This is a genomic window from Rhodococcus daqingensis (assembly GCF_042665615.1).
Classification (GTDB): domain Bacteria; phylum Actinomycetota; class Actinomycetes; order Mycobacteriales; family Mycobacteriaceae; genus Rhodococcus_G; species Rhodococcus_G daqingensis.
Genome location: NZ_JBHTCS010000024.1, coordinates 1 through 112841 on the forward strand (window position 1 = coordinate 1; position 112841 = coordinate 112841).

General features: G+C 69.7%; 111 protein-coding genes and 1 pseudogene (1 of these 112 running past the window's edge). 73 read left to right on the forward strand and 39 right to left on the reverse strand.

Features of this window, described 5'->3' with window-relative positions:
* The 8 genes from infB to truB all read left to right on the forward strand — a co-directional run.
* Positions 1-2462 (forward strand): translation initiation factor IF-2 (gene infB / locus ACFQS9_RS19175; protein WP_378407594.1); only part of this gene is annotated, 2462 nt, incomplete at its 5' end.
* 78 nt (positions 2463-2540) lie between these two features.
* Positions 2541-2831 (forward strand): DUF503 domain-containing protein, encoded by a 291-nt coding sequence (locus ACFQS9_RS19180; RefSeq protein ID WP_378408263.1) that lies wholly within the window; start codon positions 2541-2543, stop codon positions 2829-2831.
* Between the two features lie 82 nt (positions 2832-2913).
* Positions 2914-3387 (forward strand): 30S ribosome-binding factor RbfA, encoded by a 474-nt coding sequence (gene rbfA / locus ACFQS9_RS19185; RefSeq protein WP_072753876.1) that lies wholly within the window; start codon positions 2914-2916, stop codon positions 3385-3387.
* Positions 3388-3395: 8 nt separating this feature from the next.
* Positions 3396-4376 (forward strand): DHH family phosphoesterase, encoded by a 981-nt coding sequence (locus ACFQS9_RS19190; protein ID WP_378407596.1) that lies wholly within the window; start codon positions 3396-3398, stop codon positions 4374-4376.
* Positions 4377-4418: 42 nt separating this feature from the next.
* Positions 4419-5777, forward strand: coding sequence for an MATE family efflux transporter (locus ACFQS9_RS19195; RefSeq protein ID WP_378408264.1), 1359 nt, complete (start codon positions 4419-4421; stop codon positions 5775-5777).
* 5 nt (positions 5778-5782) lie between these two features.
* A complete protein-coding gene (locus tag ACFQS9_RS19200) occupies positions 5783-6709 on the forward strand; it encodes a metallophosphoesterase family protein (protein WP_378407598.1) in 927 nt (308 codons plus the stop codon).
* Complete coding sequence (gene npt / locus ACFQS9_RS19205) at positions 6706-7374, forward strand: 4'-phosphopantetheinyl transferase Npt (protein ID WP_378407600.1); 669 nt, start codon at positions 6706-6708, stop codon at positions 7372-7374. Before ACFQS9_RS19200 ends, npt begins: the two co-directional genes overlap by 4 nt.
* An 11-nt stretch (positions 7375-7385) precedes the next feature.
* Entirely contained in the window at positions 7386-8303 is a 918-nt protein-coding gene (truB, locus tag ACFQS9_RS19210) for a tRNA pseudouridine(55) synthase TruB (protein ID WP_378407602.1), read from the forward strand.
* Here the strand turns inward: truB and ACFQS9_RS19215 are convergent.
* Complete coding sequence (locus tag ACFQS9_RS19215) at positions 8292-8993, reverse strand: hypothetical protein (RefSeq protein WP_378407604.1); 702 nt, start codon at positions 8991-8993, stop codon at positions 8292-8294. The genes truB and ACFQS9_RS19215 overlap by 12 nt on opposite strands.
* Positions 8994-9073: 80 nt before the next feature.
* Between ACFQS9_RS19215 and ACFQS9_RS19220 the strand changes: the two genes are divergently transcribed.
* Entirely contained in the window at positions 9074-9880 is an 807-nt protein-coding gene (locus ACFQS9_RS19220) for a crotonase/enoyl-CoA hydratase family protein (RefSeq protein WP_378407606.1), read from the forward strand.
* A gap of 5 nt (positions 9881-9885) precedes the next feature.
* On the opposite strand, the gene ACFQS9_RS19225 is transcribed toward ACFQS9_RS19220, so the two are convergent.
* Entirely contained in the window at positions 9886-10593 is a 708-nt protein-coding gene (locus tag ACFQS9_RS19225; RefSeq protein WP_378408265.1) for a metal-dependent transcriptional regulator, read from the reverse strand.
* 196 nt (positions 10594-10789) lie between these two features.
* Here ACFQS9_RS19225 and ACFQS9_RS19230 point away from each other — a divergent pair, with 196 nt between their 5' ends.
* The 7 genes from ACFQS9_RS19230 to ACFQS9_RS19260 all read left to right on the forward strand — a co-directional run bounded on the left by ACFQS9_RS19230 (position 10790) and on the right by ACFQS9_RS19260 (position 18557).
* On the forward strand, positions 10790-11506 hold the full coding sequence (locus tag ACFQS9_RS19230; protein ID WP_378407607.1) for a TetR/AcrR family transcriptional regulator: 717 nt from the start codon (positions 10790-10792) through the stop codon (positions 11504-11506).
* Between the two features lie 43 nt (positions 11507-11549).
* Positions 11550-12530, forward strand: a complete 981-nt coding sequence (locus ACFQS9_RS19235; protein WP_378407609.1) for a bifunctional riboflavin kinase/FAD synthetase — start codon at positions 11550-11552, stop codon at positions 12528-12530.
* A gap of 135 nt (positions 12531-12665) precedes the next feature.
* Positions 12666-12935 (forward strand): 30S ribosomal protein S15, encoded by a 270-nt coding sequence (gene rpsO, locus ACFQS9_RS19240; RefSeq protein ID WP_027499433.1) that lies wholly within the window; start codon positions 12666-12668, stop codon positions 12933-12935.
* 379 nt (positions 12936-13314) lie between these two features.
* Positions 13315-15597, forward strand: coding sequence for a polyribonucleotide nucleotidyltransferase (locus ACFQS9_RS19245; protein ID WP_378407610.1), 2283 nt, complete (start codon positions 13315-13317; stop codon positions 15595-15597).
* Positions 15598-15733: 136 nt separating this feature from the next.
* On the forward strand, positions 15734-17065 hold the full coding sequence (locus tag ACFQS9_RS19250; protein WP_378407612.1) for a M16 family metallopeptidase: 1332 nt from the start codon (positions 15734-15736) through the stop codon (positions 17063-17065).
* Between the two features lie 3 nt (positions 17066-17068).
* Complete coding sequence (locus ACFQS9_RS19255; protein WP_378407614.1) at positions 17069-17446, forward strand: VanZ family protein; 378 nt, start codon at positions 17069-17071, stop codon at positions 17444-17446.
* 4 nt (positions 17447-17450) lie between these two features.
* Entirely contained in the window at positions 17451-18557 is a 1107-nt protein-coding gene (locus ACFQS9_RS19260; RefSeq protein ID WP_378407616.1) for an alcohol dehydrogenase catalytic domain-containing protein, read from the forward strand.
* A 4-nt stretch (positions 18558-18561) separates the two neighbouring features.
* Here the strand turns inward: ACFQS9_RS19260 and ACFQS9_RS19265 are convergent, their stop codons facing one another.
* Complete coding sequence (locus ACFQS9_RS19265; RefSeq protein WP_378407618.1) at positions 18562-19509, reverse strand: hypothetical protein; 948 nt, start codon at positions 19507-19509, stop codon at positions 18562-18564.
* A 317-nt stretch (positions 19510-19826) separates the two neighbouring features.
* Here ACFQS9_RS19265 and ACFQS9_RS19270 point away from each other — a divergent pair, with 317 nt between their 5' ends.
* The 4 genes from ACFQS9_RS19270 to ACFQS9_RS19285 are packed head-to-tail and all read left to right on the forward strand — an operon-like array spanning position 19827 to position 22236.
* A complete protein-coding gene (locus tag ACFQS9_RS19270) occupies positions 19827-20486 on the forward strand; it encodes a hypothetical protein (protein WP_378407620.1) in 660 nt (219 codons plus the stop codon).
* A 55-nt stretch (positions 20487-20541) separates the two neighbouring features.
* Positions 20542-21297 carry a 4-hydroxy-tetrahydrodipicolinate reductase gene (dapB, locus tag ACFQS9_RS19275; RefSeq protein ID WP_378407622.1) on the forward strand — a complete coding sequence of 252 codons (756 nt, stop codon included), beginning with the start codon at positions 20542-20544 and terminating at the stop codon, positions 21295-21297.
* Positions 21294-21764 carry a hypothetical protein gene (locus tag ACFQS9_RS19280; protein ID WP_378407623.1) on the forward strand — a complete coding sequence of 157 codons (471 nt, stop codon included), beginning with the start codon at positions 21294-21296 and terminating at the stop codon, positions 21762-21764. The genes dapB and ACFQS9_RS19280 overlap by 4 nt, the downstream gene beginning before the upstream one ends.
* 19 nt (positions 21765-21783) lie before the next feature.
* Positions 21784-22236, forward strand: a complete 453-nt coding sequence (locus ACFQS9_RS19285; protein ID WP_378407625.1) for a flavodoxin family protein — start codon at positions 21784-21786, stop codon at positions 22234-22236.
* A gap of 10 nt (positions 22237-22246) precedes the next feature.
* Here ACFQS9_RS19285 and ACFQS9_RS19290 read toward each other — a convergent pair whose 3' ends face one another.
* Positions 22247-23668 (reverse strand): serine hydrolase domain-containing protein, encoded by a 1422-nt coding sequence (locus ACFQS9_RS19290; protein WP_378408266.1) that lies wholly within the window; start codon positions 23666-23668, stop codon positions 22247-22249.
* 128 nt (positions 23669-23796) lie between these two features.
* The gene (locus ACFQS9_RS19295; protein ID WP_378407627.1) at positions 23797-25176 is read right to left on the reverse strand and encodes an alpha/beta hydrolase; all 1380 of its coding nucleotides are present in this window, start codon (positions 25174-25176) and stop codon (positions 23797-23799) included.
* A gap of 538 nt (positions 25177-25714) precedes the next feature.
* Here ACFQS9_RS19295 and ACFQS9_RS19300 point away from each other — a divergent pair.
* The gene (locus ACFQS9_RS19300; protein WP_378407629.1) at positions 25715-26311 is read left to right on the forward strand and encodes a pentapeptide repeat-containing protein; all 597 of its coding nucleotides are present in this window, start codon (positions 25715-25717) and stop codon (positions 26309-26311) included.
* A 69-nt stretch (positions 26312-26380) separates the two neighbouring features.
* Here the strand turns inward: ACFQS9_RS19300 and ACFQS9_RS19305 are convergent, their stop codons facing one another.
* The gene (locus ACFQS9_RS19305) at positions 26381-27280 is read right to left on the reverse strand and encodes a tyrosine-protein phosphatase (protein ID WP_378407631.1); all 900 of its coding nucleotides are present in this window, start codon (positions 27278-27280) and stop codon (positions 26381-26383) included.
* 126 nt (positions 27281-27406) lie between these two features.
* Here ACFQS9_RS19305 and ACFQS9_RS19310 point away from each other — a divergent pair, with 126 nt between their 5' ends.
* The gene (locus ACFQS9_RS19310) at positions 27407-28621 is read left to right on the forward strand and encodes a winged helix-turn-helix domain-containing protein (RefSeq protein ID WP_378407633.1); all 1215 of its coding nucleotides are present in this window, start codon (positions 27407-27409) and stop codon (positions 28619-28621) included.
* A 27-nt stretch (positions 28622-28648) separates the two neighbouring features.
* Here ACFQS9_RS19310 and ACFQS9_RS19315 read toward each other — a convergent pair whose 3' ends face one another.
* Together ACFQS9_RS19315 and ACFQS9_RS19320 are read right to left on the reverse strand one after the other, a co-directional pair.
* Positions 28649-29083: an SRPBCC family protein gene (locus tag ACFQS9_RS19315; RefSeq protein ID WP_378407635.1), complete on the reverse strand. Its 435-nt coding sequence runs from the start codon at positions 29081-29083 to the stop codon at positions 28649-28651.
* Positions 29084-29164: 81 nt separating this feature from the next.
* Positions 29165-29641, reverse strand: a complete 477-nt coding sequence (locus ACFQS9_RS19320) for a toxin-antitoxin system HicB family antitoxin (protein WP_378407636.1) — start codon at positions 29639-29641, stop codon at positions 29165-29167.
* 180 nt (positions 29642-29821) lie between these two features.
* On the opposite strand from ACFQS9_RS19320, the gene thyX reads away from it, so the two are divergent.
* The 3 genes from thyX (at position 29822) to ACFQS9_RS19335 (ending at position 33568) form a co-directional block, all read left to right on the forward strand.
* Positions 29822-30574: an FAD-dependent thymidylate synthase gene (gene thyX / locus ACFQS9_RS19325; protein WP_378407638.1), complete on the forward strand. Its 753-nt coding sequence runs from the start codon at positions 29822-29824 to the stop codon at positions 30572-30574.
* Positions 30575-30641: 67 nt separating this feature from the next.
* Positions 30642-31547, forward strand: a complete 906-nt coding sequence (gene dapA, locus ACFQS9_RS19330) for a 4-hydroxy-tetrahydrodipicolinate synthase (protein ID WP_378407640.1) — start codon at positions 30642-30644, stop codon at positions 31545-31547.
* The gene (locus ACFQS9_RS19335; protein WP_378407642.1) at positions 31544-33568 is read left to right on the forward strand and encodes a ribonuclease J; all 2025 of its coding nucleotides are present in this window, start codon (positions 31544-31546) and stop codon (positions 33566-33568) included. Before dapA ends, ACFQS9_RS19335 begins: the two co-directional genes overlap by 4 nt.
* 43 nt (positions 33569-33611) lie before the next feature.
* On the opposite strand, the gene ACFQS9_RS19340 is transcribed toward ACFQS9_RS19335, so the two are convergent.
* The gene (locus tag ACFQS9_RS19340; protein WP_378408268.1) at positions 33612-34376 is read right to left on the reverse strand and encodes a sulfite exporter TauE/SafE family protein; all 765 of its coding nucleotides are present in this window, start codon (positions 34374-34376) and stop codon (positions 33612-33614) included.
* A gap of 80 nt (positions 34377-34456) precedes the next feature.
* Between ACFQS9_RS19340 and ACFQS9_RS19345 the strand changes: the two genes are divergently transcribed.
* From ACFQS9_RS19345 to ACFQS9_RS19355, 3 genes are all read left to right on the forward strand, one after another.
* On the forward strand, positions 34457-35080 hold the full coding sequence (locus tag ACFQS9_RS19345; protein WP_378407644.1) for a TIGR03085 family metal-binding protein: 624 nt from the start codon (positions 34457-34459) through the stop codon (positions 35078-35080).
* A gap of 61 nt (positions 35081-35141) precedes the next feature.
* Positions 35142-37802: a DNA translocase FtsK gene (locus ACFQS9_RS19350; RefSeq protein WP_378407646.1), complete on the forward strand. Its 2661-nt coding sequence runs from the start codon at positions 35142-35144 to the stop codon at positions 37800-37802.
* A gap of 203 nt (positions 37803-38005) precedes the next feature.
* Entirely contained in the window at positions 38006-38986 is a 981-nt protein-coding gene (locus tag ACFQS9_RS19355; protein WP_378407648.1) for a TerC family protein, read from the forward strand.
* 72 nt (positions 38987-39058) lie between these two features.
* Here ACFQS9_RS19355 and ACFQS9_RS19360 read toward each other — a convergent pair whose 3' ends face one another.
* Together ACFQS9_RS19360 and ACFQS9_RS19365 are read right to left on the reverse strand one after the other, a co-directional pair.
* Positions 39059-39340: a YciI family protein gene (locus ACFQS9_RS19360; RefSeq protein WP_378407650.1), complete on the reverse strand. Its 282-nt coding sequence runs from the start codon at positions 39338-39340 to the stop codon at positions 39059-39061.
* A 34-nt stretch (positions 39341-39374) separates the two neighbouring features.
* A complete protein-coding gene (locus tag ACFQS9_RS19365; RefSeq protein ID WP_378407652.1) occupies positions 39375-39899 on the reverse strand; it encodes an amino-acid N-acetyltransferase in 525 nt (174 codons plus the stop codon).
* 123 nt (positions 39900-40022) lie between these two features.
* Between ACFQS9_RS19365 and pgsA the strand changes: the two genes are divergently transcribed.
* The 5 genes from pgsA to pspM all read left to right on the forward strand — a co-directional run bounded on the left by pgsA (position 40023) and on the right by pspM (position 43542).
* Positions 40023-40688: a CDP-diacylglycerol--glycerol-3-phosphate 3-phosphatidyltransferase gene (pgsA, locus tag ACFQS9_RS19370; RefSeq protein ID WP_378407654.1), complete on the forward strand. Its 666-nt coding sequence runs from the start codon at positions 40023-40025 to the stop codon at positions 40686-40688.
* The gene (locus ACFQS9_RS19375; protein WP_378407655.1) at positions 40685-41185 is read left to right on the forward strand and encodes a CinA family protein; all 501 of its coding nucleotides are present in this window, start codon (positions 40685-40687) and stop codon (positions 41183-41185) included. The genes pgsA and ACFQS9_RS19375 overlap by 4 nt, the downstream gene beginning before the upstream one ends.
* Before the next feature lie 91 nt (positions 41186-41276).
* Positions 41277-41648, forward strand: a complete 372-nt coding sequence (locus tag ACFQS9_RS19380; protein ID WP_378407657.1) for a helix-turn-helix domain-containing protein — start codon at positions 41277-41279, stop codon at positions 41646-41648.
* Positions 41649-41835: 187 nt separating this feature from the next.
* Positions 41836-42669, forward strand: a complete 834-nt coding sequence (locus tag ACFQS9_RS19385; RefSeq protein ID WP_378407659.1) for a PspA/IM30 family protein — start codon at positions 41836-41838, stop codon at positions 42667-42669.
* A 24-nt stretch (positions 42670-42693) separates the two neighbouring features.
* Complete coding sequence (pspM, locus tag ACFQS9_RS19390; protein ID WP_378407661.1) at positions 42694-43542, forward strand: phage shock envelope stress response protein PspM; 849 nt, start codon at positions 42694-42696, stop codon at positions 43540-43542.
* Positions 43543-43552: 10 nt separating this feature from the next.
* Here the strand turns inward: pspM and ACFQS9_RS19395 are convergent, their stop codons facing one another.
* The gene (locus ACFQS9_RS19395) at positions 43553-44158 is read right to left on the reverse strand and encodes an energy-coupling factor transporter transmembrane component T family protein (protein WP_378407662.1); all 606 of its coding nucleotides are present in this window, start codon (positions 44156-44158) and stop codon (positions 43553-43555) included.
* A gap of 110 nt (positions 44159-44268) precedes the next feature.
* On the opposite strand from ACFQS9_RS19395, the gene ACFQS9_RS19400 reads away from it, so the two are divergent.
* On the forward strand, positions 44269-45267 hold the full coding sequence (locus tag ACFQS9_RS19400) for an RNA-guided endonuclease InsQ/TnpB family protein (protein WP_378407663.1): 999 nt from the start codon (positions 44269-44271) through the stop codon (positions 45265-45267).
* 191 nt (positions 45268-45458) lie between these two features.
* Here ACFQS9_RS19400 and ACFQS9_RS19405 read toward each other — a convergent pair whose 3' ends face one another.
* Positions 45459-46139: an energy-coupling factor ABC transporter ATP-binding protein gene (locus ACFQS9_RS19405; protein ID WP_378407664.1), complete on the reverse strand. Its 681-nt coding sequence runs from the start codon at positions 46137-46139 to the stop codon at positions 45459-45461.
* 8 nt (positions 46140-46147) lie between these two features.
* Positions 46148-46753 (reverse strand): biotin transporter BioY, encoded by a 606-nt coding sequence (locus ACFQS9_RS19410; protein WP_378407665.1) that lies wholly within the window; start codon positions 46751-46753, stop codon positions 46148-46150.
* A 227-nt stretch (positions 46754-46980) separates the two neighbouring features.
* On the opposite strand from ACFQS9_RS19410, the gene ACFQS9_RS19415 reads away from it, so the two are divergent.
* On the forward strand, positions 46981-47154 hold the full coding sequence (locus ACFQS9_RS19415) for a hypothetical protein (protein WP_027499470.1): 174 nt from the start codon (positions 46981-46983) through the stop codon (positions 47152-47154).
* A 45-nt stretch (positions 47155-47199) separates the two neighbouring features.
* Positions 47200-47907, forward strand: coding sequence for a PIG-L deacetylase family protein (locus tag ACFQS9_RS19420; RefSeq protein WP_378407667.1), 708 nt, complete (start codon positions 47200-47202; stop codon positions 47905-47907).
* Here ACFQS9_RS19420 and ACFQS9_RS19425 read toward each other — a convergent pair.
* Positions 47795-48520 (reverse strand): maleylpyruvate isomerase family mycothiol-dependent enzyme, encoded by a 726-nt coding sequence (locus ACFQS9_RS19425; protein ID WP_378407669.1) that lies wholly within the window; start codon positions 48518-48520, stop codon positions 47795-47797. The genes ACFQS9_RS19420 and ACFQS9_RS19425 overlap by 113 nt on opposite strands.
* A 94-nt stretch (positions 48521-48614) precedes the next feature.
* Between ACFQS9_RS19425 and ACFQS9_RS19430 the strand changes: the two genes are divergently transcribed.
* Positions 48615-49079 carry a MarR family winged helix-turn-helix transcriptional regulator gene (locus ACFQS9_RS19430; RefSeq protein WP_378407670.1) on the forward strand — a complete coding sequence of 155 codons (465 nt, stop codon included), beginning with the start codon at positions 48615-48617 and terminating at the stop codon, positions 49077-49079.
* On the opposite strand, the gene ACFQS9_RS19435 is transcribed toward ACFQS9_RS19430, so the two are convergent.
* Together ACFQS9_RS19435 and ACFQS9_RS19440 are read right to left on the reverse strand one after the other, a co-directional pair.
* Positions 49054-49941 carry a diacylglycerol kinase gene (locus ACFQS9_RS19435; protein ID WP_378407672.1) on the reverse strand — a complete coding sequence of 296 codons (888 nt, stop codon included), beginning with the start codon at positions 49939-49941 and terminating at the stop codon, positions 49054-49056. The genes ACFQS9_RS19430 and ACFQS9_RS19435 overlap by 26 nt on opposite strands.
* Positions 49938-51518, reverse strand: a complete 1581-nt coding sequence (locus ACFQS9_RS19440) for an FAD-binding oxidoreductase (RefSeq protein WP_378408270.1) — start codon at positions 51516-51518, stop codon at positions 49938-49940. Before ACFQS9_RS19440 ends, ACFQS9_RS19435 begins: the two co-directional genes overlap by 4 nt.
* Before the next feature lie 86 nt (positions 51519-51604).
* On the opposite strand from ACFQS9_RS19440, the gene ACFQS9_RS19445 reads away from it, so the two are divergent.
* The 3 genes from ACFQS9_RS19445 (at position 51605) to ACFQS9_RS19455 (ending at position 54397) form a co-directional block, all read left to right on the forward strand.
* Positions 51605-52216, forward strand: coding sequence for a TetR/AcrR family transcriptional regulator (locus ACFQS9_RS19445; RefSeq protein ID WP_378407674.1), 612 nt, complete (start codon positions 51605-51607; stop codon positions 52214-52216).
* An 8-nt stretch (positions 52217-52224) separates the two neighbouring features.
* On the forward strand, positions 52225-53730 hold the full coding sequence (locus ACFQS9_RS19450) for a glycerol-3-phosphate dehydrogenase/oxidase (protein WP_378407676.1): 1506 nt from the start codon (positions 52225-52227) through the stop codon (positions 53728-53730).
* A 112-nt stretch (positions 53731-53842) separates the two neighbouring features.
* Positions 53843-54397 carry a DinB family protein gene (locus tag ACFQS9_RS19455; protein ID WP_378407678.1) on the forward strand — a complete coding sequence of 185 codons (555 nt, stop codon included), beginning with the start codon at positions 53843-53845 and terminating at the stop codon, positions 54395-54397.
* A 106-nt stretch (positions 54398-54503) separates the two neighbouring features.
* On the opposite strand, the gene ACFQS9_RS19460 is transcribed toward ACFQS9_RS19455, so the two are convergent.
* Entirely contained in the window at positions 54504-55319 is an 816-nt protein-coding gene (locus ACFQS9_RS19460; protein ID WP_378407679.1) for a DUF1206 domain-containing protein, read from the reverse strand.
* Between the two features lie 184 nt (positions 55320-55503).
* Here ACFQS9_RS19460 and ACFQS9_RS19465 point away from each other — a divergent pair, with 184 nt between their 5' ends.
* From ACFQS9_RS19465 to recX, 5 genes are all read left to right on the forward strand, one after another.
* Positions 55504-55902: a low affinity iron permease family protein gene (locus ACFQS9_RS19465; RefSeq protein WP_378407681.1), complete on the forward strand. Its 399-nt coding sequence runs from the start codon at positions 55504-55506 to the stop codon at positions 55900-55902.
* Positions 55903-55939: 37 nt separating this feature from the next.
* Positions 55940-57088, forward strand: a complete 1149-nt coding sequence (locus ACFQS9_RS19470; protein WP_378407683.1) for a glycosyltransferase — start codon at positions 55940-55942, stop codon at positions 57086-57088.
* Between the two features lie 22 nt (positions 57089-57110).
* Positions 57111-57305 carry a DUF3046 domain-containing protein gene (locus tag ACFQS9_RS19475; RefSeq protein ID WP_378407685.1) on the forward strand — a complete coding sequence of 65 codons (195 nt, stop codon included), beginning with the start codon at positions 57111-57113 and terminating at the stop codon, positions 57303-57305.
* 236 nt (positions 57306-57541) lie between these two features.
* Entirely contained in the window at positions 57542-58585 is a 1044-nt protein-coding gene (gene recA, locus ACFQS9_RS19480; protein ID WP_378407687.1) for a recombinase RecA, read from the forward strand.
* 7 nt (positions 58586-58592) lie between these two features.
* The gene (gene recX / locus ACFQS9_RS19485) at positions 58593-59153 is read left to right on the forward strand and encodes a recombination regulator RecX (RefSeq protein ID WP_378407689.1); all 561 of its coding nucleotides are present in this window, start codon (positions 58593-58595) and stop codon (positions 59151-59153) included.
* Between the two features lie 739 nt (positions 59154-59892).
* Here the strand turns inward: recX and ACFQS9_RS19490 are convergent.
* The 4 genes from ACFQS9_RS19490 to gluA form a co-directional block, all read right to left on the reverse strand.
* Positions 59893-60783, reverse strand: coding sequence for an amino acid ABC transporter permease (locus tag ACFQS9_RS19490; RefSeq protein ID WP_378407691.1), 891 nt, complete (start codon positions 60781-60783; stop codon positions 59893-59895).
* Positions 60780-61460: an amino acid ABC transporter permease gene (locus ACFQS9_RS19495; RefSeq protein ID WP_378407693.1), complete on the reverse strand. Its 681-nt coding sequence runs from the start codon at positions 61458-61460 to the stop codon at positions 60780-60782. Before ACFQS9_RS19495 ends, ACFQS9_RS19490 begins: the two co-directional genes overlap by 4 nt.
* Before the next feature lie 85 nt (positions 61461-61545).
* Entirely contained in the window at positions 61546-62379 is an 834-nt protein-coding gene (locus tag ACFQS9_RS19500) for a glutamate ABC transporter substrate-binding protein (protein ID WP_378407695.1), read from the reverse strand.
* Positions 62380-62435: 56 nt separating this feature from the next.
* Positions 62436-63164 (reverse strand): glutamate ABC transporter ATP-binding protein GluA, encoded by a 729-nt coding sequence (gene gluA / locus ACFQS9_RS19505; protein ID WP_378408272.1) that lies wholly within the window; start codon positions 63162-63164, stop codon positions 62436-62438.
* 148 nt (positions 63165-63312) lie between these two features.
* Between gluA and ACFQS9_RS19510 the strand changes: the two genes are divergently transcribed.
* Genes ACFQS9_RS19510 through ACFQS9_RS19525 form a run of 4 tightly spaced genes read left to right on the forward strand, consistent with a single transcriptional unit; the run spans position 63313 to position 66981 of the window.
* Positions 63313-63762 carry a group III truncated hemoglobin gene (locus ACFQS9_RS19510; RefSeq protein WP_378407697.1) on the forward strand — a complete coding sequence of 150 codons (450 nt, stop codon included), beginning with the start codon at positions 63313-63315 and terminating at the stop codon, positions 63760-63762.
* 57 nt (positions 63763-63819) lie between these two features.
* A complete protein-coding gene (gene miaB / locus ACFQS9_RS19515) occupies positions 63820-65370 on the forward strand; it encodes a tRNA (N6-isopentenyl adenosine(37)-C2)-methylthiotransferase MiaB (protein ID WP_378407699.1) in 1551 nt (516 codons plus the stop codon).
* Positions 65367-65942 carry an Rv2732c family membrane protein gene (locus tag ACFQS9_RS19520; protein ID WP_378407701.1) on the forward strand — a complete coding sequence of 192 codons (576 nt, stop codon included), beginning with the start codon at positions 65367-65369 and terminating at the stop codon, positions 65940-65942. The genes miaB and ACFQS9_RS19520 overlap by 4 nt, the downstream gene beginning before the upstream one ends.
* 55 nt (positions 65943-65997) lie before the next feature.
* Positions 65998-66981 (forward strand): tellurite resistance/C4-dicarboxylate transporter family protein, encoded by a 984-nt coding sequence (locus ACFQS9_RS19525; protein ID WP_378407703.1) that lies wholly within the window; start codon positions 65998-66000, stop codon positions 66979-66981.
* Here ACFQS9_RS19525 and ACFQS9_RS19530 read toward each other — a convergent pair.
* Positions 66978-68333, reverse strand: a complete 1356-nt coding sequence (locus ACFQS9_RS19530; RefSeq protein ID WP_378407705.1) for a DUF349 domain-containing protein — start codon at positions 68331-68333, stop codon at positions 66978-66980. The two genes, ACFQS9_RS19525 and ACFQS9_RS19530, sit on opposite strands and share 4 nt — an antisense overlap.
* Before the next feature lie 190 nt (positions 68334-68523).
* On the opposite strand from ACFQS9_RS19530, the gene ACFQS9_RS19535 reads away from it, so the two are divergent.
* The 7 genes from ACFQS9_RS19535 to ACFQS9_RS19565 all read left to right on the forward strand — a co-directional run bounded on the left by ACFQS9_RS19535 (position 68524) and on the right by ACFQS9_RS19565 (position 75740).
* Positions 68524-69240 (forward strand): class III extradiol ring-cleavage dioxygenase family protein, encoded by a 717-nt coding sequence (locus tag ACFQS9_RS19535; protein ID WP_378407707.1) that lies wholly within the window; start codon positions 68524-68526, stop codon positions 69238-69240.
* Entirely contained in the window at positions 69237-70148 is a 912-nt protein-coding gene (gene miaA / locus ACFQS9_RS19540) for a tRNA (adenosine(37)-N6)-dimethylallyltransferase MiaA (protein WP_378407709.1), read from the forward strand. Before ACFQS9_RS19535 ends, miaA begins: the two co-directional genes overlap by 4 nt.
* Entirely contained in the window at positions 70145-71020 is an 876-nt protein-coding gene (locus tag ACFQS9_RS19545) for a TrmH family RNA methyltransferase (RefSeq protein ID WP_378407711.1), read from the forward strand. The genes miaA and ACFQS9_RS19545 overlap by 4 nt, the downstream gene beginning before the upstream one ends.
* Before the next feature lie 134 nt (positions 71021-71154).
* Positions 71155-72024 (forward strand): diaminopimelate epimerase, encoded by an 870-nt coding sequence (gene dapF / locus ACFQS9_RS19550; RefSeq protein WP_378408275.1) that lies wholly within the window; start codon positions 71155-71157, stop codon positions 72022-72024.
* Between the two features lie 45 nt (positions 72025-72069).
* Positions 72070-73539, forward strand: coding sequence for a GTPase HflX (hflX, locus tag ACFQS9_RS19555; protein WP_378407713.1), 1470 nt, complete (start codon positions 72070-72072; stop codon positions 73537-73539).
* Complete coding sequence (locus ACFQS9_RS19560) at positions 73532-74587, forward strand: hypothetical protein (protein WP_378407715.1); 1056 nt, start codon at positions 73532-73534, stop codon at positions 74585-74587. The genes hflX and ACFQS9_RS19560 overlap by 8 nt, the downstream gene beginning before the upstream one ends.
* Before the next feature lie 94 nt (positions 74588-74681).
* On the forward strand, positions 74682-75740 hold the full coding sequence (locus ACFQS9_RS19565) for a beta-ketoacyl-ACP synthase III (protein WP_378408277.1): 1059 nt from the start codon (positions 74682-74684) through the stop codon (positions 75738-75740).
* Positions 75741-75773: 33 nt separating this feature from the next.
* Here the strand turns inward: ACFQS9_RS19565 and ACFQS9_RS19570 are convergent, their stop codons facing one another.
* Genes ACFQS9_RS19570 through ACFQS9_RS19585 form a run of 4 tightly spaced genes read right to left on the reverse strand, consistent with a single transcriptional unit; the run spans position 75774 to position 79929 of the window.
* Positions 75774-76031 (reverse strand): HPr family phosphocarrier protein, encoded by a 258-nt coding sequence (locus tag ACFQS9_RS19570; protein WP_378407717.1) that lies wholly within the window; start codon positions 76029-76031, stop codon positions 75774-75776.
* A gap of 35 nt (positions 76032-76066) precedes the next feature.
* Positions 76067-78106 (reverse strand): PTS fructose transporter subunit IIABC, encoded by a 2040-nt coding sequence (locus ACFQS9_RS19575; RefSeq protein WP_378407719.1) that lies wholly within the window; start codon positions 78104-78106, stop codon positions 76067-76069.
* Positions 78107-78115: 9 nt separating this feature from the next.
* Positions 78116-79171, reverse strand: a complete 1056-nt coding sequence (locus ACFQS9_RS19580; RefSeq protein WP_378407721.1) for a 1-phosphofructokinase family hexose kinase — start codon at positions 79169-79171, stop codon at positions 78116-78118.
* The gene (locus ACFQS9_RS19585; protein WP_378407723.1) at positions 79168-79929 is read right to left on the reverse strand and encodes a DeoR/GlpR family DNA-binding transcription regulator; all 762 of its coding nucleotides are present in this window, start codon (positions 79927-79929) and stop codon (positions 79168-79170) included. Before ACFQS9_RS19585 ends, ACFQS9_RS19580 begins: the two co-directional genes overlap by 4 nt.
* A 143-nt stretch (positions 79930-80072) precedes the next feature.
* Here ACFQS9_RS19585 and ACFQS9_RS19590 point away from each other — a divergent pair, with 143 nt between their 5' ends.
* Positions 80073-81800 carry a putative PEP-binding protein gene (locus ACFQS9_RS19590; RefSeq protein ID WP_378407725.1) on the forward strand — a complete coding sequence of 576 codons (1728 nt, stop codon included), beginning with the start codon at positions 80073-80075 and terminating at the stop codon, positions 81798-81800.
* Positions 81801-81832: 32 nt separating this feature from the next.
* Positions 81833-82843: a PHP domain-containing protein gene (locus ACFQS9_RS19595; protein WP_378408279.1), complete on the forward strand. Its 1011-nt coding sequence runs from the start codon at positions 81833-81835 to the stop codon at positions 82841-82843.
* 325 nt (positions 82844-83168) lie between these two features.
* On the opposite strand, the pseudogene ACFQS9_RS19600 reads toward ACFQS9_RS19595, so the two are convergent.
* A pseudogene (locus tag ACFQS9_RS19600) lies at positions 83169-83768 on the reverse strand (pyridoxamine 5'-phosphate oxidase family protein); the annotation flags it as partial.
* Positions 83769-84215: 447 nt separating this feature from the next.
* Between ACFQS9_RS19600 and ACFQS9_RS19605 the strand changes: the two are divergent.
* Both ACFQS9_RS19605 and ACFQS9_RS19610 read left to right on the forward strand, forming a co-directional pair.
* The gene (locus ACFQS9_RS19605) at positions 84216-85502 is read left to right on the forward strand and encodes a uracil-xanthine permease family protein (RefSeq protein WP_378407727.1); all 1287 of its coding nucleotides are present in this window, start codon (positions 84216-84218) and stop codon (positions 85500-85502) included.
* A gap of 122 nt (positions 85503-85624) precedes the next feature.
* Entirely contained in the window at positions 85625-86770 is a 1146-nt protein-coding gene (locus ACFQS9_RS19610; RefSeq protein ID WP_072753324.1) for an acyl-CoA dehydrogenase family protein, read from the forward strand.
* Between the two features lie 79 nt (positions 86771-86849).
* Here the strand turns inward: ACFQS9_RS19610 and lexA are convergent, their stop codons facing one another.
* Positions 86850-87581: a transcriptional repressor LexA gene (gene lexA, locus ACFQS9_RS19615; RefSeq protein ID WP_378407729.1), complete on the reverse strand. Its 732-nt coding sequence runs from the start codon at positions 87579-87581 to the stop codon at positions 86850-86852.
* Between the two features lie 189 nt (positions 87582-87770).
* Here lexA and ACFQS9_RS19620 point away from each other — a divergent pair, with 189 nt between their 5' ends.
* Together ACFQS9_RS19620 and nrdR are read left to right on the forward strand one after the other, a co-directional pair.
* The gene (locus tag ACFQS9_RS19620) at positions 87771-88259 is read left to right on the forward strand and encodes a LysM peptidoglycan-binding domain-containing protein (protein ID WP_378407731.1); all 489 of its coding nucleotides are present in this window, start codon (positions 87771-87773) and stop codon (positions 88257-88259) included.
* 108 nt (positions 88260-88367) lie between these two features.
* Positions 88368-88832: a transcriptional regulator NrdR gene (gene nrdR, locus ACFQS9_RS19625; RefSeq protein WP_378407733.1), complete on the forward strand. Its 465-nt coding sequence runs from the start codon at positions 88368-88370 to the stop codon at positions 88830-88832.
* Positions 88833-88863: 31 nt separating this feature from the next.
* Here the strand turns inward: nrdR and hrpA are convergent, their stop codons facing one another.
* Positions 88864-92772: an ATP-dependent RNA helicase HrpA gene (gene hrpA / locus ACFQS9_RS19630; RefSeq protein ID WP_378407735.1), complete on the reverse strand. Its 3909-nt coding sequence runs from the start codon at positions 92770-92772 to the stop codon at positions 88864-88866.
* Between the two features lie 73 nt (positions 92773-92845).
* On the opposite strand from hrpA, the gene ACFQS9_RS19635 reads away from it, so the two are divergent.
* Positions 92846-93547: a Pr6Pr family membrane protein gene (locus tag ACFQS9_RS19635; protein ID WP_378407738.1), complete on the forward strand. Its 702-nt coding sequence runs from the start codon at positions 92846-92848 to the stop codon at positions 93545-93547.
* A 35-nt stretch (positions 93548-93582) separates the two neighbouring features.
* Positions 93583-94776 carry an aminotransferase family protein gene (locus ACFQS9_RS19640; RefSeq protein WP_378408281.1) on the forward strand — a complete coding sequence of 398 codons (1194 nt, stop codon included), beginning with the start codon at positions 93583-93585 and terminating at the stop codon, positions 94774-94776.
* 21 nt (positions 94777-94797) lie between these two features.
* On the opposite strand, the gene ACFQS9_RS19645 is transcribed toward ACFQS9_RS19640, so the two are convergent.
* The gene (locus ACFQS9_RS19645; RefSeq protein WP_378407740.1) at positions 94798-95760 is read right to left on the reverse strand and encodes a TauD/TfdA family dioxygenase; all 963 of its coding nucleotides are present in this window, start codon (positions 95758-95760) and stop codon (positions 94798-94800) included.
* Position 95761: 1 nt separating this feature from the next.
* Positions 95762-96022, reverse strand: a complete 261-nt coding sequence (locus ACFQS9_RS19650) for a hypothetical protein (protein ID WP_378407742.1) — start codon at positions 96020-96022, stop codon at positions 95762-95764.
* A 23-nt stretch (positions 96023-96045) separates the two neighbouring features.
* Between ACFQS9_RS19650 and ACFQS9_RS19655 the strand changes: the two genes are divergently transcribed.
* Positions 96046-96744 carry a hypothetical protein gene (locus ACFQS9_RS19655; protein ID WP_378407743.1) on the forward strand — a complete coding sequence of 233 codons (699 nt, stop codon included), beginning with the start codon at positions 96046-96048 and terminating at the stop codon, positions 96742-96744.
* 23 nt (positions 96745-96767) lie between these two features.
* Here ACFQS9_RS19655 and ACFQS9_RS19660 read toward each other — a convergent pair whose 3' ends face one another.
* Positions 96768-97346 carry a dihydrofolate reductase family protein gene (locus tag ACFQS9_RS19660; protein WP_378407745.1) on the reverse strand — a complete coding sequence of 193 codons (579 nt, stop codon included), beginning with the start codon at positions 97344-97346 and terminating at the stop codon, positions 96768-96770.
* Between the two features lie 71 nt (positions 97347-97417).
* Here ACFQS9_RS19660 and ACFQS9_RS19665 point away from each other — a divergent pair, with 71 nt between their 5' ends.
* A complete protein-coding gene (locus tag ACFQS9_RS19665; protein ID WP_378407747.1) occupies positions 97418-97990 on the forward strand; it encodes a TetR/AcrR family transcriptional regulator in 573 nt (190 codons plus the stop codon).
* Here the strand turns inward: ACFQS9_RS19665 and ACFQS9_RS19670 are convergent.
* Positions 97987-98661 (reverse strand): PhzF family phenazine biosynthesis protein, encoded by a 675-nt coding sequence (locus ACFQS9_RS19670; RefSeq protein ID WP_378407749.1) that lies wholly within the window; start codon positions 98659-98661, stop codon positions 97987-97989. The genes ACFQS9_RS19665 and ACFQS9_RS19670 overlap by 4 nt on opposite strands.
* Positions 98662-98810: 149 nt before the next feature.
* On the opposite strand from ACFQS9_RS19670, the gene ACFQS9_RS19675 reads away from it, so the two are divergent.
* The 4 genes from ACFQS9_RS19675 to ACFQS9_RS19690 all read left to right on the forward strand — a co-directional run bounded on the left by ACFQS9_RS19675 (position 98811) and on the right by ACFQS9_RS19690 (position 103658).
* On the forward strand, positions 98811-99752 hold the full coding sequence (locus ACFQS9_RS19675; RefSeq protein ID WP_378407751.1) for a LysR substrate-binding domain-containing protein: 942 nt from the start codon (positions 98811-98813) through the stop codon (positions 99750-99752).
* Between the two features lie 64 nt (positions 99753-99816).
* Positions 99817-100101, forward strand: coding sequence for a DUF1490 family protein (locus ACFQS9_RS19680; protein ID WP_378407753.1), 285 nt, complete (start codon positions 99817-99819; stop codon positions 100099-100101).
* A gap of 6 nt (positions 100102-100107) precedes the next feature.
* Entirely contained in the window at positions 100108-102291 is a 2184-nt protein-coding gene (locus ACFQS9_RS19685) for a heavy metal translocating P-type ATPase (protein WP_378407754.1), read from the forward strand.
* 188 nt (positions 102292-102479) lie between these two features.
* Positions 102480-103658 (forward strand): acetyl-CoA C-acyltransferase, encoded by a 1179-nt coding sequence (locus ACFQS9_RS19690; RefSeq protein WP_378407756.1) that lies wholly within the window; start codon positions 102480-102482, stop codon positions 103656-103658.
* A 62-nt stretch (positions 103659-103720) separates the two neighbouring features.
* Here ACFQS9_RS19690 and ACFQS9_RS19695 read toward each other — a convergent pair whose 3' ends face one another.
* Positions 103721-104449, reverse strand: coding sequence for a LysR family substrate-binding domain-containing protein (locus tag ACFQS9_RS19695; RefSeq protein WP_378407758.1), 729 nt, complete (start codon positions 104447-104449; stop codon positions 103721-103723).
* A gap of 32 nt (positions 104450-104481) precedes the next feature.
* Between ACFQS9_RS19695 and ACFQS9_RS19700 the strand changes: the two genes are divergently transcribed.
* Complete coding sequence (locus tag ACFQS9_RS19700; protein WP_378407760.1) at positions 104482-104919, forward strand: DUF5997 family protein; 438 nt, start codon at positions 104482-104484, stop codon at positions 104917-104919.
* Here ACFQS9_RS19700 and ACFQS9_RS19705 read toward each other — a convergent pair.
* The 4 genes from ACFQS9_RS19705 to ACFQS9_RS19720 form a co-directional block, all read right to left on the reverse strand.
* Positions 104916-106355: an amidohydrolase gene (locus ACFQS9_RS19705; RefSeq protein WP_378407762.1), complete on the reverse strand. Its 1440-nt coding sequence runs from the start codon at positions 106353-106355 to the stop codon at positions 104916-104918. The genes ACFQS9_RS19700 and ACFQS9_RS19705 overlap by 4 nt on opposite strands.
* Complete coding sequence (locus ACFQS9_RS19710) at positions 106352-108856, reverse strand: DEAD/DEAH box helicase (protein ID WP_378407764.1); 2505 nt, start codon at positions 108854-108856, stop codon at positions 106352-106354. The genes ACFQS9_RS19705 and ACFQS9_RS19710 overlap by 4 nt, the downstream gene beginning before the upstream one ends.
* A 26-nt stretch (positions 108857-108882) precedes the next feature.
* The gene (locus ACFQS9_RS19715) at positions 108883-109920 is read right to left on the reverse strand and encodes an alpha/beta fold hydrolase (RefSeq protein WP_378407766.1); all 1038 of its coding nucleotides are present in this window, start codon (positions 109918-109920) and stop codon (positions 108883-108885) included.
* 97 nt (positions 109921-110017) lie between these two features.
* Positions 110018-110968, reverse strand: coding sequence for a proteasome assembly chaperone family protein (locus ACFQS9_RS19720; protein WP_378407768.1), 951 nt, complete (start codon positions 110966-110968; stop codon positions 110018-110020).
* A 309-nt stretch (positions 110969-111277) separates the two neighbouring features.
* Here ACFQS9_RS19720 and ACFQS9_RS19725 point away from each other — a divergent pair, with 309 nt between their 5' ends.
* Both ACFQS9_RS19725 and ACFQS9_RS19730 read left to right on the forward strand, forming a co-directional pair.
* Positions 111278-111919, forward strand: a complete 642-nt coding sequence (locus tag ACFQS9_RS19725; RefSeq protein ID WP_378408283.1) for a DUF5642 family protein — start codon at positions 111278-111280, stop codon at positions 111917-111919.
* A 101-nt stretch (positions 111920-112020) separates the two neighbouring features.
* A protein-coding gene (locus ACFQS9_RS19730; RefSeq protein ID WP_378407770.1) for a DUF4192 domain-containing protein crosses the window boundary here: on the forward strand, positions 112021-112841 show its 5' portion. 259 nt of this gene lie beyond the right edge of the window; only the first 821 of its 1080 coding nucleotides appear in the window; its start codon is at positions 112021-112023; its stop codon lies off the right edge, out of view.

Here is a 112841-nt window from a genome sequence, read left to right on the forward strand (position 1 = left end):
CAGCCCCCGCGGCTCCGGCCGCACCCGTGGCCCCCGCCGCGAGCGCTGCCCCGGCGGCACCCGCGGGTCCGAAGCCCGGCCCGAAGCCGCCGCGCGTCGGTAACAACCCGTATTCCTCGGCCCCGGCCGAGCGTCCCGCGCCGCGCCCGGCGCCCGGCGCACCCCGCCCCGGCGGCCCGCGTCCCGCACCCGGTCAGGGCGGACCCCGTCCCGCACCCGGCGCGCCGCGTCCCGCCGCAGGTCAGGGTGGTCCCCGTCCGGCTCCCGGCCAGGGCGGACCGCGTCCGAGCCCCGGCTCGATGCCTCCTCGCCCGAACCCGGGCGCCATGCCGTCTCGTTCGGCACGCCCCGCACCCGGTGCCGGTAGGCCCGGCGGCGGTCGTCCCGGCGGTCCCGGCGGTCGCCCGCCCGGTGGCGGCGGATACCGCGGTGGCGGAGCTCCCGGCGCAGGTGCAGGCACGGGTGCTCCCGCCGGTGGCGCTCCCGCCGGTGGTTTCCGCGGTCGTCCCGGTGGCGGCGGTGGCCGCCCCGGCCAGCGCGGTGCCGCGGCAGGCGCGTTCGGTCGCCCCGGTGGCGCCCCGCGTCGTGGACGCAAGTCGAAGCGGCAGAAGCGGCAGGAATACGACTCCATGCAGGCGCCCGCCGTCGGCGGCGTCAGGCTGCCCCGCGGCAACGGCGAGACCATTCGTCTCGCCCGCGGCGCATCGCTCTCGGACTTCGCGGAGAAGATCGACGCGAACCCGGCAGCACTCGTGCAGGCGCTGTTCAACCTCGGCGAGATGGTCACGGCCACCCAGTCGGTGAACGACGAGACCCTCGAGCTGCTCGGCGGCGAGATGAACTACGTCGTGCAGGTCGTCAGCCCGGAGGACGAGGACCGCGAGCTGCTCGACTCGTTCGACCTCACCTACGGCGAGGATGCCGGCGGCGAGGAAGACCTCGAGTCCCGCCCGCCGGTGGTCACCGTCATGGGCCACGTCGATCACGGTAAGACCCGACTGCTCGACACGATCCGTAAGGCCAACGTCCGTGAGGGCGAGGCCGGCGGCATCACCCAGCACATCGGCGCCTACCAGGTGCTCACCGAGCTGGACGGCAACGAGCGTCTGGTCACCTTCATCGACACCCCCGGTCACGAGGCCTTCACGGCCATGCGTGCCCGTGGTGCGAAGGCTACCGACATCGCGATCCTCGTGGTCGCGGCCGACGACGGCGTCATGCCGCAGACGGTGGAGGCGATCAACCACGCCCAGGCGGCCGACGTGCCGATCGTGGTCGCGGTGAACAAGATCGACAAGGAGGGGGCGAACCCCGACAAGATCCGCCAGCAGCTCACCGAGTACGGCCTCGTCACCGAGGAGTACGGCGGCGACACCATGTTCGTCAACATTTCGGCCAAGCAGGGCACCAACATCGATGCCCTCCTGGAAGCGGTGCTGCTGACCGCGGATGCCTCCCTGGATCTGCGCGCCAACCCGGACATGGACGCTCAGGGTGTCGCCATCGAGGCGCACCTCGACCGTGGCCGCGGCCCCGTCGCGACCGTGCTCATCCAGCGCGGAACGCTGCGGGTCGGCGACTCGATCGTGGCGGGCGACGCCTACGGACGCGTTCGCCGCATGGTCGACGAGCACGGCGACGACGTCCTCGAGGCGCTCCCGTCGCGTCCTGTCCAGGTGGTCGGCTTCACCTCCGTGCCCGGTGCAGGCGACAACCTGCTCGTGGTCGACGAGGACCGGATCGCCCGGCAGATCGCGGACCGTCGCAATGCGCGCAAGCGCAACGCGCTGGCCGCACGCAGCCGCAAGCGGATCAGCCTCGACGATCTCGATGCAGCGCTGAAGGAGACCTCGCAGCTCAACCTGATCCTCAAGGGCGACAACTCGGGCACCGTGGAGGCGCTCGAGGAGGCCCTGCTGGGCATCCAGATCGACGACGAGGTGCAGTTGCGCGTCATCGACCGCGGTGTCGGCGGCGTGACCGAGACGAACGTGAACCTGGCCTCGGCCTCGAACGCGATCATCATCGGCTTCAACGTCCGCGCCGAGGGCAAGGCCACCGAGCTGGCGAACCGCGAGGGCGTCGACATCCGGTACTACTCGGTGATCTACCAGGCCATCGACGAGATCGAGAAGGCCCTCAAGGGCATGCTCAAGCCGATCTACGAAGAGGTCGAGCTGGGCAAGGCGGAGATCCGCGCGATGTTCCGCTCCTCGAAGGTCGGCAACATCGCCGGCTGCCTGGTCACCTCCGGGTCGATCAAGCGCAACGCCAAGGCACGCCTCATCCGCGACAGCGTCGTGGTGGCGGAGACGGTCACCATCTCCTCGCTCAAGCGGGAGAAGGACGACGTCACCGAGGTCCGCGAGGGCTACGAGTGCGGTCTGACCGTCACCTACAACGACATCAAGGTCGGTGACGTGATCGAGGCGTACGAGCTTCGCGAGAAGCCGCGCGACTGAGCAGAGTGACACCCAGTGCGCGCCCCGTCGACCACCGGTCGGCGGGGCGCGCACTGGGCAAGCCGACGGGAGGCCTCGTTGTACCTCGGTGCTCTTGAGCTGGACATCCTGCTCGGCGACGTGCGTTCGCTCAAGGAGAAGCGGTCGGTGGTCAAACCCGTGATCGCGGCCCTGGCCCGCTACGGGGTGTCCGTCGCGGAGACCGGCGAGCAGGACCGGTACCGGCGATCACTGCTCGGGGTGGCGGTCGCGAGTGCGGACGTCGGCCACCTCACCGAGGTCCTCGACACCTGCGAGCGGCACGTCGCGGGCCGGCCGGAGTTGCAGTTGCTGGCGGTGCGGCGAAGGATCTTCGGACCCGAGGACTAACGGACCGAGAGGTCCGTGTGGAATTGAATTGCTTCATCCGACGGCAGCGCCGCCGGATGAGATCGAGAAGGGACACCCCGTCATGGCAGATCCGGCGAGAGCGCGCAAGCTGGCCAAGCGCATCGCGACGATCGTCGCATCGGCGATCGGGGGCGAGATCAAGGATCCGCGCCTGGACTACGTCACGATCACCGACGCCAAGGTGACCGCGGACCTGCACGACGCGACGGTCTATTACACGGTTCGCGGAGTCGACCTCGAGACCGAACCCGACTACGAGGGCGCCGCGGCAGGCCTGGCGAAGGCCACCGGATCGCTGCGGTCGAAGGTGGGCGCGGGCACCGGCGTGCGGTTCACCCCGACGTTGACGTTCGTCGCCGACACCGTGCCCGACGCGGCCCGGCACATGGAGGAGCTCCTCGCGAAGGCCCGCGCGGCCGACGACGAGGTGGCCCGTGCCCGGGAGAACGCCACCCACGCGGGCGAGGCCGACCCCTACAAGGAGCCGCGTTCGGTGGACGACGAGGACGACGACCGGGTCGGCGAGGACGACTAGGGCCCGGGATGACCGTGACCGCGCAGAACTCTGAGATCGACCTCGCCGGTGCGATCGGGCTGTTGTCGGCCGCCGGGTCGGTGACGGTGCTGTGTCACGTCCAGCCGGATGCGGACACCATCGGGAGTGGACTCGCCCTGGCGATCGTGCTCGAACGCAAGGGTGTTCCCGTTCAGGTGTCGTTCGCCCAGCCGGACGAGCTGCCCGAGTCGATGAGCGAGCTGCCCGGAACGCACCTGCTGGCCCCGGCCGGCCAGGTCGAATCCGAGGTGGATCTGCTGGTGACGGTGGACTGCGGTAGCCGCGGTCGGCTCGGGCACCTGGCGGACCGGTTCGACGGCGCGCGGACCAGCCTGGTCATCGACCACCACCGCTCCAACACCCGGTACGCGGAGTACAACCTGGTCGACGACTCCGCCGAGTCCACGACCGCGATCCTCGCGCGGCTCTTCGACGAGTGGGGTGTGGAGATCGACCGGGACATCGCGCACTGCCTGTACGCGGGACTGGTCACCGACACCGGATCGTTCCGCTGGGTCCAGCCCGGTACCCACCTGCTGGCCGAGCGGCTCATCGACACCGGTATCGATTCGGCGGAGATCGCCCGGCGACTGCTCGACACCCATCCGTTCGGTTGGCTGCCGATGCTGGCCTCCGTCTTGGGGTCGGCCCAGCTGGTCCCGGACTCCGCGGAGGGGTTGGGGCTCGTGTACGCGCTCCTGCGCCACGAGGACACCATCGGGATGCGCTCGGAGGAGATCGAGAGCGTGATCGACATCGTGCGCACCACGTCCGAGGCGGAGGTCGCGGCGGTGCTGAAGGAGACCGCACCCGGTCACTGGTCGGTGTCGCTGCGGTCGAAGGCCGCCGTCGACGTGTCCACAGTTGCCGCTCGGCTCGGCGGGGGCGGACACCGGTTCGCCTCCGGGTACACCGCAGAGGGCGACAGCGAGTACGTGGTCGCCGCGCTGCTCGGCGCCCTCTCGTGAGCGACGTTGGCTGAGCCGACCGCCTCGCGGAGCCGGGCCGAACTGACCGCCTCGCGGCGCCGGGCCGAACCGACGGCTTCGCGAATCCTCGGGTTGGCGCTGCCCGCACTGGGCGTGCTGGCCGCGGAACCGCTGTACCTGCTCTTCGACATCGCGGTGGTCGGTCGGCTCGGCGCGCTGGCGCTGGCCGGACTCGCCGTCGGCGGGCTGATCCTGGCCCAGGTCAGCACCCAGCTCACCTTCCTGTCCTACGGCACCACCGCCCGCGCCGCCCGGATGCACGGCTCCGGAGACGAACCGGGCGCGGTCCGCGAGGGCGTGCAGGCGAGTTACCTGGCCGCGGGCATCGGACTCGTGATCATCGCCGCGGTGCAGATCCTGGCCGAACCCGTGACCTCGCTGATCGCCGGGGGCGGCGACATCGCCGCGGAGGCGCTGACGTGGCTGCGGGTCGCGGTGTTCGGGGCGCCGCTGATCCTGATCGCCATGGCGGGCAACGGCTGGATGCGCGGGGTCCAGAACACGATGCGACCGCTGCGCTTCGTCCTCGCTGGGCTCGGGCTGTCCGCCGTGCTGTGCCCGGTCCTGGTGCACGGTCTGCTCGCGGCCCCGCGCTGGGAGTTGGTCGGCTCGGCGGTCGCCAATGTCATCGGGCAGTCGGTGACCGCAGCGTTCTTCGTGGTGGCGCTGCTGCGGCAGGCTCGCTCCGCGGGCTCAGCGGTTTCCCTGCGGCCGGACTCGGCGGTGATGCGGGCACAGGTGGTGCTGGGCCGGGACCTGATCCTGCGGAGCCTCGCCTTCCAGGCCTGTTTCCTGTCGGCGGCCGCCGTCGCGGCCCGGTTCGGGGCGGCCGCGGTCGCGGCCCATCAAGTGGTCTTGCAGCTCTGGAACCTGGTCGCGTTGACCCTGGACTCGCTCGCGATCGCCGCGCAGACGCTGGTCGGAGCGGCGCTCGGCGCGGGCAGGGCGGCGCAGGCGAAGGGGCTGGCGCGGCGGCTCACCAAGTGGTCCACCGTGTTCGCGGTGGCGCTGGCCGCGGCGTTCGCGATCGGCCACACGGTGATTCCGGCACTGTTCACCGACGACGCCGCCGTCATCGACCAGATCGGCGTGATCTGGTGGTTCTTCGTCGCGATCATGCCGGTCGCCGGTGTGGTCTTCGCGCTGGACGGGGTGCTGCTCGGCGCGGGCGACGCGCCGTTCCTGCGCAACGCGACGCTCGGCTGTGCGATCGTCGGGTTCCTGCCCCTGATCTGGCTCTCGCTCGTCCAGGACTGGGGTCTGGCGGGAATCTGGTCGGGGCTTACGGTGTTCATGGTGCTGCGGATGCTGGCCGTCGTGTGGCGGGTGGGTTCCGGGCGATGGGCTGTGACCGGTGCCGATATTCAGGCGGGAAGGTAGTGCACGTGACGCGCAAGCTGTGGGCGGTGAGCGACATCCATGTCGGCCATCGCGGGAATCGTCCGATCACCGAGGAGCTGTACCCGGAATCACCGGAGGACTGGCTCATCCTGGCGGGCGACGTCTCGGAGAAGACCGACGACATCGCCTGGGCGCTGAAACTGCTGCGCAGCCGGTTCGAGAAGGTGATCTGGGTGCCCGGCAACCACGAACTGTGGACCACGGCAAAGGATCCCGTCCAGATCCACGGCGCGGCTCGGTACGACTACCTGGTCGCGATGTGCCGCGAACTCGACGTCATCACGCCCGAGGACCCCTATCCGGTGTGGGAGGGCGAGGGCGGCCCGGCCACGCTGGTGCCGATGTTCTTGCTCTACGACTACACGTTCAGGCCGCCCGGTTCGATCTCCAAGGAACACGCCCTGCAGATCGCCCGGGACAAGAACGTGGTCGCCACCGACGAGTTCCTGCTCTCCAGCGAGCCGTACAGCACCAGGGAGGCCTGGTGTCACGCCAGGATCGAGTCCACCCGGGCGCGGCTCGACGCGCTGGACCTGACCATCCCGACGGTGCTGATCAACCACTTCCCGCTGGTCCGCGAGCCCACCTCGGTGTTGTTCTACCCGGAGTTCTCGCTGTGGTGCGGCACCGAGCTGACGGCTGATTGGCACACCCGGTACAACGCCGTCTGCAGCGTGTACGGCCACCTGCACATCCCGCGCACCACTTACTACGACGGGGTCCGCTTCGAGGAGGTCTCGCTCGGCTATCCGCGCGAGTGGCAGCGCCGTGGGATGCCCGAGCGGCTGCTGCGCCAGATCCTGCCGGTGCCCGAGTACCCGCCGGGCGCGCTGAACAAGTGGGGCGGCCACTTCAAGGTCACCCCGGAGCAGGAAGCCGAGTTCGATGCGATGAGGGCGGGGCGCACGTGATCGAGAAGATTCTGCCGACCGGCGTCGCGTACGCCGAGCTGTTCGAGGACCCGCCGGGGCTCGCGCCGCACCCGCAGGAGGAGGCGCTGATCGCCAGGGCGGTCGACAAGCGGCGACGCGAGTTCACCAGTGCCCGGCATTGCGCGCGGGTAGCGCTCGACAAGCTCGGCATGGACCCGGCACCGATCCTCAAGGGCGAGCGGGGCGTCCCGCTGTTCCCGCGTGGGGTGGTCGGCAGCCTGACGCACTGCGACGGCTACCGCGGTGCGGTCCTCGGCTACTCGATGCAGGTCCGGTCGGTCGGCATCGATGCCGAGCCCCACGGGCCGTTGCCGGACGGCGTCCTCGACGCGGTGAGCCTGCCCGAGGAGCGCACCGCGATCGCGGCGTCCGCCGAGAGCGTCGTGCACTGGGACCGGATTCTCTTCTGCGCCAAGGAGGCCACCTACAAGGCGTGGTTCCCGCTGACCGGCCGCTGGCTCGGGTTCGAGGACGCGCACATCACGTTCACCCTGGCCGAGTCCACGGCCGGTGCGGCGGCGGGCACCTTTCATTCGAAGCTACTGGTGCCGGGGGAGACGGTGTCGGGGCCACCGTTGTCCTCGTTCGACGGACGCTGGATGGTCGCCGACGGCCTGGTCATCACCGCGATCACCGTCCAGTAGTCTCGAAACCCGTGTCTTCCCACCGCAAACCGTCCTCCGGCCTCGTTGGCGCCGGGCTGCTGATCGTCGACAAGGATGCGGGGATGACCAGTCACGACGTCGTGGCGCGTTGTCGCAAGATCCTGAACACGCGCAAGGTCGGGCACGCGGGGACCCTCGATCCGATGGCCACCGGGGTGCTGGTGCTCGGCGTCGAGCGGGCCACCAAGTTGCTGGGGCTGCTCTCCCTGACCACCAAGGCGTACACGGCCACCATTCGGCTCGGTCAGTCGATGACCACCGACGACGCCGAGGGCGAGCTGATCTCGGAGGCCGACGCCTCCGCCGTCGCCGACGACGAGATCGCGGCCGTGATGTCCACCCTGACCGGCGACATCACCCAGGTCCCGGCGAGCGTCAGCGCGATCAAGGTGGACGGGCAGCGGGCACACAAGCTGGTCCGCGCCGGCGAAGAGTTCGAGCTCAAGGCCCGGCCCGTCACGGTGGACCGGTTCGAGCTGACCGCGACGCGCCGCACGGGCGGGTTCGTCGACCTCGACGTGGAGGTCGAATGTTCGTCCGGCACCTATGTCCGGGCCCTGGCCCGTGATCTGGGCGCCGCCCTGGGCGTCGGGGGCCACCTCACCGTCCTGCGCCGGACCCGGGTCGGTCCGTTCACCCTGGAGCATGCGCGCACTCTCGAGGAGTTGGCCGAGAATCCGGCGGTCAGCCTCGATATCGACCAGGCCGCCCAGACCGCGTTCGCGCACCGGCACATCGACGCGGACCAGGCCGAGTCGATCAGCCAGGGACGGTGGCTGGAGCCGGTCGGGATCCCGGGCACCTACGCGGCGATCGACCCGAGTGGGCACACGATCGCGCTGCTGCAGGAGCGCGGCAGGCGGGCGAGCTCGGTGATGGTGGTGCGGCCGGCGACACTACGGCAGTGACGCCGCGGGAGTCGCCTTCCGCACCATGAGCGCGCCCAGCCAGATGGACCACACCGCCACGACGAGAAGCCCTATCGGGAACAGGACCATGCCGGTCAGCATCGTCACCCCGGTGACCATCTGGGTCACGCCGACGATGCTGCTGATGGACCCGACGATCACCCCGACCCAACCGAGCCAGGATGGGTAGCCGTCCCCCGCGACGATGGCCACACCGTAGAGAAGCGGTGTGGCGCCACAGAGCAATACCGCGCTTCCTGCCGCCAGCGTCATCGCGAGCTCGTAGCCGACGCTGCCCGCCGACGCTGCGAGATCCCTCTGCGCCGGGTCGGCGCCGGACCACGTCTCGGCCAGCGCGGGCAGGGCAACCGACTCGATCAGCATGAGCAGAACGCCCAGCCCGACGCCGACGATGGCGAACGACCAGGCGAGGCGTGCCCAGGCAGTGCCCCGCTCGCCGGTCACCGAGTGGGTCAGGCCGTAGAACGCTCCCAGGAGCAGGGCGATCCCGATCAGGATCACCACGTGCAGCCCCACCCATCTGCCGGACCCGGCGACCACCTCGAGCAGGCTCTCCGCATCGTGCAACTGCCCTCGTTCGCGGGGATGCAGGACGACGCCTCCCACGATCAGGATGCCGCCGACGATCGCGGCCACTCCACCAATCCTCAGAACCAGGTGATTTGGCATCTCGAATCTCCTTGGTGAGAGCCTGATTGTCCCACGCGGAGGGGCAACCTGATCGAGACCGCGAGCGCTACGCTGCCGGGATGACCACACCGCGTGTGCTCGTCGAGATCGACGGCCCGGTCGCCCATGTGATCCTGAACCGTCCCGACAAGCTCAACGGCGTCGATCTCGACATGCTGGCCGAGCTCGTCGCCGCAGCGAAGTCGCTGCGCCGCAACCGCGAGATCCGGGCTGTCATCCTGCGGGGCAACGGCGATGCCTTCTGTGCCGGGCTCGACTTCGCCTCGGCGCTCCGGAGTCCCGCCCGGATCGCGCGGTCCTTCGTGCCCTCGCCGCTGCGCGGGACCAACCTGTTCCAGCGCGCGCACTGGGTGTGGCGGGAGCTGCCGGTGCCGGTCATCGCGGTCACCCACGGCCGGTGCTACGGGGCGGGCCTGCAGCTCGCGTTGGCCGCCGACTTCCGTTACTCGACCCCCGACTGCGAATGGTCGGTGCTCGAGGCCAAGTGGGGCCTGGTGCCGGACATGGCCGGGACGGTGCCGCTGAGCGAGCTGGTCGCTGCGGACGTCGCGAAGCGGCTGACGATGACCGGCGAGATCGTCAGCGGCACGCGGGCGAGGGAGCTGGGACTCGTGTCGGAGGTCGCCGACGATCCGCTGACCGAGGCACGGGAGTTCGTGCAGGTACTCGCGACCCGGTCGCCGGACTCGGTCGCCGCCGCCAAGAAGCTACTGAACGAGACCCGGCGCGGCCGGCCAAGGCGCGCGTTCCGGATCGAGCGCAGGCTGCAGTTCGCGATGCTGCGGTCGAAGAACGCGGGGATCGCGCGGAAGGCGAACTTCGCCGGCGACTCGCCGGACTTCGGTCCGAGGAGCTTCGGCCGCTGACCCCGTCAGCCCTCGACGAGCCAGATTGCGTCGGCGGCGGGATTGCCCAGGTCGATCGTCTCGCCGACGCCCTCCCCGAGCCGGACCGACACGGTGCCGGCGTAGTCCCGCCGTTCGATGACGGTGATCCTCAGGTCGAGGGCGATCCCCACCGTGTCGAAGTACCGCAGCATCGCCGGGTCGGAGTCGGAGATCCGCGCGACCCGGCCGCTCTGGCCGTCCGCGAAATCGCTGAGCTGCCGGGCGGGAGGGGTCGGAATCGCGCCGTCCGCGGTCGGGATCGGGTCGCCGTGTGGGTCGCGTTCCGGATGGCCCAGCTTGGCGTCGATGCGGGCGATCATCAGTTCGGAGACCGCGTGCTCGAGGACCTCGGCCTCGTCGTGGACCTCGTCCCAGCCATAGCCGAGCTCGTTGACGAGGAAGGTCTCGATCAGCCGATGTCGGCGGACCATGCCGATCGCGGCGGCGCGTCCCCGGTCGGTCAATGCGATCGAGCCGTACCGGGCATGGTCGACCAGGCCCTGACCGGCCAGTTTGCGGATGGCCTCGGACACGGTCGAGGCCGACACCCCGATCTTCTCGGACAGCATCTTCGTCGACACGTGCTCGCCGGACCATTCGCCGGCCGTCCAGATCACCTTGAGGTAGTCCTGGGCGACGGTGGTCAGGGATTCCGGTGCCGCCGCACTCCCTGTCTCGCTCGGTCCACTCATGCTCTCGGCCACGATGATGAGCTTAGGCAATACACGCCTGCGGGCATAAGCCGACACTCTCGGCGCCCGCGGTCGGGGGACCGGACCAGGGGGATTTGCGGGGGATAGGGGGTGCGGGCGCGGGCCGGCCCCTATTCGCCCCCTAACGTGTCTTCGCGGCCATGGCGCGGCGTGTTTGCGCTGGTATCAATGTGCGATGACCTCCACGATGATGACCGACGCGATGATGGCCGATGCGGTGACGGGTCAGTCGGCGGGCTCCGCTCCGGCTTCGTCCCCCCGGCTGACGGCCGACGAACGCCGCAGGCAGTTGATCGAGTGCGCGCTCGACATCGCCGAGCGCGGCGGAGTCGCCGCCGTCACGGTGCGGGCGATCGCCCGGGAGGCGGGGATCTCCCTCGGCATGGTGCACTACTGCTTCTCCAGCAAGGAAGCCCTGCTGACCGAGATGGCCGAGCGGCTCGTGCTGGAGCTCAGCACCGCCTCGCAGATGGTGCTGGCCGCGGTGGGTGAGGCGCCCCAGGAGCACGGGCGGGCGGGATTGCGCGACCTCGTCCGGATCGGGCTGGACGCCATGTGGTCGATCGTGGCGGCCAATCCGAACCGCAGATTGCTGACCTACGAGATCGCCACCCACGCACTGCGCCTTCGCGCGGTCGGATCGGCGGCCGCGGGCGCCGTCGTCGGCGAGCAGTACCGCATGATGGACTCCGAGGTCACGGCCTTTCTCGGCGAGTGCGCGTCCCGTACCGGGATGGTGTGGGCCGAGCCGGTCGAGCGGATCGCGCACCGGAGCCTGTCCATCATCGACGGTCTGGTGCTGCGATGGCTGGTCGACCGGGACCACGAGGCGATCGCCGTGGAACTCGGCGAGGTCGCGAATGCGATCGCCGCGAAGGCCGTCGAGTCCTGAGCCGAAGGTGACGCACTCCGGCGGGGGCCGTAGGCTGCCACTCGTGCAGAGATGGCGAGGTCTCGATGAAGTGCCTGCCGACTGGGGTCGTTGTGTGCTCACGATCGGCGTTTTCGATGGCGTGCATCGTGGGCACGCGCAACTGATCAGCAGGGCGGTCAAGGCTGCCAGCGAGCGCGGAATCGCAAGTGTGCTCATGACTTTCGATCCGCATCCGGCGGAGGTCGTGCGTGCGGGCAGTCACCCCGCGCAGCTGACGACGCTTGCGCGCAGGGCGGAACTGGCCGAGGAACTCGGTATCGACGTCTTCTGCGTGATGCCGTTCACGCCGGAGTTCATGAAGCTGACCCCGGAGCGCTACGTGCACGAGATCCTCGTGGAGCGGCTGCACGTGGCCGAGGTGGTGGTCGGCGAGAACTTCACCTTCGGGCGCAAGGCGGCCGGCAACGTCGACCTGCTCCGCAAGACCGGCGAACGCTTCGGGTTCGCGGTCGACGGGGTCGGTCTGCTGGCCGAACACGCGGTGACCTTCTCGTCGACGTACATCCGGTCCTGTGTGGACGCGGGCGACGTCGCGGCCGCATCCGAGGCGCTCGGCCGACCGCACCGGGTCGAGGGCGTGGTGGTGCACGGCGACGGGCGCGGTCGCAAGCTGGGCTTCCCGACGGCGAACATCGCGCCTCCCATGTACTCGGCCATTCCCGCGGACGGTGTGTACGCGGCCTGGTTCACCGTCCTGGGCGCCGGTCCGCTGACCGGGACCGTGATCCCGGGGGAGCGGCACCAGGCGGCGGTCTCGGTGGGCACGAACCCCACGTTCTCCGGGCGCACCCGCACGGTGGAGGCCTTCGTGCTCGACGGCGAGGCCGATCTGTACGGCCAGCACGTCGCGGTCGATTTCGTGGAGCGGCTGCGCGGCATGGAGAAGTTCGACTCCGTCGACGCACTCGTCGAACAGATGGGCCGGGACGCGCAGCGCGCGCGTGAGCTCCTCGCCGAGGCGGACCTGCGGCACGGGGAGTGAGAACGCGCAGGTAACTGCTGGTATCATTCTTCGTCGGTGTGTGCTGCGGTCCGCGGTGGCCGCACCAACCGGGCCGACACCCTCGGGTGTGGGCCCTGTTCCAATCACGCGGACGTCAGTTACAGGAGATCCACAGTGGCATTGACCACCGAAGAGAAGAAGGCCGTGCTCGGCGAGTACGGACTGCACGAGACCGACACCGGTTCGCCGGAGGCGCAGGTCGCGATGCTCACCAAGCGCATCGTCGACCTCACCGAGCACCTGAAGAAGCACAAGCACGACCACCACTCCCGCCGCGGCCTGCTGCTGCTGGTCGGACGCCGTCGTCGTCTGCTCAAGTACGTTCAGAAGGTGGACATCGAGCGTTACCGCTCGCTGATCGAGCGTCTGGGCCTGCGTCGATAATTCGGCGCACGGTGACCCGCGACACGTCGCGGGCCGTCAGGACGTGAACTTCCCGGTAGCCGGCAGGACGAGTGCATAGACTTGGCCTCGCCGGCTACCGGTGTTTTTCGCACCACAGCTATTTGCAGCACCACCGGATCCATGGGGATCCAGCCGTACGTACCTGAAGCCGTGGCGTCGGTCCTCGGTAGTGGTCACTCGGACGCGTCGTTCTCATGACGACGTCATCCGGAGGGCTTCGATCGATGACCGCCTCCGCGCAGCGATGCTCCCGCCCGCCTCGGGCGCTGGATCGTCGTGATGGTGCGCGTCGCAGCCAGGAGGGTTGCGCCGCCCACACACGGATACGGCAAAAGACGAGAGGACGAGAAGAGAAAAGATGACAGTGAATCCCGCAGTAGAGGTCGACGAGGGCGTGTTCGAATCCACCGCCGTGATCGACAACGGGAGCTACGGCACCCGCACCATTCGTTTCGAGACCGGCCGTCTCGCCCAGCAGGCCGCCGGCTCCGTCGTCGCCTACCTGGACGACGAGACCATGCTGCTGTCGGCCACGACGGCCAGCAAGCACCCCAAGGAGCACTTCGACTTCTTCCCCCTCACGGTGGACGTCGAGGAGCGCATGTACGCCGCCGGACGCATCCCCGGTTCGTTCTTCCGTCGCGAGGGCCGCCCCTCGACCGACGCGATCCTGACCTGCCGCCTGATCGACCGGCCGCTGCGCCCGACCTTCGTGGACGGCCTGCGCAACGAGATCCAGGTCGTGGTGACGGTCCTGAGCCTGGACCCGAAGGATCTCTACGACGTCGTCGCGATCAACGCGGCCTCCGCGTCCACGCAGATCGCCGGCCTGCCGTTCTCCGGCCCGATCGGCGGTGTCCGCGTGGCGCTGATCACCTCGGACGAGAACAAGGCCGGCCAGTGGGTCGCCTTCCCGACGGTCGAGCAGCTCGAGAACGCCGTCTTCGACATGGTCGTCGCGGGCCGCATCGTCTCCGGCTCCGGTGACAGCGCGGACGTCGCGATCATGATGGTCGAGGCCGAGGCCACCGACAACGTCATCGAGAAGATCGCGGGCGGCGCGCAGGCACCGACCGAGGCGATCGTCGCGCAGGGCCTCGAGGCCGCCAAGCCGTTCATCGCGCGGCTGTGCGAGGCCCAGCAGGCGCTTGCCGCCAGCGCCGCGAAGCCGACCGGCGACTACCCGGTGTTCCCCGCCTACCAGGACGACGTCTTCGCCGCCGTGGAGAAGGCCGCAGCCGAGAAGCTCAGTGCCGCACTGACCATCGCGGGCAAGCAGGAGCGCGACGACAAGACCGACGAGGTCAAGGTCGAGGTGCTCGAGCAGGTCGCCCCGAACTTCGAGGGTCGTGAGAAGGAGATCGGCGCGGCCTTCCGCTCGCTGACCAAGAAGCTGGTCCGCCAGCGGATCCTCAAGGACCACTTCCGCATCGACGGCCGTGGCATCACCGACATCCGGTCGCTCTCGGCCGAGGTCGCGGTCATCCCGCGGGCGCACGGCAGCGCGCTGTTCGAGCGTGGCGAGACCCAGATCATGGGCGTGACCACCCTCGACATGGTCAAGATGGCGCAGCAGATCGACTCGCTGGGGCCCGAGACCAGCAAGCGGTACATGCACCACTACAACTTCCCGCCGTACTCCACCGGTGAGACCGGTCGGGTGGGTTCGCCGAAGCGTCGCGAGATCGGCCACGGTGCCCTCGCGGAGCGCGCCCTGATGCCGGTGCTGCCGAGCCAGGACGAGTTCCCGTACGCGATCCGTCAGGTCTCGGAGGCGTTGGGTTCCAACGGTTCCACCTCGATGGGTTCCGTGTGTGCCTCCACCCTGTCGCTGCTCAACGCCGGTGTGCCGCTCAAGGCTCCGGTCGCGGGCATCGCGATGGGCCTTGTCTCCGACGAGGTCGACGGCGAGACCCGGTACGTGGCGCTCACCGACATCCTCGGTGCCGAGGACGCCTTCGGCGACATGGACTTCAAGGTCGCGGGCACCAAGGACTTCGTCACGGCGCTGCAGCTGGACACGAAGCTCGACGGTATCCCCTCCCAGGTCCTGGCCGGCGCGCTGTCGCAGGCGCACGACGCCCGCACCACGATCCTCGAGGTCATGGCCGAGGCCATCGACACCCCGGACGAGATGAGCCCGTACGCCCCGCGCGTCACGGCCATCAAGGTGCCCGTCGACAAGATCGGCGAGGTCATCGGGCCCAAGGGCAAGATGATCAACTCGATCACCGAGCAGACCGGTGCGAACATCTCCATCGAGGACGACGGCACCGTGTTCGTCGGCGCCACCGATGGCCCGTCTGCGCAGGCCGCGATCGACATGATCAACGCCATCGCCAACCCGCAGCTGCCCAAGGTGGGCGAGCGCTTCCTCGGCACGGTCGTCAAGACCACCGCCTTCGGCGCGTTCGTCTCGCTGCTCCCGGGCCGCGACGGTCTGGTGCATATCTCGAAGCTGGGCAACGGCAAGCGGATCGCCAAGGTCGAGGACGTGGTCAACGTGGGCTCCAAGCTCCGCGTCGAGATCGCCGACATCGACAACCGCGGCAAGATCTCGCTGATCCCCGTCGAGGACGACGCCGCGGCGTCGGACGCGCCTGCGGACGCGGCCGCCGACGAGGCGACCGACTCGGAGTAGATCCGGGCCGAACCGCTGGTAGAGCACCGGTGCTCCCGCGCACATGCGCGGGGGCACCGGTGTTTTCGTGGACCATCCGGTGTGTACTGTTTGAGCCTCACACCCGCACAGTTGACGAGGACCGCTGACCCCTTACATGGCCGAACACAATCGCAGTCGAACCTCCGCACTGACCACCAGATCCCAGGACTTCGGAGTCAGGCGCACCGTGCTTCCCGGTGGTCTGCGGGTGGTCACCGAGCACATGCCGGGGGTCCGCTCCGCATCGGTGGGAGTGTGGGTCGGCGTCGGATCGCGCGACGAGCAGCCGACCGTGGCGGGCGCCGCGCATTTCCTCGAGCACCTGCTGTTCAAGTCGACCCCGACCCGGAGTGCGCTCGAGATCGCCCAGGTGGTCGACGGCATCGGCGGCGAGCTCAACGCGTTCACCTCCCGCGAGCACACCTGCTTCTATGCGCATGTTCTCGACGACGACCTGCCCCTGGCCATCGACCTGGTCAGCGATGTCGTGCTGCGCGGGCGCTGCCGATCCGACGACGTCGACATCGAGCGGCAGGTGGTGCTCGAGGAGATCTCGATGCGCGACGACGACCCCGAGGACCTGCTCGGCGACGACTTCCTGACCGCGTTGTTCGGCGACCACCCGGTGGGCCGCCCGGTGATCGGCAGCGTCGAGTCGATCGAGTCGATGTCCCGGACCCAGCTGCACTCGTTCCACGTCCGCCGGTACACGCCGCAGCGGATGGTCGTCGCGGTGGCGGGCAATGTCGACCACGACGAGACCGTCGCCATGGTGCGGCGCAGCTTCAAGGGGCACCTCACCCGTGGCGCGAAACCGGCGGAGCGGCGCGAGGGGAGGCTCCGGCTGCGCACCGTCCCCGAGCTGACCCTGCGGGGGCGAGACAGCGAGCAGGCCCACCTGTGCCTGGGCGTCCGCGCATTCGGGCGGCACGAAGGGCACCGCTGGGCGTTGTCGGTCCTCAACACGGCGGTCGGTGGCGGACTCAGTTCCCGTCTGTTCCAGGAGATCCGGGAATCTCGCGGCCTCGCGTACTCGGTGTACTCGAGCATCGACACGTTCGCGGACAGTGGGGCCTTTTCCGTGTATGCGGGGTGTCAGCCGGAGAACCTGGGCGAGGTGACGACGGTGATCCGCGAGGTGCTGGCGTCGGTGGCCTCGAACGGGATCACCGACGACGAGTGCGCGCGGGCCAAGGGTTCGATCCGCGGCGGGCTGGTGCTCGGTCTGGAGGACTCCGGCTCCCGGATGCACCGGATCGGTCGCAGCGAGCTGAACTACGGGAACCATCGCAGCATCTCGGAGACGCTGAAGCGGATCGACGAGGTGACCACCGAGGAGGTGCGCGAGGTCGCCGCCATCCTGCTGAGCCGGCCGTTCGGCGCGTCGATCGTCGGCCCCTACAAGCGCAAGAGGGACCTGCCCGCGCCCGTCCGTGGAATCGTCTGACCCGTGCCGCCACTCCGGTCGAGGCGGGCGGCGCCGCTCGCCGTCGTCATACTCATCACCCTCGTGATGCTGTTCTCGCCGGGGTCGACGGTGCCGAGCGGACCGCCGAACAGCGACAAGATCACCCACCTGCTGATGTTCGCGGCGCTGGCGTACGCGGCGCGATTCGCGGGGTTCGGTGTGACCGCGGTGATCGTCTGGGCAGGTCTCTACGCGGCGGTGTCGGAGGTCCTGCAGGGACTGCTGCCGATCCACCGGAGCGCGTCGGTCTGGGACTGGGTCGCGGACGTCGTGGGTGTGGCAATCGGGCTGGTGATCTTCCGGGCGTGGCAGGCTGGACGGCGGAGACCGACACCGGGCGGTCGCGTCGAGGAGAGGTAGCGGCATGCGGATTCGTGGTGCGGTGCTGGACGAGATCGGCCGGGAGCGTCCCTTCGCCCGGTCGCGACCCATCTCGATCTCGGAACTCGAACTCGACGGGCCGGGACCGGGCGAGCTGCTGGTCCGCATCGAGGCGGCCGGCCTGTGCCATTCGGACCTGTCCGTGGTGGACGGCAACCGGGTGCGGCCCGTGCCGATGCTGCTCGGCCACGAGGCTGCGGGCGTGATCGAGCAGATCGGCGAGGGTGTGACCGATGTCCGCGTCGGCGCGCGGGTGGTGATGACCTTCCTGCCGCGGTGCGGCGAATGCCCGGGCTGCGCGACCGATGGTCGGATGCCGTGCAGTGCCGGGAGTGCGGCGAACAATGCGGGCACCCTGCTCGGCGGCGGGGAGCGCCTGCACCGCGACGGCGTGACGGTGCATCACCACCTCGGCGTGTCGGGATTCGCGACGCACGCGGTGGTCGACCGACGCTCGGTGGTCCCGGTGGGGTCGGACGTCCCGCCCGAGGTCGCCGCGGTGCTCGGCTGCGCGGTCCTGACCGGAGGCGGCGCGGTGCTCAATGCGGCGAACCCGGCACCGGGGGACTCGATCATGGTGGTCGGCCTGGGCGGGGTCGGGATGGCCGCGGTGCTCACCGCCGTCTCGCTCGGCCTCGGTGAGGTGATCGGTGTCGATGCGATGCCCGAGAAGCTCTCGGTGGCAACCGAACTCGGGGCCACCCAGGTGTACACCCCGGCGGAATTGGTGGAGCGGGGCGTGCGGGCCGACCTGGTGGTGGAGGCCGCGGGCAATGTGCGGGCCTTCGAGACCGCGGTGGCGGCGACGGCGCCCGGCGGCACCACCGTCACGGTCGGGCTGCCGAACCCGGAGGCCAGGTCGTCGATCTCGCCGCTGCTCCTGGTGGCCGAGGCCCGCACCATCGTCGGCAGCTACCTGGGGTCGGCGGTGCCTGCGCGCGACATTCCCCGGTACGCGCAGATGTGGCGGGAGGGCCGGCTGCCGGTGGAGAAGCTGATCTCCTCGCAGATCGCGCTCGAGGACATCAACCGCGGCATGGACGAGCTGGCCGAGGGCCGCGCGATCCGTCAGGTGATCGTGTTCGAATGAGGGGCTACAGGGTGATGGTGGTCGTGTCCTCAACCTTCAGTTCGCGATTGGTGCCGACGAAGGTGATCTTGAGGGTGTAGGCGCCCGTCGCTGGTGCGTCGATGAGGAAGACCAGCCACTGGCCTTCGACGTTGTAGCCCGAGCTGACACTCTTGTCGCCCGCGGGACTCCGGTAATCTGCGGGGACGGATTTGCCGTCGGGTGCTGTCAGCGTGAAGTCGTCACGGTGCATCGCGTAGCTGAGAACGCCGGGGCAGTCGAGGCACTCGGCGTTGTACTCGATCCAGAGTTCGTACTTGCCCTTTTCCCCCGGCTGGTAGCTCGGCCAAAGGAACGCTCTGGTCAGTTGAAAAGTGACCGCAGTGCCTATACCCATTGTTTGGCCCACCGGGATGCCCCGCGGCTCGATGGTCTCGACCTTGCCGTCCTCGGCGAACGGGATCTTGGTCTGATTGCTGTCGGTCTCGCCGTAGACGAGTGCTGCGGAGTCGAGCAACTGCTCGGGGTCGGCCTTGCTTCCGGACGCCTTGACCGAGGCCGTCGCGGTCCCCGACGCCTCACCGAATCCGGCGACCGTCTGTTCCTCGAATTTGACGTCGATGACCGAGCCCTGCACATCGAGATATGCCTCCTCGGGGGGAGGAGCCTTCACTCCCACCAGATTCTTGTAGCTCAGCTCCAGTTCCACGTCGGTAGTCGAGCCCGTCGGCGTCGCCGTCGCCTTGTCGACGGTGATCTCGAACCCGCCGAACCAGCCCGTCTTGTCGACGGTGATGTCGGCCGCCTCCCCAGCGGCGGCCGTTCCGGTCGTGGCGGTGCTTGCGGTCGTGCGGGTAGCGGCCGTGGTCGTGTCGGCCGCTTCCGGCGTGCCCGAGCCGCCATCGCCCGAGCATCCGGCGATCGCGAGGACACAGGCCGCGGCTACGTAGCTGAGCTTCCACGAAGGTCTCATGTCGATCCCTCTCGTTTTCGATCCGGGGCCGCACCGAAACAGGCCGCCGCGTGGGCGACAACGCCTAATGAAGGAAGCTGGTTGTGGCCTTGACGACGCACAGAGCGAGACGGGCCGGCCTACTCGGGCCGCGAAGTCCTCGGATGCCGATTGTGAAGGGCGGAGTGATCCGCATCTTCGAAGTATCGCCGTCGGCGGCGTCGTTGTCACGAGTGGTCGTGGTCGCCGTTCTATTCGACGTCGATGGAATGCGTGGGCGGCGTATCATCCGCTCGGTTGCCGAGGGGGCAACAGTCTCGACGGGGAGGAAAGCACGAATGATCGATCGTCCTGAGCATCTCGGTGGCCGGCGGGTACCCACGCTTCTCACAAGCTGCGTGCTGGCTACCGGGATCGTGCTGGGCGGTACGGGAGTCGCCGGGGCGGAATCCAGTTCGAGTTCCTCCTCCGCACTGGACGTGGAGTGGGAAGCGTCGTGGGCGGCCTACGAGTTCGAGAAGAGCGTGGCCGGCCCGGCACTGGCGACCGTGAACGTCACCCTGCCGATCACCATCAACGCGCCGATCGATCGGGTATTCCCGGCGTACTCGAACCTCTACAACAGCCTCGGACGGCACCCGTTCCTGAGCGGCGTGCTCGACCGCCGCACGTACATCGAGGGTGGCGCCGACGTCTGGGAGTTCATCGCCCTCGAGGACATCCCTGCGGGCTCGGCGTCGATCCCGGGACGCACCGTCGGACAGCAGCGGGTGTACGCCGCCGATCACTGGTACAGCACCGCCACCTGGGACGCGCCCGGCGTGATCACCCACCAGAAGGTCACCTTCGCCGCAGTAGGCGGCGCGACCACGGTCACCGAGCACCTGACCTTCTCGGCGCCGGCGCCGCTGATCGACTTCACCGTGAAGAACGGCGTGTCCTCGCACATCGAGAACCAGCAGGCCATGCAACGTGACATCGAGAACGGCACGCTCTAGCCGGTTGCGTAGGCTCTCACACAGCAACAGTGCGAGCGGACGGAGAGTGAAGCAAGTGACCTCAGCGCCAATCCGGGTCGGAGTCCTCGGTGCCAAGGGCAAGGTGGGCCGGGCGATCTGTGAGGCGGTCGAGGCCGCCGCGGACCTCGAGCTGGTCGCGCAGGTCGACCACGGCGACCGGATCGAGACGTTCGTCGACACCCGCACGCAGGTCGTGGTCGACTTCACGCACCCCGACGTCGTGATGGGCAACCTGGAGTTCCTCGTCGCGAACCGCATCCACGCGGTCGTCGGGACCACCGGATTCGACGACGCGCGGCTGGCCACGGTGCAGTCCTGGCTCGCGGAGAACCCGGAGGTGGGCGTGCTGATCGCGCCGAACTTCGCCATCGGGGCGGTGCTGTCGATGCGATTCGCCGAGCAGGCCGCCCGATTCTTCGACTCGGTGGAGGTCATCGAGCTGCACCACCCGAACAAGGCCGACGCCCCGTCGGGTACCGCGTACCGCACCGCCGCCTTGATCGCGGCCGCCCGGGCGAAGGCGGGGCGGGGACCGAGCCCCGATGCGACCACCACGGAGCTCGACGGTGCTCGCGGCGCCGACGTCGACGGGGTCCGGGTTCATTCCGTCCGCCTCGCCGGACTCGTTGCGCACCAAGAGGTTCTACTCGGCACCCAGGGGGAGACCCTGACCATCCGGCACGATTCGATCGACCGCAACTCCTTCGCGCCGGGCGTTCTACTCGGCGTCCGCGAGATCGCGGGCCGACCGGGCCTCACCGTCGGCATCGACCCCCTCCTGGACCTGTGAAGAAGGACGCGACCAAGATCGTCGTCACCATCGCGGCGATCGTCCTGGCGCTCGGCTTCTACTTCGTGTTGCTCGGGCAGCGCGGTATCGAGTTGATCCGGGAGGGCGGGGCGGCGCCGGTCGGGCTCGGTATCGGCGTGTTGCTGCTGCCGGTGCTCGGGATCTGGATCGTCTTCGTGACCCTGCGCGCCGGATTCGCGCACCAGCACCTCGCGCGGCGAATCGCGGACGAGGGCCTCGAGCTCGACGTGTCGGACCTGCCGAGGCGGCCCTCCGGCCGAATCGACAGGGACGCCGCCGATCAGCTTTTCGCACAGGTGAAGTCGGAGTGGGAGGCCGATCCGGACAACTGGCGCAACTCATACCGCCTCGCGCGCGCGTATGACTACGCCGGTGACCGCGGCCGCGCCCGCGACACCATGCGCCGGGCCGTCGCGTTGGAGCAGGCGGAGCGGGCGCAGGGCTGACCGACATAGGCTACCGGGTGTGCCGCGCCTGCTGATCATCCATCACACGCCCTCTCCGTTCATGCAGGAGATGTTCGAGGCGGTCGTTTCGGGGGCGACTGACCCCGAGATCGAGGGCGTGGAGGTAGTACGACGGGCCGCGCTCACCGTCTCTCCCACCGACGTCCTGGAGGCCGACGGCTACCTCCTCGGCACCCCGGCCAACCTGGGATACATGAGCGGCGGCCTCAAAGTCGCCTTCGATGTCATCTACTACCCGTGCCTGGACTCGACCCGTGGCCGTCCGTTTGGCCTCTACGTCCACGCCAATCAGGGCGCTGAGGGAGCTGAGCGGGCCGTCACCTCGATCACGACCGGCCTTGGCTGGGTGAAGGCGGCCGACTACGTGGTGGTGTCGGGCAAACCGACCAAGGCCGACCTCGAAGCGTGCTGGGAACTCGGCGCCACCGTCGCGGCGCAATTGATGGGTTGACGCCTCCGGTCTACTGCCGCTTGTACAGGCGCCCATGGCTGCGAAACCACGCTACGTTCCCGTTCGGGTCGCGGACAAAGTCGGATCGGGTGCCGACCGGTGCGCCATCCGGGCCGAGATCCAACCCGAAGTCGCGGCGGTAGAACGCGAGGCCCAGTTGTGGGCTCGTGTCCTCATCGGGGTTGGTGCTGGCATCGGCCGCGTCGCTGACGATGCCCTGCAGTTGACCATTGCTGCCGCGAAAGTCGATGACTGCCTGTTCCACCCCGCCGGATTCGGTGATCTGCTCGGTCACGTATCGCCCCTCGTAAGGTGCGAGATCGGCGGCGTCGAGACTGTGGGCTGTCGCGGGCAGGTTGCTGATACCAGCGAATCGGCGTAGGGCCCAGTCGTCGGCGAAGAGGTCGGTGGTCAGCTTCGCCCCACCCTCGGAGTTGGTGAGCAGGGTCATGGCAAAGTTGCGGCTCGGCACCATGAAGAACCCCGAGCGTTGGCCCTGCCAGGTTCCTCCGTGCTGGACGATCGTTTCGTTTTCGGCGGAGGGGCGCAGCATCCAGGTCACGCCCATGCCGGTGAGTTCCACCTGCAGCGTGCCGCCCACCCCGGGGTTGGAGCGCATGGCCAGGAGCGCCTGTGGACTCAACAGCTGGGTGCCGTTCGGCGCGGTACCGGCGCCGAGGTGAAAGCGTGCGTAACGCAGTTGATCCCGCACGCTGGAGATCAACGAACCGGTCGGGTTGCAGCTGCGCGGGAACAGCCAAAACGCGGTGTCGACAACGGGTTTGCCGTCGACAACGTTGTGGGAGGCGGCAATGTTCAAGCCGATGATCTCGTCGGAGAAGAATTGCGTATGACTCAATTCGAGTGGATCCAGCAACAGGTTCTGCACCGCTGCCTCATAGGACGATCCGGTGACGGCCTCGATGACGTGGCCGGCCGCAACCACACCGGCGTTGTTGTAGGCGAAGACGCTGCCTGGGGGAGTCAGTTGCGGCAGCCGGGTCATCGACGCGACGTAGCGGGCCAGCGCGTCATCGCCGCGCCCGAAGTCCTGTAGATCGTCGCCCAACCAGCCCGATGTGTGGTTCAAGAGTTGACGCATCGTGACCGTGGCGCTTGCTCCCGGGTCGGTGACGGCGAAGTCGGGCAGGTAGCGGCGCACCGGAGCGTCCAGGTCCACCGTGCCCTGATCCACCAATCGCATGATCGCCGTGCCGGTGAAGGTCTTGGTGGTGGATCCGATCCGAAACACGGTGTCGCCGTCAACGGGTACGGGACGGTCGACGTTGGTGACTCCGTACCCCTTGATGTATTCCTGACCGTTCGCCAGGACGCCGACCGCGACCCCGGGGATCCCGTAGGACTTCATGCCGGCCTCGATCTTGGCATCGAGTTCGTCGAACGCCGCGCCATTCGCGGTCGCCGGACTGATTGTCCCGGGCGCGGGCGAGGGCCGGGGTGAACACCCGTGCAACGCGAGCGCCGCGACGCCGGCGACGGCCCCGCCGAGCACGGCGCGACGCGACACCCCCCGGGCGTCCGGCGCACGGTTCTCGACGCTCACGGGAATGGCGGGATGATCTCGTAGGGGGGTGGTTGCGTCGAGCTGACGCAACTGGTGTCGGGAGCCCGCGGATCGTCGTAGAACGACGCGACCACGCGGGCGGCGCATGGGTCTGTGTAGATCCCATGTGCGACTCCGGGAACGGACACCACGGTGGCTTGCGAAAGATTCTGCGCCACATAGCTTCCCCATTGTGCTCCGGTCTGTCCATCGAAGCTGCCCGACAGGGCGAGCGTCGGGATGTCACTCTCGGTGACCGATCGGATGGACGCGGGGGCTTGGGGTACGTCCCATACGGTGCAGGCTTCGCGCAGGAACGGCAATTGCGGCGCATGGGCCCGAACGGAATCAGGAAACGCGGGGAATGCCTCCTGTGCCTTGCGGAGCTGGTCGTCGGTAGACTCGAACGGGACCCATTCGCTGCACCACACGCTCAATGCCAGTCCCCACCCGAACAATCCCTCCGTGCCGGGATGCACCCAGGCTGCGGCCCACTGTTGTGCGACCCGTTGCGGATTGCCGTGAGCCAGTTCGTCGACCGCTGCCGGAAACTCGGCCGGAAGATGCGTGGCCACGGGGACGAACCAGTTCAGCAGTGCATTACCGTCGAGCACCACCGTGGTGTCTCCGACTTCGGGCACAGTGACCGTGGTCGTGACCGGGCGCTCCTCGAGCTGATTGACCAGCTTCGTGAAAGTCTCCGCCAGATCGGGATAACGCGCCTGACATTCGGCTTGGGCCGCACAGGCTTTCGTCATGGCGTCGAAGGCTTCCTTCGCGCTGCTCCACGTCCAGCCCGGGCTGGCGACCGACGGCGGCGTAACCCCGTCGAGCGTCACCGACCGGATGGCCTGGGCGTCCTGGCGCATGTATATCAGCGCCAGGTCGGTGCCGTAGGAGTGGGAATACACATTCCACTGCTCGATACCCAGTGCTTTCCGCAGGTCGATGAGATCGTAGGCACTCTCAGTCGAGTTGAACGCCGCAAGATCGGCGATGGGAGCGAGGCGTTCGCGGCACGCCTTCGCCGCCTGTACGTACAGATCGCCGGTGGATGCTGCGCCGTACACCAAACCGACGCGGCGCGCATAGAACTCCTCGATCTCAGGACAGGGCAGCGCCGGCTGTGACGAATGATCCCCGCGCTGGGTCAGCAGGATCAGATCACGGTTGCGGTTGAGGCCCACATCGCTCGGGACGGGAGGCGCCAAGATCGCATCGCTTCCCGGGCCACCGGTCAGGAACACGATGGGATCGGCGGCGGGAGGCTGCGTTTCCGAAGGAATGATCGCGACCGCCAGACGAAGCGACCGCCCGCCGGTCGTGGTCCGATTCTCGGGCACGACCAGCTGTCCACAGCGCGCCTTCTCCAGCATCGGTACCGGCTCCGGTGTGGGTGGGCATGGACCCTCCACGAACTGCGCCGGCGGATGCGCGGCGGTCGTCGCCGATGTCGCATCGCCAGGAGAACTGGGCCCACCGCAGGCCGCACAGACCACCGCAACGGTCAACACGAGGGAGAAACCGCCTATATGCGGGCGGCGTGTGCCACGCGAGAATCGAAGGCGATTCGGGACGAATCTGGCGATCGCCATAGCAGATATTGTTGCACCGGCCTCGCGGCCACTGGAACGAATTCGCCGAGATCAGCAGTTCTATCTCGCGACGAGACGCCGGTACTCCATTGAACAAAGAGTGCGGAAATCAGGAAACCCGCGCATGTTTGATAGCTATCCTTCGCAAGTTTCGAATCTCAGTATATGGACCCGAGTGGGCGCTCGTTCTGGTCGAATGTGGCCGGGGGGAGCGCTGAAAACCGTTCGCCCCACCGATCGATCCGAGGATTCTTCCGACGAGAGAAGGGTGAGCTGGATGACGTTTTCGAACAATGAGTGGGTAGGGGTTCGGCGGGCGATGGCCCGGAGAGTCGGCGCGGTCGTGTTCGGCACCGGAATGGCCCTGGCGGCAATGGTGGCGGTGGCTCCGCTTGCGGGCGCCGACATCGTCATCGGCACCTGCACGATCACCGACCCGAACCCGCCGCCGACCGTGTGCCCGGGCGCGGACCTGTCCGGCGCGAACCTGAGCATGCTCAACCTGTCCAACGCGAATCTGGCCGGCGCGGACCTGTCCGGCGCGAACCTGAACGGCACGACCCTGTCCGGTGCCATTCTCACCGGCGCCAACCTGACCGGAGCTCTCCTGGGCGGTGCGAATCTGTCGAATGTGTCCGCCGCCGACGTCAATCTGACCGATGCCGATCTGACCTACGCGAGGCTGACCGGCGCGAACCTCGTCGAGGCGGAACTGGTCAATGCCACCTTCACCTACGCGAGCCTGGTGGGCGCCGATCTCACGGACGCGAATGTCACCGGTGCCATTGGTCTGAACTGGACCGGTGCGACCGGGCCGGGCGCACCGGGTCCGCAGGGGCCTCCCGGACCCGCGGGGCCCGCCGGACCTGCAGGTCCTCCCGGGCAGGGATCGCTGGAGAACCTGTTCGGTTCCTAGCCCAAACGCGTGAAACCCGGTGGCCGGCAGGGAGTTCGACCGCCGGCCACCGGGAGCGGGGGGTGGGGGCTAGCCGAGCAGCGTGTCCTTGAGGTCGGCGATGATGCCACCGTCGAGGTCGAGTCCGTCCTTGAGGTAGTTCTCGACCGACCCGTGGATGGCGTCGAGTTCGGCGATGCCGGCCTCGAGGTAGCTCGCCTCGACCCCGAGGAGAGGGGTGTAGATGGCGGCGACCTGCTCGCCGTGGGCAGCCACGATCTGCGCCCTGGTGGCGGCGATGGAGGCCGACGAGTACTCGTTGGTGAGCAGGTAGTCGGACATGATCGTCTCCCGTGGCACCCCGGCGATGCTCAGCAGCAGGAACGACGCCCACCCGGTGCGGTCCTTGCCCGCCGTGCAATGCACGACCTGCGGTCCGTCGGTGTTCGCGAGCTCCGTCAGCAGTTGCCTGAACCCGGCCCGCTCGCCCGAGCCGGTGACGAATCCGCGGTTCATGTCCTGCATGAAGGCGCGGGCCCCCTCGGGGGAGCGCAGCTGCGCGGCCGCGCCGGTCAGATCACCCGACAGGATCGGGATGTTGACGTAGGCCGCTCCGGCCGGGACCCGGTCCGGTTTCGCCGAGACCTCGTCCGGGGTGCGCAGGTCGTACACCGCGGCCGCGTGCAGATCCTCCAGGGTCGCGAGGTCGGCGTCGTCGGGCACGACCGCGTTGGATCGGTAGAACAGGCCCTTACGGACGTGACCGCCGTCGGCGCCCGTGTATCCGGCGCCGGTGCCGGCCACGTCGCGGAAGTTGTCCACGCCGGCGAACCGGGGCGCGTCGGCCGGCTGGCCGGGAGCGGAGTCGGACGAGGTCGGGGCGAAGAGCGCGTCGAGCGGGTTGGCGAAGGCGGTGCCCATGAGCGGCTGGGCCACGAGAACCCCGCAGAGAAGGGACGTGGCGGCGGCGCGTCTGAGGTGAAGTGTCAAGATGAAACTCCTGTTCAGCAGGGCATCAAACGCTTACGTTCGAGTTCGTAACACAATAGGTACGGCGGTTCGGGCTCGTGGCGTTTTACGCAATCGGATGTCGGACCCCCGTGGCAGGGTGGGGTCATGCTCGAGATGACGGCGGCCGCCGCCCGGCGAACCGCGCTTGCCGCCCAGGGTTTCGCCGATCGACGGCCGCCCGGTGCGCCCACCCGCAGGCACCTGCTCAAGGCGGTGGATCGGACCTCGCTGCTGCAGATCGATTCGGTCTCGGTCGCCGTGCGGGCGCACTACATGCCGGTGTTCAGTCGCATCGGCGCCTACGACCGGAGCCTGTTGGACGCCGCCGCGTGGCGGCACACGGCCGCGAAACCTCGTGCTCTGGTGGAGTATTGGGCACACGAGGCCGCGCTGATCCCGGTCGGGGACTGGCCGCTGCTGCGCTGGCGGATGCGTGCCTACGCCGGCGGTCGCTGGGCCGGGGAGCGCAAGGTGCTCGAGCGGAACCCCGGCCTGATCCGCGACGTGCTCGACGTGATCTCCGCCGTCGGGGCCGTGAGCGCCGGCGACATCGAGCGGCACCTGGCGATCGATCGGGGAGGGCGAGGTGGTCCGTGGTGGGACCGCAGCGACACGAAGGTCATCTGTGAGCAGCTCTTCGCGGCGGGAGCACTGTCGGTGGACAAGCGAGTCGGATTCGTCCGGCACTACGACCTCGCCGACCGGGTGCTCCCGCCCGGGGTCGTGTCCAGTCGGATCGACGAGGCGGACGCGGTGCGCGAGCTGATCCGTCGCGCGGCGCGATCGCTCGGCGTCGGAACGGAGCCGGATCTGCGGGACTACTACCGGCTCTCGGCGGTCCAGGCGGCCACCGCGATCGCGGACCTGGTGGACGAGGGGACCCTCGTGCCGGTGACAGTGCGCGATTGGGGAGTGCCCGCCTATCGTCACGTCGAGGCGCGCACGCCCCGCCGGGTCACCGGAGCGGCATTGCTGTGCCCCTTCGATCCGCTGGTGTTCTACCGCCCGCGCACCGAACGGATCTTCGGCTTCCGCTACCGGCTCGAGATCTACACGCCCCAGCACAAGCGGGTACACGGGTACTACGTGTTCCCGTTCCTGCTCGACGGCGAATTGGTCGCCAGGGTGGATCTCAAGGCGGATCGCGCGGTCGATGCCCTGCAGGTGCTGGGGGCCTTCGCCGAGGGCGAGCACGGGAACGGGCGCGTGGTCGAGTCGCTCGCCTCGTCGCTGCGCGAGATGGCGGACTGGCTCGGGCTCTCGGACGTCAGGGTCGGCGAGCGCGGCGATCTCGCCGCCGCGCTCGCCGACCGGATCTGACCATCCGGAATCGAAACCGGTTGTCGATCAGAGGTTTTCGACGAACTTCGTCAGGCCCTTCGATGCCGTCTCGAGTGCGATCTTCTGCCCCTTCTTGACCAGGAAGCCCGGCATCGGGATCTTCAGGTCGACGGTCAGGTCGAACTGCACGTCCGTCCCGTCCCCGTTCGGGGTGAGCGTGTACGAACCGTCCTGCGTCTTCTGCTGGGTGCTCTCCACCAGGCTCCAGGTGACCTTCTCGTTCCCGTCCCACAGGTAGTCCACGACCTGCTCGTCGTTGACGCCGAGAACGGAGACCTTCATCCGGACCCGCAGCGGGCGGCCGTCCGGATGGGTGCTCTCCACGATCACCGACTTGTGCGAGGAAGACCATTCCGGAACCCGCTCGACCGCGACGATCGCCTCCATCACCTTGGCCGGATCGGCCTTGATGTGGAACTCCTTGTTGCCTGACACGGCCATCGGCCCACCCCTTTGCGAATTGAGTTCGGGTCGCCATTACACCACCCCGCGGCGGTCCCGGATTGCGGACGAGCGTTCAGGTCATTCCTCCGTGCGCCTGCCCTTGCGCACCTGGTCGCGCAGCGCGCCTTGCACGGCCTGGGACACCCAGGAGTTCAGTGACATCCCGTTCTGGGAGGCGGCCTCCTCCGCACGCGACTTCATCTGGTCCACCAGGCGCAGGGTCACACGGGAGATGTCGCCGGTGACGTCATCGATGGCGTCATTGACGTAATCGCTCGCCGTGCTCTCGCCGCGCGGGCCGGATCCGGGTCGCGCCGTCCGCGCCACCTCGACGTGCGCTCGATTGCCATCGAGCCGCACGTGCACCGTGCGGTCGCCGAGCGCGGTCGATGCCTCGGCCGCCAGGTCGGAGAGCGCGGACAGCAGCATCAGCCGTGCCGAGTTCTCGGCCGCGACGGCCAGCGCCTCGGCGATCCTCTTGGTGTTCTCGTCGCCGAGGGCGGCCGCCGCGATCAGATCGTCGCGCAGGGTGGTGGTGTACTCCGACAGGTCCATGACGTCAGTGTGGCGTCATCATTGACGTCCCGTCAAGACGTCATGACGTCAAGACGCGACTTCGCCTGCTGGCATCGGGGTCGATGCACCGTCCGGGTGAACGGGAGCAGTCGCGCCGATAGGGTGCGGTGATTCCCGAGCGGGACTCGGCAGGACCAAGCAGGACCAGGAAGGATCGCAGTGCGGCAAGCGGTGTCTCTGAAAGTGCAACTCATCGCGAAGACGGAGTTCGCCCCGCCGGCGGACGTGCCATGGGAGACCGATGCCGAGGGTGGCGAGGCGCTGGTCGAGTTCGCGGGCCGGGCCTGCTACCAGAGCTGGTCGAAGCCGAACCCACGGACCGCGACCAACGCCGGATACCTGCGCCACCTGCTGGAGGTCGGGCACCTGTCGGTTCTCGAACACGGCAGCGTGAGCTTCTACATCACGGGGATCTCGCGCTCGTGCACGCACGAGCTGATCCGGCACCGGCACCTGTCCTACTCGCAGCTCTCGCAGCGGTCGGTCACCGAGCGGGACGCCAACGTCGTGGTGCCGCCCGCGGTGGTCGGTGACCCCGAGCTCGAGGCCCTGTTCGTCGCGGCGACCGACGCCAGTCGGGCCGCCTACGTCGAACTGCTTGAGGCGCTCGAGACCAAGCTTGCCCACGTCCCGAACGGATCGCTGCGGGCGCGCCAGGCCCGCCAGGCGGCGAGGTCGGTACTGCCCAACGCGACCGAGACCAGGGTGGTCGTCACCGGGAACTATCGGGCGTGGCGGCATTTCATCGCGATGCGGGCCTCCGAGCACGCCGACGTCGAGATTCGCAGCCTGGCCGTCGAGTGCCTGCGCCAGCTCAGCGCGGCGGCGCCGAATGTGTTCGGAGACTTCGAGATCGCGACCCTGGCCGACGGTACCGAGATCGCGGTGAGCGAGTTCGACAACCGCGACTGAGCGGGGCCGTTCGGCGCGGGTGCCGCTGTGTTCAATCTTCACCTGCGCACCGGGTAACCTTCTGACCATGACCAACGGTGAATCCGCCCCCGTCGAGCATCCGTTCGGCACCATCCTGACCGCGATGGTGACCCCGTTTACCGGTGACGGGAAGCTGGACGTCGATGCGGGCGTACGGCTGGCGACGCACCTCGTCGACGGCGGCTGCGACGGACTGGTGCTCGCGGGCACCACCGGTGAATCTCCCACCACCACGGAGAACGAGAAGCTCGAGCTGATGCGCGCGGTCATCGACGCTGTCGGCAGCCGGGCCAAGATCATCGCGGGCGCGGGCAGCAACGACACCGCCCACAGCGTCGAGTTGGCGCGCGACGCCGCTCGGGCCGGGGCGCACGGACTGCTCGTCGTCACCCCGTACTACTCGAAGCCGCCGCAGTCGGGCCTGCTGGCGCATTTCACCGCGGTCGCCGACGCGACGGACCTGCCCGTCATGCTGTACGACATCCCGCCGCGGTCGGTGGTGCCGATCGAGACCGAGACGATCTACCGGCTCGCCGAGCACCCGCGGATCCTCGCGGTCAAGGACGCGAAGGGCGACCTGAACGCGGGCGCCGAGCTCATCGCCAACACCGACCTGCAGTTCTTCTCCGGCGACGACCCGCTGAACCTGCCGTGGCTCGCCGTGGGCGCCACCGGCTTCGTCAGCGTGATCGGTCACCTCGCCCCGGGACGCCTGCGCGAGCTGCGCGAGGCGTTCCTCGCGGGCGACAATGCCCGGGCCCGCGAGATCAACGTCGGCCTGCTCCCGCTGATCCGCTCGCTGGGTCGGCTCGGTGGCGTCTCGGCCTCGAAGGCGGGGCTGCGACTGCAGGGCATCGACGTCGGGGATCCACGGTTGCCGCAGGTGCCGCCGAGCCCGGAGCAGGTCGAGGCCCTCGAGGCCGATCTGCGCGCGGCAGGGGTGCTGGCATGACCCGGCCGCCGCGCCGTCGCAGCGCCAGTCGTCAGGCCGGCCCGCCGTCGCCCGCCGCGGCTCCCGAGGCCGCCCCGCAGCAGCAGGCGCCCGCCCCTGCCCCCGAACCGGCGCAGCAGCAGGCGCCCGTCGAACAGGCTCCGGCTCAGGAGCAGGCGCCCAGGCGTCGCCGCGGTGGCGCCAAGTCGCAGGGCGGCACCGCCCCGAAGTCGCAGGGCGGCACAGCCCCGAAGTCGCAGGGCGGCACAGCCCCGAAGTCGCAGGGCGGCTCGGGACGTCCGCAGCGACAGCCGAAGAACGCGGGTGGCTCGCAGCGCCCGGACGGCCGTCTCGGTGTCGACCCGACCGAGCGGCTCGGCCTGCCGCCGAAGGCACCGCGCAACGGCCTGCGGGTCGTGGCGCTCGGCGGCATCGGCGAGATCGGCCGAAACATGACCACGTTCGAGCACCAGGGCAAGATCCTGATCGTCGACTGCGGCGTGCTCTTCCCGGAGGACCAGCAGCCGGGCGTGGACCTGATCCTTCCCGACTTCGACTACATCGAGGATCGGATGGCGGACGTCGAGGCCGTGGTGCTCACGCACGGCCACGAGGATCACATCGGCGCCATCCCGTTCCTGCTGCGCCTGCGCCCGGACCTGCCGGTGATCGGCTCGAAGTTCACCCTCGCCCTGGTCGCGGCCAAGTGCCGTGAGCACCGGCAGCGGCCGAACCTGATCGAGGTCATCGAGGGCCAGCACACCACCCACGGTCCGTTCGAGTGCGAGTACTTCGCGGTCAACCACTCGATCCCCGATGCGATCGCCGTCGCGATCCGCACCTCCGCGGGCATCGTGCTGCACACCGGCGACATCAAGCTGGACCAGCTGCCGCTCGACGGCAGGCTCACCGACCTGGCCGGCTTCTCGAGGCTGGGCGACGAGGGCGTCGACCTGTTCCTGGTGGACTCGACCAATGCCGAGGTGCCGGGCTTCGTGACGCCCGAGCGTGAGATCGGCGGCGTGCTCGACAACGTCATCGGCAAGGCGAAGCAGCGCGTGATCGTCGCGTCGTTCGCCAGCCACGTGCACCGCATCCAGCAGGTGGTGGACGTCGCGGTGCGCTACAACCGCCGGATCGCGTTCGTGGGGCGGTCGATGGTCCGCAACATGCAGATCGCGCAGGACCTGGGCTACCTGTCCGTTCCCGACGGCGTCGTGGTGGACATCGACACCGCGGCGAACCTGCCCGACGATCGCCTGGTGCTGATCTCGACCGGGTCGCAGGGTGAGCCGCTGTCCGCGCTGTCGCGGATGGCGCGCGGCGAGCACCGGCAGATCAACATCCGGGCCAACGACCTCGTGGTGCTGGCGTCCTCGCTGATCCCGGGCAACGAGAACTCGGTGTTCGCGGTGGTCAACGGGCTCGCCAAGCGCGGCGCCACGGTCGTCACCCAGCAGAGCGCGAAGGTGCACGTCTCCGGGCACGCCTCGGCGGGCGAGTTGCTGTACCTCTACAACGCGGTCCGGCCGACCAACGCCATGCCGGTGCACGGCGAATGGCGCCACCTGCGGGCGAACGCCGCGCTCGCCAAGGCCACCGGCGTGCCGGAGGAGCGGGTGGTCCTGGCCGAGGACGGCGTCGTGGTCGACATGGTCGACGGCCTCGCGGAGATCGTCGGTCGGGTACCGGTCGGGCACGTCTACGTGGACGGGCTCTCCGTCGGCGACGTCGGCGATTCGACCCTCTCGGACCGCCTGGTCCTCGGCGAGGGCGGGTTCATCTCGATCTCGCTGGCAGTGGACACGCACACCGGGAAGGCCGTCAGCACCCCCGCGGTGCACGGTCGCGGATTCTCCGACGATCCGGCGGCGCTCAAGGAGGCCGCCGTGCTCGTCGAGGCGGAACTCGCCCGGCTCGCGTCCGAGGGCATCACCGACACCCACCGCATCGCACAGGCGGTGCGGCGCGTGGTCGGTCGCTGGGTGGCGGACAAGTACCGCCGCCGCCCGATGATCGTGCCGACCGTCATCGGCGTCTAACCGGGCGGGGGGCGGCCATCGGAGCACCGGCGAGGTGGCCGCCCTAGACGAGCAGTCGCCACAGGCCGATCAGGCCGACGACGACGATGACGCCACGCAGCGCGGTGGGGGAGAGCCGTCGGCCGTATCTCGCGCCGACGGTGCCACCGGCGAGTGATCCGATCGCGATGAGTCCGGCTGCGGCCCAACTGATCCGGTCGAACGCCACCAGGGTGTATGCCGTGGCGGCGACGACATTGACGAGAAGTGCCAGCAGGTTCTTCGCCGCGTTCATCCGCTGCATCGACTCGGGCAGCAGGGCGCCCATCACGCCGACGAGCAGGATCCCCTGAGCGGCGGTGAAGTAGCCGCCGTACACGCCGACGGCGAATGTGCCCGCGGTCAGTGCCACCATTCGCCCCGGTCCGACATGGCCCGCGGCCCGGCCCTGGGCCTCCGCGCGCTCCCGGGCCCACGCCTGGATCCTCGGTCCGGCGACCACCAGGATCAGTGCGAGGACCAGCAGCACGGGGACGATGGTGATGAAGGTCTTCTCGGGCAGGTGCAGCAGCAGCCAGGCGCCCAGACCGGCCCCGAGGAGCGACGCCGGGATCTGCCATCGCAGCCGGTCCCACTGCCCGCTCAGCTCTCGACGGTAGCCCCATGTCCCCGACACGCCGCCCGCCACGAGGCCGACCGCATTCGACATGGTCGCGACGACCGGCGGATAGCCGAACGCGACCAGGGTCGGAAAGGTGATCAGGGTTCCCGAGCCGACCAGGGCGTTGATCGCACCCGCGCCGAACCCCGCGACAGCGATGACGATCATTTCGGTGATGGGCACCGAAGGGACGGTACTGGGTGCGTGTCACCCCACAGGCGGGCGCGGCGGGCAGTAGCGTGGCGGGCATGAGTCTGGCCCACGACGAGCGTCTCGCGCTGGTGGTCACCATGTCCGAGTTCGGGCCCGACGCGCCGACGCTCTGCGGGGAGTGGACCGTCCGGGACCTGGCCGCTCACCTGGTGTTGCGTGAGCGACGACCAGACGCGTCCGCGGGGATCATGATCTCCGCGCTGTCCTGGTACACGGAGCGGGTGCAGGCGTCGATCGCCCGAGGATCGTTCGAGGGCATGCTCGAGCAGATCCGAACGGGCCCGCCCCGGTGGTCGCCGATGAGGCCGTTCGATGAGCAGCTCAACCTGGCCGAGATGTTCGTCCACCACGAGGACGTGCGCCGCGGCGGTCCGGAGTGGGAACCGCGGACCCTCGATCTGGCCTGGCAGGGCCCGCTGTGGGCGTTGGCCCGGCGGATGGGCGGCCGGGCATATCGGAAGGCGCCGTGCACGGTGGTGCTGGAGCGGCCGGACGGGAAGCGGGCCACGGTGCGCACCGCAGGCGACGAGACCGTGGTGCTGGTCGGCGATCCCGCGGAGCTCGCGCTGCACGCGTTCGGCCGCGACGCGGTCCGACTCGAGGCGCAGGGCCCCGACCAGGCCGTCACGAGTGTGATGTCGCTCGATCGCGGCATCTAGGTCCTCTGTTGCGGGTGTTGCGGATGGTCCTGATGGGGCCGCAGCGACTAACCTGACGTGCATGGCAGGTAAGACCGGGACCCGAACTACCAAGAGCGCGGCCTCCTCGCCGCGGTCCTCCGCGAGCACGGGATCCTCGGCGTCGGGTGGGTCGAAGGCACGGTCGGGCGGCCGGACCACCAAGACGGTGACCACCCCGCGCAAGCCGACGGCGCCGCGCAGCAACGCGCAGGCGGCCAGGCGCAAGCCGGCGGCCAAGGCGTCGGTGAGTCCGTTCAAGGCGGTCGGGCGTGGGGTGGGGCACGGCTGGTCCCTGGTGGCGCGCGGCGTCGGCGCCACGACCCGGACGGTCAGCAAGGCCGCCGACATCGAGCCCGGTCACCGCCGCGACGGGATCGCCCTCGGTCTCGTCGCGGGCAGCGCGATCGTCGCCGCCGCCATGTGGTTCGCCGCGGGTGGTCCGGTCGGGGACTGGCTCGAGACCGGGGTGCGGGCGCTGTTCGGCGGCGCGGGCGCGGTCCTCCCGGTGCTCGCCGGTGCGATCGCGGCGGTGCTGATGCGATCGGAGCCCCATCCGGAGGTGCGTCCGCGACTGATCCTCGGCTCGCTCCTGATCGGGTTGCCCGCGTTGGGTCTGTGGCACGTCATCAGCGGGGCGCCCGTCGATTCGGAGGGCCGCGCGGGAGCGGCCGGGTTCATCGGGTACGCGGTGGGTGGACCGCTCACCGACGGGCTCACCATGTGGTTGTCGATTCCGCTGCTGATCCTCGCGATGGGGTTCGGCGTGCTGCTGGTCACCGGCACCACCGTCCGCGAGGTCCCGGAGCGGCTGCGGACGCTGTTCGGCGTCCACGGTCACGACGACGACTACGAGCCGTACGACCCGGAGGACGGCTACGACTACGGGCACGACGACCCGGGCCACGACGACCTCGAGGACCTGCGAAACCTGCGTCCGTCGCGCCGATCGCGCCGGAGGGCGCACGATCCGTCGGAATTCGACCCGGCGCTGTTCGATGCCGACGGGTACCCGGTCGACGACCGCGGCGGGCCGGCCACCAACTATCCGATCGAGGAGACCGCCGACGAGGCGGTCACCGAGGTCATCGCGGCGCCACCGGCCGTCCCGACCCCGGCGGCGCGTCCGCGACCGAAGGTGAAGGCGACCCCCGCCCCGGCCGAGGCCGAGGACACCACGCCGGCGATGCTGATCCCGGACCGCGTCATCGAGGGCGACTACACGCTGCCGCCGGCGTCGCTGCTGATCGACGGCGATCCGCCGAAGACGGGGAGCTCGGCGAACCAGGCGATGATCGACGCCATCACCGAGGTGCTCGAGCAGTTCAAGATCGACGCGGCGGTCACCGGCTACACCCGTGGCCCGACGGTCACCCGTTACGAGGTCGAACTCGGACCGGGCGTGAAGGTCGAGAAGATCACCGCGCTCGCCCGCAACATCGCGTACGCCGTCGCCACGGACAATGTCCGGCTGCTCGCGCCGATTCCCGGCAAGTCCGCGGTCGGGATCGAGGTGCCCAACACCGACCGGGAGATGGTCCGGCTGGCGGACGTGCTGTCCGCGCCGTCGACCCGAAAGGACCATCACCCGTTGGTGATCGGCCTCGGCAAGGACATCGAGGGCAACTTCGTCAGTGCCAACCTCGCGAAGATGCCGCACCTGCTGGTGGCGGGTTCGACCGGCTCCGGTAAGTCGAGCTTCGTCAACTCCATGCTGGTCTCGCTGCTGCAGCGCGCCACCCCGGACGAGGTCCGGATGATCCTGATCGACCCGAAGATGGTCGAGCTGACCCCGTACGAGGGCATCCCGCACCTGATCACCCCGATCATCACCCAGCCGAAGAAGGCCGCGGCCGCGCTCGCCTGGCTGGTCGAGGAGATGGAGCAGCGGTACCAGGACATGCAGGCCAACCGGGTCCGGCACATCGACGACTTCAACAAGAAGGTCCGCTCGGGGGAGATCACCGCGCCGCTCGGTAGCGAACGTGTGTACCGGCCCTACCCGTACATCCTCGCCATCGTCGACGAGCTCGCCGACCTGATGATGACCGCTCCGCGCGACGTGGAGGAGGCGATCGTCCGGATCACGCAGAAGGCCCGTGCGGCGGGCATCCACCTGGTGCTGGCGACCCAGCGCCCGTCGGTGGACGTGGTGACCGGCCTGATCAAGACGAACGTGCCGTCGCGGCTGGCGTTCGCGACGAGTTCGCTGACCGACTCCCGGGTCATCCTCGACCAGCCGGGCGCCGAGAAGCTGATCGGCATGGGTGACGGCCTGTTCCTGCCGATGGGGGCCGGCAAGCCGACCCGTATGCAGGGCGCGTTCATCACCGACGAGGAGATCGCCGCCGTCGTCGATTTCACCAAGAACCAGGCCGAACCCGAGTACACCGATGGCGTCACCACGGCCAAGGCCGCGGAGAAGAAGGATGTCGACCCCGATATCGGCGACGACATGGACGTGCTGCTCCAGGCGGTCGAGCTGGTGGTCACCAGCCAGTTCGGGTCCACCTCCATGCTGCAGCGCAAGCTGAGGGTCGGCTTCGCCAAGGCGGGTCGCCTGATGGACCTGATGGAGACCAGGGGCGTGGTGGGTCCCAGCGAGGGATCCAAGGCCCGAGACGTGCTGATCAAGCCCGACGAGCTGGACGGGCTGCTCTGGTCGATCCGTGGCGGGGACCCGGAATCCGAGTCCGAGGAGTGAGGTCGCGGGGCCACGCCGGAGGCGGGTGAGCCCGCCACATTGTGGTTGAATGAACAAGCCTTGGAGGGGAGTATCCCCCATTTCTGCGGCAACCTCGTCAGCACGAACGGCACCATTGCCGCTCCGGGGTTGTCGGTCGACGGCAACGTCGGCGGGAGAGACCTCCGGTGCCCTACCTATCGGCAACCGGAGGTCGTTGGCTGATGCACGTCTCACCGCTCATCTGGGCTGTCACCATCTTGGTGATCCTCGGACTCTTCGTATTCGACTTCTTCGCGCACGTGCGGACACCACACGAGCCCACCTTCCGCGAATCCGCCTTCTGGTCGGCCGTGTACATCGGCATCGCGATCCTCTTCGGCTTCATCGTGATCTGGGGCTGGGGCGGAACCTACGGCGGTGAGTACTTCGCCGGGTACATCACCGAGAAGGCGCTCTCGGTCGACAACCTCTTCGTCTTCGTGATCATCATGTCGACGTTCGCGATCCCTCGGCAGTACCAACAGAAGGTGTTGCTGATCGGCATCGTCATGGCGCTGGTCATGCGCGGGGCCTTCATCGCGGTCGGCGCCGCGGCGATCAACGCGTACAGCTGGGTCTTCTACCTGTTCGGCCTCTTCCTCGTCTACACCGCGTACAAGCTGATCCGCGAGGCTGGCCACGAGGCGGAGGTCGAGGAGGAACGCGAGAGCAAGATCATCGCGATCGCGAAGCGGTTCCTGCCGACCACCGAGGAGTTCGACGGTGACCGGCTGACCACCCGGATCGACGGCAAGCGGCTCGTGACGCCGCTGTTCCTCGCCCTGGTCGCGATCGGTTTCACCGACATCCTGTTCGCGCTCGACTCGATCCCCGCGATCTACGGCCTCACGAAGGAGCCGTACATCGTCTTCACCGCCAACGCCTTCGCCCTGATGGGTCTGCGACAGCTGTACTTCCTGATCGGCGGACTGCTCGAGCGGCTGGTGTACCTGTCCTACGGCCTGTCGATCATCCTCGCGTTCATCGGCGTGAAGCTGGTCCTGCACGCGCTGCACGAGAACACCCTGCCGTTCATCAACGGCGGCGAGCACGTCAGTGTCCCCGAGATCTCCACGGGGCTCTCGCTGATGGTGATCCTCGGCGTGCTGGTGGTCACGGCGGTGGCGAGCCTGCTCAAGACCCGGAACACCGCCACCAAGTGACGCGGCGAAGCCGCAGCGGTGCGGTCGCGGAGTCCTAGGACTCCGCGACCGCACCACTGCGGCGTAGCCGCATCAGGAGAAGGCGCCCATCACCGGGGTCCACTCGGTGAACCGCGCAGCCTCGACGAGGCCGGCCTTCGCGAACGGGTCGTTCGTGAAGAGGGTGCGCGCCGCGGCCGCAGCCTCGGCCTGGACCAGGATCAGCGCGCCGCTGCCGTCCGCAAAGGGTCCCGTGGTCAGGACGACGCCGTCATCGACCAGACCCGACAGCCACGCGCGGTGATCCGGTCGGACCTCGTCCCTGGCGGCGGCGGTGGCCTCGCTGTAGGTGTACTCGACGGCGATGATGGGCATGGAGGCTCGCTTTCGGGAGTGGGTGAGCGGATTGCTAGAGGGTGAGCAGCATCCGGGTGTTGCCGAGCGTGTTCGGCTTCACGTAGCTCAGGTCGAGGAACTCCGCGACGCCGGTGTCGTACGAACGGCACATCTCGCCGTACACCTCCGCGGTCACCGGGGTGCCCTCGATCTCGACGAATCCGTGCTTGCCGAAGAAGTCGACCTCGAAGGTCAGCACGAACACGCGCCCGAGTTCGAGCTCACGCGCGACCTGGATGAGCTGCGCGACCACGAGATGTCCGACGCCGCGGCCCTTGACCTTGGGGTCGACCGCGACCGTGCGGACCTCGCCGAGGTCTGCCCACAGGACATGCAGTGCGCCACAACCGATTACCTCACCATCGAGCTCGACGATCCAGAACTCCTGAACGGCTTCGTAGAGGGTGACCAGATTCTTTTCGAGGAGGATCCGGCCCGCATAGATGTCGATCAGGCGCTTGATCTCCGGCACGTCGGACGTTCGCGCGCGACGGACCGTCGGAGTCGCCGGATCGGAGGTCGTGGGCCCAGAGGTCATGTGGTGAAGAGTAGTCATGGGGGCAACGGATATTCTTAGCCGTGTGCCGGTCCGACTCGACGATCTCCGCGATGACCACCCCTCTGACGGGGTGGCGTCGCGCGCTGCGCGGGTGGCGGCCCGGTGACCGCGCAGTCGCACGACGAGGTGGCCTCCGGCGGGTACCCGGACGCGGGGCCTGAGGTGGCACAGGTCGGGGACGGGGTGTCCCACGACAAGCACGTGCCCGTGGTCAACATCGCCAACATCCTCACCGTGATCCGCATCGGTCTGGTCCCGGTCTTCCTGGTCACGCTGTTCGTCGACGGTGGGCATACGACCTTCTGGCGGATCGTCGCGACGATCGTCTTCGCGGTCGCCGCGATCACCGACCGGATCGACGGCCAGCTCGCGCGCAAGTACGGACTGGTCACCGACTTCGGCAAGCTCGCCGATCCGATCGCGGACAAGGCACTGATCGGTGCCGCGCTGGTCGGGCTGTCGGTGCTCGGCGACCTGAGCTGGTGGGTCACCGCGATCATCGCGGTCCGTGAGCTCGGGATCACCCTCATGCGGATCGCGGTCCTGCGCCACGGGGTGATCCCCGCGGGGCGGGGCGGCAAGCTCAAGACCCTGGTGCAGTCCCTGGCCATCGGCCTGTACCTGCTGCCGCTGCCCGAGAGTTGGGCGACGGCGAGCGCGATCGCGATGGGCCTGGCCGTATTCCTCACGGTCGTGACCGGCCTGGACTACGTGATCCAGGCGATCCGTCTCAGGGCGGGCGTGCACCCGCACGAACCCGGGCGATGACCGATCCTCTGGCCGACGGCACCGAGGCGGCCGAGTTGGTGTCCACCCTCACCGCGCGGGGCCAGACGGTCGCCACCGCAGAGTCCCTGACCGCGGGCCTGCTCTCCGCCACGATCGCCGGGATTCCGGGCGCGAGCGTGGTGCTTCGCGGCGGATTGGTGGTCTACGCGACAGATCTCAAGGCGGCCCTCGCCGGCGTCGACCCCCGGGTGCTCGGGTCGGACGGTCCGGTCGCCGCGAGCACGGCGCGGGCCCTGGCGGTGGGCGCGAGCGAACGGTGCGGCGCAGACTGGGGTGTCGGGCTGACCGGGGTCGCGGGCCCGGACTCGCAGGACGGACACCCGGTCGGGACCGTGTACCTCGGCATTGCCGGCCCGGACGGGGTGAGCGCGGACCGGCTCGAACTCGCCGGCGATCGCTGGGCGATTCGCAGCGGTGCGGTCCGATCCGCCGTGTCGGCACTCCTTGTCCGCGTGCGCACCGCCGCGGCGGGATAGGCTCGGTCTGCCCGAGCCGCGGCCGCTGGGAACCATTTCGGGACCCCTGGACGTTGAACAAGCTGTTGGGCGGAGATGAAGGAGGAGCCACATGGCGGTGCTGTTGCGTGAAGCAATCGGTGACAGTCTGCGGCGTGCAAGGGTCTCGCAGAGCCGAACCCTGCGTGAGGTCTCGGGCACCGCGCGGGTCAGTCTCGGCTATCTCTCCGAGGTGGAACGCGGGCGCAAGGAGGCATCCAGCGAACTGCTGGCGGCCATCTGCGATGCCCTGGACGTGCCCCTGTCCGAGGTTCTCTACGACGTCAGCGAGTCGCTGTCGGACGGTTCCGTCGATCGCGGTGCCCCGGCGGACGCGAAAGTGGCCCCCGCGGACGCGGGCGCGACGGGTGGTTCGCCCCGGATCGCCGAGGACACCCGCATGGTCATCCCGGCTCCGAACGCGACCGCGCTCGCCGCTGCGTAAGTTTTCGACGAGTTGGGCCGTGGCAGGGATGTCAGCAGCCGTCCGAACCGATAGATTCGTCTGTGACCACCAGTGCTCGACTGGTGGGTCCGACCAGCAGGTAGGGGCAGTGCCCTTGTCCGGTGCGTGACGGTCGCGCATCGGGTCGCGTAACGCGCGGCGCATCAAATGGAGGCAGGATCAACCCATGGCTAATCCGTTCGTCAAGGCATGGAAGTACCTGATGGCGCTCTTCAATGCGAAGATCGACGAGAAGGCCGACCCGAAGGTTCAGATTCAGCAGGCGATCGAGGACGCGCAGCGTCAGCACCAGGCACTCTCCCAGCAGGCCGCGTCGGTGATCGGCAACCAGCGCCAGCTGGAGATGAAGCTCAGCCGCCAGCTGGACGAGGTGGAGAAGCTCAACGCCAATGCGCGCCAGGCCGTCACCCTGGCGGATCAGGCCGCCACGGCGGGCGACGTCGAGAAGGCCACCCAGTACACCAACGCGGCCGAGGCGTTCGCCGCTCAGCTCGTCACCGCCGAGCAGGGCGTGGAGGATCTCAAGGCGCTGCACGACCAGTCGCTGCAGGCCGCCACCCAGGCCAAGAAGGCCGTCGAGCAGAACGCGATGGCCTTGCAGGCCAAGGTCGCCGAGCGAACCAAGCTGCTCAGCCAGCTCGAGCAGGCCAAGATGCAGGAGAAGGTCAGCGATTCGCTCCGCTCCATGGACAGCACGCTGTCCGCGCCGGGCAACACCCCGAACCTGGACGAGGTCCGCGACAAGATCGAGCGCCGCTACGCCGATGCGCTCGGATCGGCCGAGCTGGCCCAGAACTCGGTGCAGGGTCGCATGATGGAGGTCCAGCAGGCGAGCATCCAGATGGCCGGGCACAGCCGGCTCGAGCAGATCCGGGCCTCGATGAAGGGCGACGCGCTGCCCACCGGCGGCACGGCGGCCCCGGCGGTGGCGCCCGCCACCCCGGCAGCCCCCGCCACCCCGGCGGCCAAGCCGGATGCCGCGGGACCTGCCGCGCAGTAGTCGCGCCGGTGCGATGAGGGTGAGATGACGAGTTCGAGGCGCGGCCGATCGGGAAGTGATTCCCGGTCGGCCGCTTCCTTTTTCGCCGTCGCGGCGTCCGGTGCCTCCGGGATGGTCGCGGCCACCGAGGCGGCCCGCAGCGTCGGTGGATCGGTGGCGTCGGCGGTGCGGAAATGGTCCGACCCGCGCGAGAAGTTGCTGCGCAAGCGGCGCCGGGCGAACCGTCGTCGCGTGCGGTACGGGACCGTCTCCGGTGTTTCCGCGGTGGGGACGGCAGGCCTGGTCGTGGCGTCGGCCCCGGAATGGTCGCTGATTGTGGGCGGTGGCGCGGCGGCGTTGTTCGCGGTTCCGGCGGCCGCGGCATGGCGAACCTATCGGAGGCTCAACGAGATTCCGCTGCCCGTCAGGTCGCCGTCGTGGCGGGGACTTCCGCCGGTGGGTTCGGCGGCGCGCGAACCCGTTGTCCGGCTGGTCGGTGCGCAGACGAGCCTGCACGAGTTGCTCGGGGTGCTCACCCGGTCCGCGGTGGTGGCGGGGGAGGACATCGAGGAGATCGGCGAGACCGCGGAGTCGGCAGCCGAGGCACTGCACGCCGTGGCCGACGATGTGGTCGCGATGGAGCGGGCGGGGTCGAATGCGTCCGGGCTGCAGCTCGGGGACACCATCGACGCGACCGCGGCCCGGCTGTCGGCGGGGGTGGCGCAGTACGAGGAACTGCTCGCTTCCGTTGCGAGGATGACCGCGCCGGCCGCGGCCGATTCGCTCGGTGCCCTGGAGCGGCAACGATCCGAGATGCTTGCCGCATCCGACCGGCTCGAGGGGTTGGCCGGGGCGCTCGAGGAGATCGCGGCGATCCGGCGCAGGCACCGCTGAGGGTACGTCCTTAGTCGTCGACCCCGCGTGCCGCCAGCGCCTCGCCCATCGCGTCGGCGGTGCGCAGCGCGCCCACCACGACCGGGACGGCGAGCGCGCGTAGCGAGAAGCCCAGGCCCCTGGCCTTTCTCGCCTCCGTCACGTCGGCGACCAGACCGCTGAGCAGGGGGATGCACCGGAGCGTCATGGCGAGGACCAAACCCACCCGGTCGGGGTTGACCCCGAACCGCCTCAGCGGCGCCAGCATTCGCGCCACCGCGTCCAGCATGTCCATCACCCTGGTGGTCAGCGTGACCAGGGCGGCGAGCGCCACCGACAGCAGCAGCACCCCGCACACCACCAGGGCGCGGCGCCACCCCGTGAAGATCACCTGGAACACGCCGACGAACGCCAGCATCCAGAGCACCGTGCGCAGCTGCGCCAGGGCGAGCCGGGCCGGGATCCGCGCCGCCGCGAAGGCCGCCGCGACGAGCACCGTGGCCGGGACCAGCTGCCACGGCGACCGAACCGTCGCCGCGAGCACGATGAGCGCCACCACGAGGCCGGTGAGCTTGGCCGCCGCGGGCGCACGGTGCAGCGGCGAGGCCCCCGGGTGGTAGATGCCGAGCGTGGTCATCCGATTCTCGGCGCGGATACTCCCGCGTACACGGGGGAGTGTATGCGCCGTCCTCCTATCGCGGGTTGTGTCGGGGAGAGTTGTCGGTGGCCTTGGCTAGATTTTCGGGTATGGACGAGGTGGTGCGGTACACCTACCGGGTCAGGCCGGGCCGAACGGCTGAGTGCGCGTTGCTCGCTGAGTGGCATCGGTGTCGGTTCCTGTGGAACGAGGCCGTCCACCAGCAGAAGTCGGGTGGCAAAACCACATTTGGGAAACTTGGCAGACTCCTCACCGACGCACGCTCCCGCAGCAGGTGGCTGCGGGCGGGTTCGCAGGTCGCGCAGCAGCAGACGCTGCGGACCTATGCCCACACCCTCGACCGCTCGTTCGCGGTCAAGGCGTGTGGCCGGCCGACGTTCAAACCACGCAGGAGGACCCTTCCGTCGTTGGAGTTCACGCGGCGCGGGTTCAGGATCCGTGACGGCCGGCTGGTTCTGCCGAAGGGGATCAGCGTGCCGGTGGTGTGGTCGCGGGAGTTGCCGTCCGACCCGACCAGCGTCCGCATCACACGCGATTCGCTCGGGCATTGGTATGCCTCGTTCGTCGTCCGCCGCGACGCCCCGCCCGCACCCGCGGTCGACGGTGGGATCGGTGTCGACTGGGGCGTGAGCACCACGGCCACAACCACCGACACCGAGTTCGATCTGCCGTATCTCGGGCACCGCAAGCGCTGCACCGCCGAACTCGCCAAGGCACAACGCACGATGTCGCGACGCCACAACGGGAGGCGCGGCCCGCAGTCCAACGGCTACCAGCGTGCCAGACGAGGCGCCGCGAAGCTGCTGAAGAAGGCCGCCCGCCAGACGCAACACGAGTCGCGGGCGTGGGCGAAACGAGTTGTTGACAACCATCAGATCATTGCGGTGGAGGACTTCACCCCGAAATTCCTGGCGAAGTCGACGATGGCCCGCAAGGCCGCGGACGCCGCCATTGGCGCCGCGAAACGGGAACTGATCGAGCGTGGCACGCGGGCTGGCCGGAAGGTGGTGTTGGTTCAGCCCGCCTACACGACGATGACGTGTTCGAGTTGCTTCGCGAGAGCCAAGCAGCGACTCGGACTCGCGTAGCGATCCTTCCGATGCTCCGACTGCGGTTACACCGACAGCAGGGACCGGAACGCCGCCAGAGTGATTCTGGCTGTGGCAGAACGCGGCCACACTCGCGTTGACGACGTAAGACAAGCTGATCACCTCCCTCGGGTTGGTGGTTCGGTTTCAGTCCGAGCTTGAAATCCCCTGCCTTCAGTGCAGGAGAAGCGTTAACCGATCAGCCGGCGGTAGTAGCTGATCGCCTCGCCGGGCGCGCCGTCCGCGACCACCCGGCCCGAGTCGATCACCAGTACGCGGTCGAAATCCCCGAGGAGGTCGAGCTGGTGGGTCACCGCGATCACCTGCTGGCGCAGCCCCGCGAACGTGGCCGCCACCAGCCGGGTGTTGCGCAGGTCGAGGAGCGTCGTCGGCTCGTCCGCGACGATCAGGTCGGGATCGGTCACCATGATCGCGGCGAGGGCCAGCAGCTGCTTCTGGCCGCCGGAGAGCAGATGTGTCGGGTGCTCGGCGTGCCCGGCCAGGCCGAACGTCTCGAGCACCGACGCGACCCGGGCGTCGCGATCGGTCGCGGGAATCGAGCTGCGGCGCAGGGAGAACGCGATGTCCTCCGCGACCGTCGGCATGACGATCTGGTGGTCCGGGTCGGTGAACACGAAGCCGACCTTGCGGCGCACCTTGCGGCCCTCACGCGCGGCATCGAGACCGTCGACGGTGACCCGCCCACTGCTCGGGGTCACCAGGCCGTTGATCATCCGGGCCAGGGTGGACTTGCCGCTGCCGTTCGCGCCGACGATCCCGATCCGCGCCTCGGTGAGCACGAGGTCGATGTCGGCGAGTACGGCGCGCTCGCCGTAGCGGTGCGCGACGGACTCGAAGCGGATCTCGGGCATCGGCGGGACTAGGCGGCGTCGGCGGGCGTGCGGGCCGGTGCCACCGACGTCAGCAGGGCGGGGTATGCGCGGTGTACCTGGGAGGCGACGACCGCGGCGATGACGGCCTTGAGGACATCGCCAGGGACGAAGGTGCCGTTCGCGCTCAGTGCCTGCCAGAACGTGAGGTCGCTGCGGAGCATCATGCCCGCGATCCCGAAGGCGTAGATCACCACGATACCGCCGAGCAGGTTGATGACGATGCCGATGACGACGTTGTAGCGGGGCAGCGCCTTGACGGTGAGCCAGCCGATCAGCGCGACGGCCGGGATCCAGCCGATCAGGAACCCGCCGGTGACGCTGGAGAGGGATGTGAGCGAGGTCCGGCCGCCGGCCAGCACGGGCAGCGCCAGGCCGAGCGCGATGACGGTGAGCACCGCCAGGACACCCTTCCGGGCGCCGAGCAACGCGCCCGCGATCATCACGCCGAGCGTCTGCAGCGTGATGGGGACACCCGAGGAGCCGATGGTGATCGTGCCGGGCAGCCCCAGGGCGATGATCAGGGCGGCGAACACCGCGATCTGGGCGAGGTCACGGGCGGTGGTGCGTGGTGCGCCTGCGGTGCGGGTAGACACGAGCGGTCGAGCTCCTTGCGAGTTCGGGGACAACCCGGTGAGCCTATGCCAGCGGCGCGAACACGCGGTGGTTCACCCGGACCGCGGCGGCCCCGGTGCCCTCAGGGATCACCCTGATCTTTCCCTGATCTTGCCTCTGAGCTGGTTCTTTTGCCGCCGAGGCCTGACAGGCTGGAGCCATCGGGCCGCCAATGGAGGCGGCCAGAGCGAGTGAACGGAGAACCCCGGTGTTCTGGAAGATCGTAGGAATCGTTGCCCTGGTCTGGATCGCGCTGGCCGTGGTCGGCGCCCTGGTCAAGGGGCTGTTCTGGGTTCTGGTCGTCGGTGCGGTGGTGTTCGGGCTGTACCTGCTCTTCAAGGCGATGTCCGACAGCGACTCGAAGGACGTCACCAGGCTCTAGCGCGGCGCCGCGCGGTACCGGCCGGGGCCGGGCATGCTGAGGCGCATGGAGCAGATTCCCGAGGACTGGAAGCGGGGCGTCGTGATCGTCGCCCACCCCGACGACATCGAGTACGGGGCCGCCGCCGCGGTGGCCCGATGGACCGGCCAGGGCAAGGACGTCCGGTATGTCCTCGCGACCAGCGGCGAGGCGGGCATCGCGGCCCTGCCGCCCGCCGAGTGCGGGCCGCTTCGCGAGGAGGAGGAGCGCCGCTCGGCGGCCGTCGTCGGCGTGCACGAGGTCGAGTTCCTGGGTCACCCGGACGGCAGGCTCCAGGAGGGGCTGGAGCTGCGACGCGATCTGGCGGCGGCGATCCGGCGGCACCGGCCCGAGTTCGTGCTCACCATGAATCATCGTGAGACCTGGGGGCCCGGCTTCCTCAACAGCGCCGACCATCGGGCGCTCGGGCAGAGCGTGCTCGACGCGGTGTCGGACGCGGCCAACGAGTGGATCTTCCCCGAGCTCACCGAACCCCGGTGGACGGGCGTGCGGTGGGTCGCGGTCAACGTCATGGTCGGGGCCACCCACGCCGTCGATGTCACCGACACGGTCGACACGGCGGTCGCGTCGCTCGCCGAGCACAGCCGGTACCTGCAGGCGCTCAGCGATGTTCCCGTGGCGGAGCAGGCGCGGGAACAGATCGAGATGGCGACCGGTCCGAAGGACGGGTTCGCGGCGGATCGTGCCGTCGGCTTCGAGCTGTTCCAGTTCTGACGATCGCCGCGCCGTCCCCGCTGAGGGCGTCCAGGGCCGCGGTGCGGCCGGTGAGCAGCAGGAGCAACGCGCCGATCGGTCCGCGGACCTCGATGCCCTCGCCGCGGGTCCAGGCGGTGTCGGTCGCGACGAGTCGCAGCCCGCGGAGCCGGCGCCGCGCCCAGTGCGGGAACCCGAAACTCCACACCCGCTGCGCTGCCGCGGCGGCCGCGTCGGTCGGCATCGCGATCGATCGCCCCACGGGTATCGCGATGTCCTGGGTGTGCACCAACACGTCGGCCAGCGAGTCGAGGTAGCTCACTCCGGGCGGTCGGCGCCGCGAGTCCGCGACCTCCCTGAGTTCGGTGACCAGTTCCCAGGTGGGTTCCGCGGCCTTGCGGACGGCGGTGTCGTGCACGAGGCGGTTGAATTCGCCGCGTGCGCGAACCGTGTCGGCGATCATCTGGGGGAGTGTGGTCTGGGGTCCGAGGGCGACATGGGCGACCACGTCGCGCACCCGCCAGCCGGCGCACAGCGAGGGGCGCTCCCACTCGTCGTCGGTGAGGTCGGCCGCCAGGTCCGCCAGCACGCGCCGCTGTCGACCGATCGCGGCCCAGGCCTGTTCGCGATCCATGATCTCGCCCCGAATCGGGCTCCACGGGGGAGCCCAGAGTTGGTACGGTTATCTGACCATAATAGTCAGAGAATCGTACCAATGGAAGGGGTTGATGATGGCCGAGCCCAACATCGGGCTGCTGCTCTATCTGCCCTATCGCGAATTGGAGACCCGGATCTTCGATGCGGTGCGGGCGGCCGGATACGACGACATGACCCTCGCGCAGAGCAGGGTCTTCCAGCGGATCGCCGTAGACGGTTCGAGGCTGACCGATCTCGCCGAACGGGCCAGGGTCACCAAACAGACCGCGGGCTTCCTGGTCGATCAGTTGGTGAAGGCCGGCTACGTCACCCGGGTCGTCGACCCGGCCGATGCCAGGGCCCGACTGATCAGGGTGAGTGAACGGGGCTCTGCGGCAGCACGATTCGCGGCCGAGGTGCTCGCCGAGGTGGAGGCCGAATGGACCGCCCACCTCGGCGAGCGCACGATGACCCAGTTGCGCCACGCGCTGGTGAAGCTGCGGGAGATCACCGACGCCGATGATCGGCCGGTCAGCGGATCGGCGCCCCGACGATGACGGATCCGGCGCCCGGCACCGCCTCGATGTCGATCGGCAGCGGGGCGACGGGCTCGCCGTCGGCGTACGCGGTGATGCCGGCCGCCTCGAGCCGGACCCGGCGGGACCGGAAGGTCTGCACCTCGTCCAGGTCGACGTGGGTGCCCTTGTAGACCGTCGGGAACAGGCGAACCAGCCGCAACCGGCTGCCCGCAGCCACCACGGTGACGTCCAGCAGCCCGTCGGTGACCTCCGCGTTCGGGGTGATCAGCATCCCGCCGCCGTAGGAGGTGCCGTTGCCGACCGTGACCATCGCCGCGTCCAGTTCGATCGTCTGGTCGTCGAGCACGATCCGGTAGGGGATCGGACGCAGCTGCGCCAGCTCGACGAGCATCGCGACGTTGTAGCGCATCGGCCCGCGGGGCCACCGCAGCCGGTTCGCCCGGTCGGTGACCAGCGAGTCGAAGCCGCTGGACAGCACGGTGCCGAACCAGCGGTCGCCGACCCTGCCGAGATCGATCGTCTCGGTGGTGCCGCGGGCGATGACGTCGGCTGCGGCGACCGGGTCGTCGACCGGGATGTGGAACAGCCGGGCGTGATCGTTGCCGGTGCCGCCGGGGATGATGCCGAGCGGGATGCCGCTCTGGGCAAGGGCCTGCCAGGCGATGCTGATCAGCCCGTCGCCGCCTGCCGCGATCAGCGCGTCGGTGCCATCCGCCACGGCCTTGCGGGCCAGCTCGAGCGCTTCGGCCGCGGAATCTCCCTCGATCTCGGAGACCTCGACGCCGAGCTCACGGAGCCGGGTGATCGCGGCCGCGGCGGCCTCCGGGGCGTGGCCGTTGCCCGCGGCGGGATTGGTCAGGACAGTTACGGACCTCGTCACGGGATCAGCTTGCCAGGGTTGAGGATTCCGGTGGGGTCAACGGCGTCCTTGACCGCCTGCAGCACCCGTCCGCCCAGCTCGCCGACCTCGTCCGACATCCACGGCCGGTGATCGCGCCCGACGGCGTGGTGGTGGGTGATGGTGGCGCCCACGGAGACGATCGCGTCGCCCGCGGCCTTCTTCGCCGCGGCCCACTGGGTCAGCGGGTCGGCGGTCTGCGCGCAGACCACGGTGAAGTAGAGGGAGGCGCCGGTCGGGTAGGTGTGCGAGATGTGGCACATCACCAGCGCCGGGGTGCCCTGTGCGGTCAGCGATTCGGTGAGCGCGGTGGTGACGGCCGTGCGCAGGTTCGACAGGTTCGACCACGTGGTGGCCGTCTCCAGGGTCTCCACGATGGCGCCCGCGTTGAGCAGCGCATCGCGCAGGTACGGCGCGTCGTAGCGGCCGTGCTCCCAGGACCTGGCGGGCTGCTCGCCCAGGTCGGTGCCGCCCGCGGCGGCGAGCAGCGCGCACGCCTCGGCGTGCCGGGACTCCACGTGCGCCGCGGTGCCCTCGAAGGTGGTGATCGCCAGGCAGCCGGCCGCGGGGCTCTCGCCGCCGACGTCGCCCGCCAGTGCCAGGTTGAGGCCGGTCTCGGCCTCGTCGGACAGCCGCATCACGGTCGGCGTTGCGCCGGTCTGGATCACGGTGCGCAGGGCGGCGGCGCCGGTCGCGAAATCGGGGAACGACCAGGCGCGGTAGGCGGTGGTCTCGGGGATCGGGTGCACCCGCACGGCGACCTCGGTGATGATCCCGAACGCGCCCTCTGACCCGACGAACAGCTCGCGCAGGTCCGGCCCGGCGGCGGACGCGGGCGCCCTGCCGAGATCGAGGTCGCCGGTGGGGGTCGCGACCCGGACCCGCTGGACCATGTCGTCGAAGCGGCCGTAGCCGGCGGAGGCCTGGCCGGAGGAGCGGGTCGCGGCGAAGCCGCCGATCGTGGCGAACTGGAAGCTCTGCGGGAAGTGCCCGAGCGAGAAGCCGTGCGTGCCGAGCAACTGTTCGGCCTGCGGACCGGTGACGCCTGCCTGCAGGGTCGCGATGCCGGAGACGGTGTCGAGGTCGAGCAGGGCGTCCAGACGGCGGAGATCGAGGGCGATCACCTCGTGGAACCCGCCCCGCGCGGGGTCGACGCCGCCGACCACGCTGGTCCCGCCACCGAAGGGCACCACCGCGATCGCCTCGGCCGCGCAGTAGCGCAGCAGGGCGAGCACCTCGTCGTGCGAGCCGGGCAGGACCACCGCATCGGGGGCGTCCTGCGGCTCGGTGTCCTTGCGGCGCAACAGGTCCGGTGTGCTCTTGCCGCCGGCATGGCGGAGCCTGGTCGCGTCGTCGGTGCGCACGTGCTCGGACCCGATCAGGTCGTCGAGGTCGGTGCGGTGGCCCTCGGTCAGGTTGGTCGGGCGCAGCACCGCGGCCGACTCCTCGGGCGGCGGCGACTGTTCGGCGTCGACGCCGAGTGCGGAACTGAGCAGCGAGAGCACCTGCGGTGAGAGCTGCTTGCGGAACTCCGCGACTCCCCAGGCGTCCCACTCCATGGTGGGTGCCTCGGTGTCGGGGAACTGCGGGGTGGGGGCTGATTGCGGAGCTGCGGTGTCGGACATGCGTTACAGTGTTACATACGATGTCTATCCGTAACGCAGATCCGCAGGCTGCAACCGCAGCACCCACCGTCGACGACCTCATTCTCGACGCAACTCGTGCGTGCGTGCTCGAGTTCGGCCTGAGGCGGACCACCCTTGCCGAGATCGCCCGTCGCGCGGGTGTGAGCCGGCCCACCGTGTACCGCCGGTGGCCGGATACCAAGGCCGTCGTCGCGGACCTGCTGACCAGGGAGATCGAGCACGCGCTGCCGCAGATGTCCGGGGCGGGGGCCGCGCGTGAGCAACTGGTGCGCGGCGTCGCGGAGACCGCCGAGACGGTGCGGACCCACCCGCTGTTCGTCAAGATCCTGCGCTCGGACCCCGAACTGCTCATCACCTACATCGTCGACCGGCTCGGGGCGAGCCAGCGGGCGATCGTCGACACGCTCACCCCGGTCGTCCTGGTCGGGCAGCGCGACGGCTCGATCCGCGCGGGCGATGCCACCGGTATCGCCACCATGATCCTGCTGATGGCGCAGTCGGCCGTGCAGTCCGCCGGCATGGTCGCGGAGATCCTGCCCCCGAAGGAGCTGATCGCGGAGCTCGCCCTCGCGGTCGACGCCTACCTCATGCCTCGAGCACCCCTTACCTAGGAGCAACGGTGAACCAGCAATCGAATTCGGCGCTGAACGCGGACCGGCGCAGCCGGGAACTGGCCGCCCTCGGTGACGGGGTGGCGGTGGACGTGCTCGTCGTCGGCGGCGGCATCACCGGTGTCGGCACCGCCCTCGACGCCGCCTCGCGCGGCCTGCGGGTGGTGCTCGTCGACAAGCACGACCTCGCGTTCGGGACGAGCCGATGGAGCTCCAAGCTCGCCCACGGCGGGCTGCGATACCTGGCCTCGGGCAACGTCGGCATCGCGCGGGAGAGCGCCGTCGAGCGCGGGATCCTGATGACGCGCACCGCGCCGCACCTGGTCCGGGCGATGCCTCAGCTCGTGCCGCTGCTGCCGTCGGTCGGGACCTTCGAGAAGTCCCTGGTGCGAACCGGATTCCTGGCGGGCGACGTGTTGCGGGCCACCGCCCGGACGTCGGCGAAGGTGCTGCCGAGATCGCGCCGGGTCTCCGCCGACCGCGCCGCGGAGCTCGCGCCCGCGGTCCGGCGGGACGGCCTGCGCGGCGGGCTGCTCGCGTTCGACGGCCAACTCGTCGACGACGCCCGGCTGGTGGTGGCCATCGCGCGCACCGCGGCGCAGCACGGTGCCACCGTTCTGACCCGGGTGGGCGCGTACGACGTGACCGGGACCTCGGCGCGGCTGCGCGATGAGCAGACCGGTGAGGAGCTGACGATCCGGGCCCGCGCGGTGGTGAATGCGGCGGGGGTGTGGGCCGGGCAGGTCGATCCCGACATCCGCCTGAAGCCCAGCCGGGGCACGCACCTGGTGTTGCCCGCGCAGGTGCTCGGCAATCCGACCGCGGCGCTGACGGTGCCGATCCCGGGGGAGACCAACCGATTCGTGTTCGCGTTGCCCGCGCAACTCGGCCGGGTCTACCTCGGCCTCACCGACGAGGCGATCGAGGGCGAGATCCCCGACGTGCCGCAGGCCGCGGACTTCGAGATCGACTTCCTCCTCGACACGGTGAACACGGCGCTGGGGACGCCGCTGACCAGGGCGGACGTGCTGGCGACCTATTCGGGTCTGCGGCCGTTGCTCGACACCGGTGAGGGCAAGACCGCCGATCTCTCCCGCAACCACGCGGTACTCCGCTCGTCGAACGGCGTCATCAGCGTGGTCGGCGGCAAGCTCACCACCTACCGGAAGATGGCGCAGGACGCGGTCGACGCGGCCGTCCGCGCGGGCGGGCTTGTGGCGGGGCCGTGTGTGACCACGAAGCTCCCGGTCGTCGGCGCTGGGCCGGTCACGGGCGACCTGCCCACCTCGCTCGTCGCCCGCTACGGCAGTGAGTCGGCCCGGGTGGCGGCGGCGGGTGAGCTCACGCCGATCGCCGAGGGCATCGACGTCACGCATGCCGAGTTGGCGTTCGCGGTCAGCCACGAGGGTGCCCTCGACGTCGACGACCTGCTGGACCGCCGCACCCGCATCGGTCTGGTGCCCGCGGATCGCGAGCGGGCGACGCCGGCGGCCGAGGCCGCGCTGAACGGCTGACGGCGAGGTTTTTCAGGTCTTCTCCGCGACCCCGGCAATTGAGGACCGTTTCCGACCGCAATTGCTCGTAGCGTCATCCCTACCAACCAACAGGCAAGGGAAGGCCGATCACATGAGCACAGTTCAGAACGTAGCCGCACAGTCCACGGTCCCCGGAGAGCACGCCGACATCCTGGCGATGCTGGCCGACCAGCGTCAGACGTTCCTCATCACGGTTCGGGGACTCGACGACGCGCAGGCACGGACCCGGTCCACGGCGAGCGAGCTGACCCTGATGTCCCTCGTCAAGCACGTCGCCACCACGGAGCGGCACTGGATCGAGACGATGCTCGAACGCGACGAGAACGCCGAGTTCGACATGGTGACCGCCACCGAGGCGTGGACCGTCGGCGAGGACGCGACCCTGGCTTCGCTGCTCGAGGACTACGCGGCCGTCGCACGCGCGACCGAGGCGGCGGTGGCGGGACTGCCGGACCTGGGCGTACTCATCCCGATGCCGACCGCGCCGTGGGCCCCCGAGCGCGAGTGGTGGTCAGCCCGAAAGATCCTGCTGCACATCCTCCGGGAGACCGCGCAGCACTCGGGTCACGCGGACATCATCCGCGAGTCGCTCGACGGCGGGAACACCACGATGCAGATGGGGGCCGACGCCGGCATGGAGTTCTGAGCCCGCGCACCCTGACGATCCGCGGAGTCACCACGCTGGACGTGGTCGGCGGTGGGCCGCCGGGCTCGGGCCCTGAGCGGGTTGGTGCGCGGCTGAACAGCGCTGCTCACATCTTGGCGTATCGCGCCATGGCGAAGCTGTACAGCCCGTAGGTGATGATCCCCACGCCGGCCAGCACGAGGAGAACGACTCCGTAGGGTTGGGCCAACAGGGTCTTGAGGACGCCGTCGAGGCCGGTGGCCTTGGCCGGCTCCGCTTGGCCCGCGGCGAGGACGAGCAGCAGCCCGATTGCCGCGATGGCCATTCCTTTTGCGATGTATCCCACGATGCCGAGGCGCCGGACGAGGTCACCTGTATCGCCCTTGAGGTCCTCGACGAAGCTCCGGCTCGCTCCCTTGTAGACGTGGTAGCCGCCGACCGCGATGATGATCAGGCCGACCGCGATCAGTGCGATTGTTCCGGCGCCGGTCTGCATCATGCGCGCGCTGAGCCCCGAACTCTGGGCACTGCTGGACTTCCCACTGCCCCGGGCGAATCCAAACGAGGCGAACGCGAAGGCGAAGTAGACCACCGCCAGGGCGAAAGCCTTGATGCGATTGGTCACTTCGGACGCTACGCTGTCGGACCCCGGCTCTGACGACTTACCAAGCGCCGCTTCGGCGAGACGCCACAATGCCATCACCAGGAACGCGAGAGTGCCAATCCACAGTGCGAACTTGCCGCCTTGCTTGCTCGCCAACTCCGCCATCGCCCCGGATTGGTCAGCGGCGCCGCCCGCGCCGCCGAGGGCGATCCTGATCGCGATGTAGCCGATGATCAGGTGGACAATGCCGCTGACGACGAAGCCCGCGCGCGCGAATCGTTCGAAGAGGCTGTTTTGCGCCACTTGCGTCGCGGTGGAGGAAAGGTCGCTCTCGGGCATTACGGTGTTCAGTGTTTGAAGGCGTCGGCCGTGTGTTCGATCTTCTTCGCAATGCTCATCGCTCTGTGCTGCTTTCCTGGCTGTGAGACCCGTCTAGTCAACGCCGGAACTCAACGACTGTCCATGCCCGCACGACATTTCGGTAGCCTTGGATGTCCATCGAGTGCGCGGAGCGGAGTAGGCGATGGAGCGGAGAAGTGACGCGGCGCAGACCCGGCGGCGCGGGGATCGGCGTTCCGCGTTCGAGCGGTTCGTCGAGCAGGCCGAACTCCGGGTCAGTCAGGCGCCCTTCTTCTTCGTGTGCGCCGGGTTGGTCGCACTCTGGTTGGTCAGCCTCCCGCTGTGGACCGATCTGAAGACATGGCAGGTCGCCATCCACACCGTCGCGAGCGTCTTCACCCTGCTGCTGGTGGTGCTACTGGAGAACGCGAGCCGGCGGGCCGACGAGGCCGCGCAGGAGAAGCTCAACGTCATCGCCGAGGCGTTGGCCGCGCTGATGGAGTCGTCCGCGGTGCACGACCCGGCGCTGCGCGAGGCCGCGACACGGCTCCGCGATGCCGTCGGCCTGGAAGCGCGTCACTGAGGTCCGGGCCCTCCGGCCGCTGTGGCACCCTGATCGGATGCGAGTCGCCGTCGTCGCCGGACCGGATCCGGGCCATGCCATTCCCGCCATCGCGCTGTGCCTGAGATTCATTGCGGCGGGTGACGATCCGGTTCTCTTCACCGGGGCCCGCTGGCTGGAGGCGGCACGGGGAGCCGGCATCACCGCCCGCAAGCTGAAGGGCCTGGCGCCACGGCCGGAGGACGACGACATGGACGCGGGCCAGCGGATCCACTCGCGGGCCGCGCACATCTCCACCGAGGTGCTGCCGGATCTGAGCGCCATGCTGCCGGATCTGGTGGTCTCCGACATCCTGACCGCGGGCGGCGGGATGGCCGCCGAGCGCCTCGACGTGCCCTGGGTGGAGCTGTCGCCGCACCCGCTCTACTCGGCCTCAAAGGGCCTGCCGCCGATCGGCAGCGGTCTCGCGCCGGGGGAGGGTCTGCGCGGTCGGACCAGGGACGCCCTGATGCGGGCCGCCACCGGTCGGTCGATCCGGCAGGGTGAACGTCAGCGATCCGTTGCCCGGGTCGGCGTGGGGCTGCCCGCGACGGATCCGGGGCCGGTCGCACGGTTGATCGCGACCCTGCCCGCGCTGGAGGTGCCCCGGCCGGACTGGCCGGAGAACGCGCACGTGGTCGGCCCGCTGCTGTGGGAGCCGACGGCGGATCTGTTGGCGCCGCCGCCCGGTGACGAGCCGCTGGTGACGATCGCGCCGTCGACCGCGTTCACCGGCGCCGAGGGCATGCTGGAGACGGCGCTGAAGGCCCTCGACGGTGCGGGCGTGCGGGTGGTTGCCTCGATGCTCGACGAACCGCCGACCGGGCTGCCGGACTGGGCGCGCGCGGGCCTGGGCCGGCAGGATGCCCTGCTCGCGCAGTCCGCCGCGGTCGTGTGCGGCGGCGGTCACGGCATGCTGGCCAAGACACTGCTGGCCGGCGTTCCGGCGGTCACGGTGCCGGGCGGGGGGGACCAGTGGGAACTGGCGAACCGCGCGGCCAGGCAGGGCAGTGCGGCGGTGGTGCGCCCGCTCGGCGTCGACGCCCTGCGTTCGGCCGTCCTGCGGGTGCTCACCGAGCCCGGTTTCGGCGAGGCCGCCCGGAGCGCTGCGGCCAGCCTGTCGGACGTGGCCGACCCGGTCGCGGTGTGCAGGGCGGCGGCCCGGTGACGATGCGCGCTACCGTTGCCAGGTGCGACTGACCGAGTTCAATGAGATGGTCCACGGCGAGTTCGGCCGACTGTACGGCGACTCGTTGCTGGTGGACCACGTCCTGCTCAGCCTGGGCGGCAAGACCGCGGCCGAGGCCATCGAGGCAGGTCGGGACCCCCGCGAGGTCTGGCGTGCGCTGTGTGCCGAGTTCGAGGTCCCGCGCGCACGCTGGTGAACCCGCTCGCCCGATTCGCCGGGCGCCACGCCGCCTCGGGTAGTTGACTCGAACAGGTGTTCCCCTATGCTGGATCGTGTTCGGTGATCTCACGGATCGGCGACGCTGTGCGATCGACAAAGTCTGCTGATCACGAACTTGTCGGTACCCCGCTCTACGGTGACGGCATCGCATGAAACAGATCGCTGATGAACCCCAGATCGCTGGACGAGTCGTTGACTTAAGGAGAACCGAAGATGGCACCACAGGCACACGATCGCGACAAGGCGCTCGAGCTCGCACTGGCGCAGATCGACAAGAACTTCGGCAAGGGTTCGGTGATGCGCCTCGGGGACGAGTCTCGTCAGCCCATCGCGGTGATCCCGACCGGATCCATCGCGCTGGATGTCGCGCTCGGCATCGGCGGTCTGCCCCGCGGTCGTGTGATCGAGATCTACGGTCCGGAATCCTCCGGTAAGACCACGGTCGCGTTGCATGCGGTCGCCAACGCACAGGCCAACGGCGGCATCGCGGCCTTCATCGACGCCGAGCACGCTCTCGATCCGGACTACGCCAAGAAGCTCGGCGTCGACACCGATGCGCTGCTGGTCTCCCAGCCGGACACCGGCGAGCAGGCCCTGGAGATCACGGACATGCTGATCCGCTCCGGCGCGCTCGACATCCTGGTGGTCGACTCGGTCGCGGCGCTGGTGCCCCGCGCCGAGATCGAGGGTGAGATGGGCGACAGCCACGTCGGCCTGCAGGCTCGCCTGATGAGCCAGGCGCTGCGCAAGATCACGGGCGCGATGAGCAACTCCGGCACCACCGTCATCTTCATCAACCAGCTCCGCGAGAAGATCGGTGTCATGTTCGGCTCGCCGGAGACCACCACCGGCGGTAAGGCGCTGAAGTTCTATGCGTCGGTTCGAATGGACATCCGGCGAATCGAGACCTTGAAGGACGGTTCCGATGCGGTCGGTAACCGCACGCGGATCAAGGTGGTCAAGAACAAGATGGCCCCGCCGTTCAAGCAGGCCGAGTTCGACATCCTCTACGGTCACGGAATCAGCAAGGAAGGCTCGCTGATCGACATGGGCGTCGAGCACGGCTTCATCCGGAAGTCGGGTTCCTGGTTCACCTACGAGGGCGACCAGCTGGGGCAGGGCAAGGAGAACGCCCGCAAGTTCCTGCTGGAGAACACCGACATCCGCGACGAGATCGAGAAGAAGATCAAGGAGAAGCTGGGTATCGGCGCCGACGTGACGGCGGACGCGACGCCCGCGGCCCCGGTCGACTTCTAGGACCCTCGTGCGCTCCGGTGACGATGCCCCCCGGACCCCGGCCGCTCAGGAGGCACAGGCGAAGGATCTGTGCCTGCGCCTCCTGACGGATCGGGCGCGTAGCCGGGCGGAGCTGGCCAAGAAGCTCGCGGACAAGGGCTTCGACGAGGATGTCGCCGTGCGGGTGCTCGATCGGCTCACCGCGGTCGGCCTGATCGACGACGCGTCCTTCGCGGCGCAGTGGGTGCATTCGCGGCACACCTTCTCCGGCAAGGGGAAGCGCGCGCTGGCGATGGAACTGCGCACCAAGGGCGTCGCACCAGAGGTGGCGGCCCAGGCCCTCGGCCAGATCGACGGTGACGACGAGCGAGCCCGCGCAACCGATCTGGTGCGGCGGAAGCTGCGCACCACCTCGCTCGATTTCCCGGTGGACGGCCCGGGAGGGCGCAGCTCCGAGCGCGAGCGCACCGTTCGACGCCTGGTCTCGATGCTCGCCCGACGGGGGTATCCGCAGGGAATGGCATTCGACGTGGTCAAGTCGGAGCTTGCGCGCGCCGGCGCGGACACCGAGGACCGGCCTGACGGATGAATCCCCACGGCGGGCGCGCTTTTCAACCCCTCGATAGCCCCAGTTGAAAAGCGCGCGCGCGATCAGTTGCTGGAGCCGGCGGCCAGACCCCCGAGCACCTGGCCGACGAGGCCGATGAGGGCGAGGGGGACGGTGTCAGACGAGATCATGGAGAACCCTTTCCGTGGCGCGCGCTGCGCGAACGTGCGTCGCCCCGATCGGGGCGACGCAACATTTAATCTCCTGATCACCTTTCCGCGGAAGTGTGATACTCATCATCATTAATGTGTCCGGCGGGGTGGGATCTGCGGGTGGTGCCCGGTTTGGATCGGAGGTATAAGGCCGAGGTCATCCCGTTCAACGGGTTGGTTGCCGGTCAGCTCCATTTCGGTCGAGGCCGATGACCGGTCATGCCTGCTATGGACGAGATCGGATCACCTGCAGTTCCGGCGCCGGATCAACCCAGTTGCGGCGCCCGGCCAACACTGTGAGGAGCCCACGTGACACGAGAGGGAAGTATCCGGGTCGGTGGCCGGACCGTCACCTATCTCGAAGCCGGCGACCCCGGTGGTCCACTCGTCCTGCACAACCACGGGGGCCCTCGAGTCGGCTCGAGGGCCGCGATGTTTGATCGGTATGCGAAGGCCAACGGCGTGAGATTCGTTTGCGCGGACCGGTCACTTCATCGCCCTCAGTCACGCGAACGACATTCTCGCGCTGGCGGCGAACGATCTTGCGCCGGCGCCGAACTGAGACCTGATCAGTCGCCGGTGATGTCGATGCCCGGCGCGGCGACGGCGGCTCCGCCCGCGGGCACCGGGGTCACCTTGCCGCGCTTGCCCGTTCGCAACCGCTTCTCGACCCGGGTGGCGAGCATCGTCAGCGCCGAGTTCAGCACGATCATGATCGCGGCCACCACCAGCAGCGCCGGTAGGTAGTTGCCGTAGAACGAGCCGAGCTGCTGGCCCGAGCGGACCACCTCGATGTAGCCGATGAGGTAGCCGAGTGCGGAATCCTTCAGCGCGACCACCATCTGGGAGATGATCGCGGGCAGCATCGCCGTCACCGCCTGCGGCAGCAGGATGGTCCGCATGATCATGCTCTTGCGCATGCCGAGCGCCTTCGCCGCCTCGGTCTGGCCCTTCGGGAGCGACCTGATGCCGGCGCGGACGATCTCGGCGATGACCGATCCGTTGTAGAGCGTCAGTCCGGTGACCACGGCCGCGAGCGCCAGGTACTTCGACTTGAAGATCTGGTAGTCGGCGAAGAACTGGTACGCGAAGATCATCAGGATCAGCACCGGGATCGCGCGGAACAGTTCGACGATGAACCCGGCTACGCTCCGGATCACCCGGTGATCGGACATTCGGGCGATGCCGAGCACGGCGCCGAGGATCAACGCGAGCACGATCGAGAGCGCTGCGGCGATCAGGGTGCCCCGGATGCCGGGGATCAGGTACGTCGTCCAGGACGTGGACTCGGTGAACGGGCTCCATTTCTCGGAGGTGAGCTGGCCCTTCGAATCCAGGGCGCGGTACACGAGGTAGCCGACGACACCCAGCGCCACCGCGACGGCCACCGACAGCAGCCGGTAGACGTTGCGCGCCTTCGGGCCGGGGACGTCGTAGAGGACGGTCGGTTCGGCTCTCATCGGGCCACCTCCATCCGCTTGCCCAGGTAGCCGAACAGCAGACCCATCGGCAGGGTCAGGATCACGAACCCGAGGGCGAAGATGCCGCCGACCACGAAGATGGCGGCCTCGCTCTCGATCATCGTCTTCATCAGCAGCGATGCTTCGGCGACGCCGATCACCGAGGCGATCGTCGAGTTCTTGGTGAGCGCGATCAGGACGCTGCCCAGCGGCGCGATCACCGACCGGAACGCCTGCGGCAGCACGATCAGCCGGAGGTTCTGTGCGAAGGTCAGGCCGAGCGAGCGCCCGGCCTCCGCCTGGCCGACGTGCACGGTGTTGATGCCCGCGCGCAGCGACTCACAGACAAACGCGGCGGTGTACACGCTCAGCCCCAGAATCGCGAGTCGAATGTTGTTGTCCGCCAGCGACGTCGGCGAGCTCTCCGGTGCCAGCCGGATGCCCATGGTCTGGTACAGGCCGAACGAGCAGAAGATGATGATCAGCGTCAGCGGGGTGTTGCGGAAGATCGTCACGTAGGCAGCGCCGATCCACCGGGCCACCGGGATGGGGGAGACGCGCATGGCGGCCAGCACCGTGCCGATGATGAGCGCACCCACCGCGGACAGCGCGGTCAGCTTGATCGTCATCCAGAATGCGGAGATCAGTTGATCCCAGTACTCGCTGAGTATGTCCACGTGGCCTCTCCCCGGGGCAGATGGTGCCGTGACGGCCGCCGCCGACGGGCCCGGTCGGTCCGGTCCCGTCGGCGGCGGGCGACGACTAGTAGCGGTCGACGGTGGGCGGAGCGGGGATCGGGTAGCCGGACGGGCCGACGTTCTTCTCCAGCGCGGCCTGCCAGGAGCCGTCCGCGATCATCGCCTCGATCGCGTCGTTGATCTTGTTCCGGGTCTCGGTGTCGCCCTTGGCGAGCCCGATGCCGTAGTTCTCAGTGGTGAACGGCTGCCCGACCACCTTCAGCTGCCCCGGGTACTGGGCGGCGTAGCCGGCGAGGATGACCGCATCGGTGGTCACCGCGTCCACCGCGCCGTTGCGCAGCGCCTCGACGCACGCCGAGTAGGTGTCGAACTCCTGGAGCTGGACTTCCTTGGCGTAGGTGTCCTTGACCTTCTGTGCCGGCGTCGATCCGGTCACCGAGCACAGCTTCTTGCCGCCGGTCAGCGACTCGGGGCCGGTGATGTCGGTGTTGTCGGAGCGCACCAGCAGAGACTGGCCGGTGGTCAGGTAGGGGCCGGCGAAGTCGACCTTCTCCTTGCGGGCGTCGGTGATCGAGTAGGTGGCCACGATGTAGTCGACCTCGCCGTTCTGGATCAACGTCTCGCGCTGGGCCGAGGGCGACTCCTTGAACGTGATCCCGGAGGCGGGCACGCCCAGCTTGTCGGCCACGTAGGTGGCGACGTCGACGTCGAAGCCGCTGAACGAGCCGTCGGGATTGCGCAGTCCGAGGCCGGGCTGGTCGTACTTGATGCCGACGGTGAGCTTGCCGCTCTCGGCGCTCTCCGAGGCGCTCTTCTGCTCGTCGCCCCCGCAGGCGGTGGCGACGACGGCGATCGCGATCATGCCGACACCGAGTCGTAGCGCGCGATTGATCCTCATGGCGTTCCTCTCTGTGGTCAGAACATTGGTGAAGCGTGGTGGCCGGCGACCAGGGCTCAGTGGCCCAGGATCTTGCCCAGAAAGTCCTTGGCGCGGTCCGTCTTCGGTGCGGTGAAGAAGGAATCCGGATCGGTGTCCTCGACGATCAGGCCGTCGTCCATGAACAGGACGCGGTTGCCCGCCCGGCGGGCGAACCCCATCTCGTGGGTGACCACGAGCATCGTCATGCCCTCCTTCGCCAGCGAGATCATCACCTCGAGAACCTCGCTGACCATCTCCGGATCCAGTGCGGAGGTCGGCTCGTCGAACAGCATCACCTTCGGATTCATCGCGAGCGCCCGTGCGATCGCGACCCGCTGCTGCTGGCCGCCCGAGAGTTGCGCCGGGTACTTGTCCGCCTGGTTGGCGATGCCGACCCGCTCGAGCAGCTCCATCGCCCGCTGCTTGGCCTCGCTCTTGCCCTTCTTGCGGACCTTCACCGGCCCGAGCATGACGTTCTCGAGAATCGTCTTGTGCGCGAACAGGTTGAAGGACTGGAACACCATCCCGACGTCTGCCCGCAGCGCGGCGAGCGCCCGGCCCTCGGCGGGAAGTTCCGTGCCGTCGATCGCGATGGTCCCGGAGTCGATCGGTTCGAGGCGGTTGATCGTCCGGCACAGCGTGGACTTGCCCGACCCGGACGGTCCGAGCACGATCACGACCTGGCCGGTGGGAACCTCGAGGTCGATGTCGCGCAGCACGTGCAGGTCGCCGAAGTGTTTCTGGACCGACCTCATCGAGATCATGGTGGGGGAGTCGGCCACCGAGGTGGCGGACCCCGGTTCACCCGCGTTCGTCATAGCCCAAGACCCTAGGGGGTCAGGACGGCGCACCGCATCCTTTGCGCCTCTCGCCGCGCCGGGCCCCCGGTAGGTTGGCGGGGGCGAGCCGGCGATGACACAGGGGGAACACATGATCGGGGACCTGACCTGCCGGGCGGACGTCGAGGCTCTGCTCCGACGGTTCTACGGACGGGCCCTGGTCGACGACCTGCTCGCCGAGCCGTTCACGGAGGTGCGGGAGCAGGGTCTCGAGTCCCATCTACCGGTGATGTGCGACTTCTGGGAGACGGTGTTGTTCGGCGCGGGCAAGTACCGGGGCAGCGCGCTGCGGGTGCACCAGCGGGTTCGCGGGCAGCACCCGTTCGGGGCCGAGCACTTCGATCGCTGGCTCGCGCTCTGGCACCAGACCGTCGACGAGATGTACGCGGGCCCGCACGCCGACCGTGCCAAGGTCCAGGGCGCGGGGATCGCGACGTCGATGAACCGGCGGTTGTCGGGGCTGCCCAGCATGGCGGCCGAGGCCCTGCGGCTCGGTGTGCCCACCTCGGTGCCGCCGGCCTGAGGGACCGGGCAACGTGGGCGTGCGAGCGCCCACGGGCGGGGCCGTACCCTGGTTGACGTGGACACGATCGACCGAGAGACCCCCGCGGCGCCGAGCGACTTCGAGAACCAGGCGGCGCGTAGCTACGAGGTACGCACCTTCGGCTGCCAGATGAACGTGCACGACTCCGAGCGTCTGTCCGGATTGCTGGAGGACGCCGGGTACACCAAGGCGGCGCCGGGGTCCGAGCCCGACCTGCTGGTGTTCAACACCTGCGCGGTCCGCGAGAACGCCGACAACAAGCTGTACGGCACCCTCGGCATGCTCCGCCCGACGAAGGCGTCGCACCCGGGCATGCAGATCGCGGTCGGCGGTTGCCTGGCGCAGAAGGACCGCGACACCGTGGTCAAGAAGGCGCCCTGGGTGGACGTGGTGTTCGGCACCCACAACATCGGGTCGCTGCCGACGTTGCTCGATCGTGCCCGGCACAACCAGCGGGCCGAGGTGGAGATCCTGGAGTCGCTCGAGGCCTTCCCGTCCACGCTGCCCGCCAAGCGTGAGTCCGCCTACGCGGGCTGGGTGTCCATCTCGGTCGGCTGCAACAACACCTGCACGTTCTGCATCGTGCCCGCGTTGCGCGGCAAGGAGGTGGACCGCCGCCCCGGCGACATCCTGGCCGAGGTGCAGGCCCTGGTCGACGAGGGCGTCCTCGAGGTGACCCTGCTCGGGCAGAACGTCAACTCCTACGGCGTCTCCTTCGCCGACCCCGATGTCCCGCGCGACCGGGGCGCCTTCGCCGCCCTGCTCAGCGCCTGCGGGAACATCGAGGGACTCGAGCGGGTCCGGTTCACCTCACCGCACCCCGCCGAGTTCACCGATGACGTGATCGAGGCGATGGCCACCACGCCCAACGTGTGCCCGCAGCTGCACATGCCGCTGCAGTCGGGCTCCGATCGCGTGCTCAAGGCCATGCGTCGCTCCTACCGCAAGACGAAGTTCCTCGGCATCATCGACAAGGTCCGTGCGGCGATGCCGCACGCCGCCATCACCACCGACATCATCGTGGGCTTCCCCGGCGAGACCGAGGAGGACTTCCAGGAGACCCTCGACGTGGTCCGGCAGGCGCGTTTCACCAGTGCATTCACCTTCCAGTACTCGAAGCGGCCCGGCACCCCCGCCGCCGAGATGGAGGGGCAGCTGCCGAAGGCGGTGGTCCAGGAGCGGTACGACCGGTTGATCGCGCTGCAGGAGCAGATCACCCTGGAGGAGAACCAGAAGCTGCTCGGCGCCGAGGTCGAGCTGCTCGTCGCCGCGGGCGAGGGCCGCAAGAACGAGGCGACGCGGCGGATGAGCGGCCGCGCCCGCGACGGAAGGCTGGTGCACTTCCGCCCGGAGGGCCGGCTCGACGGCGACCTCCGCCCTGGCGACGTGATCACCGCGACGATCACCGGTGCCGCCCCGCACCACCTGATCGCCGACGGCCCGGTCCTGACGCACCGCCGCACCAGGGCGGGCGACTCGCACGAACGTGGCATCACCCCGAAGACGCCGCCCATCGGCGTCGGGCTGGGCCTACCGCAGATCGGCGCGCCCGCGCCGCTGCCCACCGCAACCGGATGTGGAGCATGAGCAAAGACGCGCACGAGGACCCGATCGAGCAGTACCGCAAGGACATCGACGCCGCCGAGCGAAAGGTCGCCGGGGAGATCGATCCCGGGATGCGCGCGGTGGTCGTCGCGGTGGCCGTGCTGGTGCTGCTGCTCTCGTTCATGCTGTCGCACACCGGGTCCGCGAACGGCTGGGACGTGCTGGCCGGTGACGACACCGCGCTCGCGGAGTCGATTGCGCTGCCGTCCCGCGTGTTCGTGTGGCTGGCAATGGTGTTCGGCGTCGGGGTGAGCGTGCTGGCGCTGGTCACCCGGCGCTGGGCGCTGGCCTGGATCGCGTCCGCCGGCTGCGCGGTGGCCTCCGTGTTCGGCATGCTGGCGATCTGGTCCCGGCAGACGCTGCCCGCGACGGATCCGGGCGGCGGGCCCGGCATCGGCCTGATCCTCGGCTGGATCGCGGTGCTGGTCCTGACGTTCCACTGGTTGAAGGTGGTGTGGAGCCGCACCGCCGTGCAGCTGGCCGCGGAGCAGGAACGCAGGCAGCGGACGGCGGAGGCCGAGCAGCGGACGATCTGGGGCGACGAACAGGACTGAGTCCGCGACCGAGATTCGCCCGGCGCGGCGGCGTACCGGCCGTCATGCTGAGGCCATGCACAGTCGTCCTGAGGAGATGGTCGGCGCGGGCCGCGCCCTGAACGCGGTGCCACCGGGCGCCGGCGCGGCCGCGATGGCCACCGGGATCGTGTCGGTCGCGCTCCACTCGGCCGGCATCGAGTGGTTCTCCAGAATCTGGCTGGTCGTCGCGGTCGGCATCTGGGCGGTGCTCGTCGGGATCTTCCTCGCGCGGCTGGTCGGCGACCGGGCCCGCTGGGAGACCGAGGCCGACACCCCGGCCGCGCTGACCGCGGTCGCGGCGACCACGGTCCTGGGCACCCGGGTCGCCCTGCTCGGCTGGGACGCGATTGCGGTGTTCGCGCTGTGCCTGGCTGTCCTCGTGTGGGTGGTGTTGATGCCCGCGGTGATCGGGCACTGGACCGGACCGACCGTCGGCGCGCACTTCCTGCTCTGCGTGGCGACGCAGGGGCTGGTGGTCCTCGGCGCCACCCTCGCGGTCGAGCTGCGCGCGCCGTTCCTGACCGCGGCATCGGGTGCGGTGTTCGTGCTCGGCCTCATCGCCTACACGGCCGTGCTGGCACGCTTCTCGTTCGCGCAGTTCAGGATCGGCGCGGGCGACCACTGGGTGTGCGCCGGCGGGCTCGCGATCAGCGCGCTCGCGGCCGGCAAGCTCGTCGCCGCGACGGACGCGGCGGACTGGAACGGTTGGCCGCACACCGTGATCCGGGTCGGCGCCGCGGTGATCCTGGCCCTCGACCTCGCCGGGTATCTGGCATTGGCGATCTGCGAGGTGCGATGGCCGCGCCTCGGATTCGACGTCCGGCGCTGGTCCACCGCATTCCCGATGGGGATGACCGCCGCGGCGACGATCACGGTCGCCGGCGCGATCGGAGCGCCCTGGCTCAGATCGATCGGGCTCGTCCTGATCTGGCCCGCCGTGGCGCTGTGCCTGGTCCTTCTCGTCGCCTCCGCCAGGCACCTGGTGTCCGCGGGAACCGCGGACACCAGCGCCGGCTAGCGTCCGTTGACCGCGCCCTCGGCGGCTTCGGCCCACTCGCGCCACTGCTGGGCCTGAGCGAGGGCCTTCTCGGCGTCCTTGGTCTTACCCGCGGCGGTCGCCTTCGCGGCCTGGTCCTCGAACTGGGCGACCCGCTCGCGGAACTGGGCGGCCCGGGCCATTGCCTCGGGATCGGTTCGGCGCCACTGGGTGTCGGCGGCGTCGCGCACCTTCTTCTCGATCGCGCGCAGCTTGCCCTCGAGGTCGTGCATGCGCTCGCGCGGGACCTTGCCGATGGCGTCCCACTTGTCCTGAAGGTCCCGCAGCGCGGCGCGGGCGGCCTCGAGGTCCTTGTCGGGGTCGATGTCCCCGGCGTCGCGCAGCAGCGCCTCCTTGGCGGTGGCGTTCTCGTCGAACTCCGCGTCGCGCTCGGATGCTGCGGCGTTGCGGGCGGCGAAGAACACGTCCTGGGCGCCCTTGAACCGCTTCCACAGGGCGTCGTCGGCGTCGCGCGGTGCGCGGCCCGCGGCCTTCCACTCGGTGAGCAGGTCGCGGAAGGCGGCGGCCGTCGGGCCCCAGTCGGTGGAGTCCGACAGGGCCTCCGCGCGGACCACGAGTTCCTCCTTGACGACCTTCGCGGAGGCGCGGTCGCGGTCGAGCTCCGCGAAGTGCGCGCCGCGCCGCCGGTTGAACGCCTCACGGGCCTTCGAGTACCGCTTCCAGAGCGCGTCGTCGACCTTGCGGTCCACGCCGCGGATCGTCTTCCACTCGTCGAGGATCTCGCGCAGCCGATCGCCCGCGGCCTTCCACTGGGTGGATTCGGCGCCGATCTGCTCGGCCTCCGCGGCGAGCTCCTCCTTGCGGTGGGTGTGTTCCTCCCGCTCGTGCTCGCGTTCGGCCTTCGCGGCCACCGCGGCCTGCTCGGATTCCGCGACGATCACGTCCAGCCTGCGCGTGAGCGCGTCGATGTCCCCGATCACTGCGGCCGTCGGCAGCGACTCCGACAGGGCGACGGCGGCGGCCTTGGTCTTCTTCGCATCGCCGGCACCCGAGACGAGGCGGGCCTCCAACAGGGCGACCTCGGTGGCCAGGTCGTCGTAGCGGCGGCCGAAGTGAGCCAGGCCCTCGGCCGCGTCACCGGCCTGCCAGGAGCCGATCTGACGCTCGCCGTCGGCGGTCCTGACCCAGGCCGTGCCGTCCTCGTCGACCCGGCCGAAGAGGCTGGGATCGCTCGGTGGAGCCACGGTCGGCGGGTGCGCTACGGCGGGGGCGGGCCCGGCGGCCGACGGCTTGACCACGCCGGGCTTGGGTGCGCCGGGCTTGGGTGCTCCGGGCTTCGGGGCGCCTGGCTTGGGTGCGCTGCTGTCGGTCATGACTCCTCATCTCTGCCGCGCGTCACGGCTGCCGGTGCGTCGTAGGTCTCAGTGCCACTCGTGGGTGTGGGTTCCATTCAACCCGCTGCAAGTGGCCACGACTATTGAAACAGGTCAGACCTCGAAGTCGGGGATTGCTGCACAATGGGCGGCGCGGCACCGCCGCGGGCGTCGACTACCGTGGCCCAGTGTGTTCACCGCCGCGGCTCTCGTGTCCTCGCCACCCCTGCTGATACCCGAACTGGCGGGCGGCGCGGCGGCGGAGACGGCCGGATTGCGGGTGGCCTCGACGGACGTCGCCGCTCGACTCGGCGAACTCTCGACACGCTGGACCGCGATCGGCGTCGGACGCACCGAATGCGAGTTCCCGGCCACCACCTCGGGGAGTTTCCGCGGGTACGGGGCGGATGTGCGGGTCGCATTGTCCGACGAGGCCCCCGAGGCGTTCGACCCCGATCTGCCGTTGGCCGCGCTGATCGCCGGTTGGCTACGCGCCGCGGCCCCCGCCGAGACCGTCGTGGACGCGATCATCGTGGCTGAGGACACCTCGCCGGTGTATTGCGCCGAACTCGGGGTTCGGCTCCGTGAACGCCTCGACGCGGAGCCGCTGAACCACGGCGTCCTGGTGGTCGCGGACGGTGCCCGGACACTGACCGCCAAGGCTCCGGGTGCCTTCGACGAGCGCGCACCCGAGGCGCAGGGAGAACTGGACCGGGCACTGGACTCCGGGGACACTGAGTACCTGGCGGAACTCGACCCGGTCGCGTGCCTGGACATCGGGATCGAGGGTCGCGCCGCCTGGCAGGTGCTCGCCGGGCTGTTCGGGCGCAGGCCGAGAGCGACCCAGACGTATTACCAGGGTGCGCCGTACGGAGTCGGATACCACGTCGGCATGTGGTTGCCGTGACGGCGCGCGCGCCGATCGCGGTCGTCGGCCCGACCGCGACCGGGAAGTCCGACCTCGGCCTCGACCTCGCGGAACGGCTCGGCGGCGAGATCGTCAACATCGATGCGATGCAGCAATACCGTGGCATGGACATCGGCACCGCCAAGCTGCCGCCGGATCAGCGCCGTGGCATCCCGCACCACCAGCTCGATGTGCTCGAGGTCACCGAGACGGCGACGGTGGCGAACTACCAGCGCGCGGCTCGGGCTGACGTCCAGGCGATCGTGGCCCGCGGCGCGGTGCCGATCATCGTCGGCGGTTCGATGATGTACGTGCAGTCCCTGCTCGACGACTGGTCGTTCCCCGCCACCGATCCCACGGTGCGGGCGCGCTGGGAGGCGGTGCTGGCCGAGCGCGGCGTGGCGGGGGTGCACGCGGAACTGGTCAAGGCAGACCCGGAGGCCGCCGCGACGATCCTGCCGACCGACGGCAGGCGGATGGTGCGGGCCCTCGAGGTGGTCGAACTCACCGGCAGGCCGTTCGCCGCCTCCGCACCCGTCATCGGCGAACCGCGTTGGGGGACCATTATTCTCGGTGTGGATCGCGACACCGCGGAACTCGACGAGCGGATCGGGCTGCGCACCCGGTCGATGTTCGAGGGCGGTCTCGTCGAGGAGGTGCTCGGCCTGATCGAGGTGGGACTGCGCGAGGGTGTGACGGCCCCGCGGGCCATCGGCTACGCCCAGGTGCTGGCCGCGCTCGACGGCGAGTACGACCTGGAGCAGGCCCGGGAGCTGACCCTGATCGGGACCAGGCGGTACGTCCGTAGGCAGCGTTCGTGGTTCCGGCGCGACCCGCGGGTGCACTGGCTCGACGGTGGTGACCGCGATGTGATCTCTAGGGCATTGACGATTGTGGGGAGCCAGTGAGCAAGAAGCCGGTGAGCAGACTCGCGGCGCGCGACGCGCGGGTCACGGTGCGCAATGCGCGATTTCAGCAGTGGGAGTCGTATCTGAACACCCGCGCCAAGCGGACGAAGTCCGCGCGGTTCCTCATCCAGGGTGTGCGACCGCTGACGCTGGCGATCGAGCACGACTGGCCGCTGGAGACGCTGCTGTATCGCCTCGACGGACCCCCGCTCTCGTCCTGGGCCCGCGGGGTCCTCGACGGCTGGCGGCACGAGAAGGTCGGCGTCAGTGGCGAACTCATGGCGGAGCTGGGGGAGAAGGATGCCTCGCCCGAGCTGATCGCGGTCGCCAAGCAGCGGCACCGTGGGCTGGGTTCGCTCGCCCTCACCGGTGCGTCGCCGTTGCTCGTGGTGTTCGACCGGCCGTCCTCGCCGGGCAACCTGGGCACCCTCATCCGGTCGGCGAATGCCTTCGGGGCGGACGCGGTGATCGTCGCCGGGCACGCGGCCGATCCGTACGACCCGCACTGCGTGCGCGCCTCGACGGGCTCGCTGTTCGCGGTGCCGGTGCTGACGGTCGCGGACTCGGACGAGGTGCTGGCCTACCGGGCGCGGGTCCGCGACGGCGGTACCGAGCTGCGGATCGTCGGCACCGACGAGGACGGCGACGTGGCGATCTTCGAGAACGACTTCACCGGGGGCACGATCCTGGTCATCGGCAACGAGACCCGTGGGATGAGCGCCTCCTGGCGCGCGGCCTGTGATGTGACCGTGAGCATCCCGATCGGGGGCGCGGCCAGCTCCCTCGGCGCGCCGAGCGCAGGCGCGGTCAGCCTCTACGAGATCGCGAGGCAGCGCCTGGGTGCCTCGCCGAAGGGACGGGAGCACCGATGAGCGACGAGTGGGACTCGGACTGGCAGTCGCATCCGGACGTGTCTTCGGCGGCCATCGCCGGCCGCCTCGCCGCGCGGATGGCCCTGTTCGCCGGGGTGGGCGAGCCGTACCCGCCGCTCGGTAGCATGATCGGCATGGAATTCAGCAAGGGCCACGGCACCGAGAACGACTTCGTGGTCCTGCCGGATCTCGACGTGCGCCTGGATCTGCGTGCCGAGCGGGTCGCCGCGCTGTGCGACCGACGCCGTGGACTCGGCGCGGACGGGGTCCTGCGGGTCGCCAGGGCCGGGGCCCTGCGCGCGGCAGGCGTGCTCGAGGCGCTGCCGGAGGGCGTGGGCGACGACGACTGGTTCATGGACTACCGCAACGGCGACGGCTCGATCGCCGAGATGTGCGGCAACGGGGTCCGGGTGTTCGCGCACTACCTTCGCGCCACCGGCCTCGAGGGGGCTAGCGAGTTCGTCGTCGGCAGTCGCGCGGGCGCCAGGCCCGTGGTCGTGCACAGCTGCGACGGCTGGACCGCCGACGTCACCGTCCAGATGGGAACGGTCACCGAGCTCGGGACCTCCAGTGCCATCGTGGCGGGCCAGACCTTCACCGGGCTGGGCATCGACGTGGGCAATCCGCACCTGGCCTGTGTCGAGGAGTCGCTCACCGCCGACAAGCTCGCGGCGCTCGACCTGACCGCGGCGCCCGCGTTCTCGGCGGCCTTCTTCCCGCACGGGGTGAACGTCGAGATCCTCACCCCGCTGGTCGACGGAGTTGTCGACATGCGCGTCTACGAGCGTGGCGTCGGCGAGACGCGATCCTGCGGCACCGGGACCGTCGCCGCCGCCGCGGCGGCGCTGCGGGCCGACGGCCGCGAGGAGGGCGAGGTCCGGGTGCGGGTGCCGGGCGGGGAGGTCCTCGTCGCCGTGCGCGGGGGCGCCGCCGAACTGCGTGGGCCGTCGGTTCTGGTCGGGTCCGGTCGCATCGACGACGACTGGTGGAACGCGCTCGCGTAATTGCGCGTGCACCAGGAGGGTCGGTCGTGGGACCATGGGTCCTGTATGACGAAAACACCGCGTATCACCAAGACACCGATCCTCGATCACCTCGACGGCGACGAACACGACACCGACTGGGCGGGCCACGATCCGTCGGTCGGCGAGATGCAGCTGGACGAGCGCAGTGCGCTGCGACGGGTGGCCGGACTGTCCACCGAGCTCACCGACATCACCGAGGTCGAGTACCGACAGCTCCGCCTCGAACGGGTGGTGTTGGTCGGGGTATGGACCCACGGCACCGCAGCCCAGGCCGAGGCGAGCATGGCCGAGCTGGCCGCGCTCGCCGAGACCGCGGGCTCGGAGGTCCTGGAGGGCCTCGTGCAGCGCCGCGACAAGCCCGACGCCGCAACCTACATCGGCTCGGGCAAGGCCGGCGAGCTTCGTGAGGTGGTGCTCGCCACCGGCGCGGACACGGTCATCGCCGACGGCGAACTGACCCCGGCCCAGCTCACCGCGCTGGAGAAGGTCGTCAAGGTCAAGGTGGTCGACCGGACCGCGCTGATCCTCGACATCTTCGCTCAGCACGCCACCTCGAGTGAGGGCAAGGCGCAGGTCGCGCTCGCCCAGATGCAGTACATGCTGCCCCGCCTGCGCGGCTGGGGTGAGTCGATGTCCCGGCAGGCCGGTGGTCGCGCGGGCAGCAACGGCGGTGTGGGCCTGCGCGGACCGGGTGAGACCAAGATCGAGACCGATCGCCGCCGGATTCGTGAGCGGATGGCCAAGCTGCGCCGCGAGATCAAGGAGATGAAGGGCGCCCGCGACACCAAGCGCACCCGCCGGCTGCGGAACGAGGTGCCCTCGGTTGCGATCATCGGGTACACGAACGCGGGCAAGTCCAGCCTGCTCAACTCGCTCACCGGCGCGGGCGTGCTGGTGCAGAACGCGCTCTTCGCCACCCTCGACCCGACGACCAGGAAGGCGGAGTTCGAGGACGGACGTCAGTACGTGCTGACCGACACCGTCGGGTTCGTGCGGCATCTGCCGACCCAGCTGGTGGAGGCGTTCCGGTCGACGCTGGAGGAGGTCGCCGACGCCGATCTGCTGCTGCACGTCGTCGACGGTTCCGATCCGCTGCCGACCGATCAGATCAAGGCTGTGCGCGAGGTGGTCACCGAGGTCCTCCGCGAGACCGACGCGCCCGCGCCGCCGGAGCTGTTGGTGGTCAACAAGATCGATGCCGCGGACCCGGTGACGCTCACCCAGTTGCGCGGGGTGCTGCCCGGTGCGGTGTTCGTGTCCGCACGGACCGGCGAGGGGATCGCCGAACTGAGGGAGCGGCTCGCGGAGATCGTCAAGGCGCCGGAGGTGGAGGTCACGGTGCTGGTGCCGTACACCCGTGGCGACCTGGTGGCCCGCATTCACGCGGACGGCCGGATCCTCGGGTCGTCGCACGAGCCGGAGGGCACCCTCGTCCGCGCGAAGGTGCCGGAGGCGCTGGCCTCGGCGCTGCAGGACTACCGCCACAGTGCGTAGCCGCCTCGCGGCGGTGGCCGTCACGGTCCTGGGTTCGGCCGCCCTCGCCGTGCTGCCCGTGTCGGCCCAGCCGAACTCGAGCCCCGGTTCGATCGAGATCGTCGACGCGCCATTCGAGAACCTCTGCACTCCAACGGATTCCGCATTGGAGGAGGTGTCCGGTCTGGCGGTCACCGATGACGGGATCTACGCGGTCGCCGACAGCGGGACGGACGATGCGGTCCGGGTTCTCGACGATCAGTGCCGGGTGACCGGCACGTTGCCCCAGCCAGTCGACCCGTTCGACGTGGAGGATCTCGCGCAGGCCGACGGGCGGTTGTGGCTCTCGGACACCGGCGACAACGCCGGTGCGCGGACCACCGTCGCGCTGACCGACATGGACACCAGCACTGGCGCGGGCACATTGCGCAGGCTCACCTACCCGGACGGCGCCCACGACGCGGAGGCGATCCTCCTGGGCAGCGACGGGGTCCCGGTGGTCGTGACGAAGGAGCTGTTCGGCGCGAGCGGCATCTATCGGCCCGCCGGTGCACTGCGCGCCGAGCAGTTGCCGAGCCCGGGACCCACCGCGTTGGAGCGGGTGGGGCAGATCGGTTTCGAGCCCACGGAGACACCGGGCGGCCCGGTCCCGTTCGCGGGCGGGGCCATGATCACCGGCGGCGCGGTCAGCGGGGACGGCACGGTGGTGGCGCTGCGCACCTACACCGACGTGTACCTGTACCCGGCGCCGGACGGCGATGTCGTGGCGGCGCTGACCGGCGCCGAACCGATCCGGGTGCCGATGCCGGACCAGCCGCAGGGCGAGGCCATCGCCTTCACCCCGGCCGGGGACCTGCTCAGTGCGTCCGAGGCCGACGGCGGGCCGCTGCCACCGATACGGGTCCTGTACGGGGCGACGGAGCTGGTCACATCCACGACCGGGGAGGCGGGAATTGCCCTGCAGGTGGACCCCGGGGCGGTGATCGCCGCGGGCGTCGGCGCCGGGCTCGTGGTCACCGTCGGCGGCGCGCTGTGGTGGCGGGCCCGCTCGCGACGTCGACGGAACTGAACAGTTGTCGGGTTCTGATCGGTAGGCTCCATGCCGGTTCACACGCCGGCCGGAAGGCGGGCACATGTCACAAGCGGCGAAGGGCAAGCACCAGATGTTCAACATTGCGGTCAAGAAGGGGCACGAGAACGTGTCGCTGCTCGGTATCGGTGCCTACCGGCCCGAGCGGATCGTCAGCAACGCCGAGGTGTGCGAGGTCCTCGACTCGTCGGACGAGTGGATCTACGAGCGCAGTGGCATCCGCAACCGCCGCTGGATCAGCGGGGACGAGACCGCGAAGTCGATGGCCGTGGCCGCGGCCGAGCGCGCGATCCGCAACAGCGGCATCGACAAGGAGCAGATCGGCGCGCTCATCCTCGCCACCGGCAGCTGGAAGACGAAGATTCCGCACGGTGCGCCGCAGGTGGCGCACGAACTGGGGATCAACGGCATCGCGGCGTTCGACCTCGCCTCCGGCTGCGGTGGCTTCGGTTACGGGCTCGGGGTGGCCACGGACATGATCCGGTCCGGTTCCGCCCAGTATGTCCTGGTGATCGGTGTCGAGACCATGTCCGTGGTGATGGAACCGACCGATCGCAACACCGCCTTCATTTTCGGCGACGGCGCGGGTGCGGTGGTGGTCGGCCCCAGCGAGACGAACGGCATCTCACCGACCGTGTGGGGCAGCGACGGCGAGAACGCCACCGCGATCAGCCAGAACTACGACATCCCCGCCTACATGGACCGGGCCCAGGCCCTGCAGGGCGAGGGCCCGGACGGCGAGCAGGTGGGCCGCATGGTGGTGTCGATGGAGGGACCCCGGGTGTTCCGGTGGGCGGCCATCACCCTGCCCAAGGCGCTCGGCAGCATCCTGGCGGAATCGGGCGTCGCGATCGAGGACATCGAGGTCTTCGTGCCGCACCAGGCCAACGCCCGGATCAACGACCTGATGAAGAAGAACCTCGGCCTCGGTGACGACGTGCCGGTCGCCAACGACATCGAGAACACCGGCAACACGTCCGCCGCGTCGATCCCGCTCGCGATGGAGGAGATGCTGGTGTCGGGCAAGGCGAAGGGCGGGCAGCTCGCCCTGCTGCTCGGCTTCGGCGCCGGGCTGAGCTACGCCGGCCAGGTCGTCACGTTGCCGCCGGTGCCGGTCGAAACGAGCTTCTGACCGACACATACGCGACGAACCCGGTGACGACGCTCAGGCGTCGAGGTCTGCGGCGACCAGCTTCGCGACGATCGCGACGGACTCGGCGTCGTCACTGGTCACGGTCACCTCGACGCCCTGCGTTGCGCCGAGCGTCATGATCATCAGGGCGGATCCGGCATCGACCGGTTCACCACCCGCCACCGCGAGCGTGACGGGGATTCCCCCGGAACTGACCGCGTCGGCGATCACGGCGGCGGGGCGGGCGTGCAGTCCGATCGACGATCCGACGGCGACGGTGGTGCTGGGCATGGTGTGTCCTCTCGGTGGGTGTGAGTGTGATGGCGTCACGCTGTTGCGGCGACGAGCTCGGGTTCGGCTGGGGCAGCCGTACGCGGACGGATGAACTGTTTTGCCAGGACCACGGCGGTGGCGGCGACGACCGTGCCCGCGGCGATCGAGATCAGGAACCAGGCGATGTTGCCGATCGCGAACAGCACGAACAGTCCGCCGTGCGGTGCGCTGAGGGTGACCTCGGTGGCCATCACCAGGGCCCCGGTCGCCGCACCGCCGGCCATCATGGACGGGATCACCCGGAGCGGGTCGGCGGCGGCGAACGGGATGGCGCCCTCGGAGATGAACGCGGCGCCGAGGAACCAGGCCGCCTTGCCGTTCTCCCGCTCGGCCTCGCTGAACAGGCCGGGACGCACGGTGGATGCCAGTGCCATCGCCAGTGGTGGCACCATGCCCGCGGCCATCACCGCGGCCATGATCCGCAGGGTGGCCGGGTCGGTGACGCTGAGCCCGGCGACAGCGAACGCGTAGGCCGCCTTGTTGACCGGGCCACCGAGGTCGAAGCACATCATCAGGCCGAGGATGATGCCCAGCGCCACGGCGGAGCTGCCGGACAGACCGTTCAGCCAGGTGGTCAGGCCGCTGGTGATCGCGGCCAACGGCCGGCCGAGCACCATGAACATCAACGCGCCGACGGCCAGGGTGGCGAACAGCGGGATGACAACGACCGGCATCAGGCCGCGCAGCACCTGCGGTACCCGGAGCCGGCCGATCCAGAGTGCCGCGAAGCCTGCGATGATGCCGCCGACCAGGCCGCCGATGAAGCCGGCGCCGACGAACACCGCGACCGCGCCCGCGGTGAATCCCGGTGCGAGGCCGGGCCGGTCGGCGATGGCGAAGGCGATGTACCCGGCAAGAGCCGGGACGAGGAAGCTGAAGGCCAGCGACCCGAGCTGGAACAGGACGGCGCCGACATTGGTGCCGAGCCCGCCGTCGGGCAGGTCCCACAGCGAGTTGCCGAGGACGATGTCCTTCGCGCCGTCGGAGATCTCGTACCCGCCGAACAGGAAGCCGAGCGCGATCAGCAGGCCGCCTGCGGCGACGAACGGGATCATGTAGCTCACGCCGGTCAGCAGGATCTGCCGCAGCCGGGTGCCCCAGCCGACGTCCGCCGCTGCCCCGGCGGTGTCCGTGCCCGCGGCGCTGCCTGCGACCCGGGCCGCGGACGGGTCGCCGGCGGCCCGGATCGCCTCGGCGAGCATGGCGTCGGGCTCGTTGATGGCGCGCTTGACGCCGGACGCGACGACGGGTTTGCCCGCGAAACGGTCGCGGCCCTTGACCCCGACGTCGGTCGCGAAGATCACGGCGGAGGCGCCGGCGATCACCTCGGGGTCCAGCGACGTGCCGCCGCTCGAGCCCTGTGTCTCCACCCGCACCGGTATCGATGCCCGCTTGCCCGCCGCGACCAGGGAGTCGGCGGCCATGTACGTGTGCGCGATGCCGGTCGGGCAGGCGGTGACCGCGACCACGTAGCGCTCGGCGGCCGCGGGCTCGGAGTCGACGGCGGAAGCCGGTGCGGCAGAGGCGGAGTCGGCGGTCGGAGCGGCCTGCCCCGGCACCTCGAGGCCGAGCGCCTCGTGCACCAGCGTCACGACGGCGCCGGCGTCCGGGGCCGCGCGCAGCGACGCGACGAACTCGGGCCGCACCAGCGCGCGGGCCAGGCCGGACAGCAGTTTCATGTGCTCGGCGCCCGCGCCCTCCGGAGCGGCGATGAGAAATACCAGGTCGGCGGGACCGTCCGGCGCGCCGAAGTCGACCTTCGGGTCCAGGCGTGCGAACCCGAGGGAGGCGGTGGTGACGGCCGCGGATCGGCAGTGCGGGATGGCGATGCCGCCGGGCAGCCCCGTCGCGGACTGCGCCTCGCGGGCCAGTGCCGCATCGCGCAGGGTGGCGGCCCCGGTGGCGCGGCCTGCGTCGGCGAGCAGGGTCGCCAGCGATTCGATGACGGCCCCGGTGTCGGCGCCCAGGTCGGCGTCGAGAGCGATCAGCTCGGTGGTGATGATCGCCGGGGAATCGGTGGTGGGAGTGGACATGTCGGGTCCTCAGTACTCGGCGGCCGGGGCGGCGACCGTGGTGGATGGCGAGGCGGTGTCGGGACGGGGGTTGTCGGTGTCCGGGCGCCGCGGACCGGGGTTCGCGACATCCAGCGCGGTGACGGTGACGGCGTCGCGGTCGATCTGGTCGGGCCGGGGGAGCGCGGTGCCGGGCAGGCCGGCGGCGGCGGTGCCGTAGGCCACCGCGAGCTGCAGGGCCCGTGCCGGGTCGTCCCCGGCGACGGTTGCGAGCAGGTAGCCGGCGAGCGAGGCGTCGCCGGCGCCGACGGTGCTGCGGGGGGTGATGCGCGGGGCCCGGGCGAACCACGCGCCCTCGGTGGTCACCAGGACCGCACCCGCGGATCCGAGGGTGGCCAGCACCGCGCTGACCCCCCGGTCCAGCAGGGTCAGTGCGGCCCGGACGGTCAGGCTCGGGTCCCCGGCATCGGCGGCGGCCTCGAGCGCGACGGCGTCGTAGCCGGTCAGCTGGGCCAGCTCCTCGGCGTTCGGCTTCACCAGGTCGGGAGCGGTGTCGGGGAAACCCGCGGCGAGGGCGCGCAACGGAACGTCGGAGGTGTCCACCGCGATCGCACAGGGCATCGGCCGTAGCGCACGCACCAGCTGGCCGTACCAGTCGTCCGGGGCGCCCGGTGGGAGCGAGCCGCACAGCGCGATCCACCGGGCGTGGTCGGCGTGCTCGGTGAGCAGTCGCGCGAGCGCACCGAGCATGGTGGCGTCGAGCGGGTGGCCCGGCTCGTTGAGCTTGGTGGTGGTGCCGTCCGGCTCGGTGACCGTCAGGTTGCCGCGGACCGGGCCGGCGGTCGGCACCACGCGGTGCGCGATGCCCCGGTCGGCGAGCGCGGTGACCAGCGGGTCGTCGGCGCGGGCGGGCAGGATCGCCACGGTCGGGGAGTGTGCCGCCGCGACCACCCGGGCGACGTTGACGCCCTTGCCGCCAGGGTCCGTGCTGGTGGCCGTGGCGCGGTGTACCGCGCCACGCTCGAGGCGGGTGGCCAGCTCGACGGTGCTGTCGAGGCTGGGGTTGGCCGTCAGGGTGACGATCATGCGAGTACCACCTCGATGCCGTGAGCCTCGAGTTCGGTGCGGGCGCTCGGGTCGAGGTCGGTGTCCGTGACCAGCACGTCGACGGCGTCAACGGGGGCGAACCTCACCAGGTCCTCCCGGCCGATCTTGCTCGAGTCGGCGACCACCACCACGAGGTTGGCGCAGCGCACCAGGGCCCGCTTGACGGCGGCCTCGTCGAGGTCCGGCGTGGACAACCCGTGGTCCACGGTCAGGGCGTTCGTCCCGACGAAGGCGACGTCGACGCGCAGGCCGGTGAGGGTGGCGACGGCCTGGTCCCCGACCACCGCCTGGGTGACCCCGCGGACCCGGCCGCCGAGCACCTGCAGGCTGTGCTGGCCTGCGCACCGAGTGGCGACGGGGATCGAGTTGGTGACCACCGTCAGCTCGCGCTCGGCAGGGAGCAGGGGTGCGATCCGGGCCGTGGTGGTGCCCGCGTCCAGGACCACACTGCCACCCTGATGCGGCAGGTAGGCCAGGGCGGCGGCGGCGATCCGGTCCTTCGCCTGCGCGTGGCTGTGCTCGCGCTCGGTCAGGCCGGTCTCGCCGAGAGTGATGGCGGAGGCGGACACGGCGCCGCCGTGCACCCGGCGGATGAGGCCGAGCCGATCGAGGGCCGCGAGGTCGCGGCGGACGGTCTCCGTGGTCACCTCGTAGGCGTCGGCGAGATCGGCGACCGAGACCCGACCGCGTTGGCCGATGAGCCCCGCGATCGCCTGCTGGCGCTCTTCCGCGTACATGTGGTCTCCTGCCCGAAACAATGTTGGTTTATGTTGTTTTACGCCTGTCTGTGTTGACATGTCAATGCTTTGGAGTAATCCTCGTCACAGTGCTCGTGTCGACGGGCACGAGCGTCGTAACCGATTCGAGCCGAGGAGTGGACATGAGCGGGACCGGGGTAGGAAGCGTCCCGTCGCAGGTGGGCGGCGGCGTGGACGCGCCGGGCACACCGGCGGCGGTCCTGGTCGGGACGCCGGTTGTGCCGGGCGTCGGGTACGGCCCGGTGATTCGGCCAGGCGCCCGGCCCGAGGTCCCGGCTCGCGGCGCCGACCTGCCCGAACCCGTCCGCCCCGCCGAGAGGCAGCGCTTCCTGGCCGCCGCGGAACTGGTGTCCGGGCGGCTGCTGGCCCGCGCCGACGCCGCCGCGGGCGCGGGCGCCGAGGTGCTCCGGGCCACCGCCGCGCTGGCCACCGACCGCGGCTGGCTCGGCGCCGCCGGGACCCTCATCGACGACGGCGCGGGCGCCGAGGCCGCAGCGGCCGCCGCCACCGAGCAGTTCGCGGCCGTCTTCACCAAGCTGGGCGGGCTGATGGCCGAGCGGGTGACCGACCTGCTCGACGTGCGGGACCGGGTGGTCGCCGAACTGCTCGGCGCCTCCGAGCCCGGCATCCCGGCCCCGGCCGTGCCCTCGGTGCTGCTGGCCCGGGACCTGGCCCCGGCGGACACCGCCGTCCTGGATCCGGCCCTGGTCCTGGGGATCGCGACCACCCTGGGCGGACCCACCAGCCACACCGCGATCATCGCCCGGCAGCTCGGCATTGCCTGCGTCGTCGGGGTCACCGGACTGGACGAGGTCGGCGTCGGCACCCCGGTCCTGGTGGACGGCGGCGCGGGCCGGGTGGAAGTGGAGCCGGCGCCCGAGCGCGCCGCGGCGGCGGTCGCCCACGCCGCAGAGATCCGGCGCCGCACCGAGTCGTGGACGGGTCCCGGGCGCACCCGCGACGGCCACCCGGTGGCGGTGCTGGCCAACGTGCAGGACGGCGCGGGCGCACGCGCCGCCGCGTCGTCGGCGGCCGAGGGCATAGGCCTGTTCCGCACGGAACTCGCGTTCCTGGACCGCGACACCGAGCCCACCGTGGAGGAGCAGGCAGCGATCTACCGCGAGGTGTTCGACGCGTTCGCCGACTGCAAGGTCGTGGTCCGCACCCTCGACGCCGGTTCCGACAAGCCACTGAAGTTCGCCGGTCCGACGGATGAACCCAACCCGGCGCTCGGCGTACGCGGCTACCGGATCGCCGCGGAGCATCCCGGGATGCTGGACCGGCAACTGGATGCGATTGCCCTGGCGGCGCGCCAGTCCACGGCGTCAGTGCTGGTGATGGCCCCGATGATCGCAACCGTCGCCGAGGCCGCGGAGTTCGCTGCGGCCGTCCGGGACCGCGGCCTGGTGCCGGGGGTGATGGTCGAGGTCCCCGCGGCGGCACTGCTCGCCGACCGGATGCTCGAGCACGTCGATTTCCTCTCGCTCGGCACCAACGACCTGACCCAGTACACGATGGCCGCGGACCGGCTGTCCGCGCCGTTGGCCGCGCTGAGCGACCCCTGGCAGCCCGCGGTGCTGGCGCTGGTGGCCCGGACCGCCGCCGACGGCGCGAGGGCCGGCAAGGCCGTCGGGGTGTGCGGTGAGGCGGCCGCCGACCCACTGCTCGCCTGCGTGTTGGCCGGATTCGGCGTCACCTCGCTGTCGATGGCGGCGTCCGCGGTCGCGGCGACGGGGTCCGCGCTGTCCGAGGTGGACCTCGCGCGGTGCCGTGCCGCGGCGGAGGCGGCGCTCGGCGCGACCGACCCGCAGTCCGCACGGGCGCGGGCGGCGGAGATCCTGCGGGGGTAGCCGAGGAGGGGGAGATGGCCCAGGATGAGGTGATGGACCCGGTCGAGGCATTGCGTGAGATCGCATACTGGCTCGAGCGTTCCCGGGCCGAGACGCACCGCGTCAAGGCGTATCGCCGGGCCGCCGACATCGTCGAGGCGCTGACACCGGAGCAACGAGACCGATTGGGCCGCACCGGCACCTGGGCCGCGCTGAGCGGGATCGGGCCGAAGACCGCCGCGGTGATCTCGGAGGCGTACGCGGGTGGCGTGCCCGCCTACCTGACCGAGGTGAAGTCGAAGGCGGGCCAGATCGGTGAGGGTGGGCGGGCGCTGCTCGCCGCGCTGCGCGGCGACCTGCACACGCACTCGGACTGGTCCGACGGCGGCAGCCCGATCGGGGAGATGATGCGACGCGCCGCCATGGTCGGTCACGAGTACTGCGCATTGACCGACCATTCGCCGCGGCTGACGGTGGCGAACGGACTGTCCGCGGACCGGTTGCGCAGGCAACTCGACGTGGTGGCGGAGCTGAACTCGGAGCTCGCGCCGTTCCGGATCCTGACCGGGATCGAGGTGGACATCCTCGACGACGGTTCGCTCGACCAGGAGGAGGATCTGCTGGCCGAACTCGACATCGTGGTCGCCAGCGTGCACTCGAAGCTCGCGATGGAGGCCGACGCGATGACCAGGCGGATGGTCCGGGCGGTCGCGAACCCGCACGTGGACGTCCTCGGGCACTGCACCGGCAGGCTCGTCGAGGGTGTCAGAGGGAACCGGCCGGAGTCGAAGTTCAACGCGGAGGTCGTGTTCGAGGCCTGCCGCCAGTTCGGCACGGCGGTGGAGATCAACAGCAGACCCGAGCGCCGCGATCCGCCAGCGCGGCTGATCGAGCTGGCGCTCGAGCGCGACTGCCTGTTCGCGATCGACACCGACGCGCACGCGCCCGGACAGCTCGACTTTCAGGGCTACGGCTGCGAGCGCGCCCAGGCGGCCGGTGTCGAGGCGGAGCAGGTGATCAACACCTGGACCGCCGACGACCTGATCGCCTGGACCAGGGAGTAGGTCGCCCCGGTCACTCCTCGAGTGTGGGCTCCGAGGCGGCCGCCCGCTTCGCGGGAGTGCGTGCGGCTGTGGTCTTCTGGGCGACGCTCTTCTTCACCGGGGTCCGGGAGGTTGCCGACGTCGCGGCGACCGCCTTGCGCGGAGCGGCCTTGCGCGCGGGGGTCTTCTTGGCGGCGGCCTTCTTGGCGGGTGTCTTGGCCGCCGGAGTTTTTGTGACCGGGGCCTTTCCGGTGGCGGCCTTTCTTGCGGTCCGCTTCCGGGCAGGCGCCTCGGCGGGCTCGATCGGGTCTTCCGCGGCGGGTGCGACCGGCTCCGGCAGTTCGTGCGGGGTGCCCTTCGCGTCGAAGTAGTCGCCGCCCTTGCGGCGCACATCGTCGGTGCCCCAGGCGCGAGTCCGATCGACGGGCGCCATCTGTGGAATGTGCTTGCGGCAGTGAATGTATGCCTCTTCGACATCCACGACCACCCAGCGTTCGGGGATGCGCCCCTTGGCGTTGGCGTCGGGCAGGTCCGCCGTCTGGGCGCGCAGGTCCACATCCTCGACGATGCGGGCCGAGCCGTTGACATGGAGGCCGATCAGGTCGCGGACGAAGTCCATCATCAGGATCCCGACATGTGGGTTCTCCCTGATGTTGCCCAGGCTGGCCATCACCCCGTTGCCGCGATACTCCGGATACGCGATGGTCCGCGGGTCGATGACATGGATGAATCCCGGTTCACCCGCCCTGAACGTGGAATCGCATTCGCCCCGTGCATCGGCGGTCGCGATGAACGCCATTTCCTGCCGGGCCACGAACTCGATCATCGTCGGGTTCAGGTGATTGAGCATCTGATCGGAATAGAACCGCTCGGCACGTTCTGCTGTGCCGAATTCGTTCTGCAGTTCATGTTCGCCAACACTCCCCAAAGTGGGACGAATAGACATGGAACTCCTCAGGAACGGAAGTCACGGACCAGCTGGTCCGCACATGGGCGGTAACGCTAGCCGAGGGGCCGAATCACCGCACCATTACGTTGCACACGATCGCCTCGAATCCCATTGGCGCCCTAGTAGGGCGTGTGTCCAGAATCGGATTGTTGCGGGGTGCGTCGGCGTCCCCCCGTGGCGCGGACCATGCTCGTCTGATGGTTCGGCCCTCGTGTTGTCGTCGTCCATGCCGCGGTGGCGGACTCGGGACACCCAAGCAGGAGCCCGGTCACCTACGCCCGCCGACAGGACGGCCATTGCCCACGACCTTGTGTGGGTGAAACCAGCCTGGAAGACACGGGAACCGACGCTCACTCCGCACTTGGGATCTGAGCTGATGACGCCCGAGAAGGGCAGTGCCTCATAACGAAACGAATCGCGAGACACGCTTTAGTATTGGCCACTGTGACTGAGCAGGAGATCACGACGTCCCACGCCCGATTCGGCTGGCAACTGCACGGCGACGGCAAGCGGATCGCGGACGGTGCTGTCGTGGCCCCTGACGAGCGGCTGTCGTGGCCTCGCACGGTCGGCATCGGCATGCAGCACGTGATCGCGATGTTCGGGGCGACGCTGCTGGTGCCGACGATCACCGGATTCCCGGTCACGACCACGCTGTTGTTCTCCGGCATCGGCACCGTGTTGTTCCTCGTGATCACCCGGGGCCGGATCCCGAGCTATCTCGGATCGTCCTTCGCCTTCATCGCTCCGCTCACCGCCTCGGCGGCCGACGGTCCCGCCGCGCAGCTCGGCGCGGTGCTGGCGGTCGGGGTCGTGCTGATGGTGGTCGGCATCGTGGTCAAGCTCGCGGGCGCCCGGGTGCTCGACGCCGTGATGCCACCGGTGGTCACCGGCGCCGTGGTGATGCTGATCGGATTGAACCTTGCGCCCGCGGCGGTCGGGTCCTTCCAAGCCCAGCCGCTGATCGCGGCCGTCACCCTCATCGCGATCCTGGTCGTCACCGCGGCCGGGCCGGGACTTCTCGGCCGGCTGGGGATCCTCGTCGGAGTGGTGGTCGGGTGGGTGTTCGCCGCGGTGACCGGCGGCCTGTCGACCGATCGCGTGGATGCGCTGCGCGAGGCGGCGTGGGTGGGCGTGCCGCACCTGCGCGGGCCGAGTTTCCAGTGGTCGGTGATCGCGCTCGCGCTCCCCGTGGTGATCGTGCTGATCGCGGAGAACGTCGGGCACGTCAAGGCCGTCGCGGCGATGACCGGGCGCTCGCTCGACGATGTCGCGGGCGATGCGCTCTTCGCGGACGGGCTGGCGACCACTCTGGCGGGAGCGGGCGGCGGCTCGGGTACCACCACCTACGCGGAGAACATCGGTGTGATGGCCGCGACCCGGGTGTACTCGACCGCCGCGTACTGGGTCGCCGCGGCGACCGCGATCGTGCTCGCGTTCTCGCCGAAGTTCGGTGCCCTCGTGTTCACCGTTCCGGACGGCGTGATCGGCGGCGCCACCCTGGTGCTCTACGGGCTGATCGGCATTCTCGGTGTGCGGATCTGGATGGAGGCCAAGGTCGACTTCACGGATCCGGTGAACCTGACGGTCGTCGCCGCGGCGCTGGTCGCCGGCATCGGAAACCTCACCCTCATGGTCGGTTCCGTCGAACTCGGCGGCATCGCGTGGGGTTCGGTGGGGATCCTCGTCGGGTACCCGCTCATGCGGGCGCTGGCACGGCTGCGGCGGTGACCCGAGTCCGCCGTTGACCGGCCTGCGCTGTTGGTCACAGATTGCGCTCGTTAGGGTCATCGACCGCCGAGTCTGCCGACACCTAGCCTGACAGGCAGCTACGTCGACACACAGGAGTCTTGATGGAACGCACGCTTTTCGAGCCCGAGCACCTCCTCTTCCGGGAGTCCTACCAGAAGTTCCTGGAGCAGGAGGTCGCTCCCAACCACGACAAGTGGGAAGAGCAGAACATCGTCGACCGCGAGGTCTGGAAGAAGGCGGGCGAGCAGGGCTTCCTCGGCATGGACGTGCCGGAGGAGTACGGCGGCGGCGGCGTGGAGGACTTCCGGTACAACGCCATCATCACCGAGGAGACCACCCGCGGGGGCTTCAGCGGTGTCGGCTTCATGCTGCACAACGACGTGGTGGCGCCCTACCTGCTGAAGCTGGCCAACGAGGAGCAGAAGAAGCGCTGGCTGCCCGGTTTCTGCTCGGGCGAGATCATCACCGCCATCGCGATGACCGAGCCCGGCACCGGCAGCGACCTGCAGAACATCAAGACCCGCGCCGTGCGCGACGGTGATCACTGGGTCCTCAACGGTTCCAAGACCTTCATCACCAACGGCATCAACGCCGACCTGGTGGTCGTGGTCGCGTGCACCGACCCCGACAAGGGTGCCCAGGGCTTCTCGCTGCTCGTCGTCGAGCGCGGCATGGAGGGCTTCGAGCGCGGTCGCAACCTGGACAAGATCGGCCTCAAGGCCCAGGACACCGCCGAGCTCAGCTTCACCGACGTGCGGGTCCCGGCCGCGAACCTCCTCGGGGAGGAGGGCATGGGCTTCATCTACCTGATGCAGAACCTGCCGCAGGAGCGCATGTCGATCGCCGTCGTCGCAGCCGCTGCCATGGAGTCCTGCCTCGAGATGACCATGCAGTACGTGCGTGACCGCAAGGCGTTCGGCAAGCCGATCGGCAGCTTCCAGAACACGCGGTTCGTGCTGGCCGAGCTCGCCACCGAGACCACCGCGGTGCGGATCCTCGTGGACAAGTTCATCGAGCAGCTCAACGACGGCAAGCTCACGGTCCAGGAGGCCGCCATGGCCAAGTGGTGGACCACCGAGGCGCAGGTCAAGCTGATCGACCGCTGCCTGCAGCTACACGGCGGCTACGGCTACATGCGCGAGTACCCGATCGCCAAGGCGTACATGGACTCTCGTGTGCAGACGATCTACGGCGGCACCACCGAGATCATGAAGGAGATCATCGGCCGGGGACTGAACCTGTCCTGATCCGGATCCGCACGAGAAAGGCCGCGGCACCTCGGTGCCGCGGCCTTTCTCGTGTTCTCCGGGTCCGGTCTCGCCCGGATCAGATCTTGCGCATGACCGTGACGACCTTGCCGAGAATGGCCGCATCGTTGCCGGGGATCGGTTCGAACAGCGGGTTGTGCGGCATCAGCCACACCTCGCCCTTGGTCCGCTTGAACGTCTTGACGGTCGCCTCGCCGTCGATCATCGCGGCCACGATGTCACCGTTGTCGGCCACGCTCTGCTGCCGGACGACCACCCAGTCGCCGTCGCAGATCGCCGCCTCGATCATCGATTCCCCGACGACCCTCAGCAGGAACAGCGATCCCTGGCCGACGAGCTCGCGGGGGAGCGGGAACACGTCCTCGACGGCCTCCTCGGCCAGGATCGGGCCACCGGCAGCGATCCTCCCGAGGACGGGTACGAATGTCGGCTTCGGCAGCTGGGTCTCGGTGCCCTCGCCCGCCGGCTGCGCCGCGTGCTCGAAGCCGGCCTCGGTGTCGGTCGCCGCCACGCCGTCGTCCAGTCCTCGCACGTCGACCGCGCGCGGACGGTTGGGGTCGCGGCGCAGGAAGCCCTTGCGTTCGAGGGTGCGGAGCTGGTGCGCGACGGACGAGGTGGAGGTGAGCCCGACCGCGTCGCCGATCTCGCGGATGCTCGGCGGGTAGCCGCGCTCGCTGACCGAGGCACGGATCACCTCGAGCACCCGGCGCTGTCGATCCGTGAGCCCCGCCGCGAGGTCGGATCCGCCTGGGGTGGCGGCCGAGCCGTCGTTGGAGCTGTCGTCCTTCATGGAGGGCCTCCCGTGTCGAATGTGGGTTCTGACACGAATCTAGACCGGATTCCTGCGGGTTTCAAACATCTGTTCGACATGTGTCGCGTCAAGTCGGGACTTTGTCGGACCGCCGTGGTAGAAATCGAACATGCGTTCACTCGAACGTGTGAACGAACACAGCGCTTCGATACACCGGCGGAGGTTCCGATGAGCATGGCAGTCCCCATGAGCATGGCAGTTCCCACGAACAGTGTGGTCCGGACGAACAGTGCGGTCCGGATGAACGGTGCGGGCCGGCGCGGCACGAGGTCGCCGCACCTCGTGGCGCGCAGGCATCGGGTGGACGGCTTCGTCGAGTACGGCCGGGCGCGGGTGCCGGTGTCCCGGGCCGGCCACGGCGGGCGCGGGCAGGAGAACGGGATCGGCGCCTTGCTGGTGGGGATGCTGCTCTCGGCCGTGGCCGTCGCGGGCCTGATGGGCATCGCCCAGGCGAGGTCGAACCCGCAGCTGGCCCAGGGAGAGACCGCGGTGGTGCAGGTGCGGGGCGGCGAGACGCTCAGCGACGTCGCGTCCCGGGTCGCCCCTGGGGACCGTGTCGAGCAGGTGGTGGCGCGGATTCTCGACCTGAACGCCATGTCCGGGGCGTCGGTTCAGGCGGGCCAGTCCCTGGTGGTACCGGTCGGATCGGTGGACTGAGGGCCGATGCGCGCCCTCGGGTGCCCGGCGGCGGTATCCTCGAACCCTGCCAGCCCCACCACATCCAGTGGTAGCACCGGGCTCCTCGGTTCCGACGAAGGATTCGCCATGCATTGCCCGTTCTGTAGGCATCCCGATTCGCGCGTGGTCGACTCCCGTGAAGCCGATGAGGGCAACGCCATCCGCAGGCGACGGTCGTGCCCGGAATGCGGTCGGCGGTTCACCACCGTCGAGACCGCGGTGCTCTCGGTGGTCAAGCGCAGTGGCGTCACCGAGCCGTTCAGCCGCGAGAAGGTGGTGCTCGGCGTCCGGCGGGCCTGCCAGGGCCGGGCAGTGGACGAAGATGCGCTCTACAAGCTAGCCCAGAAGGTGGAGGAGGCCGTGCGCGCGGCCGGATCCGCCGAGATCCCCAGCCACGAGGTGGGGTTGGCGATCCTCGGCCCGTTGCGCGACCTCGACGAGGTCGCCTACCTGAGATTCGCCTCGGTGTACCGCTCGTTCAGCTCGGCCGAGGACTTCGAGCGCGAGATCAAGGACCTGCGCGTACACCGCGAGGAATCCGCGCGCGACTGACGGGTCGCGGCGACCGAGCCGCCGTCGCCCCTCACCGGGTGATCGCGGCGATCGCCTTCCGGATTCGCTTCTCGGACACCGGATACGGCGTGCCCAACGACTGGGCGAACAGGCTGATCCGCAGCTCCTCGATCATCCAGCGGACCGCGTCCACATCGGGATCGTGATGCCGCCGCTCGTCCAGGCGAGCGAGCAGACGGCCGTACTCCTCGTACACCGCGTCCAGCACCGTCAGACCCTGCCGGTCGCGCCCCGCCCCCGCCGGGAGCGCCTCGAGGCGTCGGATGGCGCCCTCCAGGTACCGGGGCAGCTCCCGCAGCCGCCCGCTGCCCGTCTCGGTGACGAACCCGGGGAACACCAGGGCCTCCAGCTGCTCACGCACATCGTCCGCGGCCTCGCCGGTCGTGCGATCGAGGACCACCCGCAGCTCCTGCGCGCGGGCCAGCGCGGGCACCACCAGCCGGACCAGCGCCGCCACCCGGTTCGCGAGCTGGGCACGCACCGCGGCCTCCAGCTTCCCGAACGCCTCCGGGGTCCGGGTCGGCCCGCCGTTCGCGTCCATCAGCTCGTTCACCGCGCAGGCCCGGCAGTCCTCGACGAGAGCCTCCACGCTGTCGTGCGGGTTCTGGCTCAGCGCCAGCCGATCCCGGGTGCCGAGGCCGGAGACCGCGGTCTTGGTGGGGGTGACGATGGCGCTCAGCAGCAGGGCCCTGGTTCCCTCGCGCATGGCATGGCGTTGTGCGAGAGGGGTGCTGAGCACCCGGACCGCGACACCCTCCTTCTCGGGGACGAGCGCCGGGTAGCCGACGACCTTCTGCCCGGCGACGGTGCGGGTCACGGTGTCCGGCAGCGTGCCGAGCGTCCCCGACGTCCACACCGTCGCGGCCGCACGTTCCGTGCTCGAGGCGGCCTTGGCCACCTCGACGTCCACGCGGGGCGAGAGCGAGGCGGAGAGCTCGGTCAGGCTCTTGCTCCGGCCGAGCACCTCGCCCGACCCGTCGACGGCGGCGAAGGTCATCCGCAGGTGGTCGGGGACCGCGTTCAGGTCGAAGTCGCGGGGCGCGATCGGGGCACCGGCCATCCGCGACAGCTCACGAGCGATCGCCACGGTCAGCGTCTCCGATCGCGGCTTCACCACGGACAACGCGGCCCGGGCGTAGTCCGGGGCGGGAACCACCGTGCGGCGCAGCTGCTTCGGCAACGTCTTGATGAGCGCGGTGACCAGTTCCTCACGCATGCCGGGAACGAGCCAGTCGAAGCCGACCGGGCGCACCTGGGCCAGCAGCGCGACGGGGATGCGTGCGGTGACGCCGTCGTCCTCGGTGCCCGGTTCGAACTGGTAGGTCAGGGGGAACGAGATCTCGCCCTGGCGCCAGGTGTTCGGGTAGTCGCCGCCGAGCACGCCGGCGGCATCGGCGTTGACGACGGTCGACGCCGTGAAGTTCAGTAGGTCGGGATTCTTGCGCCTGGCCTGCTTCCACCAGGTGTCGAAGTGCCTGGCGGAGACGGCTTCCGGGCCGACGCGCTCATCGTAGAACTCGTAGAGCGCCTCGTCGTCGACGAGGATGTCGCGCCTGCGCGCCCTGGTCTCCATCTCCTCCACGTCGTCGAGCAGGGCGCGGTTCTGATGGAAGAACTTGTGCTGGGTCTGCCATTCGCCCTGCACCAGCGCGTGGCGGATGAACAGTTCCCGCGAGGTCTCCGGATCGATGGAGCTGTAGGTGACCGCGCGCTTGGCGACCAGCGGAATGCCGTACAGCGTCACCCGTTCGTAGGCCATCGCGCAGGCGCGCTTGGTCGACCAGTGCGGCTCCGAGTACGTGCGCTTGACCAGGTGCGGCGCCAGCTTCTCCGCCCATTCGGGCTCGATGCCTGCCGCCATCCGGCCCCACAGCCGCGAGGTCTCGACCAGTTCGGCCGCCATCACCCATCGCGGTGGCTTCTTGAACAGCGAGGATCCGGGGAACACCGCGAATCGGGCGCCGCGGGCGCCGAGGAAGTCGCGCTTGTCGCCCTCGCGGAGACCGACGTGGGAGAGCAGCCCGGACAGCAGCGCCTGGTGCACCGAGGCCTCGCTCGCGGGCTGGTCGTTGCCGGTCCAGCCGAGCCCGCGGGTGATCTGTGCGAGCTGACCGTGCAGGTCCTGCCACTCCCTGATGCGCAGCCAGTGCAGGAACTCGTTCTTGCACATCTTCCGGAACTGGTTGGACGACAGATCCTTCCGTTGTTCGCGCAAGTACTCCCACAGCTTGAGGTAGGCGAGGAAGTCGGAGCCGGCCACGGTGAACCGGGCGTGCTTCTCGTCCGCGGCCTGCTGGTGTTCGGCCGGCCGCTCGCGGACGTCCTGGATCGACAGCGCGGCGACGATGATCAGGGTCTCGCGCAGGCACCCGGTGTTGTGGGCGTGGGCGAGCATCCGCGCCATCCGGGGATCGACGGGCAGCTGCGCGAGCTCCCGCCCGACCGGGGTGAGCTCGGTGACGCCGCCCTTGACCGCCGGCTTGATCGCGCCGAGTTCCTCGAGCAGAGAGACGCCGTCTCGGATGGCGCGCGGGTCCGGCGCCTCGACGAAGGGGAAGGCGGCGATGTCGCCGAGGCCGAGGGCGGTCATCTGCAGGACGACCGACGCCAGGTTGGTGCGGAGGATCTCGGGTTCGGTGAAGACGGGGCGGGCCTCGAAGTCGTCCTCGGAGTAGAGGCGGATGCAGATTCCGTCGGCGACCCGGCCACAGCGACCCGCGCGCTGGCGGGCCGAGGCCTGCGAGATCTCCTCGATCGGTAGCCGCTGCACCTTGGTGCGCACGGAGTATCGGGAGATGCGGGCCGTGCCCGGATCGACCACGTACCGGATGCCGGGGACCGTGAGCGAGGTCTCCGCGACGTTGGTCGAGAGCACCACCCGACGTCCGGTGTGTCGCTCGAAGACCCGGTGCTGCTCGGCCGCGGACAACCGGGCGTAGAGCGGCAGGATCTCGGTGCCCCGGAGCTTCCGGTCGCGCAGCGCGTCGGCGGTGTCGCGGATCTCGCGTTCGCCGGACAGGAACACCAGGATGTCCCCGTCGCCCTCCGAGAGCAGTTCCTCGACGGCCTCGCCGACGGCGTCGACGGGGTCCCGGTCGATGGTCTGTTCGCCGACGTCGACGCTGAGCGGTCGGTACCGGATCTCGACCGGGAAGGTGCGGCCCGAGACCTCGACGATCGGCGCCGGGACCCCGTTCACGGCGAAATGCTGCGCGAAGCGCTCCGGGTCGATCGTGGCGGAGGTGATGATGACCTTCAGGTCGGGGCGACGCGGCAACAACTCCTTGAGGTAGCCGAGGATGAAGTCGATGTTGAGGCTGCGCTCATGCGCCTCGTCGATGATCAGCGTGTCGTAGCGGCGCAGCATCCGGTCGCGCTGGATCTCCGCGAGCAGGATCCCGTCGGTCATCAGCTTGATCAGCGTGCCGTCCGAGACCTGATCGGTGAAGCGGACCGTGTAGCCGACCGCTTCGCCGAGCGGGGTGTCCAGCTCCTCGGCGATCCGCTCGGCCACGGTCCGCGCCGCGAGCCGGCGCGGCTGGGTGTGGCCGATCAGGCCGCGGACCCCGCGCCCGAGGTCGAGGCAGATCTTCGGGATCTGGGTGGTCTTGCCCGATCCGGTCTCGCCCGCGACGATGACCACCTGGTTTGCCGCGATCGCGGCGGCGATGTCGTCCCGGCGCAGGCTCACCGGCAGGTTGTCGGGGTAGCTGGTCTTCGGGGTGTTCGCCCGCCGGGAGGCGATCCTGGCCTCCGCCTGCGAGACCTCGCGGAGCACCCCGGCGGCGGCCTCGGGGCTCGCGGCGCGGTCGAGGCGACGCCGGAGACGGTGTTCGTCTCGGAGGGTGAGGTGGGCCAGGCGGCGCTTGAGCTCGCGGCGGTCGAGGTCGGGCAGCTCGGGCGAAGGTGTGGTCGACATGCTCGGACCAGCCTATCGAAGGGCCGCCAGTCAAATACCGCTGCCCGCCGTTGCCCTGTGCGAACATCTGCGGGTGACCCTCACATCGGAGGCATCGGTCCTCCCACACACGAACCCGGTCTTCCGTGCGCTGCGCTTGGTCTTCGCGGTGATCGGCATCGTCGCGTTGGCCTGGATCCCGCTGCGCAACATCGACGTGGCCGAGTTCTCGACGTCGAACTACTTCAGCTACTTCACGGTGCTGAGCAACGTGCTGGGCGTGGTCGTGCTGCTGGTCGGCGCGATCGCGGACCCGCAGTCGCGGGCGTGGCAGCTGGTCCGGGGTGCAGGCACGCTGTACCTGGTCATCACCGGCATCATCTACGCGGTTCTGCTGTCGAACATCGACGTGACGCTGAACGACAAGTGGATCAACGACATCATGCACCGCTATCTGCCGCTGGTGATCCTGCTGGACTGGGTGATCAACCCGCCGCGGATGCGGATCACCGACCGACAGTCGATGACCTGGCTGTGGTTCCCGGCCGTCTACGGGGTCTACACGCTGATCCGCGGCCCGTTCGTCGACTGGTACCCGTATCCGTTCATCGACCCGCGCACGCAGGGCTATCTGCAGATGTCCATCGGGCTGGTGGTGCTGCTGCTGGCCATGGTGCTGATGTCGTTCGCGGTCAACGCCGCGGGCAGGCTCGCCCAGCGCTGGCGATACGGTGGAACCGAGCGTCGGTTGACGGCGGACGAGATCGCCACCGGCGAGAGCGAGGAGTTGGCGTGACGAACACCCAGGCACTGTGGCACGGATTCGCGGACATGGGCGCGGTGAGCGACGGTGGTCCGTTCGTCGTCAGCCGCGGTGAGGGCGCGTACATCTGGGACGACAAGGGCAACCGCTACCTCGATGCCACGGCGGGCCTGTGGTTCACCAACGTCGGACACGGTCGCGCCGAGATCGCGGATGCGGTCGCCAGGCAGCTCAGGTCGATCGCGCATTTCTCCAACTTCGGCGACTTCGCGCCCGAGACGACGATCGCACTCGCCGAGCGCCTGGCCGAGATCGCGCCGGTCCCGGGCAGCAAGATCTTCTTCACCTCGGGCGGATCGGACTCCGTCGACACCGCGGCCAAGCTCGCCCGCCGGTACTGGCACGAGATGGGGAAGCCGAACAAGCGGATCGTGGTCGGCCGGCAGAAGGCCTACCACGGCATGCACGTGGCGGGCACCGCGCTGGCAGGCATCCCGGTGAACCGGGAAGGCTACGGCGAGCTGATGCCGGACGCCAGGACGGTGGAGTGGGACAACGGCAAGAGCCTGCTCGAACTCATCGAACGGGAGGGCGCCGAGGCCATCGCGGCCTTCTTCTGCGAACCGATCATCGGTGCGGGCGGCATCTACCTGCCGCCCGAGGGCTACCTCGCCGAGGTGCGCCAGATCTGCCGCGACCACGACATCCTGTTCGTGCTCGACGAGGTCGTCACCGGATTCGGCCGGATCGGCGGCTCCTGGTTCGCCGCGACGCGTTTCGACCTGCAGCCGGACATGGTGACCACGGCGAAGGGACTGACCTCCGGCTACGTCCCGATGGGCGCGGTGTTCATCGCACCGCGGGTCGCCGAGCCGTTCTTCGCCGGCGGCGTGTGGTGGCGGCACGGCTACACCTACGGCGGGCACGCCGGCGCGGCCGCCGCTGCGCTGGCCAACCTCGACATCCTCGAGCGGGAGAATCTGCTGGCGGAGTCCGCTCGGCTGGAGCGCTCGCTGCACGAGTACCTGTCCCCGCTCGCCGAGCACCCCCGGGTGTCGGAGGTACGCAGCGGTCTCGGCGCGGTCGCGGCCGTGCAGCTCGCGGATCCCGCCGAGGCACTGCCGTTCGTCAAGACCCTTCGCGAGCACGGCATCTCGGGTCGCGCGGCGGGGGTCGGCGCCATGCAGTTCTCGCCGGCGTTCGTGATGACCGACGACGAGGTCGCCGAGATGGCGGCGGGGGTCCTCAAAGCGCTCGGCTGAGCCCCCGTTTCGGGAAGCAGGTCAGCGCGGCGGGATTCCCGTCCGCAGTGGTTCCGCGACACTGTGGGCGCTCGCCGCCGACAGCCACAGTCGCAGCAGGTGCCGGCGCCTGTCGAGGTCGGGGTGGTCCTCGTAGGCGTTGCGGGCGTGCAGGATGCGCCCGTTGTTGAGGATCTGGACGTCGCCAGGTTCGAAGACCATCTCGACGTGGAAGCGGGGCTCGTTGGCGATCGTCTCGATGAGTTCGAGGGCCTCGTGTTGCTCCGTCGTCAGGCGCGGGGCCTGCGGGTGCCGTTGGGAGTCGCGGATGTACCAGCTGATGTAGAACAGTCGGGGCACCCCGCCGATGTCGTTGAGCGGGGCGAGTTCGAAGTACGGGGGGTCGCCGGGGGTCTCCTCGCCGTTGCGGTCCCACGGCATGGGGGAGTACAGGACCTCGAGGAGGTCAGGTCGCCGCCGCAGCACCTCGTTGTAGATCGCCGCCGAGCTGGCGATCCAACTCTCGCCTCCGGTGACCGCCTTGGCCAGGCACAGCAGCGCGACCAGGTCGGAACCGTCGGTGTGGAAATCCTGGCGTTCCCTGGTCCGGTAGAGCCGGATCGTGGGATCGGTCCGCTCGATCCGTTCGTCACGAATGTGGGCGAGTACGGCGCCGTCGCGGTCCTGACTCACCGGTTCCCCGAGCATCGAGCCCAGCGCCAGATAGGCCCGCTCGATCTCGTCCGCGCTGAGTTCGTCCCGCGGAAACCCGCGCAGCAGCAGGAAACCGCACCCCGCGTTCAGTGTGTGTGCCCACTGCTCGCAGCGGGATCGGAGGGTGGGGAACAGGCGCGACGGATCGGCCCCGTCCGCCTTCGCCGCGTCGACGATCTCCGAGCGCTCTGCCGGCGAGAGGAGCACCGTCCACGACGAGCTGTCGGGGAAGTCCGCCCTCTCCCAGACCGCGGCGGAGTCCTGAGGTGCACGAACCGGGAAGGCGGCCATGTCAGTTCGCTCCGGTTCGACGTCCACGCCGAAACAGGCCCGACACGCGTTCGCGCAGAGTGGGTTTCACCTCGATGAGTTCCACCCGGGGGAGGTCGGCGGCGGCGGTGGCCTGCGCGAAGCGGGCGTGCAGCTGGGACCGGACCTCATCGGGGGTGTAGGCGCGGCGCTTGCGTTCGGCGCGTGCGGCGAGTGCGCCCGTGGCAGCGACCCCGACAACGCCCGCGAGGCCGAGGAGCTTCCACACTTGTCTGCCGTCCATTCCCATCGCCTTAGGCTAGGTGCATGAGTCGCCGGATGCACGAATCGCAGGTGAGCCTCGACGAGGCCGTGGATGCCACCCGGACCGGGGACATCTGGATCTTCCGCGGTCACTCAGGCGCCGATCGAGCGATCCAGACGCTGACCAACAGTCCGGTGAATCATGTCGGGATGTCGGTGGTTCTCGACGACATGCCGCCGCTGATGTGGCACGCGGAACTCGGACATTCCCTGCAGGACATGTGGACCGGGCGCTTTCAGCGCGGGGTGCAGCTGCACGACCTGCGGCAGGCCGTGCAGGTGTGGGGCGCCAAGTACGGTCAGCGCGGCTGGCTGCGCCAGCTCGAGGAGCCGGTGACCCGCGAGCAGGAGGACGCGCTGATGCGCACCATCGCCCGGCTCGACGGGACGCCCTTCCCGTCCACGGCGAAGCTGGTCACGCGCTGGTTCGGTGGCCGGCTGCCGTCGCTGAGGCGCCGTTCGGCGCGGGATTCCGCGGACGCATCGGCCGGCCTCGAGAGCGCGTACTGCGCCGAGGTGGTCGCCCAGACCTACGAGTCGATGGCCCTGCTCACCGAGCGGCGGAAGACGAATTGGTATGACCCGGGCCGGTTCTGGAGCGGCGACCGGCTGCCGCTCGCTCCCGGGGTGTCGCTGGGCGGGGAGATCGAGGTGCTGCTCAGCGAGGCCGATCTCGCGGCGGGCCGGTCGCCGAAGGGCTGACGGGGACCGGCCCGCGTGCCGGGTCAGGCCGCCGGGGTCCGGGAGAACCAGGTGATCGAGGCGCCGTTGTCGAGGGACTCGGTGCGGGTCGGGGTGAACTGCGTCGGCAGGAACGGACCGTCGAACGCCGGGATGCCGGATCCCGCGATCACGGGGTAGCGCTTGATGACGAGCTCGTCGATCTCGGGGAGCAGGGTGCCCGCCAGCTTTCCGCCGCCCGCGAGCCAGACGTCCATTCCCTCCTGGGCCTTGAGCTCACGGACTAGGCCGAGCGGGTCGCCGGTGACCAGTTCGACCGCCGGGTCGGCGATCTCGCCGAGCGTGGTCGAGACCACGTACTGGCGCAGGTGGGCGTAGGGGCTGGTGACGCCGGCGTCGAGTCCGGGCTGATAGGTCCCGCGGCCCATCACCACCGCTCCGAACGCCCGGTTGGCGGCGCCCTCGAGACCGACGTGCGGGCGGACGTGAGAGGGCACGGTGTCCGGGTACCGCTCGGTGATCCAGGCCATCATCTCGTCCGAGAGCATGAAGTCCCATTCGCCGCCGGGACCGGCGATGTAACCGTCGAGCGAGATGCCCACGTAGTAGACAAGCTTTCGCATATGTACCGCTCCGTCCGTAGTACTCTATTTGAAGTGGTCTGAACGTAGTACTACAGATGGAGTGGTGTCAAGTGCGGAGCAATCCGGAGAGACGAGCGGCGTTGGTCGACGCCGCGATCGAGGTCCTGGCAGAACTGGGTGCGCGCGGGCTCACCTTCCGGGCCGTCGATTCGCGGGCGGGGGTGCCGCCGGGTACGGCGTCGAACTACTTCGCCAACCGTGACGACCTGTTGGCGCAGGCGGGTGGCCGGTTCTACGAGCGGCTGACCCCCGATGACGAGTCGTTGGCGCAGAGCCTCGGGGGTCCGCGCGACCGTGATCGGCTGGTCGAGTTGATGCGCGAGGTCGTCGGCCGGATCACCGAGTTCCGCACCGGCTTCCTCGCCCTGCTCGAACTCAGGCTCGAGGCGACCCGGCGGCCGGAGTTGCGCGCGGTGCTGACCGAACGGATCCGGGCGGACCTCGACTTCAACGTCAGCAACCACCTGCAGGCGGGCATGCCGGGCGACGCCACCACGGTCCGGCTGCTCTATCTCGCGCTGAACTGGCTGATCGTCGACCAGTTGACGCTGCCCGACCTATTGTCCGAGAGCGAGATCGAGGAACTCATCGAGGCGGCGGTCGACAGGGCGCTCCCTCGCTAGAGGTTCAGCATCCGGTCCTGGTGCACGCGTCCGCCGACGTCCACCCAGCCGTCGTGCGAGTAGAGGGTGAAGATATGCGAGCCGCGGCCCTGGGTGATGTGCAGGCTGCGACGCAGGTGCTCGCTGATCCGGACGGCCGCGGCGCCGGTGGCCTCGTCCTCCGGTATCCCCATGAGTGGGGCGAACATTCGGGACCTGATCGCGCCCTCGCCCGCCCAGGCCCAGACGTAGTGGTGTCCGGTATCGAACGAGTCGGCCCGGGTCGAGACCACCGCGGCTGAGTCCGGCTTCGGGTGCAGGGTGAACTCGGGTGCCCAGTCGGGTTTCGCGCGCACCCAGGTCATCCCGCGGTCGACGTACGTCGTGACCGGGCCCGCCGGGACCTCGAGGGTGCCGACGGTCGCGCCGCGTTCGCGGAGCCACCAGGAGAGGCCGACGGTCGGGTGCCCGGCGAAGGGCAGCTCGGTGGTCGGGGTGAAGATCCGCGCCCGGGCGCTCGTGGAGCCGGGGACGGGGAGTTCGACGAAAACTGTCTCGCTGAACCCGAGTTCGGCGGCCAGACCCTGCCTGCGCTCCTCGGGTACGGCGGCCGCGTCCACGATGCCCAATGCGTTGCCGTGGTGGCCGTTCGCGTCGGTGAATACCCTGACGACGTCAACCTCGATACTCATCGTTAAACGATACCGCCGGCAACGAGCGAAGGTGCCCCTTTGTGCGGGTAGAACGCGCGAAAGAGACCTTCGGGGTGTGGCGGGTACAGCCGCATGGCGCCCGAAATCTTCAAGAGGAATAGGCGATAGATGGCGCTACACTGATAGTCATGGCTGATCAGGCATATCAACCCACACTGTCGCAGCTGCGTGCCTTCGTCGCGGTCGCGGAGTATCGGCACTTCGGTACCGCGGCAGCGCGATTGAATGTGAGCCAGCCCACGTTGTCGCAGGCGCTGGCGGCGCTGGAGAACGGTCTCGGGGTGCAGTTGATCGAGCGCAGCACCCGGCGCGTGCTGGTGACCGACGCGGGCACCCAGCTGCTGACACAGGCGAAGATGATTCTCGAGGCCGCGGACGGGTTCGTCGCCACCGCGGCTGGTGTGGGGGACCGGCTCGGCGGGCCGCTGCGCATGGGGCTGATCCCGACCGTCGCGCCGTACGTGCTGCCGGCCCTGCTGCCGGCGATGCGCGCCGAGCTGCCCGCCGTCGTGCCGCAGGTGATCGAGGACCAGACCGCGCGGTTGCTCGATTCGCTGCGCGCGGGCGTGCTGGACGTCGCGGTGCTGGCGTTACCGTCGGATGCGACCGGGCTGGTGGAGATCCCGCTCTACACAGAGGATTTCGTGTTGGTGGTGCCGGGTGAGCACGAACTCGCCGGGCGGGCGGACCTGTCTCTGCAGGTGCTCGACGACCTGCCGCTGCTGTTGCTCGACGAGGGACACTGCCTGCGCGACCAGACATTGGACCTGTGCCGGTCGGTGGACGCACACCCGTCGTCGGGGGACACCCGGGCGACCTCGCTCGCGACCGTGGTGCAGTGCGTCGCGGGTGGACTCGGGGTGACCCTGGTGCCGGATTCGGCGGTGCCGGTGGAGACCCGTCGCGGTGGCCTCGCCACCGCACGGTTCGCGGACCCGGCGCCGGGCCGGACGATCGGCCTGGTCTTCCGCTCCTCCAGCGGTCGCGCCGAGGGCTACCGCAAGCTTGCCGACGTGGTGCGGTCGGTGGCGCCGGGGGTGGCCGTGACGCTGGGAGCGGGTTCCGAATAGGGCTCCGCGATCGCGCGGCGGTGCGTCACAATGGAGGCACGCCGCACCAGCAGGAGGAACCACGATGCCTCTGCACGGATTGATCATCAAGGCCGCATCGACCGTGGTCACCGGGGCCGTCGGCGTCGCCGCCTACAACGGGGCGCGGCGAATCGTCGCGCGGGCGCCGTTGCGGGAGGCCGCCGTGACGGCCACGGAGTGGAGCCTGCGCGGTGCGCGCAAGGCCGAGGAGGGGGCGGAGTCCGCCCGACTGAAGATGGCCGACGTGATGGCCGAAGCGCGCGAGCGGATCGGCGAAGAGGTGCCCCCACCGGGAGTCGCGGGCGCCGGACACGGGCACGAACACTAGGCAGCGATGTCCGCGGAACCGGTGGTCCCGCATCAGGTTTCGGCGCACGGCGGAGACCTCACCGTCATCTCCGACGCGGGCGGCCGGGTGCGGATGCATGCGCCGTGGCTGCGGGGCAGCAGGGTGCGGGCGGTGGCGGTCGAGGATGCCGTCGGCGCCCTGACCGGGGTACGGGCCGTGCACGCGTACCCGCGCACCGCCTCGATCGTCATCTGGTACTCACCGCGCACCGCCGACAGGTCCGGGTTCGCCGCCGCCATTCGCGACAGCACGCTCCTCCCCGCGGAACTGGTGCCGGATCGGGCACCCACCTCGGCCGACATCGGCAACGCCGACGTGGTGCGGATGGCGGTCGGCGGGGTGGCGTTGCTCCTGCTCGGGATCCGTCGGTACGCACTCGCCCGGCCCGCGATCCTCGGGCCCACCGGTCGCGCCGTGGCCACCGGGGCGACCGTGTTCACCGGCTATCCGTTCCTGCGCGGGGCCCTGCGTTCGCTGCGGGGCAGCAGGGCGCCGGGAACCGACGCACTGGTGTCGGCCGCGACCGTCGCCAGCCTCGTACTGCGCGAGAACGTCGTCGCGCTCACCGTGCTGTGGCTGCTGAACATCGGTGAGTACCTCCAGGACCTGACCCTGCGTCGCACGCGCCGTGCCATCTCCGACCTGCTCAAGGGCACCCAGGACACCGCCTGGGTTCGGAGCGCCGACGGCTCCGAGATCCAGGTCGGCATCGACACCCTGGAGGTCGGTGACGAGGTGATCGCGCACGAGCACGTCGCGCTCGCGGTCGACGGAACCGTGATCGAGGGGGAGGCCGTCGTCGATCGGTCCGCGATCACGGGGGAGACGCTGCCCGCGAGCATCGTCGCGGGGGCGAGGGTCCACGCCGGGTCGGTGGTGATGCGCGGCAGGCTGGTGGTGCGGGCGGACGCGGTCGGTGATGACACCACCATCGGCCGCATCATCACGCGCGTGGAGGAGGCGCAGGAGGACCGGGCCGCGATCCAGACGGTGGGGGAGACCTTCTCGCGCCGGTTCGTCCCCGCCTCCTTCGTGCTCTCCGCGCTGACCCTGGCGGCGACGCGGGACGTCCGCCGGGCGATGACCATGCTGCTGGTCGCCTGCCCGTGCGCGGTCGGGCTCGCGACGCCGACGGCGATCAGCGCGGCCATCGGCAACGGCGCCCGGCGGGGGATCCTCATCAAGGGCGGCTCGCACCTCGAGGACGCCGGCCGGGTGGACGCGTTCGTCTTCGACAAGACGGGAACCCTGACCGGCGGCAGGCCCGTGGTGACCAATATCGTCGCGCTCGCGAGGGACTGGCGGCCCGAGCAGGTGCTGGCCTATGCCGCGAGTTCCGAGATCCACTCGCGGCATCCGCTCGCCGCGGCCGTGTTGCGATCGACGGCGGAACGACACATCGAGATCCCACCGCACGAGGAGTGCGAGGTGCTCGTCGGACTGGGCATGCGCACCTGGGCGGACGGCCGCACGTTGCTGCTCGGCAGCGTGTCGCTGCTGGAATCGGAGGACGTGCGGGTCTCGAAACGTGCGGCCGACTGGGTGGGCCGGTTGCGTCGCCGGGCGGAGACTCCGCTGCTGCTGGCCGTCGACGGCAGTCTGGTCGGCCTGATCAGCCTGCGCGACGAGCTGCGGCCCGAGGCCCGGCCGGTCCTGGACCGCCTGCGGGCAACCGGCGCCCGGCGGGTGATCCTGCTGACCGGCGACCACCCGGAGACGGCCGCCGCCGTCGCCGAGGAGTTGGGGATCGCGGAGTGGCGCGCCGAGGTGCTGCCCGAGGACAAGCTCGACACGGTGCGGGCGCTGCGCGAATCCGGGCACGTGGTGGCGATGGTGGGCGATGGAACCAATGACGCGCCCGCCCTCGCCGCCGCGGACATCGGCATCGCGATGGGGTTGGCGGGTACCGACGTCGCCGTCGAGACCGCCGACGTCGCCCTGGCCGGCGACGACCTGACCCGGCTGCTCGAGGTTCGCGACCTCGGCGCGCACGCGGTCCGGGTGATCCGGCAGAACTACTCGATGTCCATCGCGGTGAACGCGCTCGGGCTGCTGGTCGGGGCCGGCGGTGCGTTGTCGCCGGTGCTCGCGGCGATCATGCACAACGCGTCCTCCGTGGCCGTGGTGGCGAACAGTTCGCGGCTGATCCGGTATCGGATCAGCGGGTAGCGCGCCGGTCCTGCCGCCGCTCGGTGTCGGACCTTGGTCAACTGGACGAAGTCACTCGGACATGACGCCCGGGTCCGATCGCACGGTGTGCCCTCGACGAGCCGGCGACGGCCACGAGTGGGAGGATCCTCAGGCGCGGTCGGCGATACGGCGCGCGACGGCAAGACAGCGGAGAAGGAGAGATCAGCGTGAGCACCAGTGTCATCGTGGCGGGGGCGCGGACCCCGATCGGCAAGCTCTCGGGGGCATTGGCCTCGCTGACGGCGGCGGACCTCGGCGGGCGGGCCATCGCGGCCGCCGTCGAACGCAGCGGGATCGGCCTCGACGGCGTCGACGCGGTCGTGATGGGCACCGTCGTGCAGGCCGGCGTCGGCCCGAACCCGGCCCGCCAGGCGGCGGTCGCGGCGGGACTGCCGATGACCGTGCCGGCAACCACCGTCAACAACCTCTGCCTGTCCGGCCTGGAGGCGATCATGCAGGCCGACCGGCTGATCGCGACCGGCGCGGCCGACGTCGTGGTCGCGGGTGGCATGGAGTCGATGACCAACGCGCCCTACCTGGTGCGTGGCGCGCGGACGGGCCTGAAGTACGGCTCGACCGGCTTCGAGGACGCCCTGGACCGCGACGCGCTGACCTGTGCGTTCGACGGCATCTCGATGGGTGCGTCCACCGAGAGCTACCAGGCGGGCGAGAACATCACCCGCGCCGAGCAGGACGAGTTCGCCGCCCGCTCGCACCGGCTCGCGGCCGCGGCGACCGCCGACGGCGCGTTCGCCGCCGAGATCGCGCCGGTCGAGATCGCCTCCCGCAAGGGCACCGTCACCGTCGCCGACGACGAGGGCATCCGCGCGGAGACCACCGTGGACTCCCTCGGCAAGCTGCGTCCGGCGTTCGCGAAGGACGGCACCATCACCGCCGGCGCCTCGTCCCAGCTCTCCGACGGCGCGGCCGCCGTCGTCGTGATGCGCAAGGAGCTGGCGATCGAGCGCGGCATCGAGTGGCTCGCGGAGATCCGCTCGCACGCCCTCGTCGCCGGCCCCGACACCTCGCTCCTGCACCAGCCGGCGAACGCGATCGAGGCGGCGCTCAAGCGCGACGGCGAGACCACGATCGCGGACCTGGACCTGCTCGAGATCAACGAGGCGTTCGCCGGTGTCGCGATCGCGTCGGTGCGTCAGCTCGGCGTCGACGCGGACAAGGTCAACATCCACGGCGGTGCGATCGCCGTCGGGCACCCGGTCGGCATGTCCGGCGCGAGGATCGCTCTGTCCCTGGCGCATTCGCTCAAGGCGCGCGGCGGCGGCAAGGGCGCGGCGGCCCTCTGCGGCGGCGGCGGCCAGGGCATCGCGATGATCCTCGAGGTGTAGGCGGCTGCGCCGCCCGTGCGCGGTTGACGAGTGTCAGGACTCGGCAACCGCGCACAGGCGCGTCAGCGCCTGTGGCGCTTGGTGTTCCGGGGGGTCGGGGTCTTTCCCGCCTCGGCGCGCGCCGCGCGTTTGGCGGCGGCCTTCTGGGAGGCGGTGCGCTTGGGGGCCGGCTCCGCCGCGCCGCGGCCACGGGACGAGTTGGCGCTGCGGCCGCGGACGATCCCGACGAACTCCTCCACCAGGTCGGTGGTCGCCGACGTCGGCCAGGCGAGGGCGACCGGTGAGGCGGGGGCGTCGGTGACGGTCCGGTAGGTGAGGTCCTTGCGATGGTGCAGCCGGGCCAGGGACTGCGGCACCACCAGCACCCCGATCCCGGCGGCGACCAGTTCGATCGCGTCGGCCGTGGTGTCGGGGCGGTGCAGCGCGGCGGTGCCCGGGCGGGCGGACCATTCGAGAGTGTCGTCGTGCGGGTGCAGCACGGTCTCGTCGGAGAGGTCGCGGGTGGACACCTCGTCGGCGGCGGTGATCACGTGGTCCTTGGGCACCACCACCACGGGCGTCTCCTCGTACAGCGCGATGACACTGAGCCCGTCCCGATCGACCGGAAGCCGGACCAGGGCGGCGTCGACGGCGCCGGTGCGCAACAGGGTCGGGGCGTCGGCCGCGGTCGCGGCGACCAGTTCGAGCGGGACGTCGGGGAGGCGCTCGCGCCAGATCCGGACCCACTTGGTCGGCGTGACGCCGGGCACATACGCGAGCCGGAAGGTCGGGGCGGAGGTCGGCTCGGTCATTCGGTCAGGGTACCGGCCGATATCCTGATCGCATGAGTGCACAGAAGACACCCCAGACGATGAAGCCGGCCACCGCGGCGAAGAAGCTGGACGTCTACCTCGAGGCCACCCCCGCCGCGTTCCAGGAGGGCACCGTCTCGCGTGAGGATCTCGCCGAACTGCGCACCAACCCGCCCCAGTGGCTGGTCGACCTCCGGGCCGACGGCCCGCACCCGAAGTCCGTGGTCGCCGACAAGCTCGGCGTCTCCATCGCCGGCCTGGCCCGCGGCGGCATCACGGAGGCGCTGACCACCGCGCAGATCGACGCGCTGCTCGCCGATCAGCCGGACTGGCTGCAGGCCGAGCGCGCGAACCTGGTCGAGGTGCGCAAGGAGGAGAAGCGGATCCGCGAGCAGCAGGCGACGAAGCGGGAACAGTCGAATCGGAAGCCGCGGTTCGCGAAGCCGATCCACCACCCGAACGAGGACTAGGCCGGCGGTCCGTACGTCCACCGGCCGCCGACCATCGTGCCCCACACGGGCATCGCGGCGAGACCGGCGCCGGTGGACGGAAGCTCGTCGGTGTCCAGCACCACCAGGTCCGCGAGGTCGCCGATCGTGACTCGGGTGCGCCCACCGGTGGACGCGGCGAGGGCCACCTCCCAGGGCAGCTCGTGCTCGCGGTGCCACACCCGACCGTCCGGCAGGGTGCGGTCCACCGCCGCGGCGAGGGTTGACCAGGGGTCCAGCGGCGCCACCGGCGCGTCCGACCCCAACGCCAGGGTGGCCCCCGACGACAGCAGGGTGCCGTACGGGAAGGCCCGGCCGGTCCGGCCGGGCCAGTAGCGCTCGGCCAGGTCCGCGTCGTCGTGCACGTGTGCCGGCTGGATGCTGGCGGTCACCCCCAGCTCGGCGAACCGCGGAAAGTCGTTCCGCGCCACGAGTTGCGCGTGTTCGACGGACCCCCGCGCCCCCGCGGCGGCGAACGCGTCGAGCACGTGCTCGCAGGCGTGGTCGCCGATCGCGTGGATCGCGCACTCGAGCCCGCCGCCGGTGGCCCGCGACATCAGACCGAGCAGCTCGTGCGGCGGCACCGACAGCACGCCGTGCCCGCCGCCCGGATACGGCTCGTGGCAGTACGCGGTCCGGGTGCCGAGCGATCCGTCCACGATCACCTTCAGCGGACCCACCGTGGCGAGCCCGCCGGTGCCCGGCACCGCGTCCCCGGTGCGGACCCCGTCCGCGATCGCATGGTCGAGCCATCGCGGCCAGATGCCACACCGCACCCGCAGCCGGTCGGTGCCCGCCGCGATCCGCCGCGCCCACACCGCGCGGTTGTCGGCGATCTCGAAGTCCGTCACCCCGACCACCCCGCGCGCGGCCGCGGCCCGCACGGCCTGATCGATGCGCCGGTCCAGCACCGCCGGATCGACGTGCTGCACGTCGTTCATGATCGGCATGAACTCGGTCTCGGTGAGCAGGCCCGTGGGGTGTGGCGCCAGCGAGAAGCGTCGCAGCGCAGCGGTGTTGAACCAGCCGCTGTGCAGGTCGCCGCTCAGCGCGACGATCGGGCGGTCCGCGGCGGCCGCGTCCAGCAACGCGGCGGTGGGGGAGTCCGGCCACAGTCCGTCGCGAAACCCGTGCGCGACGACGACCTCGGTGTCGGCCGACGGCAGGTGTGCCGCGACCAATCGAACGGCGTGCGCGGCCGAGGTGGCCGCCGACAGATCCAGCGCGGCGCGCGAGAGCGCCCACTGGTCGAGGTGCACGTGCGCGTCCCACAACCCCGGAAGCACCAGCCGTCCGCCGAGGTCCACGACATCGGTCGGGCCGGAGCCGTCGCCGCCGACCCGGTCGCCGGTGACCACCAGGTCGACCGGCGTCTCGCCCGGCGCCGGCCGCGCCCCCCGCAGCAGGATCCCGCTCACCCCTCGATCACCTCGAACTCGTCGAACACCACCTCGCCTGCCGCATCGGACTCCGCGAGGTTCACCTCGCCGACCAGGGCCCAGCCGTGATCGCCCTGCGGGTCGGCGATGGTCTGGCGCACCCGCCACAGCTCCGGCTCGATCTGCACCGAGAACAGTTGCGGGCCGCGGGCGTCGGGGCCGGTGCCGATCTCGTCGTACTCGTCGAAGTAGAGCTCCATCAGCTCCGACCAGTCCTGCGACTCGAGCCCGTCACCGAGCTCGGCCAGCGCGTCCCAGCGCCGGCGCGAGGCCAGCTCGATCCGCTTGAACATGGCGTTGCGGACCATCACCTTGAATGCCCTGGTGTTCGCGGAGACCGGCCGCGGGATGTCGGCGCCGAACGCGATCTGCTGATCGTCGGATTCCACGCCCGGGTTGGTGAGCTGTTCCCACTCGTCCAACAGCGACGAATCGACCTGCCGGATCAGCTCGCCCAGCCATTCGGTGATGTCCTCGAGCTCCTCGGTGCGGGCCGCGTCGGGCACGGTCTGCCGCAGTGCCCGATAGGCGTCGGCCAGGTAACGCAGCACCAGGCCCTCGGAGCGGGCCAGCCCGTAGTGGCTGACCAACTCGGCGAAGGTCATGACGTTCTCCACCATGTCCCGCACCACCGACTTGGGGGACAGGGCGAACTCGGACACCCAGGGGTGCCCGCCGCGGTACGTCTCGAAAGCAGGAAAGAGCAGTTCCTCCAACGGTTTCGGCCAGGTGATCTCCTCGAGCAGCTCCATCCGCTCGTCGTACTCGATGCCGTCGGCCTTCATCTGCGCGACCGCCTCGCCACGGGCGTGGTGCTGCTGGCCCATCAGGATCTGGCGGGGGTCGTCCAGGGTGGACTCGATCACCGACACCACGTCGAGCGCGTACGTCACCGACTCCTGGTCGAGCAGCTCGATCGCCGCCAGCGCGAACGGCGACAGCGGCTGGTTGAGCGCGAAATCGCGCTGCAGGTCCACCGTCAGCCGGGCCCACGACCCGTCCGGGTCCGGGGCGTCGAGTTGTTCGACGATGCCGGCCTGGAGCAGCCCCCGGTACAGCGCGATCGCCCGGAGGATGTGCTTGCGCTGCTGCGGACGGGTCTCGTGGCTGTCCTCGAGGAGGTGACGCATCGCGTCGAAGCAGTTTCCGGGGCGGGCGATCACGTTGAGCAGCATCGAGTTCGAGACCCGGAACCGGGAGGCGAGCTGTTCGGGGGAGGCGGAGACGAGACGCTCGAAGGTCGGCTCGCCCCAGGACACGAATCCCTCCGGCGGCTTCTTGCGCTGAATCTTCTTGAGCTTCTTCGGATCATCGCCCGCCTTGGTGACCAGGCGATGGTTCTCGATCTCGTACTCCGGCGCCTGCACGACCACGGTGCCCATGGTGTCGTAGCCGGCCCGGCCGGCTCGGCCGGCGATCTGGTGGAACTCGCGGGCCCGCAGGTGCCGGGTCCGGGTGCCGTCGTACTTGGTCAGGCCGGTCAGCAACACCGTCCGGATCGGCACGTTGATGCCCACGCCGAGGGTGTCGGTTCCGCAGATGACCTTGAGCAGGCCGTCCTGCGCCAGCTTCTCGATGAGGCGGCGGTACTTGGGCAGCATGCCCGCGTGATGCACGCCGATACCGTGGCGCACCAAGCGGGACAAGGTCTTTCCGAAGCCGGTGCTGAACCGGAAGCTCCCGATCGCCTCCGCGATCGCGTCCTTCTCCTCCCGGGTGCTCATGTTGACGCTGGTCAGCGCCTGCGCCCGTTCGAGCGCCGCGGCCTGGGTGAAATGCACCACGTAGACGGGAGCCTGGTTGGTGGTGGCGAGCTCCTCGATCGTCTCGCCGATGGGGGTGCGCGCGTACGAGAAGGACAGCGGCACCGGGCGCTCGGTGCCCCCGACCACGGTCGTCGGTCGCCCGGTCCTGCGGGTCAGGTCCTCCCGGAAGAAGGTCACATCGCCGAGCGTCGCGGACATCAGCAGGAACTGGGCCTGGGGGAGTTCGATCAGCGGGACCTGCCAGGCCCACCCGCGGTCCGGCTCGGAGTAGTAGTGGAACTCGTCCATCACCACCTGGCCGATGTCCGAGTCGGCGCCCTGCCGCAGCGCCAGGTTCGCCACGATCTCCGCTGTCGCGCAGATGATCGGCGCACCGGAGTTGACCGAGGCGTCGCCGGTCATCATGCCCACGTTCTCGGCGCCGAACACCTCGCAGAGGGCGAAGAACTTCTCGCTGACCAACGCCTTGATCGGCGCGGTGTAGTAGGTTCGCCTGCCCTCGGCGAGCGCCGCGAAATGCGCACCGATCGCCACCATCGACTTGCCGGACCCCGTCGGGGTCGAGAGGATGACGTTCGCACCCGAGACCACCTCGATCAGCGACTCCTCCTGCGCCGGGTACAGGGTCAAGCCCTGTTCGGCCGTCCACCCGGAGAAGGCGTCGAAGAGCGAGTCGGCATCGGGACTCGAGGGGACCAGGTCGGAGAGCAGCACCGACCCAGGTTACGGCCTGCGCGAAGTCAGGTCGCGCTGCGCTCGTCCGAGCCCATCGCCTCCAACACGGCCTCGCGGGTGGAATCGGTGCCGGTGATCTGCGCTTCGCCCACGCCGTCGATGAGCATCTGGCGCCAGCGGGCCGGGTCGAACTCCAGCGGCGCGGTGTTCGCGATGAAGTCCTCGACGACCTGCAGGAACCGCATCGGGTCGTCGTGGTACGGGAAATGGCCGCTGCCGCGGAAGATCTCCAGGCGTGAGCCCGGCATCGCGGCGTGCGCGAGGTGGGCGTGGCTGACGGGGATCACCGAGTCGACATCGCCCCAGATGATCTGCACGGGCAGGTCTGCGGTCAGGTAACACCGGTCCAGCATGGTGATCGCCTGGCCACGCCAGTCCACGGCCGCGCGCAGGGTGCGCAGGAAGGCCTCCCGCGCGGTGGGGTCGGGCAGGTCGCTGAGCACCCGTACCAGGTCGGGGGCGTCGTGAAAGACCCTGACCGACTTGAACGGACCACGGTAGAGCTGGTCGGCGATCTTGCCGAGCACGTTGAGCGCGGAGATGGTGCCGGGGATCTGCAGCAGGCGCAGCGACTGGTTCGCGATCGGCAGCGAGGCGAAACGCAGCGCGGGGTTGACGTCCTTGGTCACGCCTCCGCTGGCGACCACCACCAGCCGCTCGACCATGTGCGGGAACTGGTAGGCGAACTGCAGCGCGACCCCGCCGCCGAGCGAATGGCCGATGATCGTGACGCGGTCGTAGCCGAGCACCGTCAGCAGGTCACGCATCCCGTTCGCGTAGGCCGCGATGGAGTAGTCGGCCCGGGGCTTGTCCGAACGGCCGTGACCGAGCAGGTCGGGTGCGATCACCGTGAAGTGCTCGGCGAGGTGCGGGATGACCTCGTTCCAGGTGGACGAGTTGTCACCGATGCCGTGGATCAGCAGCAGCGGCGGACCCTCGCCCGCCATGCGGAATGCCCGCCGGTACCCGTGGACGGTCCGGAAGACGAGGCGTGGTTCGGTGTCCGGAACGGTCCGCAACGTGCGGCCCTTGCGTGCACTCATGTCGCCTCCTGCCGCCGGCTGCGCCGACCCCTACGTCATTGACTTGGGCGATCGTATAGTTCGTGGGGTCGGCCCGCCGGGTAACTGTGGAACCGAGTCACAGATCAGGCTCGTCTCGGTCGGTTTTCTCGTCCAGTCCTGCCTGTTCGGCGAGGAATTTCTCGAACTCCGCGCCGAGTTCGTCACCGCTGGGCAGGTCGGCCTCCCCGGCGAGCAGGGTGGACTGCCGTTCCTGTGCCGCCACGAAGGTGTCGTACTGGCGCTCCAGCGCCGCCACGACGGACTGGACCTCGTCGTTGCCGGTGATCTGCGCGTCGACTTGCTCGCGGACGCGGGCGGCCGCCTCACCGAGTGCGGCGAGCGGCAACTCCAGGTCCGCGATCTCGCCGAGGTTCTCCAGCAGCGTCTCTGCCGCCGCCGGGTAGTCCGTCTGCGCCAGGTAGTGCGGCACGTGCACCGAGTAGCCCATCGACTCGTGGCCGTGCTGGGCCATCCGCAGCTCCAGCAGTGCGGAGGCGCTGCCCGGGATCTGCAGCTCCCCGGACCAGCTCTGGTTCTCGCCGATCAGGTCCTTGTTCGTCGAGTGCGCGGTCACCCCGAGCGGGCGGGTGTGCGGAATCGCCATCGGGATCGCGCCCAGGGAGATCGTGCGCCGCACGCCGAGCTGCTCGGCGAGCAATCGCACCGCGGTGGTGAAGCGCTCCCACTTCAGATCCGGCTCCAGGCCCGCGAGCAGCAGAAACGGCGTCCCCGCGGTGTCGCGCAGCGCATACAGGTTGAGCTCGGGCTCGTCGTAGTCCGAGAAGTGGTCCGACTTGAAGGTCATCGTGGGGCGCCGAGACCGGTAGTCGATCAGCTCGTCCACCGAGAACGACGCGACCAGTTCGGTCTCCAGGCTCTCGCGCAGGTGGGTGGTGGCGATCTTCACCGCGTGCCCCGCGTCGGAGAATCCCTCGAGACCATGCACCAGCACCGGCCCCCGGCCGTCGCCCGCGGACACCTGGGGTGCCGGGAACTCCAGCTCGTACATCCTCGACTGATCGTCCATCAGTGATCCCTTCGCGATTCGTTCACCATCAGTGTCCCCCACCCGGTGGTGAGCTCCCACACCCGATATCGAGAAAACGTGCCGCGACGTCACATTCATTCCCGGAACAGGCGATTGTGCTGACAGCGAACCACCGCGGGGCGACACCGCAGCCAGCCTGCGTCGGTGGGGGAGGCGGAGGTGGCACAGTGGTGGGGCCCTTTCCCGCGAGTACTGGAGGACTTTCCGTTGAAGCGCCGCATCCTGTTCGCGGGCCTTGCCGTCGGCGCGTGCCTGAGCGTCGCCGGGTGTTCGTCCACGGTGGACGGCATGGCGGGCCCGGCGTCCGCGTCGGGCCCCTCGTCCGCCGCCGCCACCGATGGGTCCGGTGAGAGCGGCCGGGTGGAGGCGAGCCTGGAGTCGATGTTGCTGACCCCCGAGGACTTCCCCGCGCCCTATCAGGCGATCGTGCTGCCGCCCCATGCGGTGTCACAGGCGGCGGCGGACCTGGACGGGATCCCGCCCGGCGCCAAGGTCGACCCGCCCGGGTGCAAGCCGCCCACCCAGGACTACGGCCCGGATGCCACCGCGATGATCGTCGGCACCGACAACGCGAACAGGTCCACCATCTCGGTGGAACTGATGCGGTCGGATTCCCCCCTCGACAAGCGCATCGGGGAGATCGAACGGTGCCTCGAGGTGACCACCACCAAGGACGGCGCCGAGGCGGTCGTGCGGACCGAGATCCTGCCGCCGCCGCCGCTGAACGCGGACCGGACCCTCGCGATGCGACAGACCGTGACCTCGGGCCAGGGCCCGGGGAAGGTGACCCAGTCGATGCTCACGCTGGTCGCGCAGATCGACGACGTGCGGGTGTCGGCGACCTACATGTCCTTCGGCGACGGAAAGCCGGACACCGTGGTGCTCGATCAGGTGTTCACCGAGGCGGTGCAGCGGGTCAACGCGGCCTGACGGAATCTCGCCTGTGGATGGCCGGGTTTCCATCCACAGGCTGCGTCGACCCGCAGGTCGCACCCGCGGATCCGACGGTGCCGTGCGGCACGGTCCTGGGCATGGCAACCATCCATCCCGATCCGCCGGAGCGACCCACCAACCCGGCAGTGCTGCCCGATGTCGGACCCGTGCGGATCGACGATCCCGGCGACCTCATCGCGGCCATCCCGGCGATGCTGGGGTTCCGGCCCACGGGGTCGCTGGTCCTCGTCTGCCTCGACTGCCGCGACGGACCGTTCCTGGTGCGGGCGGTGATGCGGCACGGCCTGCCGGACGGCGCGGTCGGCCCCCTCGACCGCGAGGCGATCGAACGGATGTCCCTGGTCTGCGCACGGGAGGAGATCGACGCGGTCGTCGCGGTGATCGTCGACGAGGCCCGGGCACGCGGCATGCACAATGCCCTGGCCGACGAGCTCGACCTGCACCTGGTCGACCACGGTGTCGAACTGCTCGCCGTGCACGTGGTCCCCGCGATCGACGTGGGACGGCCCTGGCACGGCCTGTTCGGGGACCCCCGCCGCGGGCTTCTCCCGGACCCGGTGTCGTCCGGCGTCGCGGTCGCCCAGGTGCTCGGTGGTCGTGCGATCCGGTCCTCCCGCCAGGAGCTGGAGGCCGTGGTGGCCCGTGATCCGAACCGGGACCGTGCCCGCCTCACGGAGTTGCTGCGCGAGCGACCCGCTCTCCGCACCAGCCCGCGCGACCAACTGGAGCTGGTGCTCACCCGGATCGCGGCCCTGTCCTCGGGGGAGCGGCCGGACGACCGGGAGATCGTGGACCTGGCCAGGGCGCTGTCGACACCGCGGGTGCGTGATGCGTTGCTGTCGCTGACGGTGACCGCCGAGGCCGATGCCGCCGAGCAGCTGTGGATCCTGCTCACGCG

Coding starts and splice junctions, on each gene's coding strand:
- ACFQS9_RS19530 (WP_378407705.1), bottom strand. CDS start 68,333: ATGACCGACAGCAGCGCACCCAAGCCAGGCGCCCCGAAGCCCGGAGCA.
- ACFQS9_RS19270 (WP_378407620.1), top strand. CDS start 19,827: ATGATCGATCGTCCTGAGCATCTCGGTGGCCGGCGGGTACCCACGCTT.
- ACFQS9_RS19525 (WP_378407703.1), top strand. CDS start 65,998: ATGCACAGTCGTCCTGAGGAGATGGTCGGCGCGGGCCGCGCCCTGAAC.
- ACFQS9_RS19660 (WP_378407745.1), bottom strand. CDS start 97,346: ATGCGAAAGCTTGTCTACTACGTGGGCATCTCGCTCGACGGTTACATC.
- ACFQS9_RS19350 (WP_378407646.1), top strand. CDS start 35,142: ATGGCAGGTAAGACCGGGACCCGAACTACCAAGAGCGCGGCCTCCTCG.
- ACFQS9_RS19510 (WP_378407697.1), top strand. CDS start 63,313: ATGACACAGGGGGAACACATGATCGGGGACCTGACCTGCCGGGCGGAC.
- ACFQS9_RS19680 (WP_378407753.1), top strand. CDS start 99,817: ATGCCTCTGCACGGATTGATCATCAAGGCCGCATCGACCGTGGTCACC.
- ACFQS9_RS19215 (WP_378407604.1), bottom strand. CDS start 8,993: ATGCCAAATCACCTGGTTCTGAGGATTGGTGGAGTGGCCGCGATCGTC.
- ACFQS9_RS19230 (WP_378407607.1), top strand. CDS start 10,790: ATGACCTCCACGATGATGACCGACGCGATGATGGCCGATGCGGTGACG.
- rbfA (WP_072753876.1), top strand. CDS start 2,914: ATGGCAGATCCGGCGAGAGCGCGCAAGCTGGCCAAGCGCATCGCGACG.
- ACFQS9_RS19720 (WP_378407768.1), bottom strand. CDS start 110,968: ATGGACGATCAGTCGAGGATGTACGAGCTGGAGTTCCCGGCACCCCAG.
- ACFQS9_RS19685 (WP_378407754.1), top strand. CDS start 100,108: ATGTCCGCGGAACCGGTGGTCCCGCATCAGGTTTCGGCGCACGGCGGA.
- ACFQS9_RS19260 (WP_378407616.1), top strand. CDS start 17,451: ATGCGGATTCGTGGTGCGGTGCTGGACGAGATCGGCCGGGAGCGTCCC.
- dapA (WP_378407640.1), top strand. CDS start 30,642: ATGACCAACGGTGAATCCGCCCCCGTCGAGCATCCGTTCGGCACCATC.
- ACFQS9_RS19565 (WP_378408277.1), top strand. CDS start 74,682: ATGTTCAACATTGCGGTCAAGAAGGGGCACGAGAACGTGTCGCTGCTC.
- ACFQS9_RS19190 (WP_378407596.1), top strand. CDS start 3,396: ATGACCGTGACCGCGCAGAACTCTGAGATCGACCTCGCCGGTGCGATC.
- ACFQS9_RS19640 (WP_378408281.1), top strand. CDS start 93,583: ATGGGCGCGGTGAGCGACGGTGGTCCGTTCGTCGTCAGCCGCGGTGAG.
- ACFQS9_RS19220 (WP_378407606.1), top strand. CDS start 9,074: ATGACCACACCGCGTGTGCTCGTCGAGATCGACGGCCCGGTCGCCCAT.
- ACFQS9_RS19360 (WP_378407650.1), bottom strand. CDS start 39,340: ATGCCCATCATCGCCGTCGAGTACACCTACAGCGAGGCCACCGCCGCC.
- ACFQS9_RS19245 (WP_378407610.1), top strand. CDS start 13,315: ATGACAGTGAATCCCGCAGTAGAGGTCGACGAGGGCGTGTTCGAATCC.
- ACFQS9_RS19380 (WP_378407657.1), top strand. CDS start 41,277: ATGGCGGTGCTGTTGCGTGAAGCAATCGGTGACAGTCTGCGGCGTGCA.
- ACFQS9_RS19455 (WP_378407678.1), top strand. CDS start 53,843: ATGAGCACAGTTCAGAACGTAGCCGCACAGTCCACGGTCCCCGGAGAG.
- ACFQS9_RS19610 (WP_072753324.1), top strand. CDS start 85,625: ATGGAACGCACGCTTTTCGAGCCCGAGCACCTCCTCTTCCGGGAGTCC.
- ACFQS9_RS19695 (WP_378407758.1), bottom strand. CDS start 104,449: ATGACCGAGCCGACCTCCGCCCCGACCTTCCGGCTCGCGTATGTGCCC.
- ACFQS9_RS19675 (WP_378407751.1), top strand. CDS start 98,811: ATGGCTGATCAGGCATATCAACCCACACTGTCGCAGCTGCGTGCCTTC.
- ACFQS9_RS19585 (WP_378407723.1), bottom strand. CDS start 79,929: ATGTACGCGGAAGAGCGCCAGCAGGCGATCGCGGGGCTCATCGGCCAA.
- ACFQS9_RS19250 (WP_378407612.1), top strand. CDS start 15,734: ATGGCCGAACACAATCGCAGTCGAACCTCCGCACTGACCACCAGATCC.
- ACFQS9_RS19520 (WP_378407701.1), top strand. CDS start 65,367: ATGAGCAAAGACGCGCACGAGGACCCGATCGAGCAGTACCGCAAGGAC.
- ACFQS9_RS19400 (WP_378407663.1), top strand. CDS start 44,269: ATGGACGAGGTGGTGCGGTACACCTACCGGGTCAGGCCGGGCCGAACG.
- ACFQS9_RS19345 (WP_378407644.1), top strand. CDS start 34,457: ATGAGTCTGGCCCACGACGAGCGTCTCGCGCTGGTGGTCACCATGTCC.
- ACFQS9_RS19655 (WP_378407743.1), top strand. CDS start 96,046: ATGAGTCGCCGGATGCACGAATCGCAGGTGAGCCTCGACGAGGCCGTG.
- ACFQS9_RS19375 (WP_378407655.1), top strand. CDS start 40,685: ATGACCGATCCTCTGGCCGACGGCACCGAGGCGGCCGAGTTGGTGTCC.
- ACFQS9_RS19425 (WP_378407669.1), bottom strand. CDS start 48,520: ATGGATCGCGAACAGGCCTGGGCCGCGATCGGTCGACAGCGGCGCGTG.
- ACFQS9_RS19460 (WP_378407679.1), bottom strand. CDS start 55,319: ATGCCCGAGAGCGACCTTTCCTCCACCGCGACGCAAGTGGCGCAAAAC.
- ACFQS9_RS19320 (WP_378407636.1), bottom strand. CDS start 29,641: ATGGACCTGTCGGAGTACACCACCACCCTGCGCGACGATCTGATCGCG.
- ACFQS9_RS19700 (WP_378407760.1), top strand. CDS start 104,482: ATGAGTGCACAGAAGACACCCCAGACGATGAAGCCGGCCACCGCGGCG.
- ACFQS9_RS19355 (WP_378407648.1), top strand. CDS start 38,006: ATGCACGTCTCACCGCTCATCTGGGCTGTCACCATCTTGGTGATCCTC.
- ACFQS9_RS19295 (WP_378407627.1), bottom strand. CDS start 25,176: ATGCTGGAGAAGGCGCGCTGTGGACAGCTGGTCGTGCCCGAGAATCGG.
- ACFQS9_RS19470 (WP_378407683.1), top strand. CDS start 55,940: ATGCGAGTCGCCGTCGTCGCCGGACCGGATCCGGGCCATGCCATTCCC.
- ACFQS9_RS19670 (WP_378407749.1), bottom strand. CDS start 98,661: ATGAGTATCGAGGTTGACGTCGTCAGGGTATTCACCGACGCGAACGGC.
- ACFQS9_RS19420 (WP_378407667.1), top strand. CDS start 47,200: ATGGAGCAGATTCCCGAGGACTGGAAGCGGGGCGTCGTGATCGTCGCC.
- ACFQS9_RS19405 (WP_378407664.1), bottom strand. CDS start 46,139: ATGCCCGAGATCCGCTTCGAGTCCGTCGCGCACCGCTACGGCGAGCGC.
- ACFQS9_RS19445 (WP_378407674.1), top strand. CDS start 51,605: ATGTCTATCCGTAACGCAGATCCGCAGGCTGCAACCGCAGCACCCACC.
- dapF (WP_378408275.1), top strand. CDS start 71,155: ATGGAATTCAGCAAGGGCCACGGCACCGAGAACGACTTCGTGGTCCTG.
- ACFQS9_RS19315 (WP_378407635.1), bottom strand. CDS start 29,083: ATGGCCGTGTCAGGCAACAAGGAGTTCCACATCAAGGCCGATCCGGCC.
- hrpA (WP_378407735.1), bottom strand. CDS start 92,772: ATGTCGACCACACCTTCGCCCGAGCTGCCCGACCTCGACCGCCGCGAG.
- ACFQS9_RS19650 (WP_378407742.1), bottom strand. CDS start 96,022: ATGGACGGCAGACAAGTGTGGAAGCTCCTCGGCCTCGCGGGCGTTGTC.
- ACFQS9_RS19365 (WP_378407652.1), bottom strand. CDS start 39,899: ATGACCTCTGGGCCCACGACCTCCGATCCGGCGACTCCGACGGTCCGT.
- ACFQS9_RS19340 (WP_378408268.1), bottom strand. CDS start 34,376: ATGATCGTCATCGCTGTCGCGGGGTTCGGCGCGGGTGCGATCAACGCC.
- ACFQS9_RS19430 (WP_378407670.1), top strand. CDS start 48,615: ATGATGGCCGAGCCCAACATCGGGCTGCTGCTCTATCTGCCCTATCGC.
- ACFQS9_RS19465 (WP_378407681.1), top strand. CDS start 55,504: ATGGAGCGGAGAAGTGACGCGGCGCAGACCCGGCGGCGCGGGGATCGG.
- pspM (WP_378407661.1), top strand. CDS start 42,694: ATGACGAGTTCGAGGCGCGGCCGATCGGGAAGTGATTCCCGGTCGGCC.
- ACFQS9_RS19385 (WP_378407659.1), top strand. CDS start 41,836: ATGGCTAATCCGTTCGTCAAGGCATGGAAGTACCTGATGGCGCTCTTC.
- gluA (WP_378408272.1), bottom strand. CDS start 63,164: ATGATCTCGATGAGGTCGGTCCAGAAACACTTCGGCGACCTGCACGTG.
- ACFQS9_RS19440 (WP_378408270.1), bottom strand. CDS start 51,518: ATGGAGTGGGACGCCTGGGGAGTCGCGGAGTTCCGCAAGCAGCTCTCA.
- ACFQS9_RS19225 (WP_378408265.1), bottom strand. CDS start 10,593: ATGAGTGGACCGAGCGAGACAGGGAGTGCGGCGGCACCGGAATCCCTG.
- ACFQS9_RS19335 (WP_378407642.1), top strand. CDS start 31,544: ATGACCCGGCCGCCGCGCCGTCGCAGCGCCAGTCGTCAGGCCGGCCCG.
- lexA (WP_378407729.1), bottom strand. CDS start 87,581: ATGAAGGACGACAGCTCCAACGACGGCTCGGCCGCCACCCCAGGCGGA.
- ACFQS9_RS19715 (WP_378407766.1), bottom strand. CDS start 109,920: ATGAGTGCACGCAAGGGCCGCACGTTGCGGACCGTTCCGGACACCGAA.
- ACFQS9_RS19725 (WP_378408283.1), top strand. CDS start 111,278: ATGGCGGGCCCGGCGTCCGCGTCGGGCCCCTCGTCCGCCGCCGCCACC.
- ACFQS9_RS19570 (WP_378407717.1), bottom strand. CDS start 76,031: ATGCCCAGCACCACCGTCGCCGTCGGATCGTCGATCGGACTGCACGCC.
- ACFQS9_RS19490 (WP_378407691.1), bottom strand. CDS start 60,783: ATGAGAGCCGAACCGACCGTCCTCTACGACGTCCCCGGCCCGAAGGCG.
- ACFQS9_RS19595 (WP_378408279.1), top strand. CDS start 81,833: ATGGACCCGGTCGAGGCATTGCGTGAGATCGCATACTGGCTCGAGCGT.
- ACFQS9_RS19300 (WP_378407629.1), top strand. CDS start 25,715: ATGGCCCGGAGAGTCGGCGCGGTCGTGTTCGGCACCGGAATGGCCCTG.
- nrdR (WP_378407733.1), top strand. CDS start 88,368: ATGCATTGCCCGTTCTGTAGGCATCCCGATTCGCGCGTGGTCGACTCC.
- ACFQS9_RS19590 (WP_378407725.1), top strand. CDS start 80,073: ATGAGCGGGACCGGGGTAGGAAGCGTCCCGTCGCAGGTGGGCGGCGGC.
- hflX (WP_378407713.1), top strand. CDS start 72,070: ATGACGAAAACACCGCGTATCACCAAGACACCGATCCTCGATCACCTC.
- recA (WP_378407687.1), top strand. CDS start 57,542: ATGGCACCACAGGCACACGATCGCGACAAGGCGCTCGAGCTCGCACTG.
- ACFQS9_RS19620 (WP_378407731.1), top strand. CDS start 87,771: ATGAGCATGGCAGTCCCCATGAGCATGGCAGTTCCCACGAACAGTGTG.
- ACFQS9_RS19395 (WP_378407662.1), bottom strand. CDS start 44,158: ATGACCACGCTCGGCATCTACCACCCGGGGGCCTCGCCGCTGCACCGT.
- ACFQS9_RS19580 (WP_378407721.1), bottom strand. CDS start 79,171: ATGATCGTCACCCTGACGGCCAACCCCAGCCTCGACAGCACCGTCGAG.
- ACFQS9_RS19310 (WP_378407633.1), top strand. CDS start 27,407: ATGCTCGAGATGACGGCGGCCGCCGCCCGGCGAACCGCGCTTGCCGCC.
- ACFQS9_RS19265 (WP_378407618.1), bottom strand. CDS start 19,509: ATGAGACCTTCGTGGAAGCTCAGCTACGTAGCCGCGGCCTGTGTCCTC.
- ACFQS9_RS19575 (WP_378407719.1), bottom strand. CDS start 78,106: ATGTCCACTCCCACCACCGATTCCCCGGCGATCATCACCACCGAGCTG.
- ACFQS9_RS19500 (WP_378407695.1), bottom strand. CDS start 62,379: ATGAGGATCAATCGCGCGCTACGACTCGGTGTCGGCATGATCGCGATC.
- ACFQS9_RS19645 (WP_378407740.1), bottom strand. CDS start 95,760: ATGGCCGCCTTCCCGGTTCGTGCACCTCAGGACTCCGCCGCGGTCTGG.